This window comes from Azospirillum sp. UENF 111221 (assembly GCF_058780625.1).
Map to the genome: position 1 here is coordinate 960,070 of NZ_JBSNCH010000005.1, position 114,621 is coordinate 1,074,690.

General features: G+C 68.0%; 97 protein-coding genes, 1 tRNA gene, 1 other RNA gene and 7 pseudogenes (2 of these 106 cut by a window edge). 68 read left to right on the plus strand and 38 right to left on the minus strand.

What is annotated here, in order from left to right; translation table 11 throughout:
* A protein-coding gene (locus tag ACWPN3_RS18985; protein ID WP_492240802.1) for an alpha-amylase family protein crosses the window boundary here: on the minus strand, window positions 1–201 show its 5' portion. Its footprint begins 1,485 nt before the window's first position; the window shows 201 of its 1,686 coding nt (coding positions 1–201); the start codon lies at window positions 199–201; the stop codon falls past the left edge of the window.
* A 341-nt stretch (window positions 202–542) separates the two neighbouring features.
* On the opposite strand from ACWPN3_RS18985, the gene ACWPN3_RS18990 reads away from it, so the two are divergent.
* On the plus strand, window positions 543–776 hold the full coding sequence (locus ACWPN3_RS18990; RefSeq protein ID WP_109096588.1) for a hypothetical protein: 234 nt from the start codon (window positions 543–545) through the stop codon (window positions 774–776).
* A gap of 81 nt (window positions 777–857) precedes the next feature.
* Here ACWPN3_RS18990 and oxlT read toward each other — a convergent pair whose 3' ends face one another.
* The 3 genes from oxlT to ACWPN3_RS19005 form a co-directional block, all read right to left on the minus strand.
* A complete protein-coding gene (oxlT, locus tag ACWPN3_RS18995; RefSeq protein ID WP_109096587.1) occupies window positions 858–2,204 on the minus strand; it encodes an oxalate/formate MFS antiporter in 1,347 nt (448 codons plus the stop codon).
* A 662-nt stretch (window positions 2,205–2,866) separates the two neighbouring features.
* Window positions 2,867–3,427, minus strand: a complete 561-nt coding sequence (gene rsmD, locus ACWPN3_RS19000; RefSeq protein ID WP_109096586.1) for a 16S rRNA (guanine(966)-N(2))-methyltransferase RsmD — start codon at window positions 3,425–3,427, stop codon at window positions 2,867–2,869.
* Window positions 3,408–4,730 (minus strand): pseudouridine synthase, encoded by a 1,323-nt coding sequence (locus ACWPN3_RS19005; protein WP_492240803.1) that lies wholly within the window; start codon window positions 4,728–4,730, stop codon window positions 3,408–3,410. The genes rsmD and ACWPN3_RS19005 overlap by 20 nt, the downstream gene beginning before the upstream one ends.
* A 105-nt stretch (window positions 4,731–4,835) precedes the next feature.
* Here ACWPN3_RS19005 and ACWPN3_RS19010 point away from each other — a divergent pair, with 105 nt between their 5' ends.
* Complete coding sequence (locus ACWPN3_RS19010) at window positions 4,836–5,288, plus strand: nucleoside deaminase (RefSeq protein ID WP_492240804.1); 453 nt, start codon at window positions 4,836–4,838, stop codon at window positions 5,286–5,288.
* A gap of 241 nt (window positions 5,289–5,529) precedes the next feature.
* Complete coding sequence (locus ACWPN3_RS19015) at window positions 5,530–7,035, plus strand: methyl-accepting chemotaxis protein (protein WP_492240805.1); 1,506 nt, start codon at window positions 5,530–5,532, stop codon at window positions 7,033–7,035.
* A 61-nt stretch (window positions 7,036–7,096) separates the two neighbouring features.
* On the opposite strand, the gene purD is transcribed toward ACWPN3_RS19015, so the two are convergent.
* Complete coding sequence (gene purD, locus ACWPN3_RS19020; protein ID WP_492240806.1) at window positions 7,097–8,383, minus strand: phosphoribosylamine--glycine ligase; 1,287 nt, start codon at window positions 8,381–8,383, stop codon at window positions 7,097–7,099.
* Window positions 8,384–8,456: 73 nt separating this feature from the next.
* On the opposite strand from purD, the gene xseA reads away from it, so the two are divergent.
* Window positions 8,457–10,091 carry an exodeoxyribonuclease VII large subunit gene (gene xseA, locus ACWPN3_RS19025; protein ID WP_492261678.1) on the plus strand — a complete coding sequence of 545 codons (1,635 nt, stop codon included), beginning with the start codon at window positions 8,457–8,459 and terminating at the stop codon, window positions 10,089–10,091.
* Window positions 10,092–10,127: 36 nt separating this feature from the next.
* On the opposite strand, the gene ACWPN3_RS19030 is transcribed toward xseA, so the two are convergent.
* From ACWPN3_RS19030 to ACWPN3_RS19040, 3 genes are all read right to left on the minus strand, one after another.
* Window positions 10,128–12,047, minus strand: coding sequence for a tetratricopeptide repeat protein (locus tag ACWPN3_RS19030; RefSeq protein WP_492240808.1), 1,920 nt, complete (start codon window positions 12,045–12,047; stop codon window positions 10,128–10,130).
* A gap of 57 nt (window positions 12,048–12,104) precedes the next feature.
* Window positions 12,105–13,160: a dihydroorotase gene (pyrC, locus tag ACWPN3_RS19035; RefSeq protein ID WP_109096580.1), complete on the minus strand. Its 1,056-nt coding sequence runs from the start codon at window positions 13,158–13,160 to the stop codon at window positions 12,105–12,107.
* A 196-nt stretch (window positions 13,161–13,356) separates the two neighbouring features.
* Window positions 13,357–13,899: a hypothetical protein gene (locus ACWPN3_RS19040; protein WP_492261679.1), complete on the minus strand. Its 543-nt coding sequence runs from the start codon at window positions 13,897–13,899 to the stop codon at window positions 13,357–13,359.
* A gap of 272 nt (window positions 13,900–14,171) precedes the next feature.
* On the opposite strand from ACWPN3_RS19040, the gene hisS reads away from it, so the two are divergent.
* The 9 genes and pseudogenes from hisS to ACWPN3_RS19085 all read left to right on the plus strand — a co-directional run bounded on the left by hisS (window position 14,172) and on the right by ACWPN3_RS19085 (window position 26,874).
* Complete coding sequence (hisS, locus tag ACWPN3_RS19045; protein WP_492240810.1) at window positions 14,172–15,521, plus strand: histidine--tRNA ligase; 1,350 nt, start codon at window positions 14,172–14,174, stop codon at window positions 15,519–15,521.
* Window positions 15,522–15,616: 95 nt separating this feature from the next.
* Window positions 15,617–18,661, plus strand: coding sequence for a transglycosylase domain-containing protein (locus tag ACWPN3_RS19050; protein WP_492240811.1), 3,045 nt, complete (start codon window positions 15,617–15,619; stop codon window positions 18,659–18,661).
* Window positions 18,662–18,845: 184 nt separating this feature from the next.
* Window positions 18,846–20,891, plus strand: a complete 2,046-nt coding sequence (locus tag ACWPN3_RS19055; RefSeq protein WP_109096576.1) for a S8 family peptidase — start codon at window positions 18,846–18,848, stop codon at window positions 20,889–20,891.
* A 118-nt stretch (window positions 20,892–21,009) separates the two neighbouring features.
* The gene (locus tag ACWPN3_RS19060) at window positions 21,010–21,270 is read left to right on the plus strand and encodes a hypothetical protein (RefSeq protein WP_146208015.1); all 261 of its coding nucleotides are present in this window, start codon (window positions 21,010–21,012) and stop codon (window positions 21,268–21,270) included.
* Between the two features lie 210 nt (window positions 21,271–21,480).
* A pseudogene (locus tag ACWPN3_RS19065) lies at window positions 21,481–22,078 on the plus strand (50S ribosomal protein L25/general stress protein Ctc).
* Window positions 22,079–22,174: 96 nt separating this feature from the next.
* Window positions 22,175–22,747: an aminoacyl-tRNA hydrolase gene (pth, locus tag ACWPN3_RS19070; protein ID WP_109096574.1), complete on the plus strand. Its 573-nt coding sequence runs from the start codon at window positions 22,175–22,177 to the stop codon at window positions 22,745–22,747.
* 113 nt (window positions 22,748–22,860) lie between these two features.
* Window positions 22,861–23,961 carry a redox-regulated ATPase YchF gene (gene ychF, locus ACWPN3_RS19075; protein WP_492261680.1) on the plus strand — a complete coding sequence of 367 codons (1,101 nt, stop codon included), beginning with the start codon at window positions 22,861–22,863 and terminating at the stop codon, window positions 23,959–23,961.
* A 149-nt stretch (window positions 23,962–24,110) separates the two neighbouring features.
* The gene (locus tag ACWPN3_RS19080; RefSeq protein WP_492240813.1) at window positions 24,111–25,781 is read left to right on the plus strand and encodes a Na/Pi cotransporter family protein; all 1,671 of its coding nucleotides are present in this window, start codon (window positions 24,111–24,113) and stop codon (window positions 25,779–25,781) included.
* Window positions 25,782–25,986: 205 nt separating this feature from the next.
* Entirely contained in the window at window positions 25,987–26,874 is an 888-nt protein-coding gene (locus ACWPN3_RS19085) for an EAL domain-containing protein (protein ID WP_247872837.1), read from the plus strand.
* Here the strand turns inward: ACWPN3_RS19085 and ACWPN3_RS19090 are convergent.
* Entirely contained in the window at window positions 26,828–27,295 is a 468-nt protein-coding gene (locus ACWPN3_RS19090) for an NUDIX hydrolase (protein ID WP_492240814.1), read from the minus strand. The genes ACWPN3_RS19085 and ACWPN3_RS19090 overlap by 47 nt on opposite strands.
* Before the next feature lie 121 nt (window positions 27,296–27,416).
* Here ACWPN3_RS19090 and ACWPN3_RS19095 point away from each other — a divergent pair, with 121 nt between their 5' ends.
* From ACWPN3_RS19095 to ACWPN3_RS19125, 7 genes are all read left to right on the plus strand, one after another.
* Entirely contained in the window at window positions 27,417–28,370 is a 954-nt protein-coding gene (locus ACWPN3_RS19095; protein WP_492240815.1) for a LysR family transcriptional regulator, read from the plus strand.
* A 122-nt stretch (window positions 28,371–28,492) separates the two neighbouring features.
* A complete protein-coding gene (locus tag ACWPN3_RS19100) occupies window positions 28,493–29,743 on the plus strand; it encodes an MFS transporter (RefSeq protein WP_492240816.1) in 1,251 nt (416 codons plus the stop codon).
* An 11-nt stretch (window positions 29,744–29,754) separates the two neighbouring features.
* Entirely contained in the window at window positions 29,755–30,162 is a 408-nt protein-coding gene (locus tag ACWPN3_RS19105; RefSeq protein ID WP_109096567.1) for a hypothetical protein, read from the plus strand.
* Window positions 30,163–30,296: 134 nt separating this feature from the next.
* Complete coding sequence (locus ACWPN3_RS19110) at window positions 30,297–30,689, plus strand: NADH:ubiquinone oxidoreductase subunit NDUFA12 (RefSeq protein ID WP_098739448.1); 393 nt, start codon at window positions 30,297–30,299, stop codon at window positions 30,687–30,689.
* 103 nt (window positions 30,690–30,792) lie between these two features.
* Window positions 30,793–31,314, plus strand: a complete 522-nt coding sequence (mlaD, locus tag ACWPN3_RS19115; RefSeq protein WP_109096566.1) for an outer membrane lipid asymmetry maintenance protein MlaD — start codon at window positions 30,793–30,795, stop codon at window positions 31,312–31,314.
* A gap of 118 nt (window positions 31,315–31,432) precedes the next feature.
* Window positions 31,433–31,699 (plus strand): hypothetical protein, encoded by a 267-nt coding sequence (locus ACWPN3_RS19120; RefSeq protein WP_109096565.1) that lies wholly within the window; start codon window positions 31,433–31,435, stop codon window positions 31,697–31,699.
* A gap of 151 nt (window positions 31,700–31,850) precedes the next feature.
* Window positions 31,851–32,270 (plus strand): DUF2155 domain-containing protein, encoded by a 420-nt coding sequence (locus ACWPN3_RS19125; RefSeq protein WP_247872836.1) that lies wholly within the window; start codon window positions 31,851–31,853, stop codon window positions 32,268–32,270.
* Between the two features lie 59 nt (window positions 32,271–32,329).
* Here the strand turns inward: ACWPN3_RS19125 and ACWPN3_RS19130 are convergent, their stop codons facing one another.
* A complete protein-coding gene (locus ACWPN3_RS19130) occupies window positions 32,330–32,992 on the minus strand; it encodes an alpha/beta hydrolase (protein WP_085089866.1) in 663 nt (220 codons plus the stop codon).
* 346 nt (window positions 32,993–33,338) lie between these two features.
* On the opposite strand from ACWPN3_RS19130, the gene epsC reads away from it, so the two are divergent.
* From epsC to ACWPN3_RS19165, 7 genes are all read left to right on the plus strand, one after another.
* Complete coding sequence (epsC, locus tag ACWPN3_RS19135; RefSeq protein WP_109096564.1) at window positions 33,339–34,124, plus strand: serine O-acetyltransferase EpsC; 786 nt, start codon at window positions 33,339–33,341, stop codon at window positions 34,122–34,124.
* Entirely contained in the window at window positions 34,121–34,603 is a 483-nt protein-coding gene (locus ACWPN3_RS19140; RefSeq protein ID WP_109096563.1) for an Rrf2 family transcriptional regulator, read from the plus strand. The genes epsC and ACWPN3_RS19140 overlap by 4 nt, the downstream gene beginning before the upstream one ends.
* A gap of 45 nt (window positions 34,604–34,648) precedes the next feature.
* Window positions 34,649–35,800, plus strand: coding sequence for a cysteine desulfurase family protein (locus ACWPN3_RS19145; RefSeq protein WP_492261681.1), 1,152 nt, complete (start codon window positions 34,649–34,651; stop codon window positions 35,798–35,800).
* A 204-nt stretch (window positions 35,801–36,004) separates the two neighbouring features.
* The gene (locus ACWPN3_RS19150) at window positions 36,005–36,703 is read left to right on the plus strand and encodes a molecular chaperone DnaJ (protein WP_492240818.1); all 699 of its coding nucleotides are present in this window, start codon (window positions 36,005–36,007) and stop codon (window positions 36,701–36,703) included.
* 62 nt (window positions 36,704–36,765) lie between these two features.
* Window positions 36,766–37,095: a ferredoxin family 2Fe-2S iron-sulfur cluster binding protein gene (locus ACWPN3_RS19155; protein ID WP_109086201.1), complete on the plus strand. Its 330-nt coding sequence runs from the start codon at window positions 36,766–36,768 to the stop codon at window positions 37,093–37,095.
* Window positions 37,096–37,225: 130 nt separating this feature from the next.
* Window positions 37,226–38,389 (plus strand): tRNA 2-thiouridine(34) synthase MnmA, encoded by a 1,164-nt coding sequence (gene mnmA, locus ACWPN3_RS19160; RefSeq protein ID WP_492240819.1) that lies wholly within the window; start codon window positions 37,226–37,228, stop codon window positions 38,387–38,389.
* A 168-nt stretch (window positions 38,390–38,557) separates the two neighbouring features.
* Window positions 38,558–38,632 (plus strand) — tRNA-Met (locus tag ACWPN3_RS19165).
* A 114-nt stretch (window positions 38,633–38,746) separates the two neighbouring features.
* Here the strand turns inward: ACWPN3_RS19165 and ACWPN3_RS19170 are convergent.
* A complete protein-coding gene (locus tag ACWPN3_RS19170; protein WP_109096559.1) occupies window positions 38,747–39,661 on the minus strand; it encodes a GGDEF domain-containing protein in 915 nt (304 codons plus the stop codon).
* A gap of 70 nt (window positions 39,662–39,731) precedes the next feature.
* Window positions 39,732–40,679 (minus strand): hypothetical protein, encoded by a 948-nt coding sequence (locus ACWPN3_RS19175; protein WP_492261682.1) that lies wholly within the window; start codon window positions 40,677–40,679, stop codon window positions 39,732–39,734.
* Between the two features lie 306 nt (window positions 40,680–40,985).
* On the opposite strand from ACWPN3_RS19175, the pseudogene ACWPN3_RS19180 reads away from it, so the two are divergent.
* Window positions 40,986–41,189: pseudogene (locus ACWPN3_RS19180) on the plus strand (sigma 54-interacting transcriptional regulator); the annotation flags it as partial.
* A gap of 79 nt (window positions 41,190–41,268) precedes the next feature.
* Complete coding sequence (locus ACWPN3_RS19185) at window positions 41,269–41,862, plus strand: AAA-type ATPase lid domain-containing protein (protein ID WP_492261683.1); 594 nt, start codon at window positions 41,269–41,271, stop codon at window positions 41,860–41,862.
* A gap of 38 nt (window positions 41,863–41,900) precedes the next feature.
* Here the strand turns inward: ACWPN3_RS19185 and ACWPN3_RS19190 are convergent, their stop codons facing one another.
* On the minus strand, window positions 41,901–45,569 hold the full coding sequence (locus tag ACWPN3_RS19190) for a hydantoinase B/oxoprolinase family protein (protein WP_492240822.1): 3,669 nt from the start codon (window positions 45,567–45,569) through the stop codon (window positions 41,901–41,903).
* Between the two features lie 167 nt (window positions 45,570–45,736).
* Complete coding sequence (locus ACWPN3_RS19195; RefSeq protein WP_492240823.1) at window positions 45,737–46,330, minus strand: GNAT family N-acetyltransferase; 594 nt, start codon at window positions 46,328–46,330, stop codon at window positions 45,737–45,739.
* Window positions 46,331–46,606: 276 nt separating this feature from the next.
* On the opposite strand from ACWPN3_RS19195, the gene ACWPN3_RS19200 reads away from it, so the two are divergent.
* The 24 genes from ACWPN3_RS19200 (at window position 46,607) to lpxC (ending at window position 74,662) form a co-directional block, all read left to right on the plus strand.
* A complete protein-coding gene (locus ACWPN3_RS19200) occupies window positions 46,607–47,389 on the plus strand; it encodes a TerB family tellurite resistance protein (RefSeq protein WP_452028486.1) in 783 nt (260 codons plus the stop codon).
* A gap of 130 nt (window positions 47,390–47,519) precedes the next feature.
* Window positions 47,520–48,662, plus strand: a complete 1,143-nt coding sequence (locus tag ACWPN3_RS19205) for a hypothetical protein (protein WP_492240824.1) — start codon at window positions 47,520–47,522, stop codon at window positions 48,660–48,662.
* Window positions 48,663–48,791: 129 nt separating this feature from the next.
* Complete coding sequence (locus ACWPN3_RS19210; protein ID WP_492240825.1) at window positions 48,792–50,624, plus strand: ABC-F family ATP-binding cassette domain-containing protein; 1,833 nt, start codon at window positions 48,792–48,794, stop codon at window positions 50,622–50,624.
* Complete coding sequence (locus ACWPN3_RS19215; protein WP_109096554.1) at window positions 50,621–51,499, plus strand: DMT family transporter; 879 nt, start codon at window positions 50,621–50,623, stop codon at window positions 51,497–51,499. Before ACWPN3_RS19210 ends, ACWPN3_RS19215 begins: the two co-directional genes overlap by 4 nt.
* A 7-nt stretch (window positions 51,500–51,506) precedes the next feature.
* Window positions 51,507–52,199 (plus strand): N-acetylmuramoyl-L-alanine amidase, encoded by a 693-nt coding sequence (locus ACWPN3_RS19220; protein ID WP_492240826.1) that lies wholly within the window; start codon window positions 51,507–51,509, stop codon window positions 52,197–52,199.
* Window positions 52,200–52,260: 61 nt separating this feature from the next.
* Window positions 52,261–52,662: RNase P RNA component class A (rnpB, locus tag ACWPN3_RS19225), an RNA gene on the plus strand.
* Between the two features lie 728 nt (window positions 52,663–53,390).
* Window positions 53,391–53,888 carry a division/cell wall cluster transcriptional repressor MraZ gene (locus ACWPN3_RS19230; RefSeq protein ID WP_098739429.1) on the plus strand — a complete coding sequence of 166 codons (498 nt, stop codon included), beginning with the start codon at window positions 53,391–53,393 and terminating at the stop codon, window positions 53,886–53,888.
* Complete coding sequence (rsmH, locus tag ACWPN3_RS19235; RefSeq protein WP_109096552.1) at window positions 53,888–54,862, plus strand: 16S rRNA (cytosine(1402)-N(4))-methyltransferase RsmH; 975 nt, start codon at window positions 53,888–53,890, stop codon at window positions 54,860–54,862. The genes ACWPN3_RS19230 and rsmH overlap by 1 nt, the downstream gene beginning before the upstream one ends.
* Window positions 54,859–55,677 (plus strand): cell division protein FtsL, encoded by an 819-nt coding sequence (ftsL, locus tag ACWPN3_RS19240; RefSeq protein ID WP_109096551.1) that lies wholly within the window; start codon window positions 54,859–54,861, stop codon window positions 55,675–55,677. The genes rsmH and ftsL overlap by 4 nt, the downstream gene beginning before the upstream one ends.
* The gene (locus ACWPN3_RS19245) at window positions 55,674–57,545 is read left to right on the plus strand and encodes a peptidoglycan D,D-transpeptidase FtsI family protein (RefSeq protein ID WP_109096550.1); all 1,872 of its coding nucleotides are present in this window, start codon (window positions 55,674–55,676) and stop codon (window positions 57,543–57,545) included. The genes ftsL and ACWPN3_RS19245 overlap by 4 nt, the downstream gene beginning before the upstream one ends.
* On the plus strand, window positions 57,511–58,986 hold the full coding sequence (locus tag ACWPN3_RS19250) for a UDP-N-acetylmuramoyl-L-alanyl-D-glutamate--2,6-diaminopimelate ligase (protein WP_492240828.1): 1,476 nt from the start codon (window positions 57,511–57,513) through the stop codon (window positions 58,984–58,986). Before ACWPN3_RS19245 ends, ACWPN3_RS19250 begins: the two co-directional genes overlap by 35 nt.
* Window positions 58,983–60,482: a UDP-N-acetylmuramoylalanyl-D-glutamyl-2,6-diaminopimelate--D-alanyl-D-alanine ligase gene (locus ACWPN3_RS19255; RefSeq protein WP_492240829.1), complete on the plus strand. Its 1,500-nt coding sequence runs from the start codon at window positions 58,983–58,985 to the stop codon at window positions 60,480–60,482. The genes ACWPN3_RS19250 and ACWPN3_RS19255 overlap by 4 nt, the downstream gene beginning before the upstream one ends.
* A 9-nt stretch (window positions 60,483–60,491) precedes the next feature.
* Window positions 60,492–61,577, plus strand: coding sequence for a phospho-N-acetylmuramoyl-pentapeptide-transferase (gene mraY, locus ACWPN3_RS19260; protein WP_109096547.1), 1,086 nt, complete (start codon window positions 60,492–60,494; stop codon window positions 61,575–61,577).
* Window positions 61,578–61,591: 14 nt separating this feature from the next.
* A complete protein-coding gene (murD, locus tag ACWPN3_RS19265) occupies window positions 61,592–63,013 on the plus strand; it encodes a UDP-N-acetylmuramoyl-L-alanine--D-glutamate ligase (RefSeq protein ID WP_492240830.1) in 1,422 nt (473 codons plus the stop codon).
* Window positions 63,010–64,131, plus strand: a complete 1,122-nt coding sequence (locus ACWPN3_RS19270; RefSeq protein WP_109096545.1) for an FtsW/RodA/SpoVE family cell cycle protein — start codon at window positions 63,010–63,012, stop codon at window positions 64,129–64,131. Before murD ends, ACWPN3_RS19270 begins: the two co-directional genes overlap by 4 nt.
* Window positions 64,128–65,387, plus strand: coding sequence for an undecaprenyldiphospho-muramoylpentapeptide beta-N-acetylglucosaminyltransferase (gene murG / locus ACWPN3_RS19275; protein WP_492240831.1), 1,260 nt, complete (start codon window positions 64,128–64,130; stop codon window positions 65,385–65,387). Before ACWPN3_RS19270 ends, murG begins: the two co-directional genes overlap by 4 nt.
* Window positions 65,388–65,395: 8 nt before the next feature.
* Window positions 65,396–65,635 (plus strand): hypothetical protein, encoded by a 240-nt coding sequence (locus ACWPN3_RS19280; protein WP_244592762.1) that lies wholly within the window; start codon window positions 65,396–65,398, stop codon window positions 65,633–65,635.
* A gap of 7 nt (window positions 65,636–65,642) precedes the next feature.
* Window positions 65,643–67,061 (plus strand): UDP-N-acetylmuramate--L-alanine ligase, encoded by a 1,419-nt coding sequence (murC, locus tag ACWPN3_RS19285; RefSeq protein ID WP_109096544.1) that lies wholly within the window; start codon window positions 65,643–65,645, stop codon window positions 67,059–67,061.
* Entirely contained in the window at window positions 67,058–68,020 is a 963-nt protein-coding gene (murB, locus tag ACWPN3_RS19290; protein WP_492240832.1) for a UDP-N-acetylmuramate dehydrogenase, read from the plus strand. The genes murC and murB overlap by 4 nt, the downstream gene beginning before the upstream one ends.
* Window positions 68,017–68,964, plus strand: a complete 948-nt coding sequence (locus ACWPN3_RS19295; protein ID WP_492240833.1) for a D-alanine--D-alanine ligase — start codon at window positions 68,017–68,019, stop codon at window positions 68,962–68,964. The genes murB and ACWPN3_RS19295 overlap by 4 nt, the downstream gene beginning before the upstream one ends.
* On the plus strand, window positions 68,949–69,908 hold the full coding sequence (locus ACWPN3_RS19300) for a cell division protein FtsQ/DivIB (protein ID WP_492240834.1): 960 nt from the start codon (window positions 68,949–68,951) through the stop codon (window positions 69,906–69,908). The genes ACWPN3_RS19295 and ACWPN3_RS19300 overlap by 16 nt, the downstream gene beginning before the upstream one ends.
* 86 nt (window positions 69,909–69,994) lie before the next feature.
* Window positions 69,995–71,272: a cell division protein FtsA gene (gene ftsA, locus ACWPN3_RS19305; protein WP_492261894.1), complete on the plus strand. Its 1,278-nt coding sequence runs from the start codon at window positions 69,995–69,997 to the stop codon at window positions 71,270–71,272.
* A gap of 118 nt (window positions 71,273–71,390) precedes the next feature.
* The gene (gene ftsZ / locus ACWPN3_RS19310) at window positions 71,391–73,319 is read left to right on the plus strand and encodes a cell division protein FtsZ (protein WP_492240835.1); all 1,929 of its coding nucleotides are present in this window, start codon (window positions 71,391–71,393) and stop codon (window positions 73,317–73,319) included.
* Window positions 73,320–73,726: 407 nt separating this feature from the next.
* On the plus strand, window positions 73,727–74,662 hold the full coding sequence (lpxC, locus tag ACWPN3_RS19315; protein ID WP_492240836.1) for a UDP-3-O-acyl-N-acetylglucosamine deacetylase: 936 nt from the start codon (window positions 73,727–73,729) through the stop codon (window positions 74,660–74,662).
* A gap of 271 nt (window positions 74,663–74,933) precedes the next feature.
* Here lpxC and ACWPN3_RS19320 read toward each other — a convergent pair whose 3' ends face one another.
* Window positions 74,934–75,353: a bacteriohemerythrin gene (locus ACWPN3_RS19320; RefSeq protein ID WP_492240837.1), complete on the minus strand. Its 420-nt coding sequence runs from the start codon at window positions 75,351–75,353 to the stop codon at window positions 74,934–74,936.
* A gap of 212 nt (window positions 75,354–75,565) precedes the next feature.
* Window positions 75,566–77,933: pseudogene (gene ligA / locus ACWPN3_RS19325) on the minus strand (NAD-dependent DNA ligase LigA).
* 161 nt (window positions 77,934–78,094) lie between these two features.
* Between ligA and ACWPN3_RS19330 the strand changes: the two are divergent.
* Window positions 78,095–78,631, plus strand: a complete 537-nt coding sequence (locus tag ACWPN3_RS19330; protein WP_492240839.1) for a hypothetical protein — start codon at window positions 78,095–78,097, stop codon at window positions 78,629–78,631.
* Between the two features lie 30 nt (window positions 78,632–78,661).
* On the opposite strand, the gene guaB is transcribed toward ACWPN3_RS19330, so the two are convergent.
* From guaB to ACWPN3_RS19350, 4 genes and pseudogenes are all read right to left on the minus strand, one after another.
* Window positions 78,662–80,140, minus strand: a complete 1,479-nt coding sequence (gene guaB, locus ACWPN3_RS19335) for an IMP dehydrogenase (protein ID WP_109096536.1) — start codon at window positions 80,138–80,140, stop codon at window positions 78,662–78,664.
* Window positions 80,141–80,248: 108 nt separating this feature from the next.
* A pseudogene (locus tag ACWPN3_RS19340) lies at window positions 80,249–80,957 on the minus strand (RlmE family RNA methyltransferase).
* 84 nt (window positions 80,958–81,041) lie between these two features.
* Window positions 81,042–82,064 carry a Ppx/GppA phosphatase family protein gene (locus ACWPN3_RS19345; RefSeq protein ID WP_109096534.1) on the minus strand — a complete coding sequence of 341 codons (1,023 nt, stop codon included), beginning with the start codon at window positions 82,062–82,064 and terminating at the stop codon, window positions 81,042–81,044.
* Window positions 82,065–82,178: 114 nt separating this feature from the next.
* Window positions 82,179–83,402: an ABC transporter substrate-binding protein gene (locus tag ACWPN3_RS19350; RefSeq protein WP_492240841.1), complete on the minus strand. Its 1,224-nt coding sequence runs from the start codon at window positions 83,400–83,402 to the stop codon at window positions 82,179–82,181.
* A gap of 587 nt (window positions 83,403–83,989) precedes the next feature.
* On the opposite strand from ACWPN3_RS19350, the pseudogene ACWPN3_RS19355 reads away from it, so the two are divergent.
* From ACWPN3_RS19355 to ACWPN3_RS19390, 8 genes and pseudogenes are all read left to right on the plus strand, one after another.
* Window positions 83,990–85,337: pseudogene (locus ACWPN3_RS19355) on the plus strand (ABC1 kinase family protein).
* A gap of 366 nt (window positions 85,338–85,703) precedes the next feature.
* Window positions 85,704–87,311 (plus strand): methyl-accepting chemotaxis protein, encoded by a 1,608-nt coding sequence (locus tag ACWPN3_RS19360; protein ID WP_492240842.1) that lies wholly within the window; start codon window positions 85,704–85,706, stop codon window positions 87,309–87,311.
* Window positions 87,312–87,409: 98 nt separating this feature from the next.
* Window positions 87,410–88,439: pseudogene (gene queA / locus ACWPN3_RS19365) on the plus strand (tRNA preQ1(34) S-adenosylmethionine ribosyltransferase-isomerase QueA).
* Window positions 88,436–89,731, plus strand: coding sequence for a tRNA guanosine(34) transglycosylase Tgt (gene tgt / locus ACWPN3_RS19370; RefSeq protein ID WP_109096529.1), 1,296 nt, complete (start codon window positions 88,436–88,438; stop codon window positions 89,729–89,731). The pseudogene queA and the gene tgt overlap by 4 nt, the downstream one beginning before the upstream one ends.
* Window positions 89,724–90,188 carry a preQ(1) synthase gene (gene queF / locus ACWPN3_RS19375; protein ID WP_109096528.1) on the plus strand — a complete coding sequence of 155 codons (465 nt, stop codon included), beginning with the start codon at window positions 89,724–89,726 and terminating at the stop codon, window positions 90,186–90,188. The genes tgt and queF overlap by 8 nt, the downstream gene beginning before the upstream one ends.
* The gene (gene queG / locus ACWPN3_RS19380) at window positions 90,175–91,263 is read left to right on the plus strand and encodes a tRNA epoxyqueuosine(34) reductase QueG (RefSeq protein ID WP_492240843.1); all 1,089 of its coding nucleotides are present in this window, start codon (window positions 90,175–90,177) and stop codon (window positions 91,261–91,263) included. Before queF ends, queG begins: the two co-directional genes overlap by 14 nt.
* 196 nt (window positions 91,264–91,459) lie before the next feature.
* Complete coding sequence (locus tag ACWPN3_RS19385) at window positions 91,460–92,587, plus strand: GNAT family N-acetyltransferase (protein WP_492240844.1); 1,128 nt, start codon at window positions 91,460–91,462, stop codon at window positions 92,585–92,587.
* 117 nt (window positions 92,588–92,704) lie between these two features.
* Window positions 92,705–95,110, plus strand: coding sequence for a methyl-accepting chemotaxis protein (locus tag ACWPN3_RS19390; RefSeq protein WP_109096526.1), 2,406 nt, complete (start codon window positions 92,705–92,707; stop codon window positions 95,108–95,110).
* 51 nt (window positions 95,111–95,161) lie between these two features.
* Here the strand turns inward: ACWPN3_RS19390 and ACWPN3_RS19395 are convergent, their stop codons facing one another.
* A complete protein-coding gene (locus tag ACWPN3_RS19395; RefSeq protein ID WP_492261684.1) occupies window positions 95,162–95,452 on the minus strand; it encodes a CYTH domain-containing protein in 291 nt (96 codons plus the stop codon).
* 368 nt (window positions 95,453–95,820) lie between these two features.
* On the opposite strand from ACWPN3_RS19395, the gene ACWPN3_RS19400 reads away from it, so the two are divergent.
* Window positions 95,821–96,045 carry a hypothetical protein gene (locus ACWPN3_RS19400; RefSeq protein ID WP_247872832.1) on the plus strand — a complete coding sequence of 75 codons (225 nt, stop codon included), beginning with the start codon at window positions 95,821–95,823 and terminating at the stop codon, window positions 96,043–96,045.
* 22 nt (window positions 96,046–96,067) lie between these two features.
* Here ACWPN3_RS19400 and ACWPN3_RS19405 read toward each other — a convergent pair whose 3' ends face one another.
* Entirely contained in the window at window positions 96,068–96,223 is a 156-nt protein-coding gene (locus tag ACWPN3_RS19405) for a DUF3309 family protein (RefSeq protein ID WP_042694949.1), read from the minus strand.
* A 382-nt stretch (window positions 96,224–96,605) separates the two neighbouring features.
* Between ACWPN3_RS19405 and ACWPN3_RS19410 the strand changes: the two genes are divergently transcribed.
* Entirely contained in the window at window positions 96,606–96,929 is a 324-nt protein-coding gene (locus ACWPN3_RS19410) for an ACT-like domain-containing protein (RefSeq protein ID WP_492240845.1), read from the plus strand.
* Between the two features lie 16 nt (window positions 96,930–96,945).
* On the opposite strand, the gene ACWPN3_RS19415 is transcribed toward ACWPN3_RS19410, so the two are convergent.
* Both ACWPN3_RS19415 and ACWPN3_RS19420 read right to left on the minus strand, forming a co-directional pair.
* Window positions 96,946–97,860, minus strand: coding sequence for a CDP-alcohol phosphatidyltransferase family protein (locus tag ACWPN3_RS19415; RefSeq protein ID WP_109096522.1), 915 nt, complete (start codon window positions 97,858–97,860; stop codon window positions 96,946–96,948).
* Window positions 97,857–98,555 (minus strand): phosphatidylserine decarboxylase, encoded by a 699-nt coding sequence (locus ACWPN3_RS19420; RefSeq protein ID WP_492261685.1) that lies wholly within the window; start codon window positions 98,553–98,555, stop codon window positions 97,857–97,859. The genes ACWPN3_RS19415 and ACWPN3_RS19420 overlap by 4 nt, the downstream gene beginning before the upstream one ends.
* 131 nt (window positions 98,556–98,686) lie before the next feature.
* Here ACWPN3_RS19420 and ACWPN3_RS19425 point away from each other — a divergent pair, with 131 nt between their 5' ends.
* Window positions 98,687–99,157, plus strand: coding sequence for a hypothetical protein (locus ACWPN3_RS19425; RefSeq protein ID WP_492240847.1), 471 nt, complete (start codon window positions 98,687–98,689; stop codon window positions 99,155–99,157).
* A 60-nt stretch (window positions 99,158–99,217) separates the two neighbouring features.
* On the opposite strand, the gene ACWPN3_RS19430 is transcribed toward ACWPN3_RS19425, so the two are convergent.
* The 4 genes and pseudogenes from ACWPN3_RS19430 to ACWPN3_RS19445 form a co-directional block, all read right to left on the minus strand.
* A complete protein-coding gene (locus ACWPN3_RS19430; protein WP_109096520.1) occupies window positions 99,218–100,306 on the minus strand; it encodes a BMP family ABC transporter substrate-binding protein in 1,089 nt (362 codons plus the stop codon).
* 78 nt (window positions 100,307–100,384) lie between these two features.
* Window positions 100,385–101,314 (minus strand): ABC transporter permease, encoded by a 930-nt coding sequence (locus ACWPN3_RS19435; RefSeq protein WP_109052092.1) that lies wholly within the window; start codon window positions 101,312–101,314, stop codon window positions 100,385–100,387.
* On the minus strand, window positions 101,311–102,387 hold the full coding sequence (locus tag ACWPN3_RS19440; RefSeq protein ID WP_492261686.1) for an ABC transporter permease: 1,077 nt from the start codon (window positions 102,385–102,387) through the stop codon (window positions 101,311–101,313). The genes ACWPN3_RS19435 and ACWPN3_RS19440 overlap by 4 nt, the downstream gene beginning before the upstream one ends.
* Before the next feature lie 27 nt (window positions 102,388–102,414).
* Window positions 102,415–104,080: pseudogene (locus ACWPN3_RS19445) on the minus strand (ABC transporter ATP-binding protein).
* 223 nt (window positions 104,081–104,303) lie between these two features.
* On the opposite strand from ACWPN3_RS19445, the gene ygfZ reads away from it, so the two are divergent.
* Both ygfZ and ACWPN3_RS19455 read left to right on the plus strand, forming a co-directional pair.
* Window positions 104,304–105,182 (plus strand): CAF17-like 4Fe-4S cluster assembly/insertion protein YgfZ, encoded by an 879-nt coding sequence (gene ygfZ / locus ACWPN3_RS19450; RefSeq protein WP_492261687.1) that lies wholly within the window; start codon window positions 104,304–104,306, stop codon window positions 105,180–105,182.
* 96 nt (window positions 105,183–105,278) lie between these two features.
* Window positions 105,279–105,821, plus strand: a complete 543-nt coding sequence (locus ACWPN3_RS19455; protein ID WP_109096516.1) for a PRC-barrel domain-containing protein — start codon at window positions 105,279–105,281, stop codon at window positions 105,819–105,821.
* Window positions 105,822–105,863: 42 nt separating this feature from the next.
* On the opposite strand, the gene ACWPN3_RS19460 is transcribed toward ACWPN3_RS19455, so the two are convergent.
* The 4 genes from ACWPN3_RS19460 to crcB are packed head-to-tail and all read right to left on the minus strand — an operon-like array spanning window position 105,864 to window position 108,729.
* Complete coding sequence (locus tag ACWPN3_RS19460) at window positions 105,864–106,571, minus strand: ATP12 family chaperone protein (protein WP_492240850.1); 708 nt, start codon at window positions 106,569–106,571, stop codon at window positions 105,864–105,866.
* 3 nt (window positions 106,572–106,574) lie between these two features.
* A complete protein-coding gene (locus tag ACWPN3_RS19465) occupies window positions 106,575–107,261 on the minus strand; it encodes an HAD-IA family hydrolase (protein ID WP_109096514.1) in 687 nt (228 codons plus the stop codon).
* Window positions 107,261–108,328 (minus strand): RluA family pseudouridine synthase, encoded by a 1,068-nt coding sequence (locus tag ACWPN3_RS19470; protein WP_492261688.1) that lies wholly within the window; start codon window positions 108,326–108,328, stop codon window positions 107,261–107,263. Before ACWPN3_RS19470 ends, ACWPN3_RS19465 begins: the two co-directional genes overlap by 1 nt.
* A complete protein-coding gene (crcB, locus tag ACWPN3_RS19475; protein ID WP_109096512.1) occupies window positions 108,328–108,729 on the minus strand; it encodes a fluoride efflux transporter CrcB in 402 nt (133 codons plus the stop codon). Before crcB ends, ACWPN3_RS19470 begins: the two co-directional genes overlap by 1 nt.
* A 109-nt stretch (window positions 108,730–108,838) precedes the next feature.
* Here crcB and ACWPN3_RS19480 point away from each other — a divergent pair, with 109 nt between their 5' ends.
* Entirely contained in the window at window positions 108,839–109,402 is a 564-nt protein-coding gene (locus ACWPN3_RS19480) for a cysteine hydrolase family protein (protein ID WP_492240852.1), read from the plus strand.
* An 8-nt stretch (window positions 109,403–109,410) separates the two neighbouring features.
* Here ACWPN3_RS19480 and ACWPN3_RS19485 read toward each other — a convergent pair whose 3' ends face one another.
* The 6 genes from ACWPN3_RS19485 to ACWPN3_RS19510 form a co-directional block, all read right to left on the minus strand.
* Window positions 109,411–110,268 (minus strand): dienelactone hydrolase family protein, encoded by an 858-nt coding sequence (locus ACWPN3_RS19485; protein ID WP_492240853.1) that lies wholly within the window; start codon window positions 110,266–110,268, stop codon window positions 109,411–109,413.
* Window positions 110,269–110,388: 120 nt separating this feature from the next.
* Window positions 110,389–111,129 (minus strand): ABC transporter ATP-binding protein, encoded by a 741-nt coding sequence (locus ACWPN3_RS19490; RefSeq protein WP_492240854.1) that lies wholly within the window; start codon window positions 111,127–111,129, stop codon window positions 110,389–110,391.
* Window positions 111,122–112,369, minus strand: coding sequence for a lipoprotein-releasing ABC transporter permease subunit (locus tag ACWPN3_RS19495; RefSeq protein WP_109096508.1), 1,248 nt, complete (start codon window positions 112,367–112,369; stop codon window positions 111,122–111,124). The genes ACWPN3_RS19490 and ACWPN3_RS19495 overlap by 8 nt, the downstream gene beginning before the upstream one ends.
* Window positions 112,370–112,504: 135 nt before the next feature.
* A complete protein-coding gene (proS, locus tag ACWPN3_RS19500; RefSeq protein WP_455181925.1) occupies window positions 112,505–113,818 on the minus strand; it encodes a proline--tRNA ligase in 1,314 nt (437 codons plus the stop codon).
* 155 nt (window positions 113,819–113,973) lie between these two features.
* Window positions 113,974–114,471 carry a hypothetical protein gene (locus ACWPN3_RS19505; protein WP_492261689.1) on the minus strand — a complete coding sequence of 166 codons (498 nt, stop codon included), beginning with the start codon at window positions 114,469–114,471 and terminating at the stop codon, window positions 113,974–113,976.
* Window positions 114,468–114,621, minus strand: the final stretch of a protein-coding gene (locus ACWPN3_RS19510; RefSeq protein WP_109096505.1) for a hypothetical protein. It continues 749 nt past the right edge of the window; only the last 154 of its 903 coding nucleotides appear in the window; the start codon falls outside the window, past its right edge; the stop codon is at window positions 114,468–114,470. The genes ACWPN3_RS19505 and ACWPN3_RS19510 overlap by 4 nt, the downstream gene beginning before the upstream one ends.

Sequence of the window (114,621 nt, forward strand, 5' to 3'; positions counted from 1 at the left end):
CGCGACGTCGTAGCCGTCGTCCTTCATCGGCGAGGTCTGGAACGGCCCCAGCCACAGGCAGGTCACCCCCAGTCCGTGCAGATAGTCCAGCCGGCGCAGCAGCCCCTGGAAATCGCCGACGCCGTCGCCGTTGGCGTCCATGAAGGTCGACAGCGACAGATTATAGATCACCGCATTCTTGTACCAGAGGTCCCGGATCATGGCCGCTCCATCGCGATGCCCTGTCCCCGGCCCGATGCGGGGAGGACAAGCGGGGAACAGCGGCAAGGCCACTTTGGTTGCGGGGCAAACCGCCCTTCGGTGGTGGGTGCGCCTGCGGCAAAGTTGCAGGTCAGGCATCCGGCATCTGGTATGCAAAACTTTTTGCGGTAGCATGCCGGCCTGCTTATGTTGCAGTACAGCATGACTGAACCGTCACCGTGGGCACCCGCTGCCCGCGAGGGATGCCGTTTGGCCTCGTGCCCTGTTGTTCCTATCGCCTTTGTTTCTGTCGCTTTTGTTCCTGTCGACGCCCCTCCCCTCCCGATAAGGACGTTTCCGCCATGATCGAGACCCAGGCCCTTCTGTTCCTCGCGCTGACCGGCATGATCGGCCACGCCGTCTACATGGCCAGCGGCCGCGGCGGCTTCACCGTCATCGAGCCGGAGAAGGACGAGACCGAAGAGGAGCCGGGCATCCTGTTCTCCTCCGACCGCTTCCAGCAGGCGGCCCAGACCGAAAACAATTCCGAAGGCAAACCCGGCAAGGCCAAGGACCGGCCCTTCTGGATCGAATGAACGATGCGGACCGGGGTGCTCTCGCACATCCCGGCCCGCATCCGTCAGTCAGTCTTCCGAGCGAAGCCCCCCGACTGCGCCTTACCCGTTGGCGGTGCCGGCGGCGGCCCCGACAGGAACGGCGCGGGCTGCATCGCCATGTTCGGCGCGGCGTGCCAGCTCCTCGTTCCGGGCATGGTGCCGGGCCAGCATCGGCTTCAGGACCAACAGCGCACAGGCCGCGGCGGTCAGATCCATGGTGGCGGTGACGTACAGCACGGTCGCCCAGGTGCCGGTGGCTTCCATCAGCAGGTTGCCCAGCGGGACCAGCAGGGCGGCGACACCCTTGGCGCAGTAGAGGACGCCGTAGATCTTGCCGGCATGCTTGGTGCCGAAGGTGTCGGCCGAGGTGGCGCTGAACAGGCTGTACACTTCGCCCCAGGCCAGGAAGACCATGCCGCTGAGGATCAGGAACATCATCGGGTCGTGGCCGAAACGGCTCAGCATGATGATGCCGACGCCTTCCAGGGTGAAGGCGACGAACATGGTCGCCTCACGGCCGATGTGATCCGAGATGAAGCCGAACAGCGGACGCGAGATGCCGTTCATCACGCGGTCGAGCATCAGGGCGAAGGGCAGAGCCGCCATGGTCAGGCCGAAGACGCTGACCGGGGCTTCCTTCACACCCAGATCGTGGGCGATGACGCCCAGCTGGGCCACAGCCATCAGGCCGCCGGTGACGGTGCCGATGAACATCGCCCACATCACCCAGAACACCGGGGTGCGGATGGCTTCGCTGAGCGTGTAGTCGCGGCGGGTCTGGGCGACCTTGGTCGAGGCCTTGACCTGCTCCTTCTGCGGCATGCGCAGGAACAGCGCGGCGCAGATGATGATGGCGCCCTGCACCAGGCCGAACCAGAAGAAGGCCGACTGGTAGCCGCTGCTGTGGATCATCGCCGAGATCGGCAGGATGGTCAGGGCCGAACCGGCGCCATAGCCGCCCGCCGTCAGGCCGACCGCCAGACCGCGCTTTTCCGGGAACCACTTCAGCGCGTTGTTGACGCAGGTGGCGTAGACGCAGCCGACGCCGATGCCGCCGATGGCCGAGCCGACATACAGCATGGTGAGCGTGCCGGCATAGCTGTCGATGATCCAGGACAGGCCGGTGAAGAAGCCGCCGGCGGCAACGATCACCTTGGGGCCGTACTTGTCGATGAAATAGCCCTCGATCGGCGTCAGCCAGGTCTGCACGACGACGAAGATGGTGAAGGCGGTCTGGATCGATGCGCGCGTCCAGCCATGGGTCGCCTGGATTTCCGGGACGAACAGCGTCCAGGCGTACTGGATGTTGGCCGCCGCCACCATGCAGACGATGCCGACGACGATCTGCGTCCAGCGGACCGCATCGGAAACCGGCGCCGCGGATTCCGCCGCCGGTTGTGAATTCATATGAGCCATCGTGCCTCCCTTAAACTTGCCTGAGCCGGCGGCACGGCCCCTCTCCCGGGGACCGGCACGCCAATCACGATTGCGGAATGACCCGGACGGACCGCTCTTGCTGACGGTTCCTTTCCGGAACTCGGCGCGGATGCCGACAATCGCTCGGAGTTCGATTGTCCCGATTTAGGAATGCCAGATATGTAATCTGGTATGCCAAAACCGGGGACAAAAAGACACCGACGGACGGATCGACGCCGTAGGCATACAGACTGATCAAGTAAAACTTACCTTACACACCACATCCGGCGAGCGGTCCACGCCGGTTCTATTATCGGTTCATCCGATCGGTCGCGTGTTCTGTAAAAAGAAGCCGTGCCGGTACCTGCACGGCCCCCTCAAACGAGGGTGTGCAGTCTTAGGAGATAGATAGATGCCGCCGTTTCCATAGAGGAACCGCATCGGCGACACATAATGTTTTGCTCGGATTGTTTTGGAACTCAACAATCCGTTTCGTCTTTCCGCATGATGGAAAAACACGAGCGCCAGCCTTGGAACGCCAGGGATGCGCCCCCATCGGCGGGTGGGCGGGGCCGGTAAAAAATGGAACTCAGGGGATGTAAAGGACTGACGCGAAACGCCAAGGGCGGGTCGGGCGGGAACCGCCCAAGCGGTCAGGCCGGGTGGCGGACCGTCAGGAAGGCGACGCGGGTGTCGCCATAGCGGCGCTCGTCGAGCGCCGAAAAACCGTCGGGAAGAGGCAGCGGGTCGCGGTCGGCAACCTCAACCACGGCGAGCGCGCCCTCAGCCAGCCAGCCGGCGCGCAGCAGACCCTCCAGCGCGCGCGGCGCCAGCCCCTGGCCATAGGGCGGGTCGAGAAAGGCCAGCATGCAGGCACGAGGGGCCGGCGGCGGCTTGGCCGCATCGGCACGCAGAATCTGGGCGTTCGCCGTCTCGCGCAGAGCCTCGACATTGGCGCGCACGGCGTCGAGCGCCGGCCGGCCCATGTCGAGGAAGCCGCACCAGGACGCACCGCGCGACAGGGCTTCCAGCCCCAGCGCACCGGTGCCGCAAAAGGCATCGACGACCGCGGCGCCCTCGAACTCGGGCGCCCAGTCGGCGTGGGCCAGGATGTTGAAAATGGCTTGCCGGGTGCGGTCGGTGGTGGGGCGGGTATCGCGCCCGCCCGGTGCCACCAGACTGCGGCCGCGGTGCTTACCGCCGACGATCCGCACGCGGGCGCTCCGTCCGTCCGCCAGCCCCGCCGCCGGACCTCTCGCCGCCGCCGGCCTTCGGACCGCCCCGCGGCGCCGGACCGGCGCCCTTCGGAGCAGTTGGCTTGGACCCGCCTGGCTTGAAGCCGGGAGCCTTGCCGTCACGCGGCCTGTCATCGCGGGGCCTGTCGTCGCGAGCCCTGTCATCGCGAGCCCTGTCATCGCGAGAACGTGCGCCCTCGGACCGCGGGGCATCGGAGCGGGCACCCTCCGGCTTGCCGGTACGGCCCGGCTTGGCCGAACCGCCGCCAAGCGACAGGGTGCCGCGGGTGCCGCGCCGCGCCGGCTTGGTCTCTTCGGTGCGGGCGGCTTCGGCCTCGTGCCGCTTGGTGGCGGACCGCGGCGCGCGCTTCGGCGCCGCCTTGGCGTCGGCGTTCGCCGCCCCGCCTTTCGAGGATGCGGCCTTCGGACCGGGCTTCCCCGCCGCTTCGGCACGGGCCTTGGCGCGCTGCTTGGTGCCGGACTCGGTCGACTCCGCCCCTTCGGGCGTGCCGAAGAAGGGAGCGATCTGCTCGCGGACGACGCGCTTCGGCACCTCCTCGACGGCGCCCTCTTCCAACTTGCCGAGCTGGAACGGACCGTAGGCGACGCGGATCAGCCGGTTGACCTGGAGCCCCAGCGACTCCATCACCTTGCGGATCTCGCGGTTCTTGCCTTCTTTCAGGCTGACGGTCAGCCAGGCGTTGCGGCCCTGGATGCGGTCGAGCGCGGCCTCGATCGGACCGTACTTCACGCCTTCGATGGTCGGCCCCTTCTCCAGCGCTGCCAGTTGCCTCTCGTCGACCTCGCCGAAGACGCGCACGCGGTAGCGGCGGGTCCAGCCGGTGGCCGGCAGTTCGAGGAAGCGGGCCAGTTCACCGTCGTTGGTCAGCAGCAGCAGCCCTTCGGTCGTCAGATCGAGACGGCCGATGGAGACCACGCGCGGCAGGTCGGGCGGCAGGCGGTCGAAGACGGTCTCGCGCCCCTTCTCGTCACGGGCGGTGGTGACCAGCCCCGACGGCTTGTGATAGCGCCACAGGCGGGCCGGCTCCGGTTCCGGAATGACCTTGCCGTCGACCTGCACGATGTCGCCGGGGCGCACCACGCAGGCGGGGCTGTCCAGCACGCGGCTGTTGACCGCGACGCGGCCCTCGGCGATCCAGCGTTCGGCGTCGCGGCGCGAGCATAGGCCGGCGCGCGCCAGTCGTTTGGCGATTCGTTCACCGCCGCCAGCACCGGAGGCGGTGGCGGAATCGGATTTCTTGGCAGTATCGGAGCGGTCCATGGCCGGACCATAGGGCCTGGACGCGCCGCCCGCAACACTGGTCCAGCGCCCAGCCACCGGAATCCGGTTGACGGGCTCGGCGGGCGGTTGGCACCCTGCCCGGCCATGCCGTCTCCCAGCTATATGGACCTCGCCTTCGCCACCGCCGAGGCCGCCGCCGCGCGCGGCGAGGTGCCGGTCGGTGCCGTCGTCGTCGATCCCGCAACGGGTGCGGTGCTCGCCGCCGCCGGCAACCGGACGGAGGAGCTGTGCGACCCGTCCGCCCATGCCGAGTTGCTGGCGATCCGCGCCGCCTGTGCCGGGCGCGGCCAGCCCCGCCTGCCCGGCTGCGACCTGTATGTGACGCTGGAGCCCTGCGCGCTCTGCGCCGCGGCGATCAGCTTCGCCCGCATCCGGCGAGTGTATTACGGCGCCTACGACCCCAAGGGCGGCGCCGTAGACCATGGCCCGCGCTTCTTCACCCAGCCGACCTGCCACCACGCGCCGGACGTCTACAGCGGGATCGGCGAGACCCGGGCCGCGGCGCTGCTGCGGGACTTCTTCAGAAAGCGCCGATGAGCCATCTCCAAAGGCTTGGTTCTCGTTGCGCGCACTATTGTTATCAACGCGTCGGAATAGAATTTCTCAGCATTAAACACACCATTACAAAACAACCCCACGACAAATCCGGATGAAAGCCTCCGAGGCATAGCAGAAAGGTTATAGTGTACGTGTAGATAATTTATGGTCTGTTAAGTGTTTGTTTAACGAATATCTGTCCATGATGCGTCGACAGCCGTCAGCCATCGGGAGTTCAAAAATGTTGTCGTTCCGCAAGCCCCAGGACAATCAGGCAGCCGAAGAGTTGGCTCTGCTGGGACGCCATGCGGGCGTCGGGTTGTGGGACGCCGTGATTCACAATGGCGATCCGATGCATGCGCAGAGCCGCTGGCACTGGTCGCCGGAATTCCGCCGCCTCGTCGGCTTCGGCCATGACGACAAGGCCGGCTTCCCCGACAAGGTCGGGTCCTGGGCCGACCGGTTGCACCCGGACGATGCCAAGCCGACCTTCGACAGCTTCATGGCCTGCCTGAACGACCGCAGCGGCCGCACCGGCTATGACGTGAATTACCGGCTGAAGGTGAAGGACGGCAGCTATCGCTGGTTCCGCGCCATCGGCGGCGTCGCCCGCGACAGCAGCGGCCTTGCGCTCCGCGCCTGCGGATCGCTGATCGACATCGATGCCGAGCGCAACGAACTGGAGCGGGCCAAGCTGCTCGACCGCCATGCCGGCGTCGGGCTCTGGGATGCGGTGTTCCACAACGCCGACCCGATGCATGCGCAGAGCCGCTGGCACTGGTCGCCGGAGTTCCGCCGCCTCGCCGGTTTCGACCGTGACGACAAGGTTGGCTTCCCCGATGGCGTCAATTCCTGGGCCGACCGGTTGCACCCGGACGACGCCAAACCGACCTTCGACGGCTTCATGGCCTGCCTGAACGACCGCAGCGGCCGCACCGGCTACGACGTCGATTACCGGCTGAAGCTGAAGGACGGCACCTATCGCTGGTTCCGCGCCATCGGCGGCGTCGCCCGCGACGGCAACGGCCTGGCCCTGCGTGCCTGCGGCTCACTGATCGACATCCACGGCCAGAAGATGGCCGAGCTGCGGCAGGCGGAACTGGACGGCGAACGCCGCAGCAGCATCGCCAACCTTGCCGAGTCCCTGGACCGCGAGGTCGGCACCGCCGCCGACCGCGCCACCGCCAACGCCCAGACGGTCGCCGCCGCGACGGAGGAGCTGTCGGCCTCGATCTCCGACATCAGCAACCGCGCCAACGAGGCGTCGGGCGCCTCGCTGAAGGCATCGGAGGAGGCGACCCGCACCAACGCCGCGGTGGAAGCCCTGGTCACCTCGGCCGAGCGAATCGGCGCCATCACCAAGCTGATCAACAGCATCGCCTCGCAAACCAACCTGCTGGCGCTGAACGCCACCATCGAAGCCGCCCGTGCCGGCGAGGCGGGCCGCGGCTTCGCCGTGGTGGCGAACGAGGTGAAGTCGCTGGCCCAGCAGAGCGGCAGCGCTGCCGACGACATCGCGGCACAGATCGCGTCGGTCCAGCAGGAGGCGCTGCACGCGGTCGACGCCATCCGCCGCATCGGCACGATCGTCACCGACGTCCAGCAGATCTCCACCACCATCGCCGCCGCCGTGTCGCAGCAGGAATCGGCGACCAAGGAGATCGCCCACAGCGTCACCCGCGTGGTCCGCGACATCGAAGTGGTGTCGCAGAACATCGCCTCCACGTCGGAACGGCTGCGTGCCTGAAACCGGAACGCAAAAGGGGGCGCATCACTGCGCCCCCTGATCCCCTGTCCGACAGCAGAGCTTACCGCCCCACCGCCCGCCAGCCGATGTCGCGGCGGCAGAAGCCGCCCGGCCAGTCCAGCGCGTCCACCGCCTTGTAGGCAGCCGTCTGAGCTTCCGCCACCGTCGGCGCCAGCGCGGTGACGCCCAGCACCCGGCCGCCGACCGACAGCACCCGGCCATCCTCGGCCCGCTTGGTGCCGGCATGGAACACGGTCACGCCATCCACCGCGCCGGCCTTGTCCAGCCCGCGGATCTCGGTGTTCTTGGCGTAATCGCCGGGATAGCCGTTGGCCGCCATCACCACGCACAGCGCGGTCCGGTCGTGCCAGCGCAGGTCGATGCTGTCCAGCACCCCGTCGGCCGCGGCGACCAGCGCCGCCAGCGCGTCGGACTTCAGCCGCATCATCAGCGTCTGGCATTCCGGATCGCCGAAACGGACGTTGAACTCCAGCGTCTTCGGCACCGGGCCGTCCGGCGTCTGCATGATCATCAGGCCGGCGAACAGCACGCCCTTGAAGGGCTTGCCTTCCGCCGCCATGCCCTTGACCGTCGGCAGGATGATCTCGCGCATCACGCGCTCCTGCAGGTCGGCGGTCAGCACCGGGGCCGGGGAATAGGCACCCATGCCGCCGGTGTTGGGGCCGGTGTCGCCGTCGCCGACCGCCTTGTGGTCCTGGGCCGAGGCCAGCGGCAGCGCGTTCTCGCCGTCGCACAGCGCGAAGAAGCTGACCTCCTCGCCGTCCAGGAACTCCTCCACCACCACCTCGGCACCGGCAGCGCCGAAACGGCCGCCGACCAGCGCGTCGTCGATGGCCTCGAACGCCTCCTGCTCGGTGCGGGCGACGGTAACGCCCTTGCCGGCGGCCAGACCGTCGGCCTTCACCACGATGGGGGCGCCATGCTTGCGGACATAGGCCTTGGCGGCCTCGGGGTCCTTGAAGCGTTCGTAGAAGGCGGTGGGCACCCCGTACTTCGCCAGGATGTCCTTCATGAAGCCCTTGGAACCCTCAAGCTCCGCCGCCGCCGCACTCGGCCCGAAGGCCTTGACGCCCAGCGCGGTCAGCCTGTCCACCAGACCCAGCACCAACGGGCCTTCCGGACCGACGACGACGAAGTCGATGGCGTTTTCCTGGACGAAGCGCACCAGCGCGTCGACATCCTCCGACCCGATGGCGACCAGCGTGGCGACGTCGGCGATGCCGGCGTTGCCCGGTGCGCAATAGAGCGCATCGCACAGCGGCGAGTTGGAAATGGCCCAGCAGAGCGCGTGCTCACGACCGCCCGATCCGACGACGAGGACTTTCATGGGGGGGCGCTCCTTCCGCCTTGTTGCGATCTGCGCGCCTTGTATCATGGCGGCGCCCCAACTCAAGAGCGCCATGACGTCCGAAAACGCACCCCAAACCTCCACGCCGCTGATTGCCCCGGAACCGCGCCCCGGCTCCAACCTTCCGGAATTCACCGTCGGCGACCTTGCCCGCCGGCTGAAGCGCAGCATCGAGGAGGAGTTCGGCTTCGTCCGCGTCCGCGGCGAGATCAGCCAGCCGAAGAAGCACAGCTCCGGCCACTGCTACATGCGCCTCAAGGACGACACCGCGGTGATCGAGGCGGTGTGCTGGCGCGGCACCATGGCGAAGCTGGCCGTCCGGCCGGAGGAAGGGCTGGAGGTCATCGTCACCGGGCGGATGACGACCTACCCCGGCCGCTCGCAATATCAGCTGATCGTCGAGTCGATGGAGCTGGCCGGCGAAGGCGCGCTGCTGAAGATGCTGGAGGAGCGCAAGCGCCGGCTGGCGGCGGAGGGGCTGTTCGATCCCGCCCGCAAGAAGCGCATCCCCTTCCTGCCCGACGTAATCGGCGTCGTCACCTCCCCCACCGGGGCGGTCATCCGCGACATCCTGCACCGGCTGAACGACCGCTTCCCCCGCCATGTCCTGCTGTGGCCGGTCGCGGTGCAGGGCGAGCGTGCGGCGGCCGAGGTGACGGCGGCCATCGAGGGCTTCAACCGCATCCAGCCGGGTGGACGCATTCCCCGGCCCGACCTGATCATCGTCGCGCGCGGCGGCGGCTCGCTGGAAGACCTGATGGCCTTCAACGAGGAGAATGTCGTCCGTGCAGCCGCAGCCAGCGCCATCCCGCTGATCTCCGCCGTCGGCCACGAGACCGACACCACGCTGATCGACTTCGCGTCGGACCTGCGGGCGCCCACCCCGACCGCCGCCGCCGAGATGGCGGTGCCGGTGCGCGGCGAGTTGCTGGCCCAGATCCTCGACGACGAGCGCCGGCTGCTCGCCTGCGCCTCGCGCGCGGTGGAGGACCGCCGCAACCGGGTGGAGGGGCTGGCCCGCGGCCTCGGCGATCCCCGCGCCCTGCTGGAGGGTCATGCCCAGCGGCTGGACGACCGGGCGGAACGGCTGAATCTCGCAGCGTCCGCCCTGCTGGAGCGCCGCCGTACCCGCGTCGGCGAGCTGGCGGCGAAGCTGCGCCACCCGCGCGAAAAGCTGGCCCAGGCGGAGCAGAAGCTGGCGTCGGAAAGCCGCGCCCTCGATTCAGGCCTGCGCCATGCGGTGACCACCGCTGGCGGACGCTTCGACCGGGTTGCCGGCCGGCTGTCGCTGACCCCGGCGCGGGTGAAGCTGGCCGACGGCGAACGCCGCATTGCCGACCTGACGCCGCGCCTCGACCGCAGCTATGCCAAGGGGGTTGCCGACAAGGCGGCATCTCTGGCGTCGCTCGGCCAATTGCTGGAGAGTTACAGCTACAAGGGCGTGCTGGCCCGCGGCTTTGCCCTGGTCGAGGACCGCGACGGCCGCCCGGTCACCCGTGCCGATCAGGCGACGCCGGGTCTGGCCGTCAACATCGTCTTCGCCGACGATGCCAAGGTTGCAGCAACCGTCGATGGCGGTACCCCCAAGCCAGAGGTGAAGCCCGAGGCGCAGGCGGAACCCAAGCCGGAGAAGAAGGCGGCACCGCGCAAGCCTCGGCCGGTGCCCGTACAGGGCAGCCTGTTCTGAGACCGGTCGGCCTGGGTCGGACAGCAGCGGAGCAGGCTATCCGCCGGCCAGTTCGTCGAGCCGTTGCCGTGCGAGCCGCAACGGCACGCTCCAATCCTTCGGCGCCTGCTGGCGGCAGAGGGTGACGGTCGGATACCAGGGGGTGTCCGTCCGGTCGCGCAGCCAGCGCCATTCGGCGGCATGGGGCAGCAAGGCACAGGTCGGGCGCCCCAGCGCCCCGGCCAGATGCACGGTGATGTTGTCGATGGAGACCACAAGGTCGACGGCGGCGACCGCCGCGGCCAACCCGTCCAGATCGCTCCAGGGATCGAGACCGGGCAGCCCGCCGATGTCGATGCCCTCCGCCGTCAAGGCGGCGATCTCCTGCGTCCAGTCGCCATATTGCAGCACCACGAGGCGGACGCCGGGCCGGTGGAGCGCATGCGCCAACACGCGCAACGGAATGTTGCGACTACGCCCGTGCTTGGGATTGGTGGTGTGCCAGGCGATGCCGACCGCCAGCGTGCCCGCCGGAATCGCCGCCCGAAGCCCCGAAACCCTGGCCGGATCGGCCAGCAGATAGGGAGCGGCGGAGCGCGGGACACCCCCGGCGTCCGCCAGCAGGCGCGGCAGGCTGCCCGCCGGGATTTGCGCGGCAATCGGGGCGCGGTCCGGGTCGGCAGCCCCGGTCCGCGTCAGGCTTGGATCGGGGGGCCAGCCACGCGCGACCACCTCCACCTCCGGCAGCGAGCGCGCGAACAGCGGAACCAGCCGCGGTTCGCATTCCAACACACAGCTGACACCCGCCTGGACCAGCAGCGGCAGCAGGCTGGCGAACTGGATTTCGTCGCCGATCCCCTGTTCGCCCCAGATCAGCAGACGGTTCCCGCCCAGCGGCTGGCCCGTCCAGGCCGGTTGCGGGAATCGGCCGGCGGCGAGCAGCCAGGGCGGCACGGTCCAGCGATCCTCCCAGGCCGCCCACCCTTGTTCGAAACGGCCGAGCGTCAGCAGCGCCGCGGCACGAAGCAGCCGGGCATCCCCAAGTTGGGGAGCGAGCGCCAGCGCCGCCTGCGCATGGGCCAATGCATCCTCCGGTTGGCCCGCAAGCAGCAATGCGTCGCCCAGATTGTTGTGGATGCCCGCCTCGTCCGGCTGCAGCGCCGCCGCCCGGCGTTGGCCGGCCAGTGCGGTTTCGAGATCGTCCCGCCCCTTCAGGACATTCGAACGGTTGTTCCACAGCTCCGCCGCCGACGGATCGACCGCAAGGCCGGACTCGTAGGCCCGGCATGCCTCCGTCAATCGTCCGGCCTCCATGTGCAGCCTGCCGACCCCGTTCCAGATGCCGTGATGCAGCGGATCGAGGATCAGGGCACGCCGGAGCGTCGATGCCGCCTCGCCTTCAGCAGCCTGCCCGTCCGCTTGCAGGAGATACTCCCCCAACAGCCGCAGCATCTCGGCGGCGCCAGGGAGCAGCAGCAGAGCGATGCGGCGCTCGGCCGCCGCCGCCGCCGACTGCCCGTCGGCGGCCAGCGCCACCGCGAGGTTGCAGCGCAGCTCGACGGCCAGCGGTAGCAGCCCGACCGCAGTCCGGAGTGCCTGCGCGGCCTTGCCGGGACAGCCCGCATTTAGGGATCTGATCGCAAAATCGTTGAGCTGCACGACCCTGTCGGGATCGAGAGTGGCAGCGCGGACCATCGAGTCCAGCGCATCGCCCGGCCGGCCCAAGGCCTCCAGCAACCCGGCGAGATTTGTATGGAAATCCGGCTGCGTCCCGTCGCCGGCGATTGCCTGCCGGATCAGGTCGCAGCCCTCCTCCAGCCTGCCGCTCTGCCCCAGAAGGATGCCGCGCAGATGGAGCGCCATGACATGGCCGGGAACCGCGTCCAGAATCTGGCGATAGATGGCGTCTGCCTCATCGAAGCGCCGCTCCTGGTGAAGGTCGAAGGCGATGAGCAGAGCTTCCTGAATCGTCGCCATGACCGTACCGTCCTTCCCCTATCCGCGCCCTTTTCCGCGAAACCGGTCCGCAGACCGTCACACCGCGCCGGCGAAGCTCCAGCGCAGGGTCTCGCCGCTGCGGAAGGGCAGCACGGCGTCGCCCTCGCTGACCAGGATCAGGTCGGGGGCGACCGACGGACGGCGTTCCAGCGCCACCCGCTCCTCGCTGACCGGCAGGTTGTAGAAGCGCGGGCCGTTCAGGCTGGCGAAGGCCTCCAGCCTGTCGAGCGCCCCGGCCTCGTCGAACGCCTCGGCATAGAGTTCCAGCGCGTTGGCCGCGGTGAAGCAGCCGGCGCAGCCGCAGGCGGCCTCCTTGGCGGTCACCGTATGCGGCGCGGTGTCGGTGCCCAGGAAGAACGGCCCCTCGCCGCTCGTCGCCGCCTCGACCAGAGCCACCCGGTGGGTTTCGCGCTTGGCGATCGGCAGGCAGTAGAGGTGCGGGCGGATGCCGCCCTGGAAGATGTGGCTGCGGTTGATCAGCAGATGGTGTGCGGTGATGGTGGCGGCGATCCGGCCGCTGGCGGCATGGGCGCGCACGAACTGCACGGCGTCGGCCGTCGTCACATGCTCCAGCACGATGCGCAGGCTGGGGTGGCGCTCCAACAGCGGGGCCAGGATGCTGTCGATGAACACCGCCTCGCGGTCGAAGATGTCGACCGACTGGTCGGTGACCTCGCCATGGATCAGCAACGGCATGCCAATGTCCGCCATGCGCTCCAGCACCGGGGCGATGCGGGCGATGTCGGTGACGCCGTGGGCGCTGTTGGTGGTGGCGTTGGCGGGATAGAGCTTGGCGGCGGCAAAAACCCCGTCCTTGAAGCCCTGGGCCAGATCGGCGGCGTCGGTGCCGTCGGTCAGGTAGGCGGTCATCAGCGGGGTGAAGGCGACGCCGTCCGGCAGGGCAGCCAGGATGCGCTCGCGATAGGCCACGGCGTCGGCGGCCGTCGCCACCGGCGGCTTCAGGTTCGGCATGACGATGGCGCGGCCGAACTGGCGGGCGGTGAAGGGCAGAACCGCCTTCAGCATGGCGCCGTCGCGCAGGTGGACATGCCAGTCGTCGGGACGGCGGATGACAAGACGGTCGTTCGGCATGGGTCGGGTCCCGGCGCTGGTGTCGAGGGGCGGTGAGCTTGGACGACGTTCTATCGCCATCGCCGCGGCATCTCAACAGAGGCGGTCCCCAAACTGGAAACACAGGCTGGAAACGGGAGGAGAAGCCGGCAGCCCCCCGCCGGCCGGCGTTGGCGGGGGGCTGGCCGTCCTGGCCCGGACCTTACTGGCCGAAACCTTACTGGATGGTGGTCGAGGTCTTCAGGCCGAGGATGCCGTCGATCTTCGCGGCCTGCTCCGCGGTCACCGGCTTGCCGCCAATGCCGGCCAGCTGCTGCCGGGCGTCGGCAACCGCCTTGTCGCGGGCGGCGCTGTCCTTCAGCGCATGGGCGGCCAGCATCTGCTCGTGATACTTGCCGAGCTGGACGGTCAGCTGGTCGGTCGGCTTGGCGCCCAGTTCCTTGGCGACGGCGTCGGCCTGGGTCTTGGTCACTTCGGCCTTCGGGGTGGCCGCGACCTGCTCATGCTTGGTCTTGCCCGCCTCGGTCTTGCCGGCATCCGCCTTGGTGGCGTCGGCCTTGGTGGCATCGGTCTTCGGGGCCTCGCTCTTGCTGGCTTCGGTCTTGGTGGCCTCGCTCTTGGTGACAGCCTTCTGATCGGCCTTCTGGTCGAGCTTCGGAGCCGTCGTGGTGGAGTCGGTCGTCGCGGCGGGGGCAGGCGTTGCCGGAGCGGCCGGCGCGACCGTTGCCGCACCCGCGCTCAGCACGGGGGCCGTCGCCATCAGGGCGACAAACGCAAAGGTCGAAACGGACGAGCGGATACGCGACCCAAAGACGGTGCCGGACATTTGGTTTCTCCATTTCGGTGAGCGATCCTCGTTGCGGGATCGTGCTTAGATGAACGTGGCCCCGCTGCCGTTCATTCCACGCCCTTCCAAAAAATTTTCGAGGAGCCTGAAAATTTTTCCGCCGCCTTTTTTGGCCGCAGGTGACGGGGCCGGCGAAAGGGGCTAGAAAACCCACGCTTTTCCTATCCAAGCGCGGACCTTCTCCGATGAGCCTGATCACGCCCCGCACCCCGCCCGGAACGATGGAGCTGCTGCCGCGCCAGCAGGTGGCCTTCCAGCGCATGCTGGACACCATCCGCCGCGGCTATGAGCGGTTCGGCTTCGTCCCCGTCGAAACCCCGGTGTTCGAGACGGTCGACACGCTGCTGACCAAGTCGGGCGGCGAGACGGAGAAGCAGGTCTATTTCGTCCAGTCGACCGGCGCCATCCAGCAGGGCAACAAGCCGGAGCTGGCGCTGCGCTTCGACCTGACGGTGCCGCTCGCCCGCTATGTGGCGGAGCATGAGCGCGACCTCGCCTTCCCGTTCCGCCGCTACCAGATCCAGCGGGTCTACCGCGGCGAGCGGGCGCAGCGCGGGCGCTTCCGCGAATTCTACCAGTGCGACATCGACGTGATCGGCAAGGACAGCCTGTCCGCCCATTACGACGCCGAGATCCCGGCGGTCATCCACCATGTCTTCACCGAGCTGAACTTCGGCGGCTTCACCATCAATGTGAACAACCGCAAGATCCTGCTCGGCCTGCTCGACGGTCTGGGCGTCGCCGACGCCGACACCCGCGTGCTGGTACTGCGCGAGATCGACAAGCTGGACAAGATCGGCCAGGACAAGGTGCGCGCCAGCCTGCTGGGCCTCGGCGTGACCGAGCATGCCGCCGACACCATTCTGTCGCTGATCGCCATGGAAGGCACCAACGCCGAGACGCTGGCCGCACTCGGCGCGCTCGACATCGAGACCGACCTCTTCCGCGAAGGCGTCGGCGAACTGACCACCGTCATCGAGGGGTTGAAGGCCTTCCAGGTGCCGGAGGGCACGGTGCGCATCAACCTCGCCATCGCGCGCGGCCTCGATTACTACACCGGCACCGTCTACGAGACCTTCCTGAACGACCATCCCGGCATCGGCTCGGTCTGCTCCGGCGGCCGCTACGAGAATCTCGCCAGCCACTACACCAAGTCGAAGCTGCCGGGCGTCGGCATCTCCATCGGCGCGACCCGCCTGTTCTACCAGCTGATGGAGGCCGGCATCATCAAGGACGCCACCCCCACCGCCCAGGTGCTGGTGACGCAGATGGACCCGGCCCTGTCCGCCGATTATTTCCGCATGGCGAGCGAGCTGCGCGCCGCCGGCATCAACACGGAAATCCAGTTGGACGGCGGCAAGATCGCCAAGCAGATGAAGTATGCCGACCGCGCCGGCATCCCGGTCGTCCTGCTGATGGGCTCCGACGAGAAGGCCCGCGGCACCGCGACCCTGAAGCATCTGGTCAAGGGCGAGCAGGTCGAGGTCCCGCTGACGGAGCTGGCTGCCTGCGCAAAGACGCTGCTGGAAGGGTGAGAGGCACCCCTTTAAACCCCCGTTAACCATAATTCGCCTATCGTTCCGACCTACACCGGCCGGGTGGGTCGGACGACAGGGGGTGCGCATCCGAGATGGCAAAGGGGTGGATGCAGGTCGGGCGCTGGACCGGGCGGGTCGCGATTGCGGCGACGCTATCCATCACGCTCGCCGCCGCCGGCTATGCCGGATGGCGGGAGATGGAGACCTCCCGCCTCCAGGCCCGGCTGCTCTCCGGCGTCGCCCAGTCGATGTCCGTCAGCGTGCAGGAAGGCCCCAATCCGCAGGCGCGCTTTCCCAAGCATGGGCCGTACAACGAGCGGCTCGGCTACACCGCCCTGCCCGGCCAGCTCGACGCGCTGACCCGTGACGTCTACGCAATCGAGCGGCAGGCGGTACTGTCACCGGCGCTCGACCGCTTCATGGCCGGCGGCGGCTTTCCGATCTACCGCGAGAAGACGCAGGCCGGGCTGACCCTGCTCGACCGCAACGGCGCGGTCATGTATTCGGCGCGCTATCCCGAACGGGTGTTCGACGGTTTCGACGATGTGCCGAAGCTGGTCGCCGACACGCTGCTGTTCATCGAGAACCGCGAACTTCTGGACGAGGACCAACCCCGCCGCAACCCGGCGGTGGAATGGGACCGCTTCGGCGCCGCCGTCGCCATGCTGCCGATCCAGATGATCCGGCCGGGCCAGCGCTCGCCCGGCGGCTCGACGCTCGCCACCCAGATCGAGAAATACCGCCATTCGCCTGACGGCCAGACCGTCGGCAGTGTCGAGAAGCTGCGCCAGATGACCTCGGCCAGCGTCCGCGCCTACAGCGACGGCGAGGACACAACGCTGGCCCGCCGCCGCATCCTGGTCGATTACCTGAACTCCACCCCGCTGACCGCGCGCTCGGGCTTCGGCGAGGTAAACGGGCTGGGCGACGGGCTGTGGGCTTGGTTCGGCACCGACCTCACCATCGCCAAGCGCGTCCTCAGCGACTCCGCAGACGATGCGCGCGCCCTGAAGCTGAAGGCGCTGGCCTACAAGCAGGTGCTGGCCCTGCTGCTGGCCCAGCGCCGTCCCTCCCATTACCTGATCCAGGATCGCGCCGCCCTCGACCGGCTGGCCGACGCCCATCTGCGCGCCCTGGCCCAGGCCGGCGTGATCGATCCCGCCCTGCGCGACGCGGCGCTGGCCACCCCGCTGGTCTTCCGCGAGGAGGCGCCGATCAGCCCCGCCACCTCCTATGTCGAGCAGAAGGCGACCAACGCCATCCGCGCCCGGCTGCTCGGCATGCTCGGCGTCTCCAACTTCTACGCGCTCGACCGGCTCGACCTGACCGCTCAATCCACGCTGGATGCCGAAACCCAGTCCCGCGTGGTGGAGGTGCTGGGCAGGCTGAACGATCCCGACTATGCCCGCTCGCTCGGGCTGACCGGCGAGCGGCTGCTCGACGCCCGCAACAACGACCTGTCGAAGCTGGTCTATTCGATCACCCTCTACGAGCGCGGCCCAGAGGCCAATTACCTGCGGGTCCAGGCCGACAACCTCGACCAGCCGCTGGACATCAACGACGGGGCGAAGTTGGACCTCGGCTCCACCGCCAAGCTGCGCACGCTGGCGACATATCTGCAGATCGTCGCCGAACTGCACAGCCGTTACGCCCATCTGCCCAAGGAACTGCTGGGCGATGTCGAGGACGAGGCGTCGGACAATCTGACCCGCTGGGCGACCTCCTGGCTTGCCGCTGCCTCCGACCGCCGGCTGCCCGCCATGCTGGATGCGGCGATGGAGCGGCGCTATTCCGCCAGCCCTGGCGAGGTCTTCTTCACCGGCGGCGGCCAGCACAGCTTCGTCAACTTCAACAAGGACGACAACGGCCGCATCCTGACCGTGCAGGAGGCGTTGCGGAACAGCGTCAACCTGCCCTTCATCCGGCTGATGCGCGATGTCGTCCAGTTCTACATGGACGAAGGGGCGGACGACGGCGCCGACATCCTGCGCACCCCCGACCATCCGGCCCGCCAAGCCTATCTCGCCCGCTTCGCCGACCGCGAGGGCACCGACTTCCTCAACCGCTTCTACAACGATTACCGCAAGCGCACCCCGGACGAGGCGCTGGCCCGGCTGGCGACCCGCTCGCGCCCGGTGCCGCACCGGCTGGCGGTGATCTTCCGCACCGTGCGGCCCAAGGCCGGGCTGGCGGAGTTCTCCAGCTTCCTGCGTGGCCGGCTGCCGGGAAAGGCGCTGTCCGACACCGAGCTGTCGGCGCTCTACTCCAAATATGGGCCGGACCGCTTCCCGCTGAACGATCTGGGCTATCTCGCCCGCGTCCATCCGCTGGAGCTGTGGCTGGTCGCTTATCTCCAGCAGCATCCCGACGCCAAGCGGGCCGAGGTTCTGGCCGCCAGCGCCGACGAGCGCCAGGAGAGCTACCGCTGGCTGTTCAAGAAGGGCATGGCCGCCCAGAACACCCGAATCCGCATCGGGCTGGAGGAGGAGGCGTTCCAGCGCATCACCGCCCAATGGCGCAGCGTCGGCTATCCGTTCGAAACGCTGGTGCCGTCGCTGGCGACCGCCATCGGCAGCTCGGCCGACCGCCCGGCGGCGCTGGCGGAGCTGATGGGGCTGATCCTGAACGACGGGGTGCGCCAGCCGACGGTGAAGATCCGCTCGCTGCATTTCGCCGCCGGCACGCCCTATGAGGCGAAGCTCGGGCTGGGGCCCTTGCAGGGCGAGCGCGTGCTGCGGCCGGAGGTCTGCGCCACCTTGCGCCGCGCCCTGATGGACGTGGCGCAGAACGGCACCGCCAAGCGCGTCTGGGGGTCCTTCAAGGATCCCACCGGCGCGCCGGTCCCGATGGGCGGCAAGACCGGCACCGGCGACCACCGGCTCGACCGCTGGGGTCCGGGCGGCGTGCTGATCGAATCGAAGGCGGTCAACCGCACCGCCACCTTCGTCTTCTACATCGGCGACCGCTTCTTCGGCACGATGACCGCCTTCGTCCATGGGCCGGAGGCCGACAACTACCGCTTCACCAGCGCCCTGCCCGCCCAGCTGTTGAAGAGCCTCGCCCCGGCGCTCCAGCCGCTGATCGACCAGGGCACCACCCGCACCGCCGACACCCGCCCGGCCCCGACGGGGCTGTGAGGTCCAAACCGTCCTGAACGGTTGCAATCCGAAAAATATCTTTCGTAAAAGTATATACAGTCCGCGGACAACAGTCTTTCGCATGCATCGCGGCGGGGCCCGCACCTTCCCGCAAGGGTTCTGCCCGTCCGGCTGACCGGAGTGCGGTCTGTGGTTCGGTTCCAGCTTACGGAGGCCCCCGCCAATGGCGCCACGGTTACCGCTGCATGCCCACCATATGTGCCTGGCCCCGGTCGAATCCCCCGATCTTTCCGCCGCGCGGAACCTTCCGGGTGGCCCCGGCACCCCGATGGACCATCGGCTCCAACTCCGCATCCTCAACCGCGATTCCCATGCCCGCCGCCATGCCCGCTCCGCACAGGCCCCTGCGCAGGACCAAGTGGCCGCAGCGCCGGCCGCAGACGAAGAGGTGCCGGTCATCGCCCGTGTCGCCTCGCCGGACGGCTGGGCCGCCCTGCCGGGCGTGAAATCCGCCAGCACCATCGGCAAGGCGGCCGACGGCTCCTGGATCGTCACCGGCCGCCTGCATGCCGATCAGGTCGAGGCGGTTCACGCCCATGCCGTGGTGCTCAGCCTGAAGGCGGCGCAGCCGACCCATTCCGCGCTGGACGCCACCATTTCCGAGATGGGGCTGGGCACCCTCGCGGTCCCGGGATTGCCCGAACCCGCGGTGCCTGGGCTGCTGCCGCCCTGGGTCCAGCATGCGCACCGGGATGGCGAAGGCGTCATCATCGGCGTGGTCGATTTCGGCTGCGACTACATGCACCGGAACTTCCGGCAGGCCGACGGGCGCACCCGACTGCTGGCGGTGTGGGACCAGTCCGGCACGCCCAACTCGCCCTTCCCCTACGGCGCGCTCTACACACCCGAGCAGATCGACGCAGCACTCGCCACCGACGATCCTTACGACGCCCTCGGCTACGCTCCGCCCAAGGACGATCCCGGCAAGCCCCAGGAGAACGGCACCCACGGCACCCATGTCATGGACATCGCCGCGGGCAACGGGCTGGGATCGAAGCAGCCGGGCGTGGCGGCCAAGGCGTCGCTGATCTTCGTCGATGCCAAGCTCCCCACCCCGGTCAACTCGCCCGACCAGCTGAACCACACGCTGGGCAGCACCGTTCAACTGCTGGAGGCGGTCAACTACATCTTCAACGCCGCCGGCAACCGCCCTTGCGTGGTCAATCTCAGCCTGGGCACCAACGGCGGCCCGCATGACGGCACCTCGCTGGTCGAACAGGGGCTGGACGCGATGGTCAACGCGGCTCCCTACCGGGCCGTGGTGATCGCCGCCGGCAATTCCCAGCAGAGCGGAACCCACACCAGCGGCACCGTCCCGGCAGGCGGCGCATGTTCCATCGGCTTGGGCATTCCCACGCTCGGCATCGCCGGCTACGAGACCACGTCCGCCGGCGGCGAGGTGGAGCTGTGGTATCCCGGCCGGCGGCGACTGTCGGTGACGCTGGTCGCCCCCGACGGCACCGAGATCGGGCCGGTCGATCCGAACGGCTCGCTGCCCTACGGCCTCCCCGGCAAACCGCCGGCGGTCTTCATCGTCAATCGGCTGGACGACCCCAACAACCACGACAATGTGATCGGCATCTGGATCGCCATGGGGGCGCCGACGGGGGAATGGAGCATCCGGCTCCAAGCGCTGGACGACGGCCCCATCGACTATCACGCCTGGATCGAGCGGTTCGACGCCGGTCAGGCGCAGTTCCTCCAGCCGGTCGCCTCTCACATGCTGGGCTCGATCTCCACCGGCCATTCGACGATCATCGTCGGGTCGCACGATGCCCACTCCACCGGCACGCCGATCTCCTTCTTCTCCAGCGCCGGCCCGACCCGCGACGGGCGGCAGAAGCCGGACCTCTCCGCCCCCGGACACCGCGTCAAGGCGGCGTGGTCGCGGACGGTGACCGGCGTGGTCGAGAAATACGGAACCAGCATGGCCGCCCCGGCGGTGACCGGACTGATCGCGCTGATCTATGCCCGGTCGATCCGCAAGGGCCTGCCGATGGACAATGCGACGCTGCGCGAGCGCCTGATCCGCATGGTCCGCCGCGATCCGCCCGACGGAGCGGACTGGGATCCGCAGCACGGTCACGGACGGGCATCCGCCGCGGCCATCCTGGAGGAACTGGACCACGACTCCGCCCGCAACCCGGACTTCGACGAGTGGCATGCCGCCCAGGGCGGGGCCAAGCCAAGGTCTGAAGCGGTGGTTTGAGGCAGCGAGCCTGCATCGCCGCGTGCTTGCCTCGATGGGGGGAGAAGCCCATCATCGCCCGGACGCGGAGGACCGACCATTCTCCGTTTCCCTCGCCCCTTCCCCATGGATGGCCGGCATGCCGATTGACCTCGCCTCGCTCAGGAAGCTGGAAAGCCCGTCTCCGTCGATGCTGGCCCAGCCGCTGGACGACGCCCAGCGTGTCGCGGTGATCGTCCGCCTGCATGCGAACGCCGCCGCCCCCGACTGCCTGTCCAGCGGCAGGCCGATAGCCCCGGGCATCGTCACCGCCGAGATCGCCGCGGCCGACCTCGCCGGGCTGGAGGCCGATCCGGCCGTGCGGTCGATCGCCCTCTCGCGCCCGCTCCAGTCTTCTTGACGATAATTTCACCCGTTCCGCCCAGCCGTGGCAGACTGGCGGCGACGGTTGGGAAGGGTGTGGGGATGGAACAGTGAACAGCCGGCGGCGCGATGTTTCAAACGTTCCATTCCGCGCGGACCTTGACGTGCTTCGCCATTTGCCGTATGCACGCCGCGCACGCGTCGGCACCCCTGGAGGCCGGCGCCCTTTTCGTTTTGGAGCATCGTCATGACCAAGATCATTCCGCTCGGCGCTGAGACGCGCGAACGGGCCGGCAAGGGGACCGCCCGCCAGACCCGCCGTGACGGCCGTATTCCGGCCGTCATCTACGGTGGTAAGCAGGCTCCTGTCACCATTTCGCTCGAGAAGTTCGAGTTCACCCGCGTCCTGCATCAGCCGGGCTTCTTCACGCATCTGTTCGACGTCACCGTCGACGGCTCTGCCCACCGCGTCCTGCCGCGCGACGTGCAGTTCCACCCGGTGACCGACGTCCCGCTGCATGTCGATTTCCTGCGCGTTTCGTCCGACACCCGCATCAACGTGCAGGTTCCGGTCGAGTTCGCCGACCAGGACAAGTCGGCCGGCCTGAAGCGCGGCGGTGTGCTGAACATCGTCCGTCACGAGCTGGAGCTGAGCTGCCCGGCCGACAGCATCCCCGAGCACATCACCATCTCGTGCGAAGGCTTCGATGTCGGCGAACTCGATCCACATCTCCGCGGTCAAGCTGCCGGAGGGTGTGACCTCGACGATCACCGACCGCGATTTCACCATCGCGACCATCGTTGCGCCGTCGGGCCTGAAGTCGGAAGAGGGCGCCGCTGCCTGATCGGGAGCGTTCGACCTTAGAAGATTGGGTACGGTGGGGGGCTTCGGCCCCCCGCTTCGTTTGTGGAGCCTGGGTTCCGGATAGAGGGTGAGGGACATGCTGCTTCTGGTCGGATTGGGCAACCCCGGCAACGAGTATGCCCGCAACCGCCACAACATCGGCTTCATGGCGGTGGAGACCATCGCCCAGCGCCACCGCTTCACCCCATGGAAAAAGCGGTTCCAGGGCCAGACCGCCGAGGGCACCGTCGCCGGCGACAAGGTGCTGGCGCTGGAGCCCGCCACCTTCATGAACCTGTCCGGCCAGTCGGTGGTGGCCGCCCTCCAGTTCTACAAGCTGAAGCCCGAGAACGTCGTCGTCATCCATGACGAGCTGGACCTGCCCCCCGGCAAGATCCGGGTGAAGAAGGGCGGCGGCCATGGCGGCCACAACGGCCTGCGCTCCATCGACGCGCACATCGGCAAGGACTACTGGCGCGTCCGGCTCGGCATCGGCCACCCCGGCAACAAGGATCTGGTCAGCGGCTATGTGCTGCACGACTTCGCCAAGGCCGACCAGGGCTGGATCGACCCGCTGCTGGACGCCGTCTCCGACAACCTGCCGCTGATCGTGGACGGCCGGCCGGAGCTGTTCATGAACAAGGTGACGGTGGCGACGCAGGGCAGATAGGCCCCGCCGGCCTTGCCGGTTCAGGCCCCTCTCCCACTTCGCGTTTGCGCTTTGGTCCCCATCGTAGGATAAAGCGCGTCAATTCCAGCATTTCCGACGGCGAGCACCCAACCATGGGCTTCAATTGCGGCATCGTCGGCCTGCCGAACGTCGGCAAGTCGACCCTTTTCAACGCGCTGACCGCCACCCAGGCGGCCGAGGCGGCGAATTTCCCCTTCTGCACCAAGGAGCCGAACGTCGGCCGCGTCAGCGTCCCCGACCCGCGGCAGGACAAGCTGGCCGAGATCGCCAAGTCGCAGAAGGTCATCCCGACCCAGCTGGAGTTCGTGGACATCGCCGGCCTGATCCGCGGCGCGTCGAAGGGTGAAGGGCTGGGCAACCAGTTCCTCGCCAACATCCGCGAAGTGGACGCCATCGTCCATGTGCTGCGCTGCTTCGAGGACGACGACATCACCCATGTCGAGGGCAATGTCGATCCGCTGCGCGACGCCGAGGTGGTCGAGACCGAGCTGATGCTCGCCGACATGGAAAGCCTTGAGCGCCAGCTGACCAGCCTGCAGAAGAAGGCCAAGGGCGGCGACAAGGACAGCAAGATCAAGGCCGACCTGATGGAGCGCGCCCTGAAGGTGCTGCAGGACGGCAAGCCCGCCCGCGTGGTCGAGGTCTCCGACGAAGAGAAGCCGGTGTTCAAGCAGTTCATGCTGCTGACCTCCAAGCCGGTGCTCTATGTCTGCAACGTCGAAGAGGCGTCGGCCGCCACCGGCAACAGCTTCTCGGCCAAGGTCGCCGAGAAGGCCAAGGCCGAGAATGCCGAGGTCGTCGTCATCTCCGCCGCCATCGAGTCCGAGGTCGCCCAGCTGTCCGACCCGGCCGAGAAGGCCGAGTTCCTTGAATCGATGGGGCTGGAGGAAACCGGCCTGAACAAGCTGATCCGCGCCGGCTTCAAGCTGCTGGACCTGATCACCTTCTTCACCGTCGGCCCGAAGGAGACGCGGGCCTGGACCGTGCGCCGCCACGCCAAGGCTCCGGAAGCCGCCGGCGTCATCCACACCGATTTCGAACGCGGCTTCATCCGCGCCGAAACCATCGACTACAACAGCTACGTCACGCTGGGTGGCGAGCAGGGGGCGAAGGACGCCGGCAAGATGCGCCAGGAAGGCAAGGAATATGTCGTCCAGGACGGCGACATCTTCCACTTCCGCTTCAACGTCTGAGACTCGAATGACCAGGGAGATGGGGGCTTTGTCGCCCCCTTCCCCCTACGCTGTCATCCAACTGTCATATTGTCGTAACAATCCGCGCGCCCTACCCTTCAGTTAGGGGTGCCGCCTGACCGCATCCCCGATCCGACAAAGGGGGTGCGATGCAGGCGACACGGGTGCTGCTGGAACTCGCCGGAAATGTCGTGCTGCTCCTGTGGGGGCTGCACATGGTGCAGAGCGGGCTGACCCGTGCGCTGGGCGGCGACCTGCGCCGCATCCTGGGGGCCGGGCTGCGCAACCGCTGGACCGCCTTCCTGTCCGGCATGGGCATCACCATGCTGCTGCAGAGCAGCACCGCCACCGGCTTGATGGCGACCGGCTTCACCGCCACCGGGCTGGTGTCGCTGATGCCGGCGCTGGCGGTGATGCTGGGGGCCAATGTCGGCTCCACCCTGATCGTCCAGATCCTCGCCTTCGACGTCGCCCATGTGGCGCCGGTCCTGCTGCTCGGCGGCTTCATCGCCTTCCGCCGCGGGGCGCGGACGCGCAGCCGCGACCTGGGGCGGGTCGCCATCGGGCTCGGCCTGATGCTGCTGTCGCTGCATTTGCTGCTGGCGACCATCGCCCCGGCGGAGAATGCGCCGATACTGCGGCGGATGCTGGCGATGCTGACCGCCGATCCGGTGGTGGCGGTGGTGCTGGCGGCGCTGCTGTCCTGGGCCGCCCATTCCAGCGTCGCCGCCATCCTGCTGATCGCCTCGCTGGCCGGCGGCGGGGTGATCGGACCGGAGGCCGCGATCGCTATGGTGGCCGGCGCCAATCTGGGCAGCGCCGTCAATCCGGTGATCGAGGGACCGGGGGGCGACGGCCGCAACCCGGCGGCCCGGCGGCTGCCGGTCGGCAATTTGATCAACCGCCTCGTCGGCTGCCTCATCGTCGTGCCGCTGCTGGAGCCGATCACCGCCGGCCTGCAAGCGGTGTCGCCGGACGCCACCCGGCTGGCCGCCAACTTCCACCTCGCCTTCAATCTGGCGATGGCCGGGCTGTTCATCGGCCCGCTGCCCTGGTTCGCTCGAGCACTGACACGGATGTTCCCGGAGCGGGTGGCGGTCGCCGACCCGGCCATGCCGCTCTATCTCGACCGCAGCGCGCTGCGCATCCCCCACCTCGCCATCGCCAACGCATCGCGCGAGGCGTTGCGCATGGCCGATACGGTGGACGCCATGCTGCGCGGTGCGCTGGACGTGATCCAGACCGACGACCGCAAACGGGTGCAGGAGATCCGTCGGATGGACGATGTGCTGGACCGGCTGCACGAGGCGATCAAGGGCTATCTCACCCAGATCAATGTCGAGGATCTGGACGAGCGTGACGCCGGCCGGATGTCGGACGTGCTGACCTTCACCATCAACCTCGAGCATGTCGGCGACATCGTCGACTGCAACCTTATGGAGACGGCCTCGAAGAAGATCCGGCGCAAGCTGCGCTTCTCCACCGAGGGGGCCGGCGAGATCGCCGGCATGCTGGAAAGGTTGAGCGAAACCCAGCGGCTGGCCGCTGCCGTCTTCGTGTCGCGCGATGTCCGCTCCGCCCGCGCGCTGATCCACGAAAAGGAGGTGATCCGCGATCTGGAGACCAGCGCCACCGAGGCGCATTTCGCCCGCCTGCGCGCCGGCCGCAAGGAAAGCGTGGAGACCAGCGCGCACCACCTCGACATCCTGCGTGACCTGCGCCGGATCAACGCCCACTTGGTTGCCGCCGCCTATCCGGTACTCGATCAATCGGGTGAGCTGCTGCCCAGTCGTCTCAAACGGGGAGCAGCGCGGGCGTGACCGTTCACGTCCTATTGGGGAACCGCCCCGCTTCGGCTTCGACCTTTTCTTGTCACCAGCGCAGCAACGTTAACACTTTCGTAACCATATAAAATTCGTCAAGCTCTTTCGCGACATGGTTAACAAATCCTTCCTGTGGTTGTTATGGCAGCAAGCCCCAGGGGAAATGTCGGGCCGAGGAATGGTTGTCGAGAGGGAGCGGACGGTGGCGAACACGCACGCGACGTCGAACGGACCCGCGAACGGACCCGGTACACAGGGGATATCCGACGCCGGCTTCGCCGCGCGGGTGCGCGACGCCATCGACCGGCAGGAACTGTCCCTGGTCTTCCAGCCCCAGGCCGACGTCATCACCAACCGCCTGACCGGGTTCGAGGCTTTGTCGCGCTGGCGCCTGTCCGACGGCACCATGCTGCCCCCCGATGTCTTCGTGCCGATGGCCGAGCAGGGAGAGGCGATCCACCTGCTCGGCGAATGGACCCTGCGGACGGCCTGTGTCGCAGCGACCGGCTGGCTGCGCGCCGGCTATCCTGACATTCCGGTGTCGGTCAACCTGTCGGCGCGGCAGCTCGACGATCCGGGGCTGGTGCTGAAGGTGCTGGGTATCCTGGCGGAAACCGGCCTGCCCGCCGCCAACCTGAAGCTTGAGCTGACCGAAACCAGCATGTTCAGCCAGACCGCCGAGGCACGCGAGGCGCTGCTGCGGTTGCGGGGCGCCGGGATCAGGCTGGTGCTGGACGATTTCGGCACCGGCTGGTCCTCGCTGGCGACCCTGCGCCGGGTGCCGGTGGAGGCGCTGAAGATCGACAAGCAGTTCGTCCAGGCGATGGTGGAGGACCGAGACGCCGCCGCCATCGTCCAGGCGGTGGTGGCGCTGGCCCACGCGCTGGAGCTGGGCGTGGTGGCGGAGGGAGTGGAGACGCCGGAACAGCGGCTCTACCTGCAAGCCTACCGCTGCGATGTTTTGCAGGGCTATTGGCTGTCGCGCCCGCTGTCCGCCGACGGGGTGGACGCTTTCCTTGCCGAGCGCAGCGCGATCCTGCCGTCTATCGGGTCGGGGGGCTCTGGCGCTGGGCCGCAGACATCAGGATGACCCGCCGGGTTTCGTCCCACTCCGTCAGTTCCCCGGCCTCATCGGCGGTCGCCCAGCAGGCCTCCAGCGCATCGTCGGCGCAGAGCGGCTCGCCCTCCGCACTCTCCGCCGCCACCTCGACCAGCGTGTAATGGTAGTGGACTCGCCCCTCGGCATCGGGGGTGATGGCGTCCACCACGGTGACGATCCCGGTCGGCACCACCTCCAGCCCGGTCTCCTCCCGCACCTCGCGCACTGCGGTCTCGAACACCGTCTCGCCGACCGACTGCGCCCCGCCCGGCAGGCTCCATTGCCCCATCCGCGGCGCCTTGCCCCGCCGGATCAGCAGCACCTTGTCGCCGCGCCAGACGACGGCTCCGACGCCAACCCAGGGGCGGTCGGGATATTCGCGGCTGGAACGGTCGGGCGGAGTGGCGGACATGAACGGCTCCCTATCGATGTCTTGACCCGAGGGTAGCGCGGTCCGACACTGGTACACCAGACGCGAAGATGCAGTGCCGCGTCCTACCGGCGCACACCCTACCCGACCAAATGGCCGCCCCATGAAGCTCAACGAGATCCGCACCTTCATCGCCGTTGCCGATGCGCAGTCGGTGCAGGAGGCCGGCAACCGGCTGGGGCTGACGCAGTCCGCCGTGTCGCGGCTGATCCAGCGGCTGGAGGCGGAGCTTGGCGTCGTGCTCTTTGACCGGCAAACCAAGCCGCTGGCCCTGACCCGCGATGGCGAACTGGCGCTGGCCCATGCAAGGCGAATCCTCGCGGCTGCCAGCGACTTCGCCGACGCGTTCGCCGGATCGGCCGAACCACGCGGGCTGCTGCGGCTCGGCATGGCCCATGTGCTGACCGCACTGGCCACCGGACGGCCGCTGGACGAGCTGCGCGCCGGCTTCCCCGGCCTGACCCTGCGGCTGCATTCGGATTGGAGCAACCCGCTGATCGAGCAGGTCCGCGCCGGCACGCTGGACGGCGCGGTGATCCTGCTGTGCGAGGGGCAGGCGCCGCCCGACGATCTGCCGGTCCGCCGGATCGGCACCGAGCCTGTCAACATCATCGCCTCTCCCGATGACGCCTCCAGCGATCTCGCCGCCATGAACCAGCGCGGCTGGGTGCTGCAGCCGAACGGTTGCCGTTACCGCGAGGCGTTGCAGCAGGCGCTGGCGCCGCTCGGCTTGCAGCCGAACGTAACGGTGGAGGCCTACGACCAGAGCCTGCTGGTGTCGCTGGTGACCCGCGGCGTCGGCTTCGGCCTGGCACCGATGGGGCTGATCGCGCCGATCCCCGATGCGGCGGCGGTGCGCCCGCTCGACCTTCCCAACTTCCGGATGTCGGTGACGATCTGGCTGATCCAGTCGCGGACGGCCGGACGCATCGCCGCGGTCTTCGACCGGCTGGAAGAGGCGCTTCGGCGGGAACTGGCAATCGGGCGCCTGCCGAGTTGCGCGGTGCCCAAGCACGCGATGGATGAGCATCCCCTCCTGCATTCCGCTGCGGAATGACCTGGTTGCCGATTATGAATTTGCCGAACTGTTGAGGCCCGCCTATCGTCGCAGGCAGAGCAGTTTCACAACACCGGCGCGCGGCGATACCCCGCAGAGGCGCCCGGATCCGGGAGGATGCCTTGACCACCGCTACCCCTGCACCGGCGCCCTCCTGGAGGACGCCTGCACTCGTCGTCGTCTGCGGCTGCCTGATCTCGATGCTGGCCTTCGGACCGCGCTCCAGCATGGGCCTGTTCATCGGCCCGCTTTCGGAAACCCGCGGCTGGGGCCGCGACGTCTTCGCGCTGGCGATGGCGATCCAGAACATCCTGTGGGGCGCCGGCGGCCCCTTCGCCGGGGCGCTGACCGACCGCTACGGTCCGGCCCCGGTGCTGGCCGGGGGCGGGATTCTTTATGCGGCCGGGCTGGCGCTGATGCCCTATGCCACCACCAGCGTCGAGCTGTACCTGACCGCCGGCGTGCTGATCGGGCTGGGCCTGTCCGGCGCTTCCTTCGGCATCATCATCGCCGGCTTCACCCGGCTGCTGCCGCCGGAACAGCGCAGCTGGTCGGTCGGCATCGCCACCGCCGCCGGGTCGATGGGCCAGTTCCTGTTCGCGCCCATGGGGCAGGCCTTCATCGCCGGCTTCGGCTGGCAGACCGCCCTGTTGCTGCTGGCCGCTTCGATGATCGCGGTGCCGCTGCTGGCCGGCGTCTTCCCCGGTCCGAAGGGCATGACGGCGAGCGGCACACCGGCGGTGACCGGTGCCAACATCGGCTACATCGCCGCGGTGCGGCAGGCCTTCCAGCACCGCAGCTATGTGCTGCTGGTCGCCGGCTTCTTCGTCTGCGGCTTCCAGCTGGCCTTCATCACCACCCACCTGCCGCCTTACCTCACCGCCGCAGGCATCAGCCCGACGCTCGCCGCCTGGGCGCTGGCGCTGATCGGCCTGTTCAACGTCATCGGCTCCTATGCCTCCGGTATCCTGGCGGGCAAGGTCAGCAAGCGCTACCTGCTGTGCGCCAACTATTTCTCTCGCGGCATCGCGACGGCAATCTTCATCCTGCTGCCGATCTCGTCGGTGACGGTGATCGCCTATGCCGCGGTGATGGGCCTGCTGTGGCTGTCCACCGTGCCGCCGACCTCTGGCCTCGTCGCGCTGATGTTCGGCACCCGCTACATGGGCACGCTCTACGGCTTCGCCTTCTTCAGCCATCAGGTCGGCGGCTTCCTGGGTGTCTGGCTCGGCGGCGTGCTGTATGAGCGGACGGGGTCCTACGATGTGGTCTGGTGGCTGGGCGTGGCGCTGGCGATGTTCGCGACCATCGTCCACTGGCCGATCGCCGAGAAGCCCGCCCCGTCGCTGGCGGCGGCCGAGGCAAAGGCGTAAGATATACGACCATGAGCGACAGCCCCGCCCCTTCCCCTGCTGCATTTCCCATCGGCCACGGCCTTGCCGCGGCGTTGCTGGGCGGTGTCCTGCTGGTCTGGGCCGGGCTGATGGGGCTGTCGCTGCAACGCGCTGCGCTGCCCGACACGACCGACGGCCTGATGCTGGCGGTCTTCTCCCCCGGCACCAGCGATGCCGAGGCGATGGCGGCGATGGTGCGGGCCGGGGGCGAGCCGGTGCGATCCACCTGGCTTGGATTCGCCTGGGTCGCCCGCGGCGTGGAACCCGGATTCGTCGGCCGGCTGAAGGCGGAGGGCGCGCTGGCGGCCTTCGGCGAGCTTCCGGTCGGCCCGACGCTGGGCGGCTGCACCGCCACCCCGGTCGATACGGCCAAGATCGCCGCGACCCGCCTGCAATAGCTCCGCTCTTTCCACCCTGTGGGCAGCTTTGGCCTCACCAACGGTGGACGCGCGTGCCTTGCGGTGTCATAGTGCGGCCCGCATTCGACCAGCCCCGTTTCCGCGGGGCCAGACTCCGGAATTCGTGAGCGACGATGAGCGAGCCGATCTCCCTGTTCACCAAACTGGCGAACATTCACATCCGTTACGTCACGTGGCGTCGGGGCGCCAAGGTCGGCAGCGACCGCTTCGGCAACGTCTATTACCGCAACAAGGACACCAAGCCCGGCACGCGCGAGCGCCGCTGGGTCCTGTATGCCGGTGAGCCCGACGCCTCCAAGATCCCGCCGGAATGGCACGGGTGGCTGCACCACACCACCAAGGAGCCGCTGCCCGAGGGGTCGAGCGCCTACCACAAGCCGTGGCAGAAGGAACATCTGCCCAACATGTCGGGCTCGGTCCAGGCCTACCGTCCGCCCGGCCATGTGCTGGCCGGCGGGCAGCGCGTGCCGGCCACCGGCGATTACGAGCCCTGGACTCCGAGCTGATCCACGCCGGCACCGACCATCGGGTCGGAACAGAAAGCGGAACGGAAAGCCCGGCCCCATGCGGGCCGGGTTTCGATTCGGGAATTCGCAGCAGGATAGCTCTATGCGCCGGAATGTGATTGAGACCGTGCTTGGCGGCGTCGTGCTCGCCGTGGCCGCCGTGTTCCTTGCCTTCGCCTACAAAAGTGCGGACCTGCGCAAGGTGCAGGGGTATGACGTCACCGCCAACTTCAACAGCATCACCGGCCTGCAAAGCGGCGCCGACGTGCGCATCAGCGGCGTGAAGGTCGGCACGGTCACCGGGCTGACGCTCGATCCCACCACCTATCAGGCGGTGGTTCACCTGTCGGTCGACAATTCGGTGAAGCTGCCGAGGGACACCGCGGCGGTCATCGCCTCGGAAAGCCTGCTGGGCGGCAAGTTCCTGTCGCTGGAGCCGGGCGGCGATCCCGACGCCATCAAGCCGAACGGCAAGATCGAGTTTACCCAGAGCACGCCGGGCCTGGAACAGCTGCTGGGACAGGTCATCTTCTCGCTCCAGAGCATGAGCAAGTCGGGCGATCAGGCCAACGGCCAGCAGGGCCAGACCCCGGGACAGGCCCCGGCCCAGCCGCCGAAGCTGTGATTTCCAACCAGCAGTGATTTCCAACCCTGGGCGTGGCCGGAACCGACGGCCGCGCCTAAGCGTTCCCTCTCCAGTCCGGATGGCCATCGCCGCCGGATCACGAAGCAGGAGGAACGCGATGCGTCTGTTCCATCTGGCCGCGCTCGGCGTGGCCCTGGCGACCGCCGCCTGCGGCGCCGACATGGAAGAGAAATCGGCCACCGGCGGACTTGGCGGTGCCGCAGCAGGGGCCGTGGTCGGCGGACCGGTGGGCGCCGTAGTCGGAACGGCTGCGGGTGCCGGCGCCGGTGCAGCGACCCAGAAGATCGAAGACCGCAGCGCCGCACAAAGCGGGTCGGGCGCCACCTACAGTGCGCCGGCGTCACGCAGCACCGTCACGCGCTGAGCCGCAATTTCCGCACAACGCACCCCGGCGCCCCCGCCACTAGACGCTGACCCCGCTTCCGGGATAGAAGGCGGAGCACCCCGGTACAGTTCCCGCTGACAGGCTGGGTCTTGCCATGGGGTGCCGTCCGCAATTACGGAAGCGATCCGACGTGACGAGACTTTCTAGTTATCTCCGGCCCGATCTTCTCCGGCCTGCCGCCGGCCTGCTGGGTGCCGCGGCCCTGCTGGCATCCGTGGCCGTTCAGGCCGCTCCGGTGCCGAGCCAGATGATCGAGCGGCCGGCGGCCAAGCTGCAGTGGCTGGACAAGGTGACCGCCCGCACCTCCACCTTCACCATGAAGGTCGGGGAGACCAAGGCGATGAGCAGCCTGCGCATCACCCTGCGCGCCTGCCGCGAAAATCCGCCGATCGAGACGCCGGAATCCGCCGCCTTCTTGGAAGTGACGGAGATCAAGCCCGGCGAGCAGGCCGAACAGGTTTTCAGCGGCTGGATGTTCTCCTCCAGCCCCGCCCTGTCGGCGATGGAGAACCCGATCTACGACGTGTGGGTTCTGGGCTGCGAACAATGAGGAGGTGGGGAGGTCCGGGGCGATTGCCCCCTCCCCCGCTCTCCGTCGCTTGATCCTGCTTACTCGGCCACCGCCGCGATGGGATTGCCCAGCGCCTTGTCCAGATAATCGTCCACCTGGGTCGCCAGATCGTCGGTGCGGTTGACGAAGAAGTGGCTGGCGCCGGGAACGACGCGGTGGTCGATCCGGATGTCCTTCTGGTGCGACAGCTTGGTTACCAGCTTGGTCACCGCGGCCTGGGGCACCACCTCGTCCTTGTCGCCATGGATGATCAGGCCCGAGGACGGGCACGGCGCCAGGAACGAGAAGTCGAACAGGTTGGCCGGCGGCGAGACCGACACGAAGCCGTCGATCTCCGGCCGGCGCATCAGCAGTTGCATGCCGATCCAGGCGCCGAACGACACGCCGCCGATCCAGCAGAGCGGAGCGTTGGGGTTGTAGGTCTGCAACCAATCCAGCGCCGCCGCCGCATCGGCAAGTTCGCCCTCCCCCTTGTCGTAGGTGCCCTGGCTGCGCCCGACGCCGCGGAAATTGAAGCGGAGCGCCGAATAGCCGCGCTTGGTGAACGACTGGAACAGGGTGAAGACCACCTTGTTGTTCATCGTCCCATTGTGCTGCGGGTGCGGGTGCAACAGCAGCGCGACCGGGGCGTTCGGCTGCTTGCCGTGGGTGTAACGGCCTTCCAGGCGACCGGCGGGACCGTTGAAGAGCACTTCAGGCATGGGAACGACGTTCCTGACGCGGACAAAGGGTTGTTGGAACCGCCGCGGCGACCGGCCGGACTTTCATCCGGCAAACCGCCCCGGCGCACGGGCCGTCCGGCCCGTCACGGATTTTCCCGTCTTGGAGTGGGGTTTTCCGCACACAATTCTTGACCGTTTTGCTTGGTCATCATATATGCGTCGTAACGTCCTCCGGGACAACCCGCCTGACCCGCCCGATCGGCTCCAGCGCTAGCCGGACCCATCGATAAGTCCGGGTCCCTACCGGTCTGAACCGTCGAGGTTTCGGACCGGAAGGTCCTGAACCGCAAGGGTCCGACAGGCCGAAACCGGGCACGGGCGGCCGATGAGAGCGGCGGACTATACCACGGCGGGTGATGGCGTGTTCAAGCATCTTCGCGAAGAGATCGATGGGATCATGGCGCGCGATCCCGCCGCGCGGTCCCGGCTCGAGGTCGCGCTCTGCTACCCCGGCTTGCACGCCATCGTTCTCCACCGCATTGCCCGGCGCGCCCGCGACGCCGGATTGCACACCACCGCCCGCCTGATCTCGCAGATCGCCCGGTCGCTGACCGGCATTGAAATCCATCCCGGCGCCACCATCGGACGCCGCTTCTTCATCGACCACGGCATGGGTGTCGTGATCGGCGAGACGGCGGAGATCGGCGACGACGTCATGCTCTATCATGGGGTGACGCTGGGCGGCACCTCGCTCAATCCCGGCAAGCGCCACCCGACGCTGGGCGACGGCGTCATCGTCGGGGCCGGCGCCAAGATCCTGGGCGCCATCACCATCGGACGCGGCGCGCGCATCGGCGCCAATGCGGTGGTGGTGGCCGACGTGCCGGCAGACACTGCGGTGGTCGGCATTCCCGCCAAGCCGGTGGTGGCGCGCGACCGCGCCGAAACCCGCAAATTCATGCCCTACGGCACCCCCTGCGGCGACATCCCCGACCCGGTTGCCCGCGCGCTGACCGGCCTGCTCGACCAGATGACGGCGCTGCAGGCCCGTGTCGGCGAGCTGGAAGCGGATCGTCCGCCCGCTGCCCTCCCCCGTTCAACACCCACACCGCTAGAGACGGTGGCGTCCCACGCAAACGGGATGCACGAAGCGCAAGGAGAATCGCGATGAGACTCAGCACCAAGGGACGCTATGCCGTGATGGCGATGGTCGATCTGGCCGCCACCAGCCAGGGCAGCCCGGTCGCGCTGGCCGACATCGCGGAGCGGCAGGAGATTTCCCTGTCCTATCTGGAGCAGCTGTTCGCCAAGCTGCGCAAGGGCGGTCTGGTCAAGAGCGTGCGCGGCCCCGGCGGCGGCTATCTGCTTGCCCACCCGGCAGATGCGACCCGGGTGTCCGACATCATCCTGGCGGTGGACGAGCCGATCCGCACCACCCGCTGCGCCAACGGCACGCCGCAGGGCTGCCGCACCAACCGCTCGCGCTGCCTGACCCACGATTTGTGGGAAGAGCTGGGCAACCAGATCCATATGTATCTCAGCTCGGTCACCGTCGCCGATGTGGTGGAGCGGCGGATCATCGGCACCAGCGGCCTGAACCTGTTGCGCCCGGCCCCGGCCACCGACAGCGCCGCCGCTGCCGCCGAGTGATGCAGACCAAAGAGAGTGGCCTTTCACGTTGAGCGCTTCTGAAAAGTGACTTCCCAGCCCGTTGCCACACCCGTTGCCTCGTTCAGACGAACCGGTGTCTATCTCGACCACAACGCCACCGCTCCGCTGAAGCCGGAGGTGAAGGCGGCGATGGGTCAGGCGATGGATCTGGTCGGCAACCCGTCCTCCGTCCATGCCTTCGGCCGCAGCGCCCGCCGGGCGGTGGAAGAGGCGCGTGTCGCCGTGGCGACGCTGGTGGGCGTGAAGCCGGCACAGGTCCTGTTCACCGGCAGCGGGACGGAAGCGAACAACTTCGCTCTCCGCGGTTTCCCCGGCCGCCGTACGCTGACCTCCGCCATCGAACATGAGTCGGTGCTGGCCGCCCAGCCTGGGGCGGAGCGCTTCGGCGTGGACCGCGATGGCGTCGCCGACCTGGACGATCTGGAGCGCCGGCTGGCCGCTGCGGACACCCCGGCCCTGGTCTCGCTGATGCTGGTCAACAACGAGACCGGGGTGATCCAGCCGGTGGCCGACGCGGCCCGGATCGCCCACGCCCATGGCGCGCTGCTCCATTGCGACGCGGTGCAGGCGGCCGGCCGGATGCCGCTGTCCCTGCCCGATCTCGGCGTCGATCTGATGACGCTGTCTGCCCACAAGCTGGGCGGCCCGACCGGCGTCGGCGCCCTGATCCTGGCGGAGGGGCTCGAACCCGATGCGCTGATCCGCGGCGGCGGGCAGGAGCGGCGCAAGCGGGCCGGTACCGAGAACCTGCTGGGCATCGTCGGCTTCGGCGCCGCGGCCCGGCTGGCGTTGGACGGGCTGGCGGAGGCCGCCGACCGTGCCTCCCTGCGCGACCGGCTGGAGCGGGAGGCGCTGGCCGCCATCCCGCACGCCCGGGTGATGGGGGCCGGTGCGGCGCGGGTCGCCAACACCAGCTGCCTGATGCTGGCCGGCCTCGCCGGAGAAACCCAGGTGATGACGCTGGACCTCGCCGGCGTGGCGGTCAGCGCCGGATCGGCCTGCTCCAGCGGCAAGGTGAAGCCCTCCCATGTGCTGGCGGCGATGGGCGAGGACGACCGCTCCGCCGCAAGCGCCATCCGGGTCAGTCTGGGCTGGACCAGCGATGACGAGGCGGTCGACCGCTTCCTGACGGCCTGGACCGCGATGGCGCGGCGAAGCGCGCCCGCGGATGGCTGATCCCAGCTGTTACCCGCCATGGCTGCGCGACCATCTGTCCTCGGTCAGGAAAGCCCGCATTCGCGCATTGCGCCGGATGCGGCTTATCGGTATGACCCCGCGGAAGGCGGCCTTCGTGACAATGGCCTTCGTGACAACAGGGGCCTCATGTCGGGTAAATCATCCCATCGGCCGAGCCTTTCGGCGTTTTGACGGACTGCGCGCATGACCAGCTCCAAATCCGGCCCGCCCAAATCCGGCCCGCCCGGCAACAGCAGCGGCGGCATTTCCGGCGCCATCGCCGGCGATCTGGAGCCCTGCGGCACCTGTGGCCGCTCGGTGGCGCCACGCGCCCTGTTCTGCCATGCCTGCGGCGCGGCACAGCCGCCGCGGCCGCTCGACCCCTTCACCCGGCTGGGGCTGGAGCGCCGCTTCGACATCGATCTGGAACAGCTGACGAAACAGCATGCCGGCTTCACCCGCGCCATGGACCCGGAGCGTTTCGCCGCCCGCGGCCAGCGCCAGCAGGCCAACGCCAAGGCCCAGGTCGAGGCGCTGCGCGACGCCTATGACGTGCTGCGCGATCCCATCCGCCGCGCCCATGCGCTGCTGGAACTGATCGGCGGTGCGCCGGCCGATGGCGACGAGGACGGCGACGAGGAGATTGCCGACCTCGTAGCCCGGCTGGCCCGTGCCGACGACGTGCTGGAGTTGGACCGCATCGGGCTGGACCTCACCCAGCGGGTCGAGGCCTGCATCAAATATCTCGCCCCGGCCTTCCGCAAGGCACAGGCGGCCTCGACACCCGACAGCCCGCCGGCCGCCGACGGTGCCGCCCGCATTCTGGCCCGGCTGCAGCGGTTGGAAGCGCTGGCCACCGAGGTGCGCGACCGCCGTGCCGCGCGGACGACCCCGCGGCCGTGATTCACATTTTCCTTACAATCGCCCTTTAATTCGCTAGGCAACCGTAAAAGAACGAGGACCCCATGCCCAAGATGACCTTCATCGAGACCGACGGCACCCGCCGCGAGGTGGACGCCCCGCTCGGCCTGTCCGTGCTGGAGATCGCGCACAAGAACAGCCTGGACCTGGAAGGCGCCTGCGAGGGCTCTCTGGCCTGCTCCACCTGCCATGTCGTGATCGAGCCGGAGTGGTTCGACGTCCTGCCGGATGCGCAGGAGGATGAGGAGGACATGCTGGACCTCGCCTTCGGCCTGACCAAGACCTCGCGCCTGGGCTGCCAGATCATCATGACCGAAGAGCTGGACGGCCTCGTCGTCCGCCTGCCGGGCGGCAGCAACAACGCGATGAAGTAAGCGTTCGGGGGAACCCTGTTCCGGCCGCCGGGACGGCGCCGCGCGCTGCGGCACCCGGCGGCCGCTTGTGTTGTCCCCTGCTGCGCATTCCTGCCTTTTCCGGGCGCCTGCCCGCCTTATATAGGGCGCCATGAACTCCCTCGGTCTTTCCAAGCGCCCCCAGGACACCCGCGTCGTCGTCGCGATGTCCGGCGGGGTGGATTCCTCCGTCACCGCGGCCGTGCTGCGGGAGGAGGGCTATGACGTCGTCGGCATCACGCTGCAGCTCTACGACCACGGCCTCGCCTTGCAGAAGCCGGGCGCCTGCTGCGCCGGCCAGGACATCTACGACGCCCGTCAGGTCGCCGACCGCATCGGCATCCCGCATTACGTCCTGGATTACGAAGGCCGCTTCAGCCAGGACGTGATGGACGATTTCGCCGACAGCTATCTGCGCGGCGAGACGCCGATCCCCTGCGTGCGCTGCAACCAGCGGGTCAAATTCCGCGACCTGCTGAACACCGCCCGCGACCTGGGTGCCGAAGCGCTGGCCACCGGCCATTATGTCCGCCGCATCGCCGGCCCGCATGGCGCCGAGCTGCATCGCGCCGTCGATCCCGCCAAGGACCAGAGCTATTTCCTGTTCGCCACCACGCGCGAACAGCTGGAGTTCCTGCGCTTTCCCCTCGGCGGCCTGACCAAGCCGGAAACCCGCGCCCTGGCCGAGCGCCACGGGCTGGAGGTGGCGGCCAAGCCCGACAGCCAGGACATCTGCTTCGTCCCCAACGGCAACTATGCCGAGGTGGTGGCGAAACTGCGCCCCGGCTCCGTCGAGCCCGGCGACATCGTCCATGTCGATGGCCACGTTCTCGGCCGCCACAAGGGCGTCGTCCACTACACGGTCGGCCAGCGCAAGGGGCTGGGCATCGGCGGCATCCGCGGCCAGGAGGAGGAGGCGCTCTACGTCGTCCGCCTGGAGCCTGCCCGCCGCCGCGTCGTCGTCGGCCCGCGCCGCGACCTCGCCCGCTCGCTGGTGACGGTGCGCGACGTGAACTGGCTGGGCCCCGATATGGCCGATAGCGCCGGGATCGAGGTTTCGGTGAAGCTCCGCTCCGCCCAGCCGGCCTCCCCTGCCCTGTGGCGCGCCGGCCCGGACGGCACCGCGCAGGTCGAGCTGCTGGAGCCTCAGCACGGCATCGCCCCGGGCCAGGCCTGCGTCGTCTATCAGGGCGACCGCGTGCTGGGCGGCGGCTGGATTTCCGCCACCGCCGGCGGAGTGGGCGAGGGTATGGAGGCGGGGGAAACGGCAGCCTGAATCAGAGGGTTATGCGACTTTTCGCCGGCCGGCCAAAAAAAATCGCACCCCCCGAAAATTCCGCGTTGACAGGCCAAGTCGCCCTATCCTATATAGCGGCTCCCGGCGGCAACGACGGGACACGATGGTAGCCACGGCGGCGGAAACGCCAACAACGGCAATCACGATGGCAGCGTAGCTCAGTGGTAGAGCAGGGGAATCATAATCCCTTGGTCGGGGGTTCAAATCCCTCCGCTGCTACCATCATAGAAAACCCCCTGATTTCCGGAAGGAAGCCAGGGGGTTTTTCTTTGTGCGCTCTCAGCTTGACGCCGTGTGGACTGTGGATCGGTGACCGTGGGGAACCGGTGGCTCCCCTTACCCCGCCAGCGACTTCGGCAGTGCGATCTGCGGCTCGACCTCCACCCGGTTGCGGCCGGCGTTCTTGGCGCGGTACAGGGCAGCGTCGGCGCGGGCCAGCAGTGGCTCGATGCCGGTGTCGCTGCCGGTCAGCCAGCTCAGCCCCAGGCTGACGGTCAGGAACAGCTCTCCGCCGTCCTCCCGCTTCACCGGCTGGGCGGCGATTGCCTGGCGCAGGCGCTGGGCGGCGGCAAAAGCATTCACGGGCGGAGTTTCCGGCATCACCACGGCGAACTCCTCGCCGCCCAGCCGGCCGATCAGGTCGCAGGCGCGCAAGCTGTCCTTGCAGGCGCGCACCGTGCTGCGGATCGCCTCGTCGCCGGTGGCGTGGCCATAGCTGTCGTTGACCCGCTTGAAATGGTCGATGTCCAGCATCACCACCGACAGCGGGCGTTCGTATCGTCGCGAGCGGGTAAACTCTTCAGCCCCCCTCTCCAGGAAACGGCGGCGGTTCATGGCACCGGTCAGGGCATCGGTGGTCGCCAGCCGCTCCAGGTCGCGCTGCATCGCCACGACGCGCGAGGCCGCCAGCAGGCGCGCCGCCGTCCATTTCCAATCCAAAGGTTTTCGCAGGAACTCGTCGGCGCCGGCCTCCACCAGTTCGTGGAACTGGTCGGTCATGCTGCCTGGAATCATCAGGATCAGGTAGAGGTGGCGAAGCCCCTGGGCCGTGCGCAAGTGCCAGCACAGCTCCAGCCCCGTCATGTCGGCCAGACGGATGTCGGCCATCACCACGTCGAACCGCTCATTCGCCACCGCCTCGATGGCGGCGGCGCCATTATTGACCACGCTGGTGGCGTAGCCGAGCTTGTTCAGCTCGTACACCATCATGGTCAGGTGGCGCGGTGAATCGTCGACGATCAGAATCCGCAAATCGAAAGCTCCCGGCGATCCCTGCCCGTTTATGGAGCATGCGACCTTACTTGTGCAAATGTCCTTAACGTCATGCCATGGCAGGATAACCAAAAGCGGATGTCATACGCCGGTATTCCAGGGTGATGGATGCCCCCCGCCGGAGGACCGATCTGATGCTTTTGCATATGTTGCCTATCGGGCCGGCCGGTTGATACTGTCCATCCCAATATGTTCGTGGAACAAGCGAACGATGATTGCGGGAGGCACGACCATGGACAGCGCGCGCGCGGCCCACATCGATGAACTCGTCCGTGTCTCCACCGGCCGTGTCTCCGCAGGGGTGTCGTCCGCCCGCGATCCGATCATCGAGAACTCGTGGCGCCGCTGCGTCGCCGACCACAAGCTGGACCCCACCGTCGGGCGCGAGGCGCACATCCTGCCGCAGGAACGGCTGCGCGAGCATCGCGACGCGATGGACGAGTTCCTGCGCATGGCCCGCTTCGGGCTGGAGGCGCTGTACCGGCAGGTCGCCGGCATGGGCTATGTCCTGCTGCTGACCGACAGCAACGGCGTCACGGTGGACTTCATCGGCGACCCGACCTTCGACAACCATCTGCGCCGGGCCGGCCTGTATCTCGGGTCTGACTGGAATGAGGGGCATGCCGGGACCTGCGCAGTCGGCACCTGCATCGCCACCGCCCAGGCGCTGACCGTGCACCAGACCGACCATTTCGACTCCACCCACATTCCGCTGACCTGCACCGCGGCTCCCGTCTTCGACAGCGGGGGCGAACTGGCCGCCGTGCTGGACATCTCCGCCCTGCATTCGCCGGAGCCGAAGATCAGCCAGTATCTGGCGCTGCAGATGGTGCGCGCCTATGTCCACAAGATCGAAACCGCCAACCTCTACAACAACTTCCGCCGCGACTGGGTGCTGAAGCTGTCGGCGTCGCAGGAGTTTGCGGAGGTCGACCCCGACTTCGTACTGGCGCTGGACGCCGGCGGACGGGTGGTCGGCTTCAACCACAAGGCCCATGATCTGCTGGCGGAGGACGGGGCATCACCGCTCGGCCGGTCCTTCGCCGAACTGTTCGATTGTGAGGTGGACGATCTGGTCCATTTCGTCCGCTCGCTGCCGACCGAGCAGCGCACGCTGCGCCTGCGCCGCACCGGCCTGCCGCTGTTCGCCCAGGCGATGCCACCGCCCGCCGTGTCGCTGCCGCGCAGCCACACGCCGGATCATGGCGGGGATTCGCTGCCAGAGCCGCTGCGCGTGGTGTCCGGCGGCGACCCGGCACTGAAGGCCGTGCTGACGCGGGCGGCCAAGCTGGTCAACACCCGCATGAGCCTGCTGATCCACGGCGAGACCGGCACCGGCAAGGAGCACCTCGCCAAGGCCCTGCACAAGGCCAGCATCCGCCGCAACAAGCCCTTCGTCGCCGTCAATTGCGCCGCCCTGCCGGAAAACCTGATCGAGAGCGAACTGTTCGGCTACGAGCCCGGCTCCTTCACCGGGGCGACGGCGCGCGGCAAGAAGGGGCTGATCCTGGAGGCCGACGGCGGCACCCTGTTCCTGGACGAGATCGGCGACATGCCGCTGTCGTCGCAGAACCCGGCTGCTGCGCGTGCTGGCCGAGCGCGAGGTGACGCCGATCGGCCGGACCAAGGCGGTGTCGGTGGATGTCCGCGTCATCGGCGCCACCCACCGCGATCTGGTGGAACTGGTCAAGGCAGGACAGTTCCGCGACGACTTGTACTTTCGTCTCAACGGCGCGGTGTTCACCGTGCCGCCCCTGCGCCAGCGCGGCGACCTCGACTGGCTGATCGAACGGCTGCTGGCCGAGCGGGCCGAGCGCGATGGCGTCGGCTACCGCCTCACGCCGGCGGCGCTGGCCGCCCTGCGCGGCCATGGCTGGCCGGGCAATGTGCGGGAACTGGTGAATGCGCTGGACTATGCCTGCGCGGTCAGCGACGGCGGGTTGATCGACCTCGACGATATCCCAGAGCCGGTGCAGCACAGCGGCCTGTTCCGGGCCTGGCCGGAGGAGGTTGCGCAAACGGTTGCGACGGAGGAGGACCCGGCCGCCCGGCTGCGCGAGACGCTGCGGCGGCACCATTGGAATATTTCAGCGACGGCGCGCGCGATGGGGGTCGACCGCTCGACCGTCCATCGGCAGATGCACCGCTTCGGCATCGTGGCGCCGCACCGGGCGGAGTGAGGGAGCGCGGCAGGTTTCCGCGCCCCCGGACTCCCCGTTTACCCTGCGGCTCCGAACCCGCCGCCGCCCGGCGTCTCGACCACCAGGGCATCACCCGGACGCATGACGGCGCTGTCCTGAGAGGCCAGTTCCTGCACGCTGCCGTCGGTGCGCTGGACCCAGGTCCGGCCGACCGCTCCGTCGGCACCGCCCTTCAGGCCGAAGGGAGCGATCTTGCGGTGGTTGGCGAGGATGGCGGCGGTCATCGGCTCCAGGAAGCGCAGGCGGCGGATCACGCCGTCGCCGCCGCGCCAGCGCCCTGCCCCGCCGGACCCGCGGCGGATGCGGAAGCTCTCCACCAGCACCGGGAAGCGCCATTCCAGCACCTCCGGATCGGTCAGGCGCGAGTTGGTCATGTGGGTCTGCACGGCGTCAGTGCCGTTGAAGCCGTTGCCGGCGCCCGACCCGCCGCAGACCGTCTCGTAATACTGGTGCCACTCGTTGCCGAAGGTGGTGTTGTTCATCGTACCCTGGGCCGACGCCATCACCCCCAGCGCGCCGAACAGGGCATCGACGATGCACTGGCTGGTCTCCACATTGCCGGCGACCACCGCGGCGGGTGGATTGGGCGACAGCATGGAGCCTGGCGGAATGACGATCTCGATGGGGCGCAGGCAGCCCTCGTTCATCGGGATCTCGTCGTCCACCAGACAGCGGAAGACATAGAGCACCGCGGCCCGGCAGACGGCCGAGGGGGCGTTGAAGTTGTTGGTGAGCTGGCTGCTGGTGCCGGAGAAATCGACGATGGCCGAGCGCGCGGCATGGTCGATCGACACCCGCAGCTTGATGACCGCGCCGTTGTCCAGCGTCACCGCGAAGTCGCCGTCGCTCAGCACGCCGATGGCGCGGCGAACCTGCTCCTCGGCATTGTCCTGGACGTGGCGCATATAGGCGATGACTGTCGACAGGCCGTGCAGGCGGACGACGCGGTGCAGTTCGCGGGTGCCCTGCTCGTTGGCGGCGACCTGCGCCTTGAGGTCGCCGATGTTCTGCGCCGGGTTGCGCGCCGGATGCGGGCCGGAGCGCAGAAGCTCCACCATTTCCTGCTCGCGGAACTGGCCGTTCTCCACCAGCGGCACGCAGTCCAGCAGCACGCCCTCGTCGGCGATGGTCCTGCTGTCGGGCGGCATCGAGCCGGGGGTGATGCCGCCGACATCGGCATGGTGACCGCGGGAGGCGACGAAGAACAGCAACTCCTTGCCCGCCTCGTCAAACACCGGGGAGACGACGGTGATGTCCGGCAGGTGGGTGCCGCCGTGATAGGGATCGTTCAGCGCGAAGCTCTCGCCGGCGGTGAAGGTGCCGCCGCGGCGCTGGATGACGGCCCGCACGCTCTCGCCCATCGATCCCAGATGGACCGGCATGTGCGGAGCGTTTGCGATCAGGCCGCCATCGCGGTCGAACAGGGCGCAGGAGAAGTCCAGACGCTCCTTGATGTTCACCGACCGGGCGGTCTTCTCCAGCGTCACGCCCATCCGCTCGGCGATGGACATGAACAGGTTGTTGAAGACCTCCAGCGTCACCGGATCAACCTTGGCCCCGCCCTTGACGCCGGCGGCCTGACGCTGGGCCGCCGGCTCCAGCCTGGACAGCACCAGATGGTTCTTGCGGGTGACCTCGGCCATCCAGCCGGGCTCGACCACGGTGGTGGAGACCGCCTCGGCCAGGATCGCCGGACCGACGACACGGTTTCCGGGCTGAAGCTGACGGCGGTCATAGAGCGGCGCCTCGCGGCGCTGGCCGCCGCTGTGGATGGCGACGGTGGCGAGCCGGCGCGGCAGCACCGCGGTGGTGGCGGGAAGCTCCGGATCCTCCAGTACGTCGGTCAGGCCGACCGCCTCCAGCGTCACCGACTCGACCTCCAGCGCGGTGCCGGGGGTGAGGAAGCCGTAGCGGCGGCGGTGCGCCTCCTCGAAGGACTTGGTCATCGCCACCTTCGACCCGAAGGCGACGGTCAGGGTGGTGTCGGAGCCGGCGGCCTTGAGATGGACGCGGCGGTTGATCGCCTGCCGCCCGGCATCCACGCCCTGTCGGGTCAGCTCGGCCCGTCCTTCGGTCTCCAGATCGGTGAACAGCATGGTCAGCCGGTCGACCACCGCATCGCTCAGCGGCCCTTCCACCGCACGCTCGCGGATGGCGACGGTGTCGGCCAGACCGATGCCGTAGGCGGACAGCACGCCGGCCTGCGGGTGCAGGAACACCCGCGTCATGCCCAGCGCGTCGGCGACGGCGCAGACATGCTGGCCCGCCGCCCCGCCGAAGCCATTCAGCGTGTAGCCGGTGACGTCGTAGCCGCGCTCGACCGAGATCTTCTTGATGGCGTTCGCCATGTTGTCGACGGCGATGCGCAGGAAGCCTTCGGCCACCTCCTGCGGGGTCATCGTCGTGCCGAGCTTGGCATTGACGGTGGCGGCCAGTTCGGTGAAGCGGGCCTTCACCACCTCGGCGTCCAGCGGCTGGTCGCCGTTGGGGCCGAAGACATTGGGGAAGAAGCGCGGCTGGATCTTGCCGACCATCACGTTGCAGTCGGTGACGGTCAGCGGACCGCCGCGGCGGTAGCAGGCGGGGCCGGGGTTGGCGCCGGCGCTGTCCGGCCCGACGCGGAAGCGGGTGCCGTCGAAGACGCAGAGCGAACCGCCACCGGCCGCCACCGTGTGGATGTGCATCATCGGCGCGCGCACCCGCACGCCGGCCACCACCGCGTCGAAGGCGCGTTCGTACTCGCCGGCATAATGCGACACATCGGTCGAGGTGCCGCCCATGTCGAAGCCGATGACCCGGTCGAAGCCGGCCATGCCGGCGGTGCGCACCGCGCCCACCACGCCGCCGGCCGGACCCGACAGGATGGCGTCCTTGCCCTGGAAGCGGCGGGCGTCGGTCAGGCCGCCGTTGGACTGCATGAACATCAGCGGCACCGGCGCGCCATCGACGCTGAGATCGTTGGCGACCCGGTCGACATAGCGGCGCAGCACCGGCGAGAGGTAGGCGTCGGCCACCGTGGTGTCGCCACGGCCGACCAGCTTCATCAGCGGGCTGACCAGATGGCTGACCGACACCTGGGTGAATCCGACCGCGCGAGCCAGCGAGGCGACCTGCCGCTCATGCTCGGGATAGCGGTAGCCGTGCATCAGCGCGATGGCGGCGGCGCGGAAGCCCCGGCGGTAGGCCTCCTCCAGCCCGCGGCGGACGGCATGCAGGTCGACCGGCTTCAGCACGCGGCCATCGGCCATCACCCGTTCCGGCACCTCCACCACATGGGAATAGAGCTGGTCGGGCAGATCGATGCGGCGGGCGAAGATCTTCGGACGGGCCTGATGGCCGATGCGCAGCTGGTCGGCCAGACCTTCTGTGATCAGCAGGACGGTCGGCTCGCCCTTCCGTTCCAGCAGGGCGTTGGTGGCGACGGTGGTGCCCATCTTGACCACCTCCACCGTGTCCGGCGGGATCGGCTGGCCCGGTTTCAGCCCCAGAAGCTCGCGGATGCCCTGGACGGCGGCGTCAGTGTAGCGCTCCGGATTTTCCGACAGCAGCTTGTGGGTCACGACCGACCCGTCGGGCCGGCGGCCGACGATGTCAGTGAAGGTGCCGCCGCGATCCACCCAGAACTGCCACCGGGCCGGCTTGGTTTCCGCCGCACCGGTCACCGTCCCGCTCTTCGTCCCACTCATTGTCGCACCCGCCGAAGTCCATGCGCGGCAACCGCACCGCGCGTGGGCCGGAGTTTCGCGATCCGGCAGCGAATTTCAACAGCTTGCGTGCCCGGCCCCCATCAGGGGAGAGGGACGCGGCGGAAAGAACACAGGATCACAGACGACCGGCCGGACGAATGTCGCCGTCAGGCGGCCAGCCGCTCCGACGGACGGGTGGACAGGCGGGCCAGGATGGCGTTGCCCGACAGGATGCTGTTGAAGGCGCCGCTGCCATCCTCCAAGGCCTCCAGGGCGATGGAGAACTGGTTCGGCGCCGGCAGCTCGAACATCGAGGCGATCTCGCCGCCGTCGAGCGCCAGCCGCCCGCCGAACCGGCGGGCCAGGGCGCGCATGCGGGAATTTTCCGCCAGGCACACCATATGGACATGACGGATGCCGCGGTTGCGGGCGACGGTCAGGATGCGGCGGACGAGCGTGCTGCCGACGCCCTTGCCTTGCAATCCCGACTCGATGCTGATGCCGAATTCAGCCTGCTCCGGCCAGAGGAGGCGGTCGCCGCACAGTTCGATGGCACCGCGCAGAACACCGTCCTCGAACGCGCCGAGAATCACCGTCCGTCCCCAGTCGATTGCCGCGCAATGCCGCTCCACCGCCTCGTCCGACAGGGTGCCGGCAAAGCGGGCATAACGGTCGGTGCGGTCGAGGCGGAGAAGATGCGCCCGGTACTGGGGCAGCTCGGTCGGCATGATCTTGCGGATGACAGGCATGGCTCTGCTCACGGTTCTCGAATTCCGAAAACGCATTCGTGCAGAACGTTTTTTCCCCAGGACCCGGCACCGCCGTCAGCAGGCACCGTCTTATCGCGAGCGGCGCTCTCTCCGGCGCCTTTTGTTGCATTGCAACATGGCGTGGCCGGCGGGATTCGCAAGCGCTTATTAGAAATTCGCGATACCAACAATGCTGGCCTGTTGCCGGCAAGCCACAGTTGGCCTGCCCTTTCCCGGCCGCTATGCTGCGGTCACGGGTGGGGTGGCCTGTGCACAAAAGGGCATGACATGAGCATCTGGGGCAAGATCCTGGGCGGCGCTGCCGGCCTGTTCACCGGCGGTCCGCTCGGCGCCCTGCTGGGCGGTCTGGCCGGGCATGCGGTCGATCTGTGGTCGCCCTGCGGCGCGGACGAGCAACCGCGCCGCGGCATGAGCGATGCCGAAGCCGAAGCGGCCAAGCAGACCGTCGCCTTCACCATCGGCGTGATCGCGCTGGCCGCCAAGATGGCTCGGGCCGACGGCGTGGTGAAGCGGGTGGAGGTCGACACCTTCAAGCGGCTGTTCCGCGTCCCCCCGGAGGAGTTGGACAATGTCGGCCGGGTCTTCGACCTCGCCCGCCGCGACACCCGCGGGTTCGAGGAATATGCCCGCCAGATCGCCAAGCTGTTCGAGGACAAGCACGCGGTGCTGGAGGAGTTGCTCGACAGCCTGCTGATGATCGCCGAGGCCGACGACGAGCTGCACGAGACCGAGGTGGAGTATCTGCACGCCGTCGCCGTGATCTTCGGCTTCGACGAGGCCGATTTCCGCCGCATCGTCGCCGGTCACCATCTGGCCGGCACCCCGACGGAAACCGACCCCTATGCCGTGCTCGGCGTGGCGCGTCTGGCCGGCGACGACGCGGTCAAGGCCGCACACCGGGCGCTGGTCCGCGAACACCACCCGGACCGGCTGATCGCCCAGGGCATGCCACAGGAATTCATCGATCTGGCAACCCAGAAGCTCGCGCTGATCAATGCCGCCTACGACCGCATCCGCCGGGAACGGGAAGGTGCCGCCGCCCTATCATGACCTGTCGCGAATCGTCGCCGAGCACGGTCATTTCAAATTGCTTTGCCGTGGTCTTTATCTCGTTTCCTGACGTATCGTCCCCGACGGGGCGGGCAACCGGTTGCCCGCGTGCTTTGGGGACGACACGACGATGCGACGCACGATCATCCTGACGGTCTTCGCCGCTGTATTGGGAACGACGATCGCCATGGGGTGGGGCGCCCAGGCGCAGGTGACGGCCCCCGCAACACTTGGCGACGCCACGGTGGTGCTGGGCCAGCCGCTGGCGCTGAATCTGGGAACGCCGCCTGCCGGCACCGACTGCCCCACGCAGGCGGCAACGCTGAACGCGCAAGCGCTGGTCCTGGTCGCCAACGGCCAGACCATTCCTGGCGCCCGCGCCAGCTTCGCCTGCTCCGCCAAGGGCGAACTGACGGGCACCGCCTCGACCTCCATCGCCGGCAACGGCGACGACGCGGCGAAGCGGCGGGCCTCCTGGCAGACCGCCTTCAGCGGCTTCTTCAGCCTCGCCGGGGCCAAGACCCTGCCGGTCGCCTTCGGTCCGGCCACCGGCGGCATGACGACCGCGCCGCAGATGGTGTCCATCCAGGGCGCCAGCGACCGTGACCTCGGGCTGGCGGCGGTGTGGTTCTCCCTGGTGGCGGCGGTGTTCCTGTTCGCCTTCTTCCGCCATTTCGGACGCACCGATGCCATGACCCCGATTGCCGGCGTGCCGATGCCGGCCGACTACCGGGCACCCTACAGCCTCGCCCGCTTCCAGCTTCTGTGGTGGAGCGGGATCGTCACCGCCTCCTACGCCGCCATCCTGACCATCACCGGGTCGATGGACACCATCACCACCGGCACCATGGCGCTGATGGGGATCGTCGGCGGCACCTCGGTCCTGGCCGTCTTCCAGGACCGCCGGCCGAACGACGACCAGACCCGGCGCCAGCAGCATGCCGCCCTCTACATCGCCGCAGCCGCGGCCACCCCACCCGACCGGACGGCGATGGCCGCCAGCCTGGAGCAGGTCTATCCGCCCACCCAGGGGCTGCTGCCCGATCTGCTGAGCGATGCCGCCGGCTACAACATCCATCGCCTGCAACTGCTGGCCTGGACCGGGGTGCTGGGCATCACCTTCCTCTACGAGGTCACCCGCACACTGGGCATGCCGGAACTGTCGGCCAACCTGCTGGCCCTTACCGGCATCAGCAACGGCACCTATTTCGGCTTCAAGATGCAGGAACAGCAGGTGCCGGCGCCGACCGCCATCGCCCCGGTATCCACCTGATCCCAGCCTGAAGCCGGGGTCGGTTCCACCGGGCGCAACCCGCCCAACCGTTTTTCCGGGTCGCGGTGGAGGGGGACGGCGCGCTATAACCCATCCCCTTCCCTCGATTTTCCGGCGCACGAACGGTCCATGGCTCCTCCCGCACCCATCACGGCGCTCCAGGGCGTCTCCGTCACCTTCGGCGGCCGTCCGCTGTTCGACGGCATCGACCTGTCCATCGGCCGCGGCGACCGCGCCTGTCTGGTCGGACGCAATGGGTCGGGCAAGTCGACGCTGATGAAGGTGCTGGCCGGGATGATCCAACCCGACGGCGGCACCGTCTTCGTCCAGCCGGGCGCCCGCCTCGCCTATCTGCCGCAGGAGCCGGACTTCACCGGCTGCGCCACCGTCCAGGACTATGTCGTGCAGGGCCTGCCCGCCGACGAACAGGACGAGGCGCACCGTGTCGACGCCGTGCTCGACCGGCTCCAGGTGGACGGCAACCTCGATCCGCGCACCCTGTCCGGCGGCGAATCGCGCCGCACCGCGCTGGCCCGCACGCTGGTCGGCAACCCCGACGTCATGCTGCTGGACGAACCGACCAACCATCTCGACCTCCCCACCATCGAGTGGCTGGAAGAGGAGCTGCTGTCCTTCCGTGGCGGCCTGCTGCTGATCAGCCACGACCGTGCCTTCCTGAACCGGCTGGCCAAGCGGACGCTGTGGCTCGACCGCGGCACGGTGCGCGCCACCGACCGCGGCTTCTCCGACTTCGAGACCTGGCAGGCCGAGGTGTTCGAGTCGGAGGAGGCGGCCGCCCACAAGCTGGACCGCAAGATCGAGAGCGAGATGAAGTGGCTGCGCGAGGGCATTTCCGCCCGGCGCACCCGCAACATGGGGCGTGTCCGCAACCTGCTGGACCTGCGGGCCGGTCGGGCGGAACAGATCAAGGGCGGCCAGCAGGCCAAGCTCGCCATCGCCGAGGCCGAGCGCGGCGGCCGGCTGGTGATCGAGGCGACCGCCATCTCCAAGGGCTTCGACACGCCCGACGGCCGCAAGACCATCGTGAACAACTTCTCCACCCGGATCCTGCGCGGTGACCGGGTCGGCCTGATCGGGCCGAACGGCGCCGGCAAGTCCACCCTGCTGAAGATGCTGACCGGCCAGCTCGATCCCGACGAGGGCACGGTGAAGCTGGGCACCAACCTCGACACCGCCTATTTCGACCAGCGGCGCGAGGGGCTGAACCCGGAGGACACCATCCGCAAGGTGCTGTGCCCCTTCGGCGGCGACGCGGTGGTGGTCAACGGCGTGTCGCGCCATGTCGCCGGTTACATGAAGGATTTCCTGTTCGACACCCGGCAGTTGGACAGCCCGGTCAAGGCGCTGTCGGGCGGCGAGCGCAACCGGTTGCTGCTGGCCCGGCTGTTCGCCAAGCCCAGCAACATGATGATCCTCGACGAGCCGACCAACGACCTCGACATGGACACGCTGGATCTGCTGGAGGATGTGCTAGGCGACTATCAGGGCACGTTGCTGCTGGTCAGCCACGACCGTGACTTCCTCGACCGGCTGGTGACCGCCACCATCGCGCTGGAGGGCGACGGCACCGCCACCGAATATGCCGGCGGCTATTCCGACTATCTGGTGCAGCGTCCGGCCAAGGCGGCTCCCGCCGCAGCATCCGCCAAGCCGAAGCCGGCCACCCAGGCACCGGCCGCCGCGGCCAAGCCACGCGGCAAGCTGAGCTACAAGGACCAGCGCGAGCTGGACGAGCTGCCCACCCGCATGGACAGTCTGGGGGGCGAGATCGCCAAGCTGGAGAAGGCGCTGGCCGATCCCGACCTGTTCACCCGCGATCCCGCCAAGTTCCAGAAGACCAGCGAGCAGCTACACGCCAAGCAGGCGGCGCTGGCCGCGGCGGAGGAGCGCTGGCTGGAGCTTGAGGCGATGCGCGAGGAGTTGGAAGGCGGGCGGGCATGAGTTTTGCCCACACGCTCCAGGCGCTGGTGGTGATGGCGCTGTGGGGGCTGAACTTCGTGGTGGCGAAATGGGCGCTGGCCGAATTTCCGCCGCTGTTCGTGATGTTCCTGCGCTTCGCCCTGGTGGCGGTGCTGATCATCCCCTTCTTCCGCGTGCCGCGCGACAAGCTGTGGAAGATCGCGCTGCTGTCGGTGACGCTGGGCAGCATCCATTTCCCGATGATGTTCAGCGGACTCAAAGGGATCGATGCCGCCACCGCTTCGCTGGCGGCACAGGTGCAGGTGCCATTCTCCTCCCTGCTGGCGGCGCTGGTGTTCAAGGACAAGCTGGGCTGGCGCCGCGGCATCGGCATGGCCGCCGCCTTCGCCGGCGTGGCGGTGATCGCCGGAGAGCCGCGGCTGGGCGAGTCGCTCCATTCGCTGCTGCTGATCCTGGCCGCGAGCTTTGCCTTTGCGGTGGCGAGCGTGCAGATGAAGTTGATCGGGGCGGTGAACGGTTTCGCCGTCAACGGCTGGATGGCGCTATTCGCCATGCCGCAATTGCTGGTCCTGTCGCTGCTGACGGAGCATGGACAGATGGCGGCGCTGGCGAATTCGACCTGGGTCGGCTGGGCGTCCATCGCTTATATGGCCATCGCCGTCACCATCATCGCCTACGGGCTGTGGTATCCGTTGCTGGGACGCTATTCCGTCAACCAGACCATGCCCTATCTGTTGACCGTGCCGGTCTTCGGCGTCGCCAGCGGCGTGCTGCTGATGGGCGATCCGGTGACGATCAACCTCGCCATCGGCGGGCTGTTGACCATCGGCGGCGTTGCGGTGATCGTGAAGCGCCGTCCGCGCACCGTCAGCGAGACCGTCACCAACCCGACCTGATGCCGACATGAGCCGCTTCCGCCGGATCGACCTCCCCTCCCCCAACCACGGCCCGCGTGCCGACGGTGCGGGGGTGGAACTGCTGATCCTGCATTACACCGGCATGCTCACCGCCGCCTATGCGCTGGAGCGTCTGTGCGACCCGGCATCCCAGGTCAGCGCCCATTACACGGTGGACGAGGACGGCACCGTCTATGCCCATGTGCCGGAGGACCGGCGGGCCTGGCATGCCGGCCGGTCGAGCTGGCGCGGAGCGGGGGACGTCAACAGCCGCTCCATCGGCGTGGAGATCGTCAATCCCGGCCACGAGTTCGGCTACCGGCCCTTCCCGCCGGTGCAGATGGCCGCGGTCGCCGAGCTTTGCCTCGGCATCGTCGCCCGGCATGGCATCGCCGCCGCCGATGTGCTGGGCCACAGCGACGTGGCCCCCGCCCGCAAGGAGGACCCGGGCGAGCTGTTCGATTGGCCGGGCCTTGCCGCCCACGGGATCGGGCTCTGGCCCACGCCGTCCCAGGCCGACGACGGCCCCGCCGACACAGGGGAGGTCGCCGCACTGCTGGGACGCTATGGGTACGACCCGGCAGAGCCGAGGGCGCTGCTGGCCTTCCAGCGCCACTTCAATCCCGACTGCCTGACGGGCCTTCCCGACCCTGAGACGGTGCGCCGCCTGCGCGCTTTGCTGCGACTGACCGGACGGTAACGGTCGGAGCCCGCGATTTGGGGTTTGCCCCTACGGCCGCTTCCCTATATGAACGACCGCGCCAGATGGCCGGATGGCCGCCTTCGGTTTCGACCGGGGGAGGAAAGTCCGGGCTCCACGGAAACACGGTGCCGGCTAACGGCCGGCGGGGGCGACCCTAGGGAAAGTGCCACAGAAAGCAAACCGCCGGCGTTTCGACGCAGGTAAGGGTGAAAGGGTGCGGTAAGAGCGCACCGCGGACCCGGCAACGGGGACGGCACGGTAAACCCCACCGGGAGCAAGACCGAATAGGAGCGGCCCGACCACCGTCCCCGCAACGGGACGGGCGTGGGTCAAGCGCGTTTCCGCGCCGCCGCTCGGGTTGGTCGCGCGAGGCGTCCGGGCAACCGGCGTCCCAGACGAATGGCCATCGCCTGCCCCTCGGGGCGGGATACAGAACCCGGCTTACAGGCCATCTGGCACTTTCCCACCTCTTTTGCCCAGCCCGTCCCAAATCGGCTCCCCATAGGGGCGGCCGATCCCATGGCGGCTCCCGTTTGCCCTCGCCCGTTTCCTTTCGACGGGCGGACATGGGACGGCGTGGGCGGCAGGCGGGTGGCAGAGGAGCGGTCTGCGATGTCATCCACAGGGTGGATGCGACCGCCCCTCCCCCGGCACCCCGCAGTCCGCCGGGCTTTTCCGCCGTCATCCCCAGGATGTGCACGGTCACATCCACATTTTCCCCAGACTAATCCACAGCCGGTGGATAACTGTGGGGCAATTTCCCATGCCGTCCCATGCCGAACCTTTGTTTCCCACCCAAGGTTCTATGCCGTCCGAGGGGGTCGATTCCACGGTGAGACAAACCATGCGTATATAGCATTTTCTTAAAATTTTGGAACGTTCGAAGAACCTGTGTGGATAACTCCATGCGCATCGCGAGAGTCCAGCGGAATACTGCGAAGATTCTGAGATTTCGTACACCAACTTGCCCGGATGCCACTGTATGACCCAAAAGTCTTGACACCCCCGTCTGAATACTCGGGGGAGCGTTGACGCCCATGCCGTCCCATGCTATCCCAAGAACGCCCATTTAAGGGGGGCTCTTACCCATTCTGGTTAACACCGGGGGCGGGAGCTGAATGGGCCAAGCGGGGCTAGCGCGGAGCACCCGACCGCGCACGGGGGATAGCAGGGGGGATCGCCGGGCCTATGGCCGTTTTCCTGTCCACATACGTCAACAAAGTTGACAGGAAAGGGCGTGTGTCCATCCCGGCACAGTTCAGGCAGTCGCTTGCCAAGACGTCGGCTCCCAGCACCGTCTATCTCTGGCCCTCGCTGAATCACCAGGCGCTGGAAGGCGCCGACCAGGACTATCTCGACGTCCTCTCCGAAAGCCTCGAATCCCCCGACCTCGATGCCGACGAGCGCGACATGATCGAGACCTTCATCTTCGGAAAGCTGATCCCCGTCTCCTCCGACGCCGAAGGCCGCATCGTCCTGCCCAAGGAGCTGGCGGAGTTCGCCGGCATCACCGAAGAGGCCGCCTTCATCGGCCGCCGCAAAACCTTTCAAATCTGGGAACCCAACGCCTTGAAAGCCCACGAGGCGGCACTGCGCGAACAGGTCGTGCGCAAAGACATCTCCCTCAGCCAGATTGTGGCCAAGGCGTCCCGCGGCGCCGCCAGCCGGAGCGGGGAGGGCGCCTGATGACCGACACCCGCATCCACATTCCCGTCCTGCTGGACGAGGTGATCGCCGCGCTGTCCCCGCGCGACGGCGGCCTCTATGTGGACGGCACTTTCGGCGCCGGCGGCTACAGCCGCGCCCTGCTGCAATCGGCCTCCTGCCGCGTGATCGGCATCGACCGCGACCCCGCCGCGATCGAGCGCGGCCATGCGCTGGCCCAGGAGTTCCCCGGACGGCTGGAGGTGATCGAGGGCCGATTCGGCGATATGGACCGGCTGCTCGCCGACCATGGAGTCGGGACGGTCGACGGCGTGGCGCTCGACGTCGGCGTCTCCTCCCCCCAGATCGACGAGCCGGAGCGCGGGTTCTCCTTCCGCTTCGACGGCCCGCTCGACATGCGGATGGGACGGGATGGGCCGACCGCCGCCGACGTGGTCAACACCGCCGACGAATCGGATCTGGCCGACATCGTCTACCACCTGGGCGAAGAGCGGATGGCGCGCCGCGTCGCCCGCGCCATCGTCGCCGCCCGCCGCGAGGCACCGATCGAGCGCACGGCCCGGCTGGCCGACATCATCCGCTCGGTCGTGCCGAAGGGGAAGGGCGACGGGATCGACCCGGCCACCCGCACCTTCCAGGCGCTGCGCATCCATGTGAACGACGAGTTGGGCGAACTGCGGCGCGGCCTGTCCGCCGCCGAGTCGCTGCTGGCGCCCGGCGGGCGTCTCGCCGTCGTCTCCTTCCATTCGCTGGAGGACCGCGAGGTCAAGGCGTTCCTGCGGGAACGCTCTTCGCCGCCGCCCTCCCCGTCCCGCCACACGCCCGTGACCGCGGTCGCGGCGCATCACCCATCCTTCCGCCTGCTCTCCCGGAAACCCGTGGACCCGAGCGAGGCCGAAGCCCGTAACAATCCCCGCGCCCGGTCCGCCCGGCTGCGCGCGGCTGAACGTACCGAGGCGCCCGCGTTCCCGGCGTCCGGCAAGGAGGCAGCATGAAAGGCAAGACCTGGCTGTTCTGGGGTGGCCTGATCGCGGCCGCCGGTGGCGTGCTGTTCCAGACCAGCTACGACGTCCAGGATCTTGAGGAGAAGCTCGCCGGGCTGAACCGCAAGATCATTCTGGAACAGGAGTCGATCCAGGTCCTGAAGGCCGAATGGAGCTACCTGAACGACCCCACCAAGCTGGAGCAGATGGCCCAGGCCTATCTGACGCTGCAGCCGACCGAGCCGCGCCAGTATATGGCGATGGACATGATCCCGATGCGCCCGGCCGACGCGGTCCCGCCGCCGGCCCAGGCCCTGCCCGGCAAGGCCATGCCCGGCGCTCCGCTGCCGCCGATGGTCCGCGCGCCCGGCACCGGCAATTCCCAGCTGGCCGCCGCCCGCGTGCCCGCCGCTCCCAACAACAACGCCGCTGCCGGAATCGTTCCGGTCAGCGCGCCGGTCGGGTTGGCGAAGCCGCTGCCGATGGAAAAGGCGCTGGAACGCGCGCCTGTCGTCGTGCCGGCATCCCTGCCCTCCGGCGCTGCCCTTGCCGACCCGTCCCGCGCCAACCGGATCAAGCCGGCCGCCCTGGTGCCCGGCTCCGCCCGTGTGCCTACCGAGAAGTCGGCGACTCCGGCTGCGCCGGCCGCCGCCGGCAAGCTGGCACCCAACGCCCCGACCGCGCGCCCGACCGAACTGGCCTCCCGCCCGATCCCGGCGCCGGCACCTAAGGTTGCCGCCGCGGCTCCGGCCGCGCAGCAGCCCTATCAGCCCAAGCCGACCGACAGCCTCGGGCTGCTCGTTGCGCGCCTGGGGGCCAATCGATGATCGGTCACGACCACGGCGGCCCGGCCGGCTACGGCCAGCCGGGAGCCAGCACCGGCAGCACCTATGTGCCGCCGCCGGCACCCTCGCCCTTTCCCCAGCCGGCCCCGCAGCCGTCCGCCAAGCCGCGGACCTCGCTGGCGGTCGCGCTGGAGCAGAGCCGTTACCGCCTGATGGTGACGGCTGCCGTGGTCACGACCGTCTTCACCGCCATCAGCGTCAAGCTGGCGATGGCCACGCTGCTCGCCGGCGGCGGCGAGCCGCGCCAGCATGTCGCGCTCGAGGTGGGCGACACCACCACCAACCGCGCCGACATCACCGACCGCAACGGCAACCTGCTGGCGACCTCACTGGTCACCCAGTCGCTCTATGCCGACCCCAAGCTGGTCTCGCGCCCGGAAGAGGCCGCGCAGAAGCTGGTCGGCGCCCTGCCCGACCTGGATTACAAGGACGTCCTCGGCAAGCTGAGCGGCGACCGCCGCTTCGTCTGGCTGAAGCGCAACCTGACGCCGAAGCAGCAGGCCGCCGTCCACCGCCTCGGCATCCCCGGCGTCGCGTTCGAGCGGGAGGAGCGCCGCTTCTATCCGGCCGGCCCGCTGACCTCGCACATCGTCGGCTTCACCGGCATCGACAACAACGGCCTTGCCGGCATGGAGCAGGGCTTCAACAAGCGGCTGACCGAGGAGCCCGGCACGCCGCTTCAGCTGTCCATCGACCTGCGGTTGCAGCATGTCCTGAAGAAGGAGCTGGCCGCCACGGTGCAGGAATTCAGCGCCATCGGCGCCGCCGGCATCGTCTTCGACGTGCGCAACGGCGAAGTGCTGTCGATGGTCTCGCTGCCCGATTTCGACCCGCAGGATCCGACCGGCCTGGTCCCGGACACGCTGTTCAACCGGGCTACGCTCGGCGTGTACGAGATGGGTTCGACTTTCAAGATCTTCAACTCTGCGTTGGCATTCGACACCGGCAAGATCCGGGTGTCGGACATGTTCGACGCGGCGCACCCGGTCAAGATCGGCCGCTTCACCATCAACGACTACCACAACCTGCACCGCGCGCTGACGGTGGCGGAAGTGTTCCAGCACTCCTCCAACCTCGGCTCGGTGCGCATGGTGCAGCAGGTGGGCGTGGCGGCGCAGAAGGCCTTCATGACCAAGATGGGCTTCACCAAGCCCACCGGGCTGGAGCTGCCGGAAAGCGGCTGGCCGCTGGTGCCCAACCCGTGGCGCGAGGTCAACAGCTACACCATCTCCTTCGGCCACGGCATCTCCGTCAGCCCGATGCACACGGTGGCCGCCGCCGCGTCCGTCATCAACGGCGGCCTCTTCCACAAGCCGACGCTGCTGAAGCGCCAGCCCGACGGCGAGATTCCGACCGAGCAGGTGGTGTCGCGCCAGACCTCCGACATGATGCGACGCATGTTCCGCTTCGTCGTCACCGAGGGTACCGGCAAATCGGCGGAAGTGAAGGGCTATGTCGTCGGCGGAAAAACCGGCACGGCGGACAAGCAAAAGGGCAAGCATTACCAGAAGAACTCGCGCATGTCGTCGTTCCTGGGCGCCTTCCCGATGAATGATCCGCGCTACATCGTCTATGTGCTGGTCGACGAACCGCAGGCGACGAAGAAGACTTACGGCTACGCCACCGGCGGCTGGGTCGCCGCCCCGGCGGTGGGCCGCATCGTCAAGCAGATCGGCCCGCTGCTGAATGTGCCGATGGTGGACGAGAACACGCCGGAGATCCTGAACTCCACCTACCTGAACGCCGCCGGTTCCACCAACTGGCAGCAGTCGCTGCCGCCCGTCACCGCTCCACCCCCCGCGAAGGGAAGCACCGTTGCGTCTTTCCCAACTCAGACCAAGCCGCGCTGACGCCACCCGCGGCGTCGCCGACCCCAACATCGCCGGGCTGACCGCCGACAGCCGGGCGGTCAAGCCCGGCTTTGTCTTTGCTGCACTGCCCGGCGTGAAGGCCGATGGCCGCGCCTTCATCGCCGACGCGCTCGCCAGGGGCGCCGCCGCCGTGCTGGCGCCCGAGGGCACTGAACTGCCAGCCGGTTCCACCGCCCTCCTGCTGACCGACCCGCAGCCCCGCCTCGCCTTCGCGCTCATGGCCGCCGCCTTCCATGGCGGGCGCCAGCCGGAGACGGTGGTGGCGGTGACCGGCACCAACGGCAAGACCTCCACCGTCCAGTTCGCCGCCCAGATTTGGACGCGCCTCGGCCTGCCCGCCGGCAGCCTGGGCACGCTGGGCCTGCTCGGCCCCGGCCTGCACGGCTATGGCGGAATGACGACGCCCGATCCGGTGTCGCTCCACCGAGATCTCGCCGCCGCCAAGGATGCCGGCATCGAGCATCTGGCGATGGAGGCGTCGAGCCATGGGCTGGAGCAGTTCCGGCTGGACGGGGTGGCGATCAAGGCCGCCGGCTTCACCAACCTGACGCTGGACCATCTGGACTATCACGGCACCATGGATGCGTACCGCGACGCCAAGGCGATGCTGTTCGACCGCGTCCTGCCGACGGGGGCCGTAGCGGTACTGAACGCCGACTCTCCGGAATTTCAACATTTTGCCACCATTTGTAACGACCGCGGCCACCGGGTCCTGTCCTATGGTCTGGCCGGCACCGAGCTTCGGGTGACCGGGGTTGAGCCGCTGGCCCATGGCCAGCGCCTTTCCCTGTCCGTGCTCGGCCGCGACGTGACGGTCGACCTGCCGCTGGCAGGTCGGTTCCAGGCCTGGAACGTGCTCTGCGCGCTGGGGCTGGTCATCGGATCCGGCGGTGACGCCGGGCGGGCGCTGGACAGCCTTTCCTCGCTGGAAGGCGTACCGGGCCGGTTGCAGCATGTCGCGACCCATCCCAACGGGGCGACGGTCTACGTCGATTTCGCCCATACGCCGGACGCGCTGGAAACGGTGCTTCTGGCGCTGAGGTCGCATGCCGCGCGCCATCTGGTGACGGTGTTCGGCTGTGGCGGCGACCGCGATCGCAGCAAGCGGCCGGTGATGGGCGCGCTGGCCGCCAGGCTGGCCGACCGCGCCATCGTCACCGACGACAATCCGCGGACCGAGGATCCCGCCTTCGTGCGGGGTCAGGTGCTGGCTGGGGCCACCGGGGATCTGGCCGGCCGGCTGGAGGAGATCGGAGACCGGGCCGAAGCGATCCGCACCGCGGTGCGGCAGCTTCAGCCCGGCGACGTACTGGTCATCGCCGGCAAGGGCCACGAACAGGGACAAACGATCGGCACCGAGGTGCGTCCGTTCGACGATGCGGACGAGGCCCGGAAAGCCGTAGCGGAGGTTGGAGCATGAGCGGGGACAGGACGGTCCTTTGGACAGCGGATGAGGCTGCGGCCGCCACCGGCGGGCGTTTGGCCGGCCCGTCCGCCTGGACCGCGACCGGCGTCGCCATCGACAGCCGCAAGGTGGCGGTGGGCGACCTGTTCGTCGCCATCCGCGGGCCGAATTTCGACGGGCACGCCTTCGTTGGCGCCGCGCTGGCCGCCAGTGCCGCCGCTGCGATGGTCGACCATCTGCCGGATAATCTCCCGGAAGGCGCACCGCTGCTGCTCGCACCGGCCGACACGCTGGAGTCGATGGCGGCGCTGGGCGTGGTGGCGCGGGCGCGTTGCGGCGCACGCTTCGTCGGCGTCACCGGCTCCGTCGGCAAGACCGGGACCAAGGAAACGTTGCGCCATGTCCTGTCGGCGCAAGGGGCGACCTACGCCAACGAAGGCAGCCTGAACAACCATTGGGGCGTGCCGCTGTCGCTTGCCCGCCTGCCTGCCGACAGCAGCTATGGCGTGTTCGAGCTGGGGATGAACCATGCCGGCGAACTCGGGCCGCTGTCGCGGCAGGTCAAGCCGCATGTCGCCGTCATCACCACCATCGAGGCGGTGCATCTGGAGTTCTTCTCCGGCGTCGAGGCCATCGCCGATGCCAAGGCCGAGATCTTCGAGGGGATGGATGCCGGCGGCATCGCCGTGCTGAACCGCGACAACGGACAGTATGGCCGGCTGGCCACCGCCGCCCGCCGCCAGGGGCTGACCGACATCTGGAGCTTCGGCGCCCATGACGAGGCCGACGCCCGGCTGGTCGACTGCTCGCTGCATGCGACCTGCAGCGCGGTGACCGCGCTGATCCGCGGCGAACGGGTGCAGTATTGCCTGTCGCAGCCGGGCCGGCACTGGGTGATGAACAGTCTGGCGGTGCTGCTGGCGGTGAAGGCGCTGGGCGCCGATGTCGCAGCCGCCGCCCGGTCGCTGTCCAGCCTGCCGCCGGTCAAGGGGCGCGGCACCCGCAAGCGCATCCAGCTGCCGCAGGGCGCCTTCACCCTGATCGATGAGAGCTACAACGCCAGCCCCGCCGCAATGACGGCGACGCTGGAGGTGCTGGGCAAGATCGACCCCGGTGCCGGCGGCCGGCGCATCGCCGTGCTGGGCGACATGCGGGAGCTGGGCGCGCGCGCCGACGCGCTGCACATCGGTTTGGCCGAGCCGCTGCGCAACGCCCATGTCGACGCCGTCTATGCCTGTGGGCCGCATATGAAGACGCTGTTCGACCGCCTGCCGGCGGCGATGCGCGGCGCCTGGACCGAAACCAGCGTGGAGCTGGCCCCCATCGTCACCGGGACCGTAAAGGGCGGCGACGTCATCATGGTCAAGGGGTCCCTGGGCAGTCGTACAGGTCTGATCGTCGATGCGCTCGCGGCACTCGACAGCGGGCGCGAAAGCGAGGACAAAGCCGCCTCCCGAACCACCAACCAGCCGCAGGCGGCCGCGCAATCCGCGCAGGCCCCGCGAGGCTGACGGACCCAAATGCTCTACAACCTCCTCTTCGGTCTGGCCGACGTCTTTTCGCCGTTCAACCTGTTCCGGTACCTGACCTTCCGGACCGGTGGTGCCGTGATCACGTCGCTGGTCATCAGCTTCGTCTTCTTTCCGCGCCTGATCGCCTGGCTGAAGCGCAAGCAGGGCGAAGGCCAGCCCATCCGCGCCGACGGCCCGGAGAGCCATTTCAAGAAGAAGGGCACGCCCACCATGGGCGGCCTGATGATCCTGATCGCCATGACGGTCAGCACCCTGCTGTGGGCCGACCTGACCAACGCCTATATCTGGATCGTCCTGCTGGTGACCATCGGCTACGGCCTGATCGGCTTCGGCGACGACTACCTGAAGCTGACCAAGCGCAACACCAAGGGGCTGTCCGGCCGCTTCCGCCTGGGCTGGGAGATCACAATCGGGCTGGTCGCCTCGGCGCTGATCATGTGGGTGTCGGCCCCGCCGCTGTCGGGCGGCGTGGCGGTTCCCTTCGTCAAGGATTTCCTGGTCCAGCTGTCCTGGTTCTTCGTACCGTTCGGCGCCTTCATCATGGTCGGCGCCTCGAACTCGGTGAACCTGACCGACGGGCTGGACGGGCTTGCCATCGTGCCGACGATGATCGCCGCCGGCTGCTTCGGCCTGATCTCCTACCTGTCGGGCAACGCAATCTTCGCCAACTATCTCCAGATCCACCATGTGCCGGGCTCCGGCGAGCTGGCGGTGTTCTGCGGCGCGCTGGTCGGCGCCGGGCTGGGCTTCCTGTGGTACAACGCCCCGCCGGCCATGGTCTTCATGGGCGATACCGGGTCGCTGTCGCTGGGCGGTGCCTTGGGTGCGGTCAGCGTGGTGACCAAGCATGAGATCGTGCTGGCCATCATCGGCGGCCTGTTCGTGCTGGAGACGGTGTCGGTGATCGTGCAGGTCGCCTCCTTCAAGCTGACCGGCAAGCGGGTGTTCCGCATGGCGCCGCTGCACCATCACTTCGAGAAGAAGGGCTGGGCGGAACCGACCGTGGTGATCCGCTTCTGGATCATCGCCTCGATCCTGGCGCTGGTCGGCCTGTCCACGCTGAAGCTGCGCTGAGGGGGGCACCGGCGATGATCGACCTGTTCTACATGCAGGAGCTGCCCGTCGCGGTGATGGGGCTGGGCAAGTCCGGCCTCGCCACCGCCCGCGCGCTCCGCGACAGCGGGGCCGAGGTGCGGGTGTGGGACGACAATCCCGCCTCCCGCACCGCGGCGGAGGCCGAGGGCTTCGCCGTGGTCGATCTCGCCAGCGCCGACCTGTCGGACCTGACCACCATCGTCTGGTCGCCCGGCATCCCCCACACCCACCCCAAGCCGCATCCGGTGGCCGAGCGCGCCCGCGCGCTGGGGATCGAGCTGATCTGCGACATCGAGCTGCTGGGCCGGGCGGAGCGCGACTGCGCCTTCATCGGCATCACCGGCACCAACGGCAAATCGACCACCACCACCCTGATCGGCCACATCCTGGCTGCCGCCGGCCGCAAAGCCGCGGTGGGCGGCAATCTGGGCACGCCGGTGCTGACCTTCGATCCGATCGGGTCGGGCGGCACCTGCGTGCTGGAGATGTCGAGCTATCAGCTGGAGCTGACCCACTCGATCACTTTCGACATCGCGGTCCTGCTGAACATCACGCCCGACCACCTCGCCCGCCATGGCGGGATGGAGGGCTACATCGCCGCCAAGAGGCTGATCTTCCACCGCCAGACCTGGCCGCGAACCGCGGTGATCGGGGTGGACGACGAGCATTGCCGCAAGATCCACGCCGACCTCGCCACCGCCGGCGACCAGCGCATCTGGCCGATCTCCGCCCAGGGGCCGGTGGCGGGCGGCGTCTATGCCGCCGACGGCTGGCTGGTCGACGACACCGACGGCGAGGCGGTTCGGGTCGTGGAGCTGTCGGGCCTGCCCAGCCTGCTGGGCGCCCATAACTGGCAGAACGCCGCCGCCGCCTTCGCCACCAGCAAGGCCGCCGGCCTGCCGGTGCCGGCCATCGTCGCGGCGATGGCGACCTTCCCCGGCCTCGCCCACCGGCAGCAGCTGGTCGGCACGCTGGACGGGGTGCGCTTCGTCAACGACAGCAAGGCGACCAACGCCGACGCCACCGAAAAGGCGCTGGCGACGTTCGACCCGATCTACTGGATCCTCGGCGGACAGGCCAAGGACACCGGGCTGAACGGTCTGGAACGCTATATGGGCCGCGTCCGCCACGCCTTCCTGATCGGCGAGGCGCAGGAACAATTCGCCGCATGGCTAGACGCGCAGGGTGTTGCTTATACACGCTGTGGAACGCTGGATGTTGCGACCGCGAAGGCGGCCGGACTGGCCCTGGCGGAACGGCTGGAGGGCGCTTGCGTGCTGCTGTCCCCAGCTTGCGCGTCATGGGACCAGTTTGCCAATTTCGAGAAGCGCGGCGAAGCCTTCGCGGTCTATGTCGCGAACATCGTCGCGGCGCATGAGAGCACCGGTGACGGCACCAGCGGGGGCGTTGCATGATCACCTTCGACCGTACCGACCAATCGATCTTCGGCCGCTGGTGGTGGACCGTCGACCGCTGGCAGCTGGGCGCCGTCGCCCTGCTGATGTTCCTCGGCACCGTCCTGATCACCGCGGCCAGCCCGCCGGTGGCCGAGCGCATCGGCATCCAGGACACCTTCTATTTCGTCGAACGCCACGTGATGATGCTGATCCCCGCGATCGTCATCATGGTCGGCGTTTCTCTGCTCAGCCCGCGCGGCGTGCGGCGGGTGGCGCTGGCGGTGTTCCTGATCTCGGTGGCGCTGGTCTATGCCACGCTGGTGGTGGGCGTCGAGATCAAGGGTGCCCGCCGCTGGATCCATGTCCCCGGCCTGTCGATCCAGCCGTCGGAGTTCGTGAAGCCGGCCTTCGCCGTGGTCGCCGCCTGGCTGTTCTCGCTGTCGCGCACCAACCCCGGCTTCCCGGGCGCGCTGGTGTCGATGGCGCTTTACGGCCTCACCATGGCCGGCCTGATCCTTCAGCCCGACCTGGGCATGACCTTCGTCGTCTCCGCCGTCTGGTTCACCCAGTTCTTCCTGGCCGGTCTGAACCTGGTGCTGGTGATGGGGCTCGGCGGGCTGGGCGTGGTCGGGCTGGTCGGCGCCTATTACACGCTGCCGCACGTCACCAGCCGCATCAACCGCTTCCTCGATCCGCATGCCGGCGACAACTATCAGGTCAACCGCTCGCTGGAGGCCTTCGCCAACGGCGGGCTGATGGGCACCGGCCCCGGACAGGGCACGGTGAAGTTCTATCTGCCCGACAGCCATGCCGACTTCATCTTCGCGGTCGCAGGCGAGGAGCTGGGCCTGATCTTCTGCCTGGGCTTGGTGGTTCTGTTCGCCTTCGTCGTTCTGCGCGGGTTCGCCCGTGTCTTCAACGACAACAATTATTTCGTCCTGCTGGCCGCCGCCGGTCTTCTGATCCAGTTCGGGCTTCAGGCGGCGATCAACATGGGTTCGTCCTTGCATCTTATGCCGACCAAGGGCATGACCCTGCCGTTCATCTCCTACGGCGGCTCTTCGCTGCTCGCTCTCGGGTTCGGCATGGGTATGGTTCTGGCACTGACACGCAAACGCTTCGGCCCCGCGGAATGAGGAGGCCGACCGACTTGAGCACGATCGGCTCCAATGCGGGCTTCCCCGCGGGATTCGACGCCAACGCCAACAAGGTGATCGTGCTGGCCGCCGGCGGTACCGGTGGGCACATGTTCCCGGCCGAGGCGCTGGCGCGCGAGTTGCTGGCCCGTGGCCGGGCGGTGACGCTGGTGACCGACAAGCGCGGCCATGCCTTCGGCGAGAACCTGCCGGAGGTACCGGTCCATCGCATCCGCGCCGCCTCCCCCGGCGCCGGCATCGTCGGCAAGCTGAAGGCCGCCCTGCAGATGGGCCTCGGCCTGTTGGAGGCGCGGGCGCTGATGCGCCGGCTCGATCCCGCCGCCGTGGTCGGCTTCGGCGGCTACCCGTCGGTCCCCACCGTCTATGCCGCCATCCAGTCGAAGCTGCCGGCCCTTCTGCACGAGCAGAACGCCGTGCTGGGCCGCGCCAACCGGATGCTGATCGCCGGGGCCAGCCGCATCGCCGTCGCCTTCTCCGACATCGAAAAGCTGGGCGAGGCGCAGCGCGTCAAGATCGTCCGCACCGGCAACCCGGTCCGCCCGGCCGTCGCCGCCCGCCGCCTGTCCCCCTACGAGGCACCCGGCGCCGCCGGTCCCGTCCGCCTGCTGGTGATGGGCGGCAGCCAGGGCGCCCGTATCTTCTCCGAGGTGATTCCCGCGGCGCTGGCCCTGTTGCCCGAGGCGATGCGCGCCCGCATCCATCTGGCGCAGCAATGCCGCCCGGAGGATCTCGAAGCCGCCCGCGACGCGCTGGAACCGCTGGGCCTCGACCGGCTGGAATTGCAGACCTTCTTCCGCGATGTGCCGGAGCGGCTGGCCGCCTGCCACCTCGCCGTCACCCGCGCCGGGGCCTCCACCATCGCCGAGCTGACCTGCGTCGGCCGTCCGGCGATCCTGGTGCCCTACCCGCACGCCACCGACGACCACCAGACCGCCAACGCCCGCCATCTGGCGGAAGCCGGCGCCGCCTGGCTGGTGCCGCAGCCCTCCTTTACCGCCCAGGCTCTGGCCAAGCAGCTTTCCGCCCTGCTGGCCGATCCGCAGGCGCTGACTGCCGCAGCCCGCGCCGCCCATGGCTGGGGCACCGCCGACGCCGCCACCGCGCTGGCCGACGCCGTGCTGGCGATGCTGGACGGCGGCCCCGCCGCTCACGATCACGCCCGCTCCGACCACGACCAATCCCAACACGCCCGGCGCCCGTCCGCCGGTGCCAGCGCCAAGGGGGCCGCGGAATGATGAAACCCATGCGGAATCTGACCCGGCCGACGCCGCGGCCGCTGCAGGACTGGCCGGCGGACATGACTCGGACCGAGGGCGGCTGGTACAACCGTCCGGGCTGCCCGCTGGTGCCGCGCTTCCTCGCCGAAGGCGGCTTCCTGCGTGACCGCCTGTCGATGATCCATGGATCGCAGCCCCTCCCCAACGACCTGTCCGACGGGGCGGTCGACGCCACCCTTCGCCTGATGCTTCGCCGCGGAAAGTAAGCCTGACATGCGCGCCCTCCCCCTCTCGATCGGCACCATCCACTTCGTCGGCATCGGCGGCATCGGCATGAGCGGCATCGCCGAGGTGCTGCGGAACCTGGGCTACACCGTCCAGGGTTCCGACCTCGCCGAGAACGCCAACGTCAAGCGCCTGCGCGAACTGGGCATCAAGGTGTTCGTCGGCCATCGCGGCGAGAACATCGCCGGGGCCGCCGTCGTCGTCGTCTCCTCCGCCGTCAAGCGCGACAATCCGGAAGTCGTGGCCGCCCGCGCGGCCCTGGTGCCGGTGGTCCGCCGCGCCGAGATGCTGGGCGAGCTGATGCGCCTGAAATGGGCCATCGCCATCGGCGGCACCCATGGCAAGACCACGACCACCTCGATGGTCGGCCATATGCTGGAGCATGCCAACCTCGACCCCACCGTCATCAACGGCGGCATCATCAACGCCTATGGCTCCAACACCCGGCTCGGCACCGGCGACTGGATGGTGGTGGAGGCGGACGAGAGCGACGGCACCTTCGTGAAGCTGCCGGCCTGCATCGCCGTCGTCACCAACATGGATCCGGAGCATCTGGACTTCTACGGCACCTTCGACAACGCCCGGGCCGCCTTCGACAGCTTCGTCCAGAACATTCCCTTCTACGGCTTCGCGGCACTCTGCATCGACCATCCCGAAGTGCAGGCGATGATCCCGCGCGTGTCGGACCGCCGCATCGTCACCTACGGCTTCTCGCCGCAGGCCGACATCCGCGCGGTGAACGTCGAGCTGGGCCCCGACGGCGCCAAGTACGACGTGCTGATCTACGACCGCCACACCGGCGAGAGCCGCGCCATCGCCGGCGTGCGCCTGCCGATGTACGGGCCGCACAATGTCCAGAACTCGCTGGCCTGCTTCGCCGTCGGCAACGAGATGGGCCTGCCCGACGTGGTGATGCGCGACAGCATGGCCAAGTTCCAGGGCGTTAAGCGCCGCTTCACCAAGACCGGCGAGACCAACGGCATCACCGTCATCGACGATTACGGCCACCATCCGGTGGAGATCGCCGCGGTGCTGAAGGCCGCGCGCACCGCCGGCACCGGCCGCACCATCGCCGTCGTCCAGCCGCACCGCTATTCCCGCCTCGCTGCCCTGTTCGAGGAGTTCTGCACCTGCTTCAACGACGCCGACGCCGTGATCGTCGCCGACGTCTATGCCGCCGGCGAGGCGCCGATCGAGGGCGTCAGCCGCGACAGCCTAGTCGAGGGCCTGCGCATGCACGGCCACCGTCATGTCGTGGCATTGCACAGCCAGCAGGAGTTGGCGCAGGTGGTGCGCGAGATGGCCAAGCCCGGCGACTTCGTCGTCTGCCTGGGCGCCGGCAACATCACCCAATGGGCGAACGCCCTGCCGGGTGAGCTGGCCTCCCTCTATGGCGCGACGCGATGACGGCAGCGCCCAGCATGAGCCCGGCTGACAGCCATCGGCCCAATGGCCACCTGATCCAGCGGATGCCCGCGGTGCGGGGCCGGCTGACCGCCGACGCCCCGCTGGCGCCGGTGACGTGGTTCCGCGTCGGCGGGCCGGCGGAGGTGATGTTCCGCCCGGCCGATGCCGACGACCTCGCCGACTTCCTGGCCGCTCTGCCGGCCGAGGTGCCGGTGACAGTGATCGGCGTCGCCTCCAACCTGCTGGTGCGGGACGGCGGCGTGCCGGGCGTCACCATCCGGCTCGGCCGCGGCTTCACCGACATCACCGCGGACGGAATGACCGTGACCGCCGGGGCAGCGGCGCTCGACCTGAATGTCGCCATGGTCGCCCGCGACGCCGGCATCGCCGGGTTGGAGTTCCTCTCCGGCATCCCCGGCACCGTCGGCGGCGCGCTCCGCATGAACGGCGGCGCCTATGGCCGCGAGCTGGCCGACGTGCTGGTCTCCGCCATCGCGGTGGCGCGCGACGGCCGGCGGCTGGAGTTCAGCCATGCCGGCATGGGCTTCACCTACCGCCACAGCGCGGTCCCGGACGATTGCATCTTCACCGGTGCCGTCCTGCGCGGCGAGCCCGGCAACCCGCTGGAGATCGCGCGGCGCATGGCCGAGATCTCCGACAAGCGCGCCGACAGCCAGCCGGTCCGCTCCCGCACCGGCGGCTCGACTTTCAAGAATCCTGAGGGCCACAAGGCCTGGGAACTGATCGACAAGGCCGGCTGCCGCGGCCTGTCCATCGGCGACGCCCAGGTGTCGGAAAAGCACTGCAACTTCCTGATCAACAACGGCACGGCCACCGCCGCCCAACTGGAAGCGCTGGGCGAGGAAGTCCGCCGCCGCGTATTCGAGACCAGCGGCGTCACGCTGGACTGGGAAATCAAGCGCATCGGCATTCCCGCCGAAGGAAGCACCGCCCAATGACCGAAGCCCTTCTCCACGCCCACAAGAAGCATGTCGCCGTCCTTATGGGCGGCTGGTCGGCCGAGCGCGAGGTGTCGCTGGTCAGCGGGGCCGGCGTCGCCAAGGCGCTGGAGGAGGAAGGCTACCGCGTCACCGCCATCGACGTGCAGCGCGACCTGGGCGGGCTGATGCACGCCCTGAGCAATCCGCGCCCCGACGTGGTGTTCAACGCCCTGCACGGCCGCGGCGGCGAGGACGGGACGATCCAGGGCGTGCTGGAGTTCCTGGGCCTGCCCTACACCCATTCGGGCGTCCAGGCCGCCGCCATCTCCATGGACAAGGCGATGACCAAACGCGTGCTGGACACCGTCGGCGTCCGCTCGCCCAAGGGGATGGTGTTGTCCCGCGGGGAGATCACCGGCGGCAGCCACCCCATGCCTGCGCCCTATATCGTCAAGCCTGTGGACGAAGGCTCGACCGTTGGCGTAACCCTGGTCCGCGAGGGGCAGAACAGCCCGGTCGGCGACGCGTGGACTTTCGGCGAGCGCGCGCTGGTCGAGGAGTTCATCCCCGGTCGCGAGCTGACCGTGGGCGTCATGGGTGACCGTGCTTTGGCGGTGACCGAGATCGTCTTCCAGGCCCAGCTCTACGACTATACCGCGAAATACAGCGCCGGACATGCCGTCCACACCGTCCCCGCCGCGATCCCCGAGGTCGTTGCGGAGGAGGCGAAGCGGCTGGCGGTGCTGGCGCACGACACCCTGGGCTGCCGGGGCGTGTCGCGCAGCGACTTCCGCTGGGATGACAGCCGGCCGGGAACGGACGGTCTGTATTTCCTGGAGATCAACAACCAGCCGGGCATGACGCCCCTGTCGCTGGTGCCCGAACAGGCCGCGCATGTGGGGATCACCTACGGCGCGCTGGTCGGCTGGCTCGTGGAGAACGCCGCATGTCAGCTCACCTGATGGCCGACCCGGACTTTCGCGCCGCCGCCGGCGCGCGCGCCCGGGACGAGATGCCGACCCCGCCACGCGCCATGGCCGCGTCGGCGGAAAAAGGCAAGCGGCGGCGTGCCTGGCCGCGCTGGACCCGCTCCGCCGTCAAGGCGGCGCTGGTGCTGGTGCCGGTGCTGGGACTGGCCGGTGCCGCCGGCTCCACTTGGAAACGTGGCAATCTGGCCGAGACGATGGAGGCGGCGCAGGAAAGCGTCATCCGCCTGACCGGCGACATGGGCTTCCGCCTGTCGGAGATCCTGGTGGTCGGCCGCAGCGAGACCGAGCGCGACGTCGTGCTCGACGCGCTGGGTGTGCGCCGGGGCGAGCCGATCCTGTCCATCGACCTTGCCGATGCCAAGCAACGGCTGGAGGAGTTGCCCTGGGTGTCGTCCGCCTCGATCGAGCGGCGGCTGCCCGGCTTCCTCTACATCCGCCTGTCCGAGCGCCAGCCGATGGCGATCTGGCAGCATGACCGCCAGTTCACCGTCATCGACCGCGCCGGCCGTCCGCTGGCCGACGCGGCGGAATTGGCGCGCCGCGGCAACCAGCGGATCGAAACTCTGCCGCAGGTGATCGGCGCCAACGCCCCGCAGCAGGTCCACACCCTGCTGTCGGCGCTGGATGGCGCCCCGACCATCGCGCCGATGCTGTCATCCGCCAGTTGGATCAGCGACCGCCGCTGGAACCTGCAGCTCGGCAACGGCGTGACGGTGAAGCTGCCGGAAGGCAATGCCGAGATGCGCCGCGCGCTGCGCCAACTGGAGCAGATGCACACGGCCAGCCATGTGCTGGACCGCGACATCGTCGCCATCGACCTGCGCCTGCCCGACAAGGCCGCGATCCAGACCTCCGCCACCGCCCAGCTTCCGGGCTGGGAGGACGACACGAAGAAGAAGAACGGCAAGAAATCTTGAAGCCCCGGTGACGACAGGCGCTTGTGGGGAAGCGCCCGTCGCCGGTGGACAGGAGTCGAGGGAAAGTCTTGGGGGGCATGTTCGGGATGGGATTCAACGGTGCCAAGAAGCCGAAGCGGCCGGCCCGTGGCGGGATCGTCACGGCGCTGGACGTCGGCTCGACGAAGGTGTGCTGCGTCATCGCGCGGATGGAGGAGCCCGGCTCCCTCCGCGTGATCGGCGTCGGCCACCAGATCGCCACGGGCATCCGCGCCGGAACCATCATCGACATGGAGGCGGCGGAGACCTCGATCGGCGCCGCCGTGCATGCGGCCGAACAGATGGCCGGCGAGACGGTGCATGACGTCGTCGTCAACCTGTCGATGGGCCATCCCCGCTCCCATGCCTTCACCGCCACCGTCCCGGTCTCCGGCCAGGAGGTGACGGAGGGCGACATCCGGCGCGCCATGGCCCATGCCCGCACCTTGCAGGCCGGTCCTGATCAGGCGCTGATCCACACCATCCCGCTTGGCTTCACCCTAGACGGCAGCCGCGGCATCCGCGATCCCAAGGGGATGAGCGGCCACACGCTGGGCGCACAGCTGCATGTCGTCACCGCCGCAGCCGGCGCCATCCGCACGCTGCACGCCTGCATCGCCCGCTGTCACCTGAACATCGAGTCCATCGTCGTCAGCCCCTTCGCCTCCGGCCTCGCCTGTCTGGTCGAGGACGAGATGGAGATGGGAGCGGCCTGCGTCGACATCGGCGGCGGCGGCACCACCATCTCGATCTTCGCCGAAGGCAATCTGGTGTGGACCGGCTTCGTGCCGCTCGGCGGCCGGCACGTCACCAACGACATCGCGCACGGGCTGGCAACTCCGCTGGTCCATGCCGAGCGGCTGAAGGTGCTGTATGGCAGCGCCCGCGTGAACCCGGCCGACGAGCGCGAGATGATCGAGGTGCCGCAGATCGGCGAGGACGAGCGCAGCGGCAGCGGCACCGCCAGCCACCCGCGCTCCTTCCTGGTCAGCATCATCCAGGCGCGGATGGAAGAGATATTCGAAGAGGTGCGCAGCGCCATCGAGCAGTCCGGCCATTCCCATCTGGTCGGCCGGCGCGTCGTGCTGACCGGCGGCGCCAGCCAGCTGCCCAACACGCGCGAGATGGCCGCCCCGATCCTCGACAAGCAGGTCCGCATCGCCCGCCCCACCCGGATCGCCGGCCTCAACGAGGCGCATGGCGGACCGGCCTTCTCGACGGTGGCGGGCCTTCTCCTACACGCCGTCCGCAACCCGACGGAGCTGATGGTGACCGGCCAAGAGGCGGTCGCGTCAACCGGGCTCCTCGGTCGCGTCGGCCTGTGGCTGCGGGAGAATCTCAGATGATTCGCCCCACCGCCATTCACCGATTCCCGAACGGACAGACACCGGACACAACCGGGCGCCGGTCGCGGCATATCAAACATCAAACCCAACGAAAACAGGTTGTGGAGGCCTGAATAGAATGATCAACGTGACCATCCCCCAGATCGAGCCCGAACTGAAGCCGCGCATCACCGTCTTCGGCGTCGGCGGGGCCGGCGGCAATGCCGTCAACAACATGATCAAGTCGAACCTGGAAGGCGTGGACTTCGTCGTCGGCAACACCGATGCGCAGGCGCTGAAGGGTTCCTTGTGCGAGAAGCGCATCCAGCTGGGCACGGGCACCACCCGCGGCCTGGGCGCCGGCTCCAAGCCGGATGTCGGCCGTGCCTCGGCCGAGGAGCAGATCGACGAGATCGTCCAGTATCTCGAAGGCTCCAACATGGTCTTCATCACCGCCGGCATGGGCGGTGGCACCGGCACCGGTGCGGCCCCGGTCATCGCGCGTGCGGCCCGCGAGCGCGGCATCCTGACCGTCGGCGTCGTCACCAAGCCCTTCCATTTCGAGGGCGGTCACCGCATGCGGCTGGCGGAGGGCGGCATCGCCGAACTGCAGCAGTATGTCGACACCCTGATCATCATCCCGAACCAGAACCTGTTCCGCATCGCCAACGAGAAGACGACCTTTGCGGACGCCTTCAAGATGGCCGACGACGTTCTGCATTCGGGTGTGCGCGGCGTCACCGACCTGATGGTGATGCCCGGCCTGATCAACCTGGACTTCGCCGACATCCGGTCCGTCATGACCGAGATGGGCAAGGCGATGATGGGCACCGGCGAGGCCGGCGGCGAGCGCCGCGCCATCGAGGCCGCCGAGGCCGCCATCTCCAACCCGCTGCTGGACGACGTGTCGATGAAGGGTGCCCGCGGCGTCCTCATCAACATCACCGGCGGCTACGACATGACCCTGTTCGAGGTCGACGAGGCGGCCAACCGCGTCCGTGACGAGGTCGATCCCGACGCCAACATCATCTTCGGCTCGACCTTCGACAGCTCGCTGGACGGCGTGATGCGCGTGTCGGTCGTCGCCACCGGCATCGATGCCGCGGCGATGAGCAACCCGCGCACCCTGCACCCGGTCAACCTGTCGCTGGTCGGCGACCGCGCCAAGAAGCCGGGGGCTCCCGGCAACCTGACCGGCGCCCCGGCTCCGGCCGCCGCCCAAGGCTCGGCCATTCCCAGCGCCGCCGCCGGCCTGCGCACGCCGCAGCCGGTCACTGCCGGTGCCGCCGCCATCCAGCACGACCCGGCCCAGCAGTACGGCGCCCAGCAGCCTGTCGAGGCGCCGAAGCCGGCCGCCGGTCCGCTGCATGGCGAGAACCAGGGCGGCCACTTCTTCGCGCCAAAGCCGGCCGATGCCGGTCCGCGCCAGCCGGTGACCGTCGGCGCCGCGCCGCTGTCGACCCCGCAGCAGCCGGCCCCCCAGCAGCACGCCCCGCAGGCGCCGCAGATGCAGGGCCACCAGCAGCCGCAGCACCAGCCGCAGCAGCCGGCCCCGATGGCGCCGCAGCATCACCACGCCGCCCCGCAGGGCCACCAGCAGCACCCCGGCCAGCAGCATCCGGGCGGCCTGTCCGTCGGTCCGGCCCCGGCGCCTGCGCCGGAGCCGGCGCCGGCCCGCAAGGGCAACTTCCTGTTCGGTCTGGTGACCGGCCTGGGCCGCAAGTCCGAACCAGCGCCGCAGCCGGTGCCGCAGCCCGCGCCGCAGGCCTATCAGCCGCAGCCGGCCCCGCAGCAGTACCAGCCGGCCCCCCAGGGCTATCCGCAGCAGCAGCCCGCCTACCCGCAGCAGCAGCCGCAGGCTCCCCACCAGGGCTATCCGGCGGGCCAGCAGTATCCGGCGCCGGCGCAGCAACAGCCGGTCTATCCGCCGCAGCAGTCCGCTCCGCAGCATGCGCCGGGCTACCCCGCCGCCCCGCAGGCGCAGGCTCCGGCCCCGCGGGCCGATGGCAAGCCGGGCGAACAGGAAGAACTGGACATCCCGGCCTTCCTGCGCCGTCAGGCCAACTGAGCGGCCGGACCTGAACCGATCTTGGCCGTCCTGACCGACACGGTGTTGGACAGGACGGCCGGCCGATCCCGGCGAAAGCCGGAGATAACCGCCGTCGCCGCAGCCTCCTAATCGCGGCGCCGGCGGCTCCACAACCTGACCGAACCTTTCGGACCCCGGTGATGCCGTCGTGCGTCGCCGGGGATTTTTTATTTCAGACGACTTGGCACAAGTGGCTGATTGCTTGTCTTGCGCACTACTTTTGCCCTGCAACAAACGGTAACAATGAGTGATTTGCCGATTTCCGATCCCCGGTGTTACCTATCAGCATGGTCGAAAGCGAAAGCCGCCGACGCGATGATCTCCCAAGATCAAGCGGCGCGGATCGCTGGAAACCTCTCCTTCACGACCAAGATGGAAAAGACATCGTGGCCAACAATCGCAGCAACGTGGACGGCATGTTCCAGCAGACCCTGAAGAAGGCGGTGAGCATCGCCGGCGTCGGGCTGCATTCGGGCGTCATCGTCACGCTGACGATTTCGCCGGCCGATGCGAATTCCGGGATCACCTTCCTGCGCAGCGACCTGCGCGGTGCGGCCGCCGTCATTCCGGCGCGCTGGGACACGGTTGTCGACACCCGCCTGTGCACCGTGATCGGCAACGACCATGGCACCACCGTCGGCACGATCGAGCATCTGATGTCGGCGCTGGCCGGCTGCGGCATCGACAACGCCGTGGTTTCGCTGGACGGCATCGAGGTGCCGATCATGGACGGCAGCGCCGCTCCCTTCGTCGCCGCCATCGAGCAGGCCGGCATCGCCGTGCAGAAGTCGCCCCGCCGCTTCATCCGCATCCTGAAGCCGGTCGCCATCGGCGACGGCGTCAAGAGCGCGTCCTTCACCCCGGACGACGCGACCAGCTACAGCTTCGAGATCGACTTCGACAGCGCCGCCATCTCCCGTCAGGCCCGCGCCCTGGAGATTGATCCGGACAGCTTCAAGGACGAGATCAGCCGCGCCCGCACCTTCGGCTTCCTGCACGAGGTCGAGGGGCTGCGCAAGATGGGCCTCGCCCGTGGCGGCTCGCTGGACAATGCGGTGGTCATTTCCGGCGATACGGTGATGAACGCCGAGGGCCTGCGCTTCAAGGACGAGTTCGTGCGCCACAAGATCCTGGACGCCGTCGGCGACCTGTATCTGGCCGGCGCGCCGATCGTCGGCCATTTCCACGGCGTGCGCTCCGGCCATGCCCTGAACAACCAGCTGCTGCGTGCGCTGTTCGCCGACCGCAGTGCTTGGCGCTACGAGACGGCGATGTCGCTGCCGGTCGCGCGCCGCGGCCTGGAGCAGCTGGCGGTCGCCTGATTGCCATCATCGTTCCGGGATGGTCTTTTTTCGAGAGGTCTGCCCCTGCCCTCCCCCACCGGGGAGGGCTTTTTCTTTGGCGCACTCCCCTCCCCCACCGCCGCGGCGATTCGCGCAAAGGAAAAGCGCCCTCCCCTCTCGGAGCGAGCGCCCTGCGCAATTTGGTGGATATTTCCCGTTTTTCGATTTATTTCAGTATTTTAGGTAATTTTCTTAATCTGGGATCTGCGCAGGTGCCGGGAGTCCCGTCCGTCCGGGACGGGAAGGCCTCCTACCCCGCCACCACTATCTCCGCCCCAGTGCCGGCATATTCGCCGAAGCGGGTGTCCTCCTTGAGGATGTGCTTGCCCAGCCAGTCGGAGCAGAACAGGAACACCTCTTCGCCGCTGATCCGGCTGCCACCCGCGCGGAATTCGTCGCGGTAGCTTTCGACCTGCCGGGTCAGCCGGTCGTGCAGGGCCTTGTGGGCGGCGAAGGTCGGGTAGTTCAGCTTTTCCATCTGCGCCTCCTCCTCCGCGAAGTGATGGCGGGTGTAGGCGATCAACTCATCCAGGATGGCTTCGATCAGGGCCGGGTCCTGGCGGCTCTCGTCGTCGTACAGCTTATTGACGATGGCGATCAGGACGCGGTGATCCTCGTCCAGTGCGTCGTTGCCCACGCTCATCCAGCGCGACCACTGAATTGGCTCCATGGCGTTTCCTTCGTCCCCTTCGTTGGCAGCCGGGCAGGCGGGTGCGGGCGTTGACCGCCCGTCGGCGCCGTCCCGTTTTCGGGGCGGTCCACCTGTCCGGCATCGTTCCGCTTCTGACTATAAGCGTTTCCTGATCTCACTCCGCCAATCCCCGTCCGTCAATCCGGTCGAACGGGATGCGACATTTTGGCGAAGGTCCGATGCGGCGTCGGTCAGCCACCGATCCGGGCCAGCCACTCGTCTTCGGTCAGGATCTCGACGCCCAACTCCTTGGCCTTGGCCGCCTTGCTGCCGGCATCTGCCCCGGCGACCAGATAGTCGGTCTTGCCGGAAACGGAGCCCGCCACCTTGGCGCCGAGCGATTCGGCCCGCGCCTTCGCCTCCGACCGGGTCATCCGCTCCAGCGTTCCGGTGAAGACCACCGTCTTGCCGGCGATGGGGGAGTTGCTGGCCTTCGGCAGCTCGGCGTCCAGCACGGTCAGCCGTTCCATCAGGCCGCGGACGATGACGAGGTTGCGCTCCTCCGCGAAGAAGCCGGCCAATTCCTCGGCCGCCACCTCGCCGACATCGGGGGTGGCGACCAGATCGAGCCAGGGCTGACCCGGCGCCTGCGCCACCGCACGCTCCATCGCCGCCCGCCAGTCGGACAGGGTGCCGTAGCGGGTGGCCAGCGCCTGGGCAGCCCGGCTGTTCAGCCGCTTGATGCCGAGCGAACCGATGATGGTTTCCAGCCGCAGTGCATCGTTGCCGGCATAGAAGTCGAGCTTGGACGCGCTCTCGGGATCGGCGAACCAGGCGAGGATGGTGTCGGCGGTGACCGGACCGACGCCGTTCAATGTATGCAGATCGCGCCATTCCTGGCCGGGCATCGCCTGCTCAGCCGCCAGCATGCCGTCGACCCAAGCCCCCATCGTCTTGTAGTGGCGGGCCAGCGACTTGGCCGTCACCTCGCCGACATGGCGGATGCCGAGCGCGTAGATCACCCGATGCAGGTCGATGCCATCGCGACGCTGCTGGATGGCCTTGAACAGGTTCTGGACCGACTTCTCCTTCCAGCCCGGCCGGCCGATCAGCTCGACCCGGCCCTCAAGGGTGAAAATGTCGACCGGCGACTTGATGAAGCCCTCGTCCCAGAACTCCTCGATGATCTTCTCGCCGAGCCCTTCGATGTCGAAGGCGTCGCGGGAGACGAAATGGCGAAGCCGCTCTTTGGCCTGGGCAGCGCAGATCAGGCCGCCGGTGCAGCGCCGCACCACCTCGCCCGCCTCACGGATGGCGAGGCTGCCGCAGACCGGGCAGGTTTCCGGCGCCACATAGGGGGCCGAGTCGGCCGGGCGCTGCGACAGCACCACCTCGACCACCTGCGGGATGACGTCGCCGGCACGCTGGACCACCACGAGATCGCCGACGCGGATGTCCTTGCGGGCGATCTCGTCCTCATTGTGCAGGGTGGCGCGGCTGACGACGACGCCGCCGACGGTGATGTCCTCCAACTCCGCCACCGGTGTCAGAGCACCGGTGCGGCCGACCTGGATGGTGATCTCCTTCAACCGGGTCTGCGCCTGTTCGGCCGGGAACTTGTGGGCGATGGCCCAGCGCGGCGCGCGGCTGACGAAGCCCAACCGTTGCTGTAGCTCCAGACTGTCGACCTTGTAGACGACCCCGTCGATGTCGAAGGGCAGACCAGCGCGCCGCCGGCCGATGCCCTCGTAATAGGCCAGCAACTTGTCCTTGCCGTCGCACAGCTCGGCCGGGCGGTTCAACTGGAAGCCCCAGCCCTTCAGCCGCTCGCGGATGCCCCATTGGCTCTCGGCGATCGGCTCCGACAGCTCGCCCAGCGCATAGCCGAAGAAGCAGAGCGGCCGGGACGCGGTGATGGAGGGATCGAGCTGGCGCAGGCTGCCGGCCGCCGCGTTGCGCGGGTTGGCGAAGAGCTGCTCGCCCTTCTCCGCACGGGCGGCGTTCATCGCCAGGAAGTCGTCGCGGCTCGATATAGACCTCGCCGCGAACCTCCAGCACGTCGGGGAAAGGCGCCGGCAGGCGGTGCGGCACGTCGCGGATGGTGCGGACGTTGGCGGTGACGTTCTCGCCCTCCGCCCCGTCGCCGCGGGTGGCGGCCAGAACCAGCTCGCCCTTCTCGTAGCGCAGCGAGCAGGACAACCCGTCGATCTTCGGTTCCGCCACGAAGGTCAGCGGCGCATCGTCGGACAGGCCGAGGAAGCGGCGGACGCGGGCATCGAACTCCGCGACGTCCTCGGGGGCGAAGGCGTTGCCCAGCGACAGCATCGGAATGGCATGACGCACCTTGCCGAAGCCAGCGGCTGGAGCGGCACCGACGCGCAGGCTGGGCGAATCGGCGCGGCGCAGCTCGGGAAAGCGGGTCTCGATGGCGAGGTTGCGGCGGACCAGCAGGTCATAGTCGGCGTCGGAGACCTCCGGCTGGTCCTGCTGGTGATAGAGCCGGTCATGGTGGGCGATCTCGGCGGCCAGCGCCGCCAACTCCGCCGCCGCCTGGTCCGGCGTCAGGGCATCGACGGCGATGCTGCGGGGATTGGGCGGCGTGTCGAACAGGTCCTGCATGGCGCGTCTCGTGACGAATCGGGAGCTTCCGGAGAAGGGCCGCGCAGGATAGCGCTTGGGAACCGGTTTCGGGAGTCTGTCGGGGCGCGGACCTCATCAGGGCGACGGGCGGCATAAGTCCCTATATACTATGGGCACACCCTTCGGAGTCCCTTGGCCTGATGAGCAAAGCCACCGCACCGGACCTGCGCATCGACGACCGTATGATCGTCTCCGCCGCGCTGGACCGCATCCTCTACGACGACCCCGACCATTTCGTAGCGGACGACGCACGCACTGTGCGCCGGCTGATCCCGCACAGCCGCTCCGCCTGGCTGCGGCTGGGGTTCCGCGCCGAACGGCAGGGCCCGTCGATGAAGGGCGAGGCCGCCGGGGTCGGCGACGTGCGGATGGAAGGCGACAAGAAGGTTGTGGAGGGCAGCGTCGGCGAGGCGGCGACTTGGCGCTGCGGCCAATACAAGATCACCAACAATGGCAGCGACCTGGAAATCTGGCAGGTGATGAGCGACGAGTATGCGCCCGAACCGAAAGGCGCCAGGCTGGAATTCGACGACCGGGGTGAACCGGAACGGCTGACCTTCTTCCAGCCGCGGGACATCGAACTGCGGATCCCCTTCACCAGCCTTGCGGTCGGCGTGCGGCTGGGCGGGTGGCAGCCCTGGAAGATGGTGGCGGAGGGAAGCGTCGCCGCCGGGTGACTGCCGGCGGCGACGCTCCCGAATTCGCCGTCAGCCCTGCCGGTAGTTCGGCGACTCGTTGGTGATGGTGATGTCGTGGACGTGGCTTTCGCGCAGGCCCGCATTGGTGATGCGGACGAACTGGCACTTCTCGCGCATCTCGGCGATGGAGGCGCTGCCGGTGTAGCCCATGGCCGCGCGCAGGCCGCCGACCAGCTGGTGGATGACCGCCGACACCGGACCCTTGTAGGGGACGCGGCCCTCGACGCCTTCCGGCACCAGCTTCATGGTCGAAACCTCCTGCTGGAAGTAACGGTCCGCCGAGCCGCGCGCCATGGCGCCGACCGAGCCCATGCCGCGGTAGCTCTTATAGGAGCGGCCCTGGAACAGGATGACCTCGCCCGGGCTTTCGTCGGTGCCGGCGAACAGGCTACCCAGCATGGCGACGCTTGCACCGCCGGCAATCGCCTTGGCCAGATCGCCCGAATATTTGATGCCGCCGTCGGCGATCACGGGAATCCCGTGCTTCTCGCACTCCTCCACCACATCCATCACAGCGGTCAGCTGCGGCACGCCGACGCCGGCGATGATGCGGGTGGTGCAGATGGAGCCCGGACCGATGCCGACCTTGACGGCATCCACGCCGGCATCGATCAGCGCCTTGGCCGCTTCGGCGGTGGCGACGTTGCCGGCGATGACCTGGGTGTAGCTGGACAGGGCGCGGGCGGCGCGAACCTGATCGAGCACCTTCAGCGAATGGCCGTGCGCGGTGTCGACCACCAGCACGTCGACGCCGGCGTCGAACAGGGCCTCCGCACGGGCCAGACCGTCGCTGCCGGTGCCGGTGGCGGCGGCGACGCGCAGGCGGCCCTTATCGTCCTTGCACGCATTGGGATAAGCCTGGGCCTTTTCGATGTCCTTGACGGTGAGGAGGCCGATGCAACGGTAGTCCTCGTCCACCACCAGCAGCTTCTCGATGCGGTGCTGGTGGAGCAGGCGCTTGCCCTCGTCCTGGCTGACGCCCTCGCGAACGGTCACCAGTTCCTTGGTCATCAGCTCGCTGACCGGCTGGCGCGGGTCGTCGGCGAAGCGGACGTCGCGGTTGGTCAGCATGCCGACCAGCTTGCCGCTGCCGCGCGCGTCACGGCTCTCGACCACCGGGATGCCGGAGATCTTGTGGTAGGACATCAGTTCCAGAGCGTCGGCCAGCGTCGCGTTCGGCGTGATGGTGATCGGGTTGACCACCATGCCCGATTCGTACCGCTTGACCTTGCGGACCTCTTCGGCCTGCTGCTCGATGGTCAGGTTGCGATGGACGACGCCGATGCCGCCGGCCTGGGCCATAGCGATGGCGAGACGGCTCTCGGTCACCGTGTCCATCGCCGAGGACATCAGCGGGATGCCCAGCTCGATGGTCTTCGTCAATCTTGTCCGGGTGTCCACGTCGTTCGGCAGCACCGAGCTTTCGGCCGGAACCAGCAGGACGTCGTCGAAGGTCAGGGCTTCGCGGATTTTGGTGTCGCGCGCCATGTGTCTAATCTCCCGGAAGATAAACGTGGCGCACTTATACACAAGACCATGGGCTTGTGAACCCGTGCGCACACAGCATCTGTTATGCAAGTGCGAAAAACGGCCTATTCAGTCGTTCACGTTGCCGCCGCGGAAGCCGGTGGCGACCACAGAGGTCTCCGACGACTTCTGCGCGGCTGGCCGGCGGCTTGGCGTGCTTGACCACGGTGAAGTCGCGCCGCAGCCGGTCGAGCAGGGAACGCTCGGCCCCACCCTGGAACAGCTTGGCGACGAAGGCGCCGCCGGGGGCCAGCACCTCCTCCGCGAAATCGTAGGCGGCCTCGGCCAGCCCCATGATGCGCAGATGGTCGGTCTGCTGGTGGCCGGTGGTGGGAGCGGCCATGTCGCTCAGCACCAGATCGGCCGGGCCGCCCAGCGCGTCCTTCAGCTTCTCGGCCGCCCCCTCTTCCAGGAAGTCGGCCTGCATGGTGGTGGCGCCGGGAACCGGGTCCATCGGCAGGATGTCCAGACCGACGACCTTCCAACCCTCCTTCGCGGCCTGCACCCGCTCCACCGCGATCTGGGTCCAGCCGCCGGGGGCGGCGCCGAGATCGACCACGCGCTTGCCGGGGGCGAGCAGGCGGAACTTCTCGTCGAGCTGCAACAGCTTGAACGCCGCGCGCGAGCGGTAGCCGCGCTTGGTCGCCTCGGCCACATAGGGGTCGTTCAGGTGGCGCTCCAGCCAGCGCTTGGAGGATTCCGTGCGCTTGCCGGCGGTCTTCACACGGACCGTGGCACGGCGTCCGCCCGGACGCGTCGACGGAGTCTTTTCGGTCATGATCGCTGCTGTTCCTCGGTCATCCGGCACAGGCGGGAAATCCTTCCCCACCTGCCCGATCATACATCCGGTGTCGTTACCGGTTCATTCGCCGGCGGCCCCGATCAGGTCCACCAGAATTCCTTCACGCAAGCCGCGGTCGGCGATGCGCAGCCGTTCCACCGGCCAGACGTCGCACAGCGCGTCCAGAACGGCGCAGCCGGCGACCACCAGATCGGCACGGTCCTGGCCGATGCAGGGATGGCGGGCGCGGCCGTCGAAATCCTGTGCGACCAGATGGTCGATCACCGCGCGGGCGTGGTCGACCCGCAGATAGCTGCCGTCCACCGCCCGGCGGTCGTAACGGCACAGCCCCAGATGCACGCCGGCCAGCGTCGTCACCGTGCCCGAGGTGCCGAGCATCTGCACCTTGCCGGCGGCGACGCGGCTCTCGATGCGGTTGCGCGCCTCGAACGGGGCGATGGCGTCGGCGACCGCCTCCACCATCTGGATGTAGTTGGCGCGGGTGACGTTGGGGCCGCCATATTCCTCGGTCAGGCCGATGACGCCGCAACGGATGGAGGTCTGGTCGAGCAGGCGCGGCGCCCTGCCCTTCTCCACCTGCAGCCACATCAGCTCGGTCGAGCCGCCACCGATGTCGAAGACGATGGCATAGGGATGGGTCGGCTCCAGCAATGCGGCGCAGCCGGCCAGCGCCAGCCGTCCCTCCTCCTCGCTGGAGATGATTTCCAAGGGGATGCCGGTCTCGCGCTCCACCGTCTCGACGAAGGCGGCGGTGTTACTGGCGCGGCGGCAGGCCTCGGTCCCGACGGCGCGGACGGCGGTGCAGCCGCGACGCTCGATCTTGGAGCCGCAGACGCGCAGAGCCGCGATGGTGCGCTCCATCGCGGGCTCCGACAGATGGTCGTTGCGGCTCAGCCCCTCGCCCAGGCGGACGATGCGGGAAAAGGCGTCGATGACGCGGAAGCCACCCGGCGCCGACTTGGCGATCAGCAGGCGGCAATTGTTGGTGCCGAGGTCCAGCGCGGCGAAGACCGGGCGCACCAGCGCCGACGAACGCAACCGTCCGGTGTCGTTCTGCCGCTCGCTTTGCACCTGTAGATCCACGTACCGTCCCCGCAGCACCTAAAGAGCGGAGTGTAACCCGGATCGCAGTCCGGCGGGAACCCCTCTCGAACTCGGTTTCCGCCGGCGGCGACCCGCAGGTCACCTCTGCGCCAGTCACTGGGCTTTCACGAAGGGGCAGCTGCTGGTTTCAACCGGCAGGAAGGCTTCCGCCGCCGGAATGCTGCGGACCTGCTTGTAATAGTCCCACGGCGCCTTGCTCTCCGCCGGGCTCTTCACCTGGTACAGCTCAAGATCGTACAGCACGCGGCCGTCCTTGCGGATGCTGCCGGGGGTGCCGAAATAGTCGGTTGGCATCGCCTTCATCGCGGCGGTGACCGCCTCGGACTCGGTGGTGCCCGCCGCTTTCACACCCTTCAGCCAATGCAGGGTGGCGAGGTAGGTGTTGGCCTGCTCCTTGGTCGGCATCTTGCCGTGGCGCTCGAAGAAGCGCTTGGACCATGCTCGGGTCTGGTCGTTGCGGTCCCAATAGAAACCGCTTGTGACATAGAGCCCCTTGGCGAGGTCGAGACCCAGCGAATGGATGTCGGTGATGAAGACGATATAGCCGACCAGCCGCTGGCCGGACTCGGTCAGGCCGAATTCACCAGCCTGCTTGATGGTGCCGACGGTCTCCGCCCCCACATTGGCGAGCGCCACCACCTTGGCGCCGCTGCCCTGGGCGCTCAGCAGGTAGGAGCCGAAATCGCTGGTGCCCATCGGGTGGCGCACACCGCCGACCACGGTGCCGCCGGCCTGTTTGATCGCGTCGGTCGCCGCCTTCTCCATCGCCGTGCCGAAAGCGAAGTCGGCAGTGATGAAGTACCAGCTGGTGCCGCCCGACTGCACGACCGCCTTGGTCGTGCCAACGGCCAGCGACGCGGTGTCGTCGGCCCAGTGGATGCTGTAGGGCGAGCATTGCGAATTGGTCAGCTCGGTGGTTGTCGCGGCGCTGATCATCAGCACCTTCTTCTTTTCGCGCGCGACCGCCTGCACCGCCAGGGCGACGGAGGAGACCGGAATGTCGGTCACCATGTCGACGCCGTCGACGTCGAACCAGCTGCGGACGATGTTGGAGGCCACGTCCGGCTTGTTCTGCATGTCGGCCGACAGCACCTCGACCGGCCGGCCAAGCACATTGCCGCCGAAATCCTCAACCGCCATCCGGGTGGCGAGCACGGCACCCTTGCCGCCGATGTCGGACGCGAACCCGGCCTCGTCCGCCAGCACGCCGATTCGCACCGGCTTGGCGGTCTGGGCTTGAGCCGACACCGCGGCAGCGGACAACGCCGTCGTCGCGAGCAGCGCCGCCAGCGCGAAAGGCTTTAGCAACCGCCCCATGCGATCCTCCCCATCCTCTTTTCGTGTGACGGGTGCGCACGCCGACCTGCGGCGTCCTGCCGCACCGTTCGGTTCCGTGGATAGCGGGATTTGATTTCATATGCAAACAGTATCGTTTGAAACGTATTGCCGGGATCTGTGTTCTTTCCCGCCCTGGGATGGGAATTACGCTCCTGGCAAAACAAAAGCCCTCGCTCCGATAGGAAGCGAGGGCTTTCGCAGCGGGCATCTACGGCCCGGATGAAGTCGCCAATCAGGCGAAAGAATTCGGAACTGAAACCTCAGTCATATCGGCCGAACAGATCGGCGTAATCAGGTAAGCTCCGGTGGAGTCATGATCTTACTCACCCTCCCTGGTATCGGTCTCTACTGTTCCGCTCAAGCTAACCGCTTCAACGGTAAGGCGTTTCCGATGCTCGCTCACTTCACCTCGGTGTTGATTACTGTAAGAGGAAGCCTGCGCTCCTTTCACAGAGCTGTCAAGAAAATCGCATGCTGCGTCGCAGCGCCTTTCGGAGGCAGTCCGTCGGCGGTCTCCGAACGGGCGGGGGCTGGCCTTTTGCCGGAGGCGAACCCACCTTGTGGGCATGCCGGAACACGATGAGAACACATGGGGCGGACGGGTCGCGCGGTATGCGCGGGTCGGCACCGCCGTTGGCGGGCTGGCCGCGCGGCTGGCGGGCGAACGCGTGCTGGGAATCCGCGTGGAGCGGGAGCGCCACGCGGCGGAACTGCGGGCCGCACTCGGCGGGCTGAAAGGGCCGCTGATGAAGGTGGCGCAGATCCTCTCGACCATCCCCGACGCCCTGCCGAAGGAATACACCCAGGAACTGGCGCAGTTGCAGGCCGACGCGCCGTCGATGGGCTGGCCCTTCGTCAAGCGTCGGATGGCGAGCGAGCTTGGCCCCAGCTGGCAGTCGCGCTTCCAGAGCTTCGAGCACACCGCCGCCGCCGCCGCGTCGCTGGGTCAGGTCCATAAGGCCATCGGGCCGGACGGGCGGGAGCTTGCCTGCAAGCTGCAATATCCCGACATGGCCTCGGCGGTGGAAGCCGACCTGCGGCAGCTTGGCCTGATCTTCGCGATCTTCGAGCGCACCGACAGCGCCATCTCCACCCGCCGAGATCCAGAAGGAGATCGGCGCCCGCCTGCGCGAGGAGCTGGATTACGAGCGCGAGGCGAAGCACACCCGCCTTTATCAGTCCATGCTGGCCGGCACGCCCGGCGTCCATGTGCCGGACGTGGTGCCGGAGCTGTCGAGCAAGCGGCTGCTGACCATGGGATGGGTGCATGGCCGCAAGATCCTGGACTTCGTCGCCGAACATCCGGAGGCGCGCGACGAACTGGCGATGAACATGTTCCGGGCCTGGTATGTGCCCTTCTATAATTACGGCGTCATCCACGGCGACCCGCATCTGGGCAACTACACGGTCCGGCCCGACCGCTCGATCAACCTGCTCGATTTCGGCTGCATCCGCGTCTTCAAGCCCAGCTTCGTCAAGGGCGTGATCGACCTCTACAATGCGCTGCGCACCGACAACCGCGAGCAGGCGGTGGAGGCCTACCGCACCTGGGGTTTCGTCAACCCGTCGAACGAGTTGGTCGACGTGCTGAACATCTGGGCGCGCTTCGTCTATGCCCCGATCATGGAGGACCGCCAGCGCAAGATCGAGGAGACCAACGGCGGCCATTACGGCCGCGAGACGGCGGGCAAGGTCCATGCCGAACTGCGCCGCGTCGGCGGCGTGGAAATCCCGCGGGAGTTCGTCTTCATGGACCGCGCCGCGGTCGGGCTGGGCTCGGTCTTCCTGCATCTGAAAGCGGAGCTGAACTGGTACCAGATGTTCCAGGGGCTGATCCGCGACTTCGACGTGAATGCGCTGGCGGCGCGGCAGGAGGAAGCGCTGACGGCCCAAGGATTGCCTCCAGCGGACTGAGAATAAATCGCAATTACCCCCGGCCGCTCACTCAATGACTGACCAATCAATATAAAGACAAAACCATCCGGAAATCTTTCTGAACCCTGTACAGATTTTTATGGCTTTCTGTTTGAACGCGAACGGAACCGCTCGACAGCATCGTTATTGATCACTTATTCAAAAACAGCATGCCTGACAGCGGGTCCGTCGACCCTCCGCTTCGTCCGGCCTGATCCAAATCAGCGGATTTCAGCGAGGGAAACATAGGAATGTCGATCAAGCGCAGACTGTCGATCGCAATGGCCCTGATTGCAGCCATCCTGCTGTTCTCGATGGCGGCGACCTGGATGACGGTGAGCGAGGAGCACGAACTCGCTGAACACCATGGAAAGCTCGTCCGACCGCGTGACCGAAAATGGTCTGGAACTGGTCAAGTCGATCAAGGAAATCCAGATCCACGTCATTCAGGTTCAGCAATGGCTGACCGATGTGTCCGCCACCCGCGGGCTCGACGGGCTGGATGACGGTCCGGCCAAGGCCGCCGAGCATGCCGAAAGGTTCAGGGCCGAGATCGCGCGTGCCGCGGCGCTCGCCTCCACGCTCGGCCTGACCGACATTCAGGAGGCGCTGCGCGAGACGGCAGGCGCGTTCGCCCCTTATTACGACACCGGCAAGCGGATGGCCGAGGCGTTCATCGCCGACGGTCCGGCTGGCGGCAACCGTCTGATGGGCGAGTTCGACAAGACGGCGGAAGCCATCACCGACAGTCTGGAAGCGCTGGTCAGCAAGACCGATACGGCCGCCGCCGCGGAGATCGCCAAGCTGAACCGGTCGATCGACACCGTGCGGGCCGATGTCGATTCGCTGAAGCTGGTGGTGATTGCCGGCGGCCTGATCGGGTTGGTCGCCTGTCTGGGCACCGCCATCATGATGACGCGCGGCGTTACCCGTCCACTGTCCGCCATGACCGACGCGATGCATCGTCTGGCCGACGGCGATACCGCCGTGATCGTGCCGGCTCAAGGTCGATCCGACGAAATCGGAGCCATGGCATCGGCGCTCGTCGTCTTCAAAGGCAATGCCATCGAAAAACGCCGGCTGGAGGAGGAGCAGCGCAACGCCGACCTGCGGGCGGAGGAAGAGCGCATCCAGGCCATGCGCCAACTGGCCGACCGGCTGGAACAGAGAATAGGCGGCATTCTGCGTACGGTCGCCGACGAGGCGCGGGTGCTGCAACAGGCCGCGAAGATGATGACCGACACGGCGGACCAGACCAATCTCCGGTCGGAAGCGGTCGCCGCCGCAACCCAGCAGACATCGGCTAGCGTCGAGACGGTCGCCGCGGCGGCGGAGGAACTGTCGGCATCGGTCGGGGAGATCGGCCGCCAGGTATCGCAGTCGACGGGCATCGCAGAAGAGGCGGTGGAACGCGCACGGCATGCCAACGCCAAGGTCGATGGGTTGGCTGCCGCGGCCCGGCAGGTCGGCGACGTGGTCCAGCTGATCAACTCCATCGCCTCGCAAACCAACCTGCTGGCGCTGAACGCCACCATCGAAGCCGCGCGGGCGGGAGAGGCCGGCAAGGGATTTGCCGTGGTGGCGAGCGAGGTGAAGAATCTCGCCAACCAGACCGGCAAGGCGACGGAGGAGATCTCCGCCCAGGTCACCGCCATCCAGGCCGCCACCGGCGAGGCCGTCTCCGATATCCAGGGCATCACGCGCGTCATCGAATCGATGAACGAGATATCATCCGGCATTGCCGGAGCGGTTTCGCAGCAGGCCGCCGCGACCGGGGAGATCGCCCGCAACGCCCAGCAGGCCTCCACCGGCACCCGCGACGTGAACCACAACATCACCAGCGTCTCGGCTGCCGCGGGGGAAACCGGCACCGCCGCCAAGAATGTGCTGAACGCCTCCACCACCCTATCGCAGGAAGCGGTGGCGATGGAGCGTCAGCTTGCCGAGCTCCTGTCGCAGCTGCGCGCGGCGTGAGAAGGCTGCGGATCGGAACGGGGCCGGGCCAGCAGGACTGTGTCCCGTTCCTGTCCCTTCACAACGAGGGGCGGTTCAGTCTATAGCTTGCCCCTCCCATGAAGACCGCCGATTTCGACTTCGACCTGCCGCCCGACCGGATCGCCGAGCATCCCGTCCGGCCGCGTGACGCCGCCCGCCTGCTGGAGGTGGGCTCCACCTTGCGCGACTTCATCGTGCGGGACCTGCCGGCGCTGTTGCAGCCGGGCGACCTGATGGTCGTCAACGACACCCGCGTCATCCCGGCCCGGCTCGACGGCCGGCGCGGCGAGGTGGCGGTGGAGATCACGCTGCACAAGCGGCTGGGCGAACGGGAATGGGCAACCTTCTCCAAACCCGGCAAGCGGCTGAAGCCCGGCGACACCATCGTCATAGCGGATGACTTCAGCGCCGAGGTGATCGCCAAGGACGGCATGGAGGTGCGGCTGCGCTTCTCCGCCGGCGGGGCTGATCTCATGGAAGCGCTGCACCGCCATGGCCGGATGCCGCTGCCGCCCTACATCCGCCGCAAGGCCGACGAGGGCGACAACGCAGATTACCAGACCGTCTTCGCCGCCCGCGAGGGTGCCGTCGCCGCTCCAACGGCCGGGCTGCACTTCACGCCCGACCTGCTGGCGGCGCTGGACGAGCGCGGCGTGCGGCGGGTGCCGGTGACGCTGCATGTCGGGGCCGGCACCTTCCTGCCGGTGAAGGTCGACGACATCGCCGACCACAAGATGCACAGCGAGTGGGGCGAGATCTCAGCCGACACCGCCGCCGCGGTGAACGAGAACTCGCAAGGCCGGCGGCCGGATCGTCTCGGTCGGCACCACGGCTCTGCGCATCCTGGAGACGGCGGGCCGGACGGACGGGACGCTGGTCCCCTTCAGCGGCGACACCGACATCTTCATCACCCCCGGCTACCGCTTCCGCATCGTCGATCTCCTGTGGACCAACTTCCACCTGCCGAAATCGACACTGTTCATGCTGGTCTGCGCCTTCGCCGGCTATGACCGCATGCGGGCGGCCTATGGCCACGCCATCGACACCGACTATCGCTTCTTCAGCTACGGCGACGCCTCGCTGCTGCACAGGACGGACTCAACATGACCGGCATCGGCTTTGACCTTCTGGCGACCGACGGGCGGGCGCGGCGCGGCCGCGTCACCACCGCCCACGGCACCATCGAGACGCCGGCCTTCATGCCGGTCGGCACCGCCGCGACGGTGAAGGCGATGACCACCGACGCGGTGGCCTCCACCGGTGCGGAAATCCTGCTGGGCAACACCTATCACCTGATGCTGCGCCCGACGGCGGAGCGGGTGGCGCAGTTGGGCGGCCTGCACCGCTTCATGAATTGGGACAAGCCGATCCTGACCGACAGCGGCGGCTTCCAGGTGATGAGCCTGTCCGACCTGCGCACCATGTCGGAGGAAGGCGTCACCTTCAAATCGCATCTGGACGGCAGCCGCCACCATTTGACGCCGGAGCGCTCCATCCAGATCCAGCACATGCTGGACAGCAACATCACCATGTGCCTGGACGAATGCACGCCCTTTCCGGCGACGGAGGCGCAGGCCGAATCCTCCATGCGCCTGTCGATGCGCTGGGCGCGGCGCAGCAAGGACGCCTTCGTCGAGCGGCCCGGCTACGGCCTGTTCGGCATCGTCCAGGGCAGCGTCTATCCGGAGCAGCGGGCGGAGAGCGTCGCCGCCCTGACCGATATCGGCTTCGACGGCTACGCCATCGGCGGGCTGGCGGTCGGCGAGGGACAGGAGACGATGTTCCGCGTGCTCGACTTCACCGAGCCGCTGATGGTCAAGGACCGCCCGCGCTACCTGATGGGCGTCGGCCGGCCGAGCGACCTGATCGGCGCGGTGCGGCGCGGCGTCGACATGTTCGACTGCGTGATGCCGACGCGGTCGGGCCGCACCGGTCAGGCCTTCGTCCGCCGCGGCACCATCAACATCCGCAACGCCCGCCATGCCCATGACGAGCGCCCGCTCGATGCCGAGTGCGGCTGCCCGACTTGCCGGAGCTACAGCCGGGGCTATCTGCATCATCTGTTCAAGGCGGACGAGATGCTGGGGCCGATGCTGCTGACCTGGCACAACCTGCATTACTACCAGGACGTGATGCGGACGATGCGGCAGGCCATCGCGGACGGCACCTTCGAGGAGGTCGCCGGCGCCATGGAGGCCCGCATGAACGAGGGCGACATCGAAGCCACCGTGGACCCCATTGCCAAGCCCGGCAAGCCGCCGAAGCAGGGCCGCCCGCCGAAGGCGGCTAAAGACAGCGATCCGCCGAAGGCGGGTAATAACAGTGCTCCGCCGGAGGCGGACAAGGACAGCGCCCCGCCGGAAGCCGAGCGGGTGGCGGAGGAAAAGACCGATGAGTGAGAACATCTATGCCGGCCTGACCCAACTCGGCGGCTCCACAACCCAGCCCAGGACGCCGGAAGAGGCGGTGCTGGAGCGGGTGCCGAACCCGAACCCCGGCACCCCCTACTGTGTGCGCTTCACCGCACCCGAGTTCACCTCGCTCTGCCCGATCACCGGCCAGCCGGACTTCGCCCATCTGGTCATCGACTATGTGCCCGGCGACTGGCTGGTCGAATCGAAGTCGCTGAAGCTGTTCCTGACCAGCTTCCGCAACCACGGCGCCTTCCACGAGGCCTGCACGGTGGGCATCGGCAAGCGGCTGGTGGACGAACTGTCGCCGGTCTGGCTGCGCATCGGCGGCTACTGGTATCCGCGCGGCGGCATCCCGATCGACGTGTTCTTCCAGACCGGGGAGCCGCCCAAGGGCGTCTGGATCCCGTCGCAGGACGTGCCGACCTACCGTGGCCGCGGCTAAGCCCGCTCCGCTGTCTTCCGCCGGCCCGGCGCGGCTGCGGGACGCCATCCGCGACCGCGCGCTGGCGGTGGGGTTCGACGCGGTGGGCTTCGCCCCGGCAGCACTGGGGCCGGAGGCGCGCGAGCGTCTCGCGCAGTTCGTTGCCGAGGGCCGGCACGGCGACATGGGCTGGATGGCCGAGCGCAGCGACCAGCGCAGCCATCCGCAGTCGCTGTGGGACGAGGCGCGCACCGTCATCGCGCTGGGCACCAGCTACGCCCCGCACGACGACCCGCGCCGTCTGGCCGAGCATCCCGACCGCGGCATCGTCTCGGTCTATGCCCGCAACCGCGATTACCACGATCTCGTGAAAGGCCGGTTGAAGACGCTGGCGCAATGGCTGGCGCACCAGACCAAGGCCGGCGTGAAGGTGTTCGTCGACACCGCCCCGGTGATGGAAAAGCCTCTGGCGGCGCAGGCCGGGCTGGGCTGGCAGGGGAAGCACACCAATCTGGTGTCGCGCGACCATGGCTCCTGGCTGTTCCTGGGCGAAATCTACACGACGCTGGAGTTGCCGCCCGACCCGCCGGCGCGTGACCGCTGCGGATCCTGCGACCGCTGTCAGGTCGCCTGCCCGACCGCCGCCTTCCCGGCGCCCTACCAGATCGACGCCCGGCGCTGCATCAGCTATCTGACCATCGAGCACAAGGGGCCGATCCCCGACGACCTCAAGCCGCTGATGGGCAACCGCATCTATGGCTGCGACGATTGCCTTGCCGCCTGTCCCTGGAACAAGTTCGCCCGCGCGACCCTTGAACCCGCCTTCCTGCCGCGTGCGGAACTGACCGCGCCACGGCTGGCCGATCTGGCGCAGTTGGACGATGCCGGCTTCCGGCAGGTGTTCAGCGGCTCCCCGATCAAGCGCATCGGCCGCGACCGCTTCGTCCGCAATGTCCTCGTCGCCATCGGCAACAGCGGCGATCCGTCGCTGAGCCCGGTGGCTGAGGCCCTGGCACAGGACGTCAGCGATGTGGTGCGCGAGGCGGCCGGATGGGCGGCAGCGAGATTGAGCGGCGCGACGGGCACGGGTGCCTGAACGGCATTTTCTCCACACGGTCACCGTCCTCCGCTCACCCTGTTGCCGCCAACGCTGTTTCATTGTCATATGAACAGGCTCGCATCCTTGCTGCACGAAGCCCGCGCGGCGGTCCCGCCGGCCGCTCAACGAGTGGAGGCCGGTCGTCACCCTCATCGCCCACCATCATGAGTACGGGCCGGCCCAGCCGGAGGAGTTGAGCGCCGTCGCCCGGTTGGCGCGGCTCGGCTTCGGGCTGTCGCGCGACCTGTTCGACCGCTACGCCGGCCTGTTCGGCATGGACAGCATCCGCGTCCTGCGCGTTCCGCGGTCCACCGGAACCACGCTGGCCGCCTGCGCCGCTTTTTGGACGATGAACCAGTGGTTCGGCGGCCGGCCGGTCCCGGTGCAGGCCATCGCCATGGTGGCGGTCGATCCAGCCCTGCGCGGCAGCGGATTTGGCAATGCGCTGATGCAGGCCCTGCTGAGGGAGGGACGCCAAGCCGGGGCGGCATTGGCGGTGCTCTGCCCGGCGACCCTTCCCTTCTACCGTCGGCTCGGCTTTGGCCGTGGCGGCGTCACCTGCCGCTGGAGCGCACCGCCGTCGGCCTTTGCACAATCGGGGGCTGCCGCAAGCGGCTTGTGGCCGGCGGACCCGCTCGACGCCGTGCCGTTGGCGATGCTCCGCCAACCTCTGCTGAAGGAGCAGAACGGCCTGCCGGAGAGGACCGAGGCGCTGTGGACGCTCGCTCTCTGCCCGGACTGCGAGCCGTCGGAGCTTTACCGCAATCAGGATGGTTACATCGCGGTGACGCCGCCGCTGGATCGGCGCCTCGACGTCGCCGATCTCTGCCTGCCCTCCGCGCGGTCGCTGAAACCGGCCATGACCATGCTGGCCGGTTTCAGGGCTCAAGTGGACCGGGTGACATGGCGCGGCGGTCCGAATGACCCGCTTGCGCTGCTTGCCGGCGATGGTGTGGCGCTGGAATGCCGCGAGGAGTGGCTGGTCCGTCCCCTCGATGTCGGCATGGCCTTGGAGGCGAGAGGTTACTCAACTGACATACAAGAGTATGCCATTTTTGAGATAAATGATGATTCTATTTTCGGCAATTGCGAGCGTCACCACCTTGAGGTTGTCAGCTCTGTTGGAAATATCTCGAAAACAGAGCAAGTCCTTGATCCGCCGGCTCGGATCGGCACCGCGGCTTTCGCCAGTCTGTTCACGGGGCATGCAAGCGCTCGCACACTTTGGAGAGCTGGTTTGCTTCATGGTGAAGAAAAGATGATCGACCGTTTGCACCGCCTATTTCGCGGCGCACCGTGCTGGATGCCCGACCGCTTCTGAAATAAGTGGGATTCCTGACTTGAATCAAACCGGACATAAAGCGTCCTGTGGTTCAATCGTCCCAATGAACGGGGAGAAGCATCGCCACTTGCGATGCCATCGGGGAGTCCATAATCCATGACGATCGGAACGCGGATCGCACTTGGCTTTGCCGCCGTGCTGCTCCTGACGGTTGGCGTGGCGTTCGTCGGCTGGAACAGCCTGAGCACTTACGCCGAACGGGTCGGTCTGGAAGCCCATACCGCCGACCTCGACACGAGGCTGAAGTCGGTGCGGCTGGAGGAGGCGCGATTCGTCACCGAACGCGACGCCAAGGCCGCGACCAACGTTCCGGGCATGCTGGACGCCCTGCAGGCCGAAGCGCAGCAGACCCGCGCCGCCCTGACCGACGGCGAAGGACGCCGGCTGCTGGACGAGGTGCTGTCCGGCATCGACGGCTACCGCGCCGCCTTCAACAATTTCGTCGCCCAGGACGGCGAGGCGCACGCCCGCACCGCCAGCATGGAAATGCGCGCCCGCGCCCTGCGCGAGATCGCCGAGAAGATCGGCAAGCAGCAATCGGAGCGCTATGACCTGAATATGGCCAGCAAGCGCGACGCCGACACCGAGCTGCGCCACAGCATGGACACGGCGGAGCGCGCGAACCGTGTCATCGAGCGGGTGCTGGAGGTCCGGCGCCAGCAGAGCGATCTGCGCCGCAACGCCGATCAGGCCCTGGCGGATCGCATCGTCGCGGCACTGGACGAGTTGGTGCAGATCACCGACACCGTCGCCAAGGACCTCGTCGGTACCAATGACGAGGAATCCGCCGCACGGATCGCCGGCGACGCCCGCGCCTACCATGACACCGTGCGCGCCCTGCACGGCAAGGGCATCGCCGCACTGACCGAGGTCGGCGTGGCCGCGGGGCTGGACGAGGCCGCCCGCGGCGTGCAGGAGCGGGCCGTGGAACTCCAGAAGAACCAGGCCATGGTGACCGAAGCGCTGACCGAAGCCTCGAAATACGCCCAAAGCGAGGTGAACGAGGCCGTCATGCTGCGCGGTCTGGCGATGCGGCTGGTGCAGGACGCCCAATCGGCGATGCTGGCCCAGCGCGATTTCCTGCTGACCGGCTCGGCGGACGCCAAAGTCGCAGCCGCTGCCGCGGTGAAGGAGATCCTGACCATCGCCGGACAGGCCGGTGCCGTCCTGGTCGATCGGGAAGGGCGGGCGCTGATCGCCGCCATCACCGAAGCCGCCCGCGCTTTCGATTCGGAATTCACCGCGCTGTCCTCCGCCGTCGCCAAGCAGCACGACGCGTCGGCGGCGATGGCCAAGGCATCGGCCGCGGTCAGCGGTCAGGTTGGCCGACTGGTCACTCTGCAGCGCGAGGATCGCGAGGCCGGCCGCGCCAGCGCCGGCATGGTGATCGCCATCGGTGCGGCGGTGGCGCTGCTGCTGGGCGCGCTGATGGCCTGGATCATCGACCGCGCCATCACCCACCCGCTGCACGCCATGACCGGCGCCATGGGCCGGCTCGCCGAAGGCGACCTGAGCGTCGACATCCCCGGCGGCGACCGCAAGGACGAGCTGCGCAACATGGCCGCCGCCATGACCATCTTCAAGGACAACGCCCTGGAGATGCGGCGGATGGAGCGCGAGCGGGAGGAGATGCGCGTCCAGATCGACGCCGACCGCCGCCGGACGATGAACGAATTCGCCAACGGCTTTGAACAGGCGGTGTCGGGCGTGGTGACCTCGCTGACCGAATCGGCCGGCTCGCTGGGCCGCGATGCCCAGGAGATGTCGTCTGATGCGGCGCTGACCACCGCGAAATCCACCGCCGTCGCCACCGCCTCGCAGCAGGCGACCGCGAACGTGCAGACCGTCGCCGCGGCGGCGGAACAGCTGTCGGCCTCCATCGCCGAAATCTCGCGCCAGCTGAACGCCAGTTCCGCCACCGCATCGGGAGCCGCCGACAAGGCGGTGCAGACCAACAGCATCGTCGAGGGGCTGTCGATGGCCGCCGAGCGCATCGGTCAGGTCGTCGGCCTGATCGGCGAGATTGCCGAACAGACCAACCTGCTGGCGCTCAACGCCACCATCGAAGCCGCCCGCGCCGGCGAGGCCGGCAAGGGCTTCGCCGTGGTGGCGACCGAGGTTAAAAACCTCGCCGGCCAGACCGCCAAGGCGACCGAGGAGATTTCCGCCCAGGTCGCGGAGATGCAGACCGCCACCACCAGCGCGGTGGAGGCCATCCGCACCATCTCCGACGCCGTGACCGCGATCAGCGGCACGGTGACGGACATCGCGCTCGAAATGGAACAGCAGGGGAGCGCCACGCGCGAGATCGCCCAGAATGTCCAGCAGGCGGCAGAAGGCACCCAGCAGGTGATGCGCAACATCGCCGAGGTGACGACCGCCGCCACCAAGACCGGCGGCGCCGCCGATGCGGTTCTGGATGCCAGCCGCACTCTCGCAACTCAGGCCGACCGCCTGCGTGGCGAGGTTCAGGGTTTCCTGAACAAGGTGCGCACGGCCTGACCCACTCTGCTGGCTTATCGCCGCTCTGGTCGCGCCCGCACACGCGACCTTTCAGGCGGCGGCGGACCAGCGCCGGATCGGCGCACGGGAAAGGGCGGAGTTGCCATAGGCACGCAACGTGGTGACCTCCGCACCGATCCAGTCCGGCAGCGGCACCGTCTGGTCAGGGGTCTCCAACTCGACCTCCGCGATGACGAGGCCGGAATTCTCGCCGTCGAAGACGTCGATCTCCCAGCACAGGCCGTCCTGGCGATGGCGGTAGCGTGTCTTTTCGATCACCCGGCCTTCGCAGCCGTGGAGAAGAAGCTGGCGTGCGAAATCCAGGTCCAGCGGATGCTCCACCTCGTCCCGGCACGCTCCACGCTTCAGCGATTTGATGGTGGAGAGTCGCCCGGTCTTCCGCGATGCGGACGCGGACCGTGCTGGCGCCGTCGGACGGCAGGTATCCCTGGACCATTCGGACGCCATTCCGGCAGAGATGCCGGACATCCTTGCGGACGAGAAAGCGCCGCTCGATTTCCAGTGCCATGGCTAGGCCCTTCGGACGATCTTGTCGACGACCCTAGCCGAAAGTCCCCACCGGCTTCAACCTCGTTGCCCTGTGTGCAGCGCAACCGAGGCTGCATGCATGCGCATTATGACGTGACGATCGGTCGCAACAGACTGGAGATCGATGCTATCGTCGGAGGATGAATGCCGATCTTTCCGCCATGATTCCCTGGGCCGCGATCCCCTGGCTGATCCTGTTCGCCTTGTACGGGCTGCCGCTGCTGCATGTGGCTTTGTCGCGCCGGGGTGGCGGCTGGCGGCCGCCGGCCGGGTCGCGCTGCCCCTTCGGGCCGCGCGCCGGGTGGCTGGTGATGGTGCTGATGCTGGGACCGGTCGGATGGCTGATGTTCGCACTCCGCCGGCCCCGCCGCCCATCGGGCAGATAGCATCAGACCGACAGGGTGGGGATCAGATCCGACCCATCAGCAGCAGAACGATCAGAACGATCAGCAGCACGCCGAGGATGCCGCTGGGACCATAGCCCCAGCCGCGGCTGTGCGGCCAGGCCGGAACGGCGCCGAGAAGCATCAGAATGAGGATGATGAGCAGAATGGTGCCGAGCATGGCCCTCTCCCTTATGATGGAGCATTTGTGACGGACAAGCGGAACCTCAACGGGGTCCCCTGGACTTTGTTCCTGTCCGGCTCGAACGTGACGGTTTGCCACCACCAAGGAGGGATGCCGCCCCACCGGCGCTCCCCGAACGCGACACGTCCGATCTTTCGGCGAGTTCGTCCCTGTTGACGGACGGCAGCGGGCCGCTTAGGCTCCTGTCCATGAACGTGCATCGCATCGACGGCATTCTGCGAATTAGCGGCCCGGTTCTCCTTTGAGAGCCGGGGATTTCGCTCGTCCAGTCCGCAGAACCGTCTGAAGGCCCGATCACGCCATGTCCAGCACCCTGATCACCGATTCCGCGCATAGCCATTCTTCAAAAGCCACCCCCGTGTCCGCTTCGGACGCGCGCGTCACCGCACCCGGCCGCCGGGTCGTCTTCTCCCTGGTGGCCGACGCCGATCCCGGCACCCTGCCCCGCGTTCTGGAATATGTCGCCAAGCGCGGACTGGTCCCGCTGGCCCTGCACAGCCGGTTGACCGGCGACATGCTCGACATCGCCATGGAGATCGGCGATCTGCCCCAGGCGGAAACCGACCATGTCGGCCGGTGCCTGGGACAAATCCCGATGGTGGTGCGCGTCAGCGTATCAGAGCTGGCTGCCGAGGCGGCTGTGGCAGCCGAGCGGATTGCGGAACTGGTCGCGGCAGAATAAGAAAAGGGGAAGCCGGTCAGACCGGCTTCCGCGCCTCGTCCTCGGGCGTCACGGCTTCCGAAGCCTGAGCCTGCACCTCGGTCCCCTGCATCTCCGGCGGCTCGCCGATCTCCGTGCGCATCAGTTCCGCAGCCCGTTGCAGCTTGCGGAACTGGGCGATGGAGAATGGCAGGCTGACCATATAGGCGATGCCGACGATGGACAGTGTCCACCAGGGCTGGCTGACCATCATCGCGGCGAGCAGCCCGACGCCGGCCAGGGCCGGCACCACCCAATGGGCCGGAACCCGGGCACCCTTGAAGGAGAAGGTCGGCAGGATGCTGACCATCAGCCCGCCGATCAGCAGGGTCCACGGCACGATGACGGCCGGATGGCCGGGGAACTCCGGACCGATCTCGAACCCCAGGATCATCGGCAGCAGCACGAGGCCGGCACCGGCCGGCGCCGGAACGCCGGTGAAGTAGTTGTAGGCCCAGGGCGGCAGGTCGACCACGCCGAGCCGCGAGTTGAAGCGCGCCAGCCGCAAGGCGCAGCACACGGCATAGGCCATGGCGGCGATCCAGCCCAGGCTGCCCGCGCCGTTCAACCCCCACAAATACATCATGAAGGCCGGGGCGACGCCGAAGCTGATGGCGTCGGACAGGCTGTCCAGTTCCGCCCCGAACTTGCTCTGCCCGTTCAGCAGGCGGGCGATCCGGCCATCCAGCGCATCCAGGATGGCGGCGATGACGATGGCGATGACCGCCGGCTCCCACCGCTCCTGCATGGCGAATCGGATCGCGGTCAGGCCGGAGCAGAGCGCCAGCACCGTCAGGACGTTCGGCAACAGGTGGTTGATCGACAGCCCTTTCAGACGCGGGTGCGGCCGGCCGGGCCGGCGCGCCCGGTGTGGGCGGAAGATCTGCTGGCGGAAGACGGGCGGTCGTTTCATCGCCGCACATCCCCCTGCCGCTGCGCTTCGGTCCCGTCCAGGTCGGCCAGGATCGTCTCGCCGCCGATGGCGGTCTGGCCGACGCAGACCAGCGGGGCGACGCCGTCGGGCAGATAGATGTCGGTGCGGCTGCCGAATCGGATCAGGCCGAAGCGCTCGCCCGCCTTCACCTGCTGCCCGGCCTTGACCCACCACAGGATACGGCGCGCCACCAGGCCGGCGATCTGGACATAGGCGATCTCGCGCCCGTCCGGCAGGCGATGGCGGAAGGCCATCCGCTCGTTCTCGTCGCTCGCCTTGTCCAGCGCGGCATTGACGAAGGTGCCCTTGTGGTATTCGGCGGCCATGATGGTGCCGTCGGCCGGCACGCGGTTGACGTGGACGTTGAACACGTTGAGGAACACGCTGATCCGGGTCAGCGCCTTGTCCCCCATGCCGAGTTCCTTGGGCGGAACCGCCTGGACGATCATGGTGACGTGCCCGTCGGCGGGGCTGACCAGCAGTCCGGGCCGCGTCGGCGTCACCCGGTCGGGATCGCGGAAGAAGTAGGCGCACCACAGGGTGAGCACCAGGCCGATCCAGCCGAGCGGCGCCCAGACGGCGAGACCCAGGATCAGGGAGACCACCGCGAAACCGGCGATGAAGGGCCAGCCGGCTCGGTGGATGGGGACGACGACGGTATCGATGGCGGACATCGCCTGCTTTCTTCGTATTTTCAGACCACAGCGAACAGCCATTCTAGCTGTGCGTTGCAAGCCTTTACAGAATTTTAGCGGGCGGAGCCCATGCTGTCGTCTCCATTGCCCCTGAAGCCGAGCGTGCCGCCTTGTCCGTTCCCGATCTGAAGACCATTCAATCGCTGGCCGAAGTGCCGGACGGCGCCCTGCCCATCAATCCCGGCTCGATCGAGATGACGCCCGAGGGCGTTCTCGGCATCGCCAAGCCGCCCCGTCCCTGCAAGCTGACCTTCATGGCCGACGGGCTGCCCTTCAACGTCGCCGTCCGGCATGAAGGGCCGGAGGACGGCGGCGGCTCGATCTGCCAGATCTGGGCGGATGTCGGCCACGTGCCCTACACGGCCCAGGCTCCGGAGCGCCGCCGCGCCCTGCTGGCGGTCCTGCGCGGGATCGAAGGGCTGCCGCATGTCCGCTTCATCGTTCAGGGCGGACAAAAGATCATCCTGTTCTCGGAAATCCGGCTGGAACACCACGCCTCGCCCGAGGACCTGCTCCACCAGACCATCCTGGTCCTGCAGGAAGCGCGTCCGTTCCTGCGCCTGCTGGGCGAGTATCTGTAAAAACGGACGGCGCTTTCGACCGGAGATTATCACCCCCCGGTCGGAAGCGCCGTACGACGCTTACTTCGGAACCTTGCCCTGCACGCCTTCGACGTACCAGTCCATCTTCAGGATCTGCTCGTCGGTGGCGGACTTGCCTTCCGGGATCACGACCTTGCCGGACTGGTCCTTGACCGGACCCTGGAAGGAGTGGCGTTTGCCGGACACGATGTCGGCCTTGATCTGGTCGGCCATCTTCACGACGTCGGCCGGAATCGCCGGGTTGTAGGGGGCCAGCTCGACCATGCCGGTGCTGATGCCGCCCCAGGTGTCGATCGGCTTCCAGCTGCCGTCGAGAACCGCCTTCACGCGGTCGACATAGTAGCCGTTCCAGTCCTCGACGATCGCGGTCAGGTGCGACTTCGGACCGAAGCGGGTCATGTCGGACGACTGGCCGACCGACCACAGCCCGCGCTCCTGCGCGGTCTGGATCGGGGCGGGGCTGTCGGTGTGCTGGACAATGATGTCGGCACCCTGGTCGATCAGCGCCTTGGCCGCCTCGGCTTCCTTGCCGGGATCGTACCAGCTGTTGACCCAGACCACGCGGACCTCGGCCTTCGGGTTCTGCTCGCGCAGCGCGATGGTGAAGGCGTTGATGCCGCCGACCACCTCGGGAATCGGGTAGGAGCCGATGTAGCCGATGATGTTCGACTTGGTCATCTTGCCGGCGATGGCGCCCACCACCGTACGGCCCTCATAGAAACGGCCGGAATAGGTCGCGACGTTCTCGGCGCGCTTGTAACCGGTGGCATGCTCGAACTTCACGTCGGGATGGCGCTTGGCCACCTTCAGCGTTGGGTTCATGAAGCCGAAGGAGGTGGTGAAGATCAGCTTGTGGCCGCTGGCCGCCAGCTGCTCGATCACGCGCTCGGCGTCGGCGCCTTCCGGCACATTCTCGACGAAGGTGGTGGTGACCTTGTCGCCCAGCGCCTTCTCCACGGCCAGACGGCCCTGGTCGTGCTGATAGCTGTAGCCATGGTCGCTGACCGGGCCGACATAGACGAAGCCGACCTTCAGCTTCTCCTGCGCGAAGGCGGAGCCCATGCCGGCACCCAGCCCCACGCTCAGCGCGATCGCGGCACCGGCCAGACCCAGCACCGTCTTGCCCATCGTCCTTCTGTTCACGTCGACGCTCCTTATTCTTGATGTCGTGAGATATGGGCTTTGTTTCGTTTTCAAAACGACGCGTCAAGCATCGGGATGAAACAGTTTTCCCAGACAGGCCGGCGCGTTCAGGCGGATGCGGGCGACGTCCCGCGAAATCAGCACCAGGACCAGAACGGTAGCCAGATACGGCAGCATCGACAAGAGCTGCGACGGCACGTCGATGCCCAGCCCCTGGACATGCAGCTGCAGGATGGTGACGCCACCGAACAGCCAGGCGCCGAGCATGGCGCGCACCGGCTTCCAGGTGGCGAAGACCACCAGCGCCAGCGCGATCCAGCCGCGGCCCGAAGTCATGTTCTCCGCCCACATCGGCGTGTAGTCCATCGACAGGAAGGCACCGCCCAGCCCGGCCATGGCGCCGCCGAACAGCACGGCGAAAAAGCGGATGCGCAGGACCTTGTAGCCCAGCGCATGGGCGGCCGTGTGGTTCTCCCCCACCGCGCGCAGGACGAGACCGGCGCGGCTGCGGTAGAGGAACAGGTGGACCAGCGGCACGGCGGCGACCGCCAGATAAACCATGATGTCCTGGCCGAACAGCGCCTGCCCCACCACCGGCAGGTCGGTCAGGCCGGGGATGTGGAGCTTGGGCAGGCCCTCCAGCGGAATGCCGACGAAGCCCTGCCCGATCAGCGCCGACAGGCCGACGCCGAACAGGGTCAGCGCGAGCCCGGTCGCCACTTGGTTGGCGAGCAGGAACAGGGTCAGCACGGCGAACAGCGAGGCGGTGGCGGCGCCAGCGAAGGCCGCGACGAGAAAACCGGTGACGGGGCTGCCGGTCTGAACCGTGACGGCGAAGCCGCAGACGGCGCCGACCAGCATCATGCCCTCGACACCCAGGTTGAGGACACCCGACTTCTCGACCACCAGCTCGCCCAAGGCGGCGAACAGCAGCGGCGTCGCCGCCGCGAACATAGCGGCCAGGATCGGGCCGATCAGGGCAAGGTCGCTCATGCCGCGGCCCTCCGCGCACCGAAGCGGACCCGGTAGCGGATCAGCACGTCGCTCGCCAGCAGGAAGAACAGAAGCATGCCCTGGAACACTCCGGTGATGGCCTTGGGCAGGCCCATGGCGATCTGCGCCGCCTCGCCGCCGATGAAGGACAGCGCCATCAGCAAAGCCGCCAGCAGGATGCCGACCGGATGCAGCCGGCCCAGAAAGGCAACGATGATGGCGGTATAGCCGTAGCCGGGCGAGATGCTGGCGGTGATCTGGCCGATGGGACCGGCGACCTCGCCCATGCCGGCGATTCCGGCCAGCGCCCCCGACAGCAGCAGCGTCAGCCAGACGATCCGCTTCTGGTCGAAGCCGGCATAGCCGGCCGCGGCCGGGGTCAGGCCGATCACCTTGATCTGGAAGCCGATGAAGGTCCGCGCGATCAACAGCCAGCCGCCCGCCACCGCCAGCAGGGCAAGCAGTGCGCCGAAATGGACGCGGGTCCCGGCCCACAGGATCGGCAGCGTGGCCTCGGCCTCGAACAGCCGCGATTTGGGGAAGGCGAAGCCGTCGGGATCGCGGAATGGGCCATGGACCAGATAGTTCAGCAGCAGCAGCGCCACGTAATTCAGCATCAGGCTGGTCAGGATCTCACTGGCGTTGAAGCGCAGCCGCAGAAAGGCCGGCACCGCCGCCCAGACCGCCCCGCCGACAGCTCCGCCGATCACCATCATCGGCAACAGCCACCAGCCGCCCTCGCCATAGAAGGCAAGCGCCAGCCCGCCGCCGGTGATGGCGCCCAGCGTCAGCTGCCCTTCGGCGCCGATGTTCCAGACATTGGCGCGGAAGCCGATGGCGAGCCCGACGGCGCACAGCACCAGCGGCGTCGCCTTCACCACCAGTTCGCCGATACCGCGGACCGAGGTCACGGGCGCGACGAAGAAGGAATAAAGCGCCTTCAACGGGTCGAAGCCCATCGCCAGGAACAGGATGAAGCCGCTGAGCAGGGTCAGCGCCACCGCCAACAGTGGCGTAACGTAGACCATGGTCTTCGACGCCTGCCCGCGCGGTTCAAGACGGATGAAGCTCATGCGGCGTCTCCGGTGCTCAAAAAACCATCAGACCGCACGCGTGATCTCCCCGTCTTCGTCCGGCGGCGTGCCGAACAGGCCGCCCATCAGCAGGCCGATGCGCTCCACCGTCGTCTCGTGCGTCGGCCGGCTGTCGGACAGGCGGCCATGGAACAGCACGGAAATCCGGTCGCTCAGCACGAACAGCTCATCCAGATCCTGGCTGATGACCAGCACCGCCGCACCCGACCGCGCCAGATCGATCAGCGCCTTGTGGATCGCCGCGGCAGCACCTGCATCGACACCCCAGGTCGGTTGGCCGACCACCAGAAGCTTGGGCTTCTGCAGGATTTCGCGGCCGATGATGAATTTCTGCAGATTGCCGCCCGACAGCGACCGCGCTTCCGCCCGATGACCGTGCGCCACGACGTTGAAGCCGCGGATGATCGTCTCGGCATAGGCGCGGGCGCGGGCGAAATGGACCATGCCGCCGCGCACCAGCGGCTCGCGGGCATAGCCGGACAGCAGCGCGTTCTCCGACAGGCTCAGTTCCGGCACCGCACCCCGGCCCAGCCGCTCCTCCGGCACGAAGGCGAGGCCAAGCGTCCGGCGGGCCCGCGGTCCCAAATGCCCGGCCGTGGTTCCCTCGATCACCACGGCATCGGCGTCGGCGAGCAGAACCTCGCCGCTCAAGGCCGCCATCAGTTCCGCCTGCCCGTTTCCGGCCACACCGGCGATGCCGAGAATCCTCGCCCCCCCGCACCTCGAAATTGACGTCCTTCAGATTGGTGGCGAAGGGATTGTCGGAGGTGGTGGACAGGTGGCGCACCGTCAGGCGGGCAACGCCGGCCACACCCTGCGGCGGCCGCTCGGGGGTGGACAGCTCCGCCCCCATCATCATCTCGGCAAGGCTGCGCGCTGTCTCCTGCCGCGGGTCGGCGGCACCCACCACCTTGCCGGCGCGCAGCACGGTGGCGCGGCTGCACAGGGCGCGGATTTCCTCCAGCTTGTGCGAGATGTAGAGGATCGTGCAGCCCTCCGCCGCCAGGACGCGCAGCGTCTCGAACAGCTTGGCCGCCTCCTGCGGCGTCAGGACGGAGGTCGGCTCGTCCATGATCAGCAGCTTCGGATCCTGCAGCAGGCAGCGCACGATCTCCACCCGCTGGCGCTCGCCCACCGACAGATGGAAGACATGGCGGCCGGGGTCCAGCGCCAGACCGTAGCGTTCCGACACCTCGCGGATACGGCCGGCGAGCTGATCCATCGGTCCGGCATTGTCGAGGCCGAGCGCGATGTTCTCGGTCACCGTCAGCGTGTCGAACAGCGAGAAATGCTGGAACACCATGCCGATGCCGAGACGGCGCGCACCGGCCGGGTCGGGAACAACCGTTTCCGCCCCCTGCCACAACATGTTTCCGGCATCCGGGTGCAGCACCCCATAGATCATCTTGACCAGGGTCGACTTGCCGGCCCCGTTCTCACCCAGCAGCGCATGGATCTCGCCCGGTTGCAGGACGAGATCGACATGGTCGTTGGCCAGACAGCCGGGGAATCGCTTGGTGATGCCGCGCAGCTCCAAACGGGGCGGCGGGGCGTCCGGGGGGTAGGTCTCGGCGTGCGAAGGCAAGGAGGAGCAATCCGGAAAAAGGTCAAACCTGTATGGCATTGCCAAAGCCGTGCCACCGCTACCAACAGAGTAATCCGGCGGCACCACCGGCCGTCAACAACCGATCCTCTGCCCAACGGTGATGCATCTGCCGCTTTGGTCATCATGCCACAGTCGGCTCCTGCAACCCAGCCCTTCGCCCAGCTCATTGCCAGGGCATTGCAGTGCGGCAAGCCCTTGCCAGCCGGGCCGTTCCGCCCAACACTTCAGTCGATTGGATGATGTGGAGGCGAGGATGTCGGCGGGTTACGCAGTTTTGGACCAGCGGAGCGTGGTGGCGGTTACGGGCGAGGACCGCAAGGCGTTCCTGCAAGGGCTGGTGTCCAACGACGTGCTGCGGGTCGCGCCGGACCGTGCCGTCTATGCCCTGTTCCTGACGCCGCAGGGCAAGTTCCTTCATGATTTCAACTTGGTCGAGTCGGGAGCAGAATCGGACGCCGTGCTGCTGCTGGACCCGGAGACGGAGCGCCGCGCCGACCTGTTGCGCCGGCTGAAGATGTACAAGCTGCGCTCGAAAATCGCGCTGGAGGACCGGACGGAGCAGCTTCGCGTGGTCGTCGCCTTCGGGGCCGGCGCGCTGGAGGCGCTGGGCCTGCCGGCCGAACCGGGTGCGGCACGGGCTTTCGCTGGCGGCGTCGCCTTCACCGACCCGCGGCTGCCGGCGCTGGGGGCCCGCCTGTTTCTGCCGGCGGACGGGCTTGCGGCATTGGAGGCGGCCGGTCTGGCGCCGCGCGAGGCCACAGACTACGACCGGCGTCGCCTGTCGTTCGGCATCCCCGACGGCACGCTGGACCTGATCCCGGAGAAATCGATCCCGCTGGAAAGCCGGATGGACGCGCTGAACGCAATTTCCTGGGACAAGGGCTGCTACATGGGGCAGGAGCTGACCGCCCGCACCAAATACCGCGCCCTGATCAAGAAGAAGCTGTTCCCGGTCACCGTCGACGGCCCGATGCCGGACGCCGGCACTCCGGTGACGTTGGACGGCAAGGACATTGGCGAAATGCGCAGTGGCCGCGACGGCGCCGCGCTCGCTTTGCTGCGGCTGGAGGATGTGCAGTGCGCGGCCGAGAGCGGACTGAGCTTTCAGGCAGGGCCGGCGGTTCTGACACCGCGCGAACCTGGGTGGGACCATACCACGAAGGGTTAGTCACACACCGAAAGAGTTCCCGGAAGGAGTGATCAAACGGGCTTCGCTCCTGTTGTTGTGATGTCTTCAGACACAACGACATAAGGAGCCACCCTCATGCGTCGCACCCTGATCGTCACCGCCGCCTCGCTGGCTCTCATGACGGGCGTCGCCGTCGCGCAGACCTCGTCGCCGACCGTGGGCAATCCGTCCTCGTCCACGTCCAGCATGTCGAACACCGCAACGCCGGACAGCACCACCAACAGCAGCATGACCAAGTCCGGTCCGACGGGCGGCCAGCTCGCCAGCGCCGACGAACTGATCGGCAAGAACGTCTATGGCCGCGACAACAACAAGATCGGCGAGGTTGACGACGTCATCCTCGACGGCACCGGTCAGGCCAAGCAGCTGGTGATCAGCTCGGGCGGCTTCCTCGGCATCGGCGAGAAGCAGGTCGCGGTCGATTACAGTGCCGCCAACTGGGATTCTCAGAACAACCGCCTGAACCTCGCCGGCATGAGCCGAGACGACGTCAAGGCGATGCCGGACTTCAAGTACGACGACACCATGACGTCGCTGAACAAGAACCGCAAGCCGGCGGAGAAGGAAACGGTCGCCCCGGGCGCCGCCCCGACGACCGGCACCACCACGGCGAAGTAAGGGCTGCTTGCGATTCGAGGTGGGGGCATCCGCCCCCGCCCTTCAGCCCCGCAGCAAATCCACGAAGCGCCGACAGGCCACGATCTCCGCGCGAACGTTCGTGCGGCGTTTCGTGGCCTCTGCGTCTTCACCCCACTGCTCGATCTGGTAGGTTTCGTCCAGCTGCGAGACCTCGAACGCTTCCTCGGCGTTGAGACGGCCTTCCAGCAGAGCAAGCGCGACGATGATCGATCCGCAGACGCCGGTCGCGGTCTGAAGCGCCGACAGATACCAGTCGTCCGTCCGCTCCACCACCCGGCGCAGGGCGGCCAGAGCCTCGTCCGGCTGCGGCTTGGGCATCAGCCCGGCGCAGACATGGAGCGGCGCGTCATAAGTCAGCGCTGCCCAATCCAGCAGAGGCTGCCAGAGCCGGGCCTGCCGCTCCACCAGCGGCTGGGGATGTTCGGCGCGATAGCACAACAGGTCGGTTTCGGCATAGGCGCTGATGGCGGGAACAATCTCCGGCCGCTTCACCGGGATCAGATCAACGGCGGTGCTCGACAGCTGCATCAGCGGCATGGAATGAGCGTCGATCTGGTCGCCCTGCGCCGCCCATTCGTCAGCCACGCCCTGGGCCAGCGGCAGGCTCGGGAAGACCAGCGGCGCCTTGGCGGGGCTACGCACGGGGCGGCCGTCCAGCTCGACCCGGAAACCGCCCTCGGTCTCGCCCCCAACCTTGCCGACGCCCGCCGCCTTGTAGAAACGCTTCATCGCTTACCCTTCCAAAAGCTCCAGCACTGCGGTGGCGACGTCGCGCCCGCGGTGGACGATGCGGTCGGCCCCGGCCCGCTCCAGTTCCGGCACCGCGTGATAGCCCCAGGAGACGCCGACCGACCGCACCCGCGCGTTGCGGGCCATCTGAATGTCGTAGGTAGTGTCGCCGATCACAACCGTCGCCGCTTCCTCCGCACCGGTCTCCGCCAGCGCCCGCTGCACCATGTGCGGGTTGGGCTTGCCGGGACCGACATCGGCGGTCTGCAAGGTGACAAAGCGCCCGGTCAGCCCATGGCCCTTCAACACCGCATCCAGCCCGCGCCGTGACTTGCCGGTTGCCACCCCCAGCAGCACCCCGGCCTCCTCCAGCGCCGCCAGCGTGTCGACGATGCCGGGGAACAGCGGCTCGTCCACCTCGCCGCGGCTGCGGGCGCTGGAAAAGGCGCGCTTGTAGCTTTCCGCCACCGCGACATGCAGGTCGGCATCCCGCTGCGGCAGCAGCAGGGCCACCGCCTCCACCAGCGACAGCCCGACCATGCGGCGGACATCCGCCGGCTCGGGCTCGCCCAGCCCATGCTCGGCCCAGGCGCGGGTCATGGCGTCGATGATCGCGAACTGGCTGTCGACCAGCGTGCCGTCGCAATCGAAGAGGGCGAGGCGCAACGGCGGCTTCCCCTGCGGAGCCATCACTCGAAATCCTCGAACGGGTCGTCGCGCAGGTTTGGGCTGAAGCCGAAATACTTCCAGGTCGCCAGCATGTGGTCGGGCAACGGCGCCGTCACGTCGATGGTCTTGCCGCCGCGCGGATGCGGCAGGATCAGCCGGCGGGCATGCAGGTGCAGCTTCTTCGCCACCTCGGCTCCGCCGGCCAGGAAGGCGCCCTGCCCGGCATATTTGCCGTCGCCCAGGATCGGCGTGCCGACGGCGGCCATGTGGACGCGCAGCTGGTGGGTGCGGCCGGTCAGCGGCCACATGGCGACGAAGGCCGCCTGCTTGCCGACATTCTCCTGCACCGAATAGACGGTAAGGGCGCGCTTGCCCTCTTCCTTGCTCTCCGCCACCCGCTCGCCATGCGGGCCGCCTTCCTTGGCCAGCGCCAGATCGATCTTGCCCTGGTAGGGCGTCGGCACGCCGACGGTGACGGCCCAGTAAATCTTGCGCACAGCACTGCCGCGGAACAGCTCGGTCAGCTTGCTGGCGGCGAAGGTGGTGCGGGCCAGCAGCAGGACGCCGGAGGTGTCCTTGTCCAGCCGGTGGACCAGTTTCGGCCGCTCGTTGCCGTCGAAGCGCAGGGCGTCGAGCATGGCGTCAAGATGTTTGGAGGTGCCGGTACCGCCCTGCACCGCCAGACCGGGCGGCTTGTTGATGGCGATCACGTCGGCGTCGCGGTAGAGCACCATCGCCTGCAACTCGGCGATCTGCTTGTCCGACATGCCCTTTGGCTTGCTGCTTCCCTGACCCGGCCCCCTGACCGGTGCGGCCCAGGCGGCCAGCGGCGGGATACGCACGCCCTGCTTAGCCGCCAACCGTGTCGACGTCTCCGCCCGCTTGCCGTCAACGCGGACCTGACCGGTGCGCAGCAACTTCTGCAGATAGCTGTGGTTCACGTCGGGGAAATGGCGCTTGAACCAGCGGTCGAGCCGCATGTCGGCCTCGTCGGCCGTCACGATGCGGGTTTCGACCTTGCTGTCGCCCTTGGCTTCGGTCGACGCGGTATCGGCGTTATCGGCAGTGGGCTTGGGAGAGTCAGTCATCAGAGGGACACCGAAACAAGAGAACGCACGGCCCACAGGCCGGCAAAGAAGCCCACCACGCTGAACAGCGTCGAGGCGAGGAAGTATCCCGCCGCCGCGGCAAGCTCGTCACGGGCGACGAGGACACCGATGTCCAGCGTGAAGGAGGAGAATGTGGTGAAGCCGCCCAGCACGCCCACCAGAAGGAAGGCGCGCAGTTCTGGCGACGGCGACCATGTCAGCGCCGCAAGTTCCGACAGCACCCCCATCACCGTACAGCCGATCACGTTGACGATGATCGTCCCCACCGGAAAGCGGGTTCCGATCCATTGCGCAATCGTGAGCAGCATCAGGTAACGCGCCACCGAACCGGCGGCACCGCCGACGGCGACGGCGAGCAAGGACAGGGGGGATGCGAGCACGGCGCCTCCGGCTGAGCGCTGGGAAAGGGAAACGGGAGTGGAGCGCCGGATTAGAGCCAGAAACCTGCGGACTTGTCACGCGATGGACAATCGCGGCAGGATCGCAGGCATGGAAAAGCTTCCCTCCAACGCCGCATTGCTGGTCATCGACCTGCAAAAGGCCATCGACGACCCGCGCTGGGCCCTGACCGGTCCACGCAACAACCCGCAGGCGGAGGCCAACGTCGCGGCATTGCTGGCCGCGTGGCGGCGGGACGGACGGCCCATCGTCCATATCCGCCACGATTCGGTGGAGCCGGACTCCAGCTACCGCCCCGGCGGTCCCGGCCATGACTTCAAGGAAGAGGCGCGGCCATTGCCCGGCGAGACCGTGATCGGCAAGCGGGTGAACAGCGCCTTCATCGGCACCGGGCTCGACGAGTGGCTGCGCGGCCGCGGCATCGCCACGCTGGTGGTGACCGGCGTCATCACCAACAACAGCGTCGAGGCGACGGTGCGGATGGCCGGCAACCTCGGCTACGACGTGCGCCTGGTGGCCGACGCCTGCTTCACCTTCGCCAGGAAGGACAGGTCGGGGAGGCTGCGGACCGCCGACGAGGTCCACGACCTGTCGCTCGCCAACATGGACGGCGAATATGCGACGGTCGTGGATACGGCGGCGGTCTTGGGCTGACGGCCGCCTTACGCCAGCTTCGCCTTGAGGAACTCCACCGTCCGCTTCCAGGCCAGCTCGGCGGCGTCCTTGTTGTAGCGCTCGGCCGACGTGTCGTTGTGGAAGGCGTGGTTGACGCCGTCATAGACGTGGATCTGGTGTTCGACATGCGCCTTCTTCAGCGCCTCGTCGTACGCGGGAATGCCGGCGTTGATGCGTTCGTCCAGCCCGGCATAGTGCAGCAGCAGCGGCGACTTGACCGTGGTGACCAGCGCCGGGTCGGGGGTCGGGCCGTAGAAGGCGACGCCGGCCTTCAGGTCCGGCGCCTTGATCGCCAGCCGGTTGACCATGCCGCCGCCCCAGCAGAAGCCGACCGCCCCGACCTTGGCCGAGGAATAGCGATAGGCCATCAGGTAGCTCATCGCCGCGATCAGGTTGTTGACCGTCTTGTCGGTGTCGAGCTGGCCGATCATGTCGCGCGCCTTGTCGGCATCCTGCGGCGTGCCGCCCAGCGGCGACAGCAGGTCCGGGGCAAACGCCACGAAGCCTTCGGTGGCGAGGCGGCGGGTGACGTCCTCGATATAGGCGTTCAGGCCGCGGTTCTCATGGATGACGACCACCGCCGGAGCCTTGTCCGCCAGCTTCGGCCGGGCGATATAGCCGGACACGTCGCCGGTCGCCCCCTGGAAGGACACCTTTTCCGCCGCCAGACGGGTGTCGTCCTCGCCGACCACGGCGGCACGGGCATAGTTTGGCTCGATGGCCGACAGGATGGCCGGAATGGCCGCCGCACTGCCGGCCAGCGCCGCAAGCCGTTCCAGGAACACCCGGCGCGGCAGCGGCGCGTGGGTGTATTCGTCGTAAAGGTCGATGATCCGCTGGTCCATCCCCGATGCCCCTGTTTTGCCTCGTGCCGCAGCTCAGCCGGTGCGGTCGCGCATGAGAGTGGTGGCGACGCACCGGCTTGGCAACCGGGAGACGGATCCGCTTTCGGCCTATGACGCCGGTTACGAGGCTTCCGATGCCACCTCGGTCAGCGGCACCAGCTCCGACGGCTGGTATTCCACCAGAAGGCCGTCGCGCATCTCCAGCACCCGGTCCATGCGGCGGGCAAGGTCCAGATTGTGGGTGGCGACCAGGGCACCGACCTTGGCCTGCCTGACGATGGCCGACAGCATGGTGAAGACATGCTCCGCCGTGTGCGGGTCGAGGTTGCCGGTCGGCTCGTCGGCGATCAGCAGCGACGGGGCGTTGGCCAGCGCGCGGGCGATGGCGACGCGCTGCTGCTCGCCGCCCGACAGGCGGGCCGGACGGTGGGTGCCGCGCTGCTCCAGCCCGACCATGCGCAGAAGCTCGTCGGCACGCTGCCGGGCGACCGACTTCGACACGCCGGCGATCATCTGCGGCAGGACGATGTTCTCCCGAGCCGAGAATTCCGGCAGCAGATGGTGGAACTGGTAGACGAAGCCGATGGAGCGGCGGCGCACCTCGGTCCGCTTGCCGTCGTCCAGATTGGACACATCGGTGCCTGCGATCCGCACCGTGCCGCCGGTGGGCCGTTCCAGCAGGCCGGCGATGTGCAGCAGCGTCGATTTGCCGGCCCCCGACGGGCCGACCAGCGCCACCAGTTCCCCGGTGCCGACGGTCAGGTCGACCCCGCGCAGCACCTCCAGCGTCTCGCCCGCCTGTTCAAAGCGGCGGACGATTCCCTTCAGTTCCAGCATCGGCTGCATGACGGCGTCACTCATAGCGCAGGGCCTCCACCGGGTCGAGCCGGGCGGCGCGCCAGGACGGGTAGATGGTGGCGGCGAAGGACAGGCCCAAAGCCATCAACGTCACCTGTGTCACCTCGCTCCAGTCGATCTTGGCCGGCAGATGGGACAGGAAATAGATTTCGGCATTGAACAGGTTGGTGCCGGTCAGCCCCTGGATGACCTGCCGGATGCTCTCGATGTTCAGCGCGAAGGACACGCCGAGTGCCAGCCCCAGCAGCGTCCCCGTGACGCCGACGCTGGCGCCCGACAGGAAGAAGATGCGCATGATCATGCCGCGCGTCGCCCCCATCGTGCGCAGGATCGCGATGTCGCGCCCCTTGTCCTTAACCAGCATGATCAGACTGGAGATGATGTTGAAGGCCGCCACCATGATGATCAGCGACAGGATCAGGAACATCACGTTGCGCTCAACTTGGAGTGCGGTGAAGAAGCTGGCGTTCGACTGCTGCCAGTCGACCACCCTGCCCTCTCCTGCCACCACCGACTGGACGGCGGACCGGGCCGCGGCGATCTGCATCGGGTCGCTGACGAAGACCTCCAGCGAGGTCACGGCGTCGCCGGTGCGGAAGAAGGCCTGCGCCTCCTCCAGCGGCAGGAAGATGAAGCTGTTGTCGTATTCGAACATGCCGACGTCGAAGATCGCGCCGATGGGATAGCTGCGCATCCGCGGCACGGTGCCGAAGGCGGTGACGTTGCCCTGCGGTGCGATCAGCGTGATCTGGTCACCGACCGACAGCCCCAGCCGCTGTGCCATGCGCACGCCGATGGCGACGCGATCCTCGCCGAACTCGTCGACCGAGCCGCGGATGACGTTGTTGGCGAGCGTCGGCCGCACCTTGAAGTCTTCCGCCCGCACGCCGCGGATGACGGCGCCGGATGCGACGCCGCGCACCGACACCAGCGCCTGCCCCTCGACCGTCGGGGTGACGTTGACCACGCCCGGCGTGTTGCGCAGCTTGCCGGCCAGGATGTCGAAGTCCGGCAGCGGCCCGCCCCGCGAGCTATAGACGTTCAAATGCCCGTTGAGGCCGAGCACCCGGCCCAGCAGCTCCGCCCGGAAGCCGTTCATCACCGCCATCACGATGATGAGCGTCGCCACGCCGAGCGCGATGCCCAGCAGCGAGAACCCCGCGATGACCGAGATGAACCCTTCCTGGCGGCGCGCCCGAAGGTAACGCATCGCGACCATGCGTTCGAAGGCATTGAAGATCATGAGGCGGGGGTCCTGTGGCGGGGCCTGAAACAGGCGGAAGCGATGCCCTACATAAGAACGTGAGCGTGGCGGGAAAAGGGCAAAGCCCGGACCGCCGACTTTGTCGGTCCGGGCTTCCTCTTCGGGTTAAGCCAATCAGCCCAGCAGCTTTGCCAGCGCCGCCTCGACCGGCAGTTCTTCCTTCTCGCCGGTGGCGCGGCGCTTCAGCTCGACGACGCCGTTCTTCAGGCCGCGCGGCCCGACGACCAGCTGCCAGGGAACGCCGATCAGATCCATGTCGGCGAACTTGGCGCCGGGACGCTCGTCGCGGTCGTCATAGGCGACCTCCAGACCGGCCGCTTCCAGCTTCGCATACAGCTCGGCGCAGACACGGTCGGTCTCGGCGTCGCCGGACTTCAGGTTGATCAGGCCGACGTTGAATGGGGCGACGGCGTCCGGCCAGATGATGCCGTTGTCGTCGTGGCTGGCCTCGATGATCGCCCCCATCAGGCGCGACACGCCGATACCGTAGCTGCCCATCTCCACCGGGATCGACTCGCCGTTCGGACCGGCGACCACCGCGTTCATCGGCTTGGAATATTTGGTGCCGAAGTTGAAGATGTGGCCGACCTCGATGCCGCGGGCCGACACCAGATCGGCCTCCGGGACCGGGCTGTTGGCCGGGTCGTGCTTCTCGTCGGTCGCCGCATAGATCGAGGTGATGCGGTCGAAGAAGGGCTGCAGGTCGTCCTCCATGCCGGGGGCGTCCTTCAGCACGTCCAGGTTCATCCAGTCCTTGTGGCAGAAGACGCCGCTCTCGCCGGTCTCGGCCAGGATGATGAACTCGTGGCTGAGGTCGCCGCCGATGGGGCCGGTGTCGGCGCGCATCGGAATGGCCTTCAACCCGATGCGGGCGAAGGTGCGCAGGTAAGCCAGGAACATCTTCTGGTAGGAGCGGCGGGCGCCGGCAGCGTCGATGTCGAAGGAGTAGGCATCCTTCATCAGGAATTCACGGCCGCGCATCACGCCGAAGCGCGGGCGGATCTCGTCACGGAACTTCCACTGGATGTGGTAGAGGTTCAGCGGCAACTGGCGGTAGCTTTTGACGAAGGACCGGAAGATGTCGGTGATCATCTCCTCGTTCGTCGGACCGAACAGCATCTCGCGGTCGTGACGGTCGGTGATGCGCAGCATCTCCTTGCCGTAATCGTCGTAACGGCCGCTCTCGCGCCACAGATCGGCCGACTGGATGGTCGGCATCAGCAGTTCCTGCGCGCCGGCGGCGTCCTGCTCCTCGCGGACGATCTGCTCGATCTTGCGCAGAACCCGATAGCCCAGCGGCAGCCAGGCATAGATGCCGGCGCTGGTCTGGCGGATCATCCCGGCCCGCAGCATCAGGCGGTGCGAGACGATCTGCGCCTCGGTCGGGGTCTCCTTGAGGGTCGGCATGAAGAAGCTGGACAGCCGCATGGCTCTGCTCTCGTGTGCGAGGTGTTCGACAAGGCCGACGCGCCCGCTGCTTCGCAACGAAAGAGCGGACACGACGGCGGGTGAGCGACTTTAGGAAGGTCGCCCTCACTTGTCCACTGTAAGCCCCCCGCCGTCAGTCCTGCCCGCCTCTCTCCCTATCGGGTGCGGCAATAGGCGTAGAGGCGTTCCTCGGCACCCGGATCGATCGGCTGGCCGTTCAGATAGAGCCGGTCGCCGACGACGCTGAGCCAGACCGCGGTGATGTCGTTGGGCAGATGGGGCACCGACGGCAGGGCGATCCCCATCCGCCGGGCAAGATCGACCGACAGCGGCAGATCGATGGGAATCTGCGGTTGCGCACCGGCACTGCCCGGCAGATCGGCCGGCGCCACCGCCCGGCCATTGACATCGACGCCCGGCCGATATTCGACGTCAGCGGCCGGCACATGGCGGGTCAGACGCTGGCACAGCGACAGGTCGATCACCGGCCGGTCGCCGGCCGGCCTGTTGCGGGCCGCATCGGGCGTCAGCGGGATCGGACCGGGAAGCGGTTGCGGCGACTGCGCCGGGGCTGGAACCGGGGCCAGGGACAGCAGCAGGGCCGCCAGCCCGGCGCGCACCGGCCGGCATATAAGGGCTCCGCGCGGGATCACAGCGTGTGCCGTTCGGCCACCGGGGCCGGATTGCGCATGGCCTTCCAGTAGATCGACAGGTAGGGCATTCCTTTTTCCGCCTCCTCCTGGGTTCGTGCCGACTGGCGGATGTATTTGCCGATGAACGGCTTGTTCACATGTTCCAGATCG

Coding starts and splice junctions, on each gene's coding strand:
- ACWPN3_RS18990 (WP_109096588.1), top strand. CDS start 543: ATGATCGAGACCCAGGCCCTTCTGTTCCTCGCGCTGACCGGCATGATC.
- oxlT (WP_109096587.1), bottom strand. CDS start 2,204: ATGAATTCACAACCGGCGGCGGAATCCGCGGCGCCGGTTTCCGATGCG.
- ACWPN3_RS19005 (WP_492240803.1), bottom strand. CDS start 4,730: ATGGACCGCTCCGATACTGCCAAGAAATCCGATTCCGCCACCGCCTCC.
- ACWPN3_RS19010 (WP_492240804.1), top strand. CDS start 4,836: ATGCCGTCTCCCAGCTATATGGACCTCGCCTTCGCCACCGCCGAGGCC.
- ACWPN3_RS19015 (WP_492240805.1), top strand. CDS start 5,530: ATGTTGTCGTTCCGCAAGCCCCAGGACAATCAGGCAGCCGAAGAGTTG.
- purD (WP_492240806.1), bottom strand. CDS start 8,383: ATGAAAGTCCTCGTCGTCGGATCGGGCGGTCGTGAGCACGCGCTCTGC.
- xseA (WP_492261678.1), top strand. CDS start 8,457: ATGACGTCCGAAAACGCACCCCAAACCTCCACGCCGCTGATTGCCCCG.
- ACWPN3_RS19030 (WP_492240808.1), bottom strand. CDS start 12,047: ATGGCGACGATTCAGGAAGCTCTGCTCATCGCCTTCGACCTTCACCAG.
- pyrC (WP_109096580.1), bottom strand. CDS start 13,160: ATGCCGAACGACCGTCTTGTCATCCGCCGTCCCGACGACTGGCATGTC.
- ACWPN3_RS19040 (WP_492261679.1), bottom strand. CDS start 13,899: ATGGCGACGGCCCCCGTGCTGAGCGCGGGTGCGGCAACGGTCGCGCCG.
- hisS (WP_492240810.1), top strand. CDS start 14,172: ATGAGCCTGATCACGCCCCGCACCCCGCCCGGAACGATGGAGCTGCTG.
- ACWPN3_RS19050 (WP_492240811.1), top strand. CDS start 15,617: ATGGCAAAGGGGTGGATGCAGGTCGGGCGCTGGACCGGGCGGGTCGCG.
- ACWPN3_RS19055 (WP_109096576.1), top strand. CDS start 18,846: ATGGCGCCACGGTTACCGCTGCATGCCCACCATATGTGCCTGGCCCCG.
- ACWPN3_RS19060 (WP_146208015.1), top strand. CDS start 21,010: ATGCCGATTGACCTCGCCTCGCTCAGGAAGCTGGAAAGCCCGTCTCCG.
- pth (WP_109096574.1), top strand. CDS start 22,175: ATGCTGCTTCTGGTCGGATTGGGCAACCCCGGCAACGAGTATGCCCGC.
- ychF (WP_492261680.1), top strand. CDS start 22,861: ATGGGCTTCAATTGCGGCATCGTCGGCCTGCCGAACGTCGGCAAGTCG.
- ACWPN3_RS19080 (WP_492240813.1), top strand. CDS start 24,111: ATGCAGGCGACACGGGTGCTGCTGGAACTCGCCGGAAATGTCGTGCTG.
- ACWPN3_RS19090 (WP_492240814.1), bottom strand. CDS start 27,295: ATGTCCGCCACTCCGCCCGACCGTTCCAGCCGCGAATATCCCGACCGC.
- ACWPN3_RS19095 (WP_492240815.1), top strand. CDS start 27,417: ATGAAGCTCAACGAGATCCGCACCTTCATCGCCGTTGCCGATGCGCAG.
- ACWPN3_RS19105 (WP_109096567.1), top strand. CDS start 29,755: ATGAGCGACAGCCCCGCCCCTTCCCCTGCTGCATTTCCCATCGGCCAC.
- ACWPN3_RS19110 (WP_098739448.1), top strand. CDS start 30,297: ATGAGCGAGCCGATCTCCCTGTTCACCAAACTGGCGAACATTCACATC.
- mlaD (WP_109096566.1), top strand. CDS start 30,793: ATGCGCCGGAATGTGATTGAGACCGTGCTTGGCGGCGTCGTGCTCGCC.
- ACWPN3_RS19120 (WP_109096565.1), top strand. CDS start 31,433: ATGCGTCTGTTCCATCTGGCCGCGCTCGGCGTGGCCCTGGCGACCGCC.
- ACWPN3_RS19130 (WP_085089866.1), bottom strand. CDS start 32,992: ATGCCTGAAGTGCTCTTCAACGGTCCCGCCGGTCGCCTGGAAGGCCGT.
- epsC (WP_109096564.1), top strand. CDS start 33,339: ATGAGAGCGGCGGACTATACCACGGCGGGTGATGGCGTGTTCAAGCAT.
- ACWPN3_RS19140 (WP_109096563.1), top strand. CDS start 34,121: ATGAGACTCAGCACCAAGGGACGCTATGCCGTGATGGCGATGGTCGAT.
- ACWPN3_RS19150 (WP_492240818.1), top strand. CDS start 36,005: ATGACCAGCTCCAAATCCGGCCCGCCCAAATCCGGCCCGCCCGGCAAC.
- ACWPN3_RS19155 (WP_109086201.1), top strand. CDS start 36,766: ATGCCCAAGATGACCTTCATCGAGACCGACGGCACCCGCCGCGAGGTG.
- mnmA (WP_492240819.1), top strand. CDS start 37,226: ATGAACTCCCTCGGTCTTTCCAAGCGCCCCCAGGACACCCGCGTCGTC.
- ACWPN3_RS19175 (WP_492261682.1), bottom strand. CDS start 40,679: ATGGGCCTTGTGGTTGAAGCCGACCACCCGTCCGCCGGCGTCCAGCGC.
- ACWPN3_RS19190 (WP_492240822.1), bottom strand. CDS start 45,569: ATGAGTGGGACGAAGAGCGGGACGGTGACCGGTGCGGCGGAAACCAAG.
- ACWPN3_RS19200 (WP_452028486.1), top strand. CDS start 46,607: ATGAGCATCTGGGGCAAGATCCTGGGCGGCGCTGCCGGCCTGTTCACC.
- ACWPN3_RS19205 (WP_492240824.1), top strand. CDS start 47,520: ATGCGACGCACGATCATCCTGACGGTCTTCGCCGCTGTATTGGGAACG.
- ACWPN3_RS19210 (WP_492240825.1), top strand. CDS start 48,792: ATGGCTCCTCCCGCACCCATCACGGCGCTCCAGGGCGTCTCCGTCACC.
- ACWPN3_RS19215 (WP_109096554.1), top strand. CDS start 50,621: ATGAGTTTTGCCCACACGCTCCAGGCGCTGGTGGTGATGGCGCTGTGG.
- ACWPN3_RS19220 (WP_492240826.1), top strand. CDS start 51,507: ATGAGCCGCTTCCGCCGGATCGACCTCCCCTCCCCCAACCACGGCCCG.
- ACWPN3_RS19230 (WP_098739429.1), top strand. CDS start 53,391: ATGGCCGTTTTCCTGTCCACATACGTCAACAAAGTTGACAGGAAAGGG.
- rsmH (WP_109096552.1), top strand. CDS start 53,888: ATGACCGACACCCGCATCCACATTCCCGTCCTGCTGGACGAGGTGATC.
- ftsL (WP_109096551.1), top strand. CDS start 54,859: ATGAAAGGCAAGACCTGGCTGTTCTGGGGTGGCCTGATCGCGGCCGCC.
- ACWPN3_RS19245 (WP_109096550.1), top strand. CDS start 55,674: ATGATCGGTCACGACCACGGCGGCCCGGCCGGCTACGGCCAGCCGGGA.
- ACWPN3_RS19255 (WP_492240829.1), top strand. CDS start 58,983: ATGAGCGGGGACAGGACGGTCCTTTGGACAGCGGATGAGGCTGCGGCC.
- mraY (WP_109096547.1), top strand. CDS start 60,492: ATGCTCTACAACCTCCTCTTCGGTCTGGCCGACGTCTTTTCGCCGTTC.
- murD (WP_492240830.1), top strand. CDS start 61,592: ATGATCGACCTGTTCTACATGCAGGAGCTGCCCGTCGCGGTGATGGGG.
- ACWPN3_RS19270 (WP_109096545.1), top strand. CDS start 63,010: ATGATCACCTTCGACCGTACCGACCAATCGATCTTCGGCCGCTGGTGG.
- murG (WP_492240831.1), top strand. CDS start 64,128: ATGAGGAGGCCGACCGACTTGAGCACGATCGGCTCCAATGCGGGCTTC.
- ACWPN3_RS19280 (WP_244592762.1), top strand. CDS start 65,396: ATGCGGAATCTGACCCGGCCGACGCCGCGGCCGCTGCAGGACTGGCCG.
- murC (WP_109096544.1), top strand. CDS start 65,643: ATGCGCGCCCTCCCCCTCTCGATCGGCACCATCCACTTCGTCGGCATC.
- murB (WP_492240832.1), top strand. CDS start 67,058: ATGACGGCAGCGCCCAGCATGAGCCCGGCTGACAGCCATCGGCCCAAT.
- ACWPN3_RS19295 (WP_492240833.1), top strand. CDS start 68,017: ATGACCGAAGCCCTTCTCCACGCCCACAAGAAGCATGTCGCCGTCCTT.
- ACWPN3_RS19300 (WP_492240834.1), top strand. CDS start 68,949: ATGTCAGCTCACCTGATGGCCGACCCGGACTTTCGCGCCGCCGCCGGC.
- ftsA (WP_492261894.1), top strand. CDS start 69,995: ATGGGATTCAACGGTGCCAAGAAGCCGAAGCGGCCGGCCCGTGGCGGG.
- ftsZ (WP_492240835.1), top strand. CDS start 71,391: ATGATCAACGTGACCATCCCCCAGATCGAGCCCGAACTGAAGCCGCGC.
- ACWPN3_RS19320 (WP_492240837.1), bottom strand. CDS start 75,353: ATGGAGCCAATTCAGTGGTCGCGCTGGATGAGCGTGGGCAACGACGCA.
- ACWPN3_RS19330 (WP_492240839.1), top strand. CDS start 78,095: ATGAGCAAAGCCACCGCACCGGACCTGCGCATCGACGACCGTATGATC.
- guaB (WP_109096536.1), bottom strand. CDS start 80,140: ATGGCGCGCGACACCAAAATCCGCGAAGCCCTGACCTTCGACGACGTC.
- ACWPN3_RS19350 (WP_492240841.1), bottom strand. CDS start 83,402: ATGGGGCGGTTGCTAAAGCCTTTCGCGCTGGCGGCGCTGCTCGCGACG.
- ACWPN3_RS19360 (WP_492240842.1), top strand. CDS start 85,704: ATGGAAAGCTCGTCCGACCGCGTGACCGAAAATGGTCTGGAACTGGTC.
- tgt (WP_109096529.1), top strand. CDS start 88,436: ATGACCGGCATCGGCTTTGACCTTCTGGCGACCGACGGGCGGGCGCGG.
- queF (WP_109096528.1), top strand. CDS start 89,724: ATGAGTGAGAACATCTATGCCGGCCTGACCCAACTCGGCGGCTCCACA.
- ACWPN3_RS19390 (WP_109096526.1), top strand. CDS start 92,705: ATGACGATCGGAACGCGGATCGCACTTGGCTTTGCCGCCGTGCTGCTC.
- ACWPN3_RS19400 (WP_247872832.1), top strand. CDS start 95,821: ATGATTCCCTGGGCCGCGATCCCCTGGCTGATCCTGTTCGCCTTGTAC.
- ACWPN3_RS19405 (WP_042694949.1), bottom strand. CDS start 96,223: ATGCTCGGCACCATTCTGCTCATCATCCTCATTCTGATGCTTCTCGGC.
- ACWPN3_RS19415 (WP_109096522.1), bottom strand. CDS start 97,860: ATGAAACGACCGCCCGTCTTCCGCCAGCAGATCTTCCGCCCACACCGG.
- ACWPN3_RS19420 (WP_492261685.1), bottom strand. CDS start 98,555: ATGTCCGCCATCGATACCGTCGTCGTCCCCATCCACCGAGCCGGCTGG.
- ACWPN3_RS19430 (WP_109096520.1), bottom strand. CDS start 100,306: ATGGGCAAGACGGTGCTGGGTCTGGCCGGTGCCGCGATCGCGCTGAGC.
- ACWPN3_RS19435 (WP_109052092.1), bottom strand. CDS start 101,314: ATGAGCGACCTTGCCCTGATCGGCCCGATCCTGGCCGCTATGTTCGCG.
- ACWPN3_RS19440 (WP_492261686.1), bottom strand. CDS start 102,387: ATGAGCTTCATCCGTCTTGAACCGCGCGGGCAGGCGTCGAAGACCATG.
- ACWPN3_RS19455 (WP_109096516.1), top strand. CDS start 105,279: ATGCGTCGCACCCTGATCGTCACCGCCGCCTCGCTGGCTCTCATGACG.
- ACWPN3_RS19460 (WP_492240850.1), bottom strand. CDS start 106,571: ATGAAGCGTTTCTACAAGGCGGCGGGCGTCGGCAAGGTTGGGGGCGAG.
- ACWPN3_RS19465 (WP_109096514.1), bottom strand. CDS start 107,261: ATGGCTCCGCAGGGGAAGCCGCCGTTGCGCCTCGCCCTCTTCGATTGC.
- ACWPN3_RS19470 (WP_492261688.1), bottom strand. CDS start 108,328: ATGACTGACTCTCCCAAGCCCACTGCCGATAACGCCGATACCGCGTCG.
- ACWPN3_RS19480 (WP_492240852.1), top strand. CDS start 108,839: ATGGAAAAGCTTCCCTCCAACGCCGCATTGCTGGTCATCGACCTGCAA.
- ACWPN3_RS19485 (WP_492240853.1), bottom strand. CDS start 110,268: ATGGACCAGCGGATCATCGACCTTTACGACGAATACACCCACGCGCCG.
- ACWPN3_RS19490 (WP_492240854.1), bottom strand. CDS start 111,129: ATGAGTGACGCCGTCATGCAGCCGATGCTGGAACTGAAGGGAATCGTC.
- ACWPN3_RS19495 (WP_109096508.1), bottom strand. CDS start 112,369: ATGATCTTCAATGCCTTCGAACGCATGGTCGCGATGCGTTACCTTCGG.
- proS (WP_455181925.1), bottom strand. CDS start 113,818: ATGCGGCTGTCCAGCTTCTTCATGCCGACCCTCAAGGAGACCCCGACC.